Origin of the sequence: Methylocystis sp. H62, assembly GCF_015709515.1 — a bacterium.
Taxonomy (GTDB): Bacteria; Pseudomonadota; Alphaproteobacteria; order Rhizobiales; family Beijerinckiaceae; genus Methylocystis.
Window position 1 is genome coordinate 1 of the sequence record NZ_JADNQZ010000054.1, and the last position, 114,428, is coordinate 114,428.

Below are 114,428 nucleotides of genomic sequence, written 5' to 3' on the forward strand. Positions count from 1 at the left end.
TGCTGGGATTGATCGAGGCGACGCCGGACTTGACGATCAGCGAACTCCTGGAGCGGCTGCTTGCCGAGCGCGGCGTGAAGGCCAGTCGCGCGACATTGTGGACGTTTCTCGACCGTTGCGGTCTGACGTTCAAAAAAAGACCGCCCATGCGAGCGAACAGGACCGCCCGGACGTAAAGGCGCGGCGCGAAGCCTGGTTCGAGAGCCAGCTCGATCTCGATCCGGAAAGGCTCGTCTTCATCGATGAGACCTGGACCACGACCAACATGGCGCGCAAATGCGGGCGCGAACAGAAAGGCGAGCGGCTGCGCGCGAGCGTTCCGCACGGACATTGGAAGACGACGACCTTCATCGGCGGTCTGCGCTGCGACCGCATGACGGCGCCGATGGTTCTCGACGGGCCGGTCAACGGCCAATGGTTCCAAGCCTATGTCGATCAGGTTCTGGTCCCGACGCTCTCGCGGGACGACATCGTGATCATGGACAATCTTGGCAGCCACAAGGGCGCCGGCGTGCGCAAGGCCGCAGAGCGAACCGTCGACGCGCTATGGGACAGGATCGGCCTGCTGCTGAAGGAGTTCTCGCCGACAGAATGCGCAAACTTCTTCGCCGCCGCAGGATATGAACCGGTTTAAGGCGAATCCGCTCTAGCCAGTCGGCAAGCCTTCAATGGATTTCTGACGCAAGAAGATCGCGCTTGCGGTGAACGGTCGCGAAATCGCCGGGCGTCCCCCATCGCAACGATGAACGTAGGCTTTCTGTGTATGCCATCGCGAAGACGATGTGATCGCCCCATGCCGCGCCCTCTATCAAGGATTGAATTGTCGAACCAAACCAATACGACAGCGGCCGGAGGGGCCGCCGCCAAGCTTGGCGTCAAACCTTTTGCGTCGGAGGTAAAAGGCCGACCTGCGATATCTTGCGAAGGAACTGCGGCTCCTCGGGCCAGCTGCACCAGGTCAGCGTCAAAAGGTCGTCGTGGATTTCGACCACTTCTGCCTCATACCAGCCCTCATCGGGGCCGGTCGTGGCGAGCATGACGCTGCCGACGCCGATGTCACCCCAGCCCCCAGGCAGCTTTAGCTGAGCCATATGGCCCCCGCCGCTGCCGCCCCCAGCGCCACCATGGCCTTCGGGCGAGCCTGCCGAGGCCGTACAGGCCAGTTTGGGGCCCTTGGCGGGCAACCCAGCGGCGGCGATTGATTGATACAGCCCCGCCCGCACAAAGGGCACGAAAGCGCGCCCGCTGGCGAACACCCGCCCCCGGGGTAGCTTGGCCGCAAGCGCCTGAAGCTCGGCCGTATCGAGCGGCACAACCCTCATGCCCATCAGCCTCGCCGCCTTCGTGGCCAGTTCGGCGCTTTCTTCGTCGAAGGTGGAAGCGTGCGGTTTGCGCGTGTCGTCGAGCCCCATGACGATCAGCACAGGCGTTGCGTCATGCTGGGCGGCGTGAATCGGCTTGGCGCTCATGGCAACCCTCCAGAAAAGACGAAGGGGGCCAGAGGCCCCCGTGTCGGTTGAACAGTCGCTGGTGCGCGTGGTGGCCGTCGAAGCGACGGCTTTAATCGAGTTCTCACGTGGCTTTTCCTGTCGGCTTCAGCGAAGCGAAAATGCTCGCCGACGCTTACTATAAAGGATTTTATTCCTATTGTCAAGATCAAGGTTCTGTCCTTCGTCGCCGCCAAGGGCGGGATTCAGCCACGGGGGCCCTTCAGCGCCACCCGGTCACAATCCTCATATGCCGGGCACTGGCGGCTTTGGCACCGGCCTCGGTCGTCGATCCGGTTGCCGTTGCAAATGTCCCGACCCCAAGCCGCACAGAATCCCCACAGAGCGTGTTGGACGAAACGCGGAAAGATCGCTGGATTTGCCGGATTGAACTCTCGAGCATCGATCCGCTCGGCAAGGCCCGAGACAATCGCCGCGCATCCGTTTGGCGCATAACATCCGGCGCCATAGGCGTGCTCCGCCCCAAGCCGACGGAGCACCCCCGTCCGGTGCAGAAAATTATGAATGAGCGTGTCGATGGCGATCATGTTTGCGCCGGTCGTCACCCATCGCTCGCGCTGCGGATCGCCCGCGAGCAACAGGTCCGCCAACATCATGTTCCAGAGCTTTGGGCCGACGCCGGCGATATGACCGAGCGGTTCAAGCAACGCCGCTTGCATCCGTTGTTCTCGTCCCGGAACTCCCACGCCCGTATCGGCTGCCTCCAAACGGGAGTCGATCCATCCGACGAAATCGCCGTCGCAAACGTCGCGGATAAATAGAAACAGGTTGTAGGCTGCGACGTTCAGCAAACCCTTCCGAAGCGGATGTTTCGGCAAAGGACAGAATGGCCGAAGCGATGGCTCGGCGCATGTCTTGGCGCCCTTCCGGTAACTGCAAGCGTCAAAGCGCCAATAGCAACGCAACTTCGGACACAACGGCGGAGAGCGTAGTGCCGATTTAATTTCGGCATGTCGGATGCCGCCATGACGTGCGTCATAGTCGAGCGCGATGGCATCGCTGATACCCTGCAAGGAGATCGAGGCAATCAGCCAATCGAAGATCGGCTCAGTATCGCGTCCGCTGACTGCATCTTGAATTTTCGCTTCAGAGAGCCGTACCGTTACGTCAGCGAGATAGTTGCGCGGCGCAAGCAACAGCGCCGGGCGCGTGACTCGAATGACATAATCCCAAGCCGACTGGCCGTCGCGCATCGCATCCTCGCGGCTGCTAGCTGCAGCAGCGTTAGCGCGGGCTTAATAGCCGATGTCAACTCATACTTTTCAAATGGTCCACCAGATCGGGCGACAAATAAATCCAGTAGATCCGGCCGGTTGAGCAAATCCCCGTCGGGCATTTGATTGTTAACTTTGGCTGCTTCCCAACTTCGGTCTTTGCCTGTCCCAAAGTTTTCAATTCGTGCATCAGAGTGCGATAGTCGGGAAACTCGCGTCGAAAGCGCTCAGATGGAATGAGAACCGCCTCTCTTCCGGCAACTGTCAACCGAAAGCCGTGCGCCGCGCGAAAATCATCAGGTGTCAAAGGGACATCAGGATGGTCGATCAAGTCCTGCTCATGGCGCTTCACGTAAAGCTGAATCCGCTGGATCGCCGATTGGTTTAGCTGCGCCTCACAGTCATCGACCAAAGAACGATGCATTTGCAAAATGGATTGGACAACGGAATTCTTATCGAAAGGGAGAACTTCCCATTTGCATGCCAGCCAGCCAGCGATAGCTGTGAGCGCAAACGTCTTTCCGATTCGAGCAGACTCTCCTCGCGGCGCGCGTTCGACATATTGGCTTAGCAGCTTCTCGATTTGCGCACAGAACGCCGTCTCGTTCTGAGAAGCCTTTTTCACTAGGCATGCAACGAATTGTCTCGCTGCAGTTCCAAAATTCTCGCTTGTGCCTTTGCGGAGAAGCTCCGCCGCTTCCCGGCTAGTTGAGCACCCGTTCGGCAGGCTCGCGAATATGCCATAAGGACTTTGGTCGGAAATTCGAACAGTGAGCATTCGGGATCGCAAGGCGCCCGCCACAGCTCCCTGAGAGCCCACGTGCTCCGCAAGAGACTTATTGGTGGTGCTCATCATCGCGACGCGCGCCTGACTTCCGGGCTGCACATCTCCATACCTCTTCTTCCGACCGGTTCCAGCCGTCCTAAAGACCGACGCGGATATGGTGTCTCGTTGCTGCTTTGAAGTGCTTCCAGCCAAATTCCCTTCGTCAAGCGCAAGAAATCCGTCAGCGTGTCTCAACTTGATTTCGTCTAACGCAGCCAGGGTCAGGTCCCATGTCTCGCATGCTCCTACATCGCTGTCGGGATTCCCGCCCCAGACCGACTGTGCAGCTACCAACGTCGTGGATTTTCCGCATTCGCGCCGGCCAACAAACTCCACCTGTGGATTTTGGAAGTCAGGAGGCGCGAAGCGCAACAATGGTCCTACAAAAGCGTAGGACAACGCGAACTGCAGGAGGGGCTGCCCTTCGACGAGTGGGCCTATCACCTCCTGCCAGTTGTCGACCGAGCCTCGTTGAGCAAATCTCTCGTCGGACTGGAAGGACACGACAATTTCGGTTTCGTCGTCTGGCGGCGACTGCACCGTCCCATCCGCGAAGACATAGTGACTTTGCAGCCAGCCGGGCCGCTCTGCAACAAGCGCGTCACGATATTCTTGCCGCCGCTCGATACTCTCCTTGAATTTGCTCTGTGCCGCTGATGTAAGGAAGGTCGTTCCTGGGCCCGTCATACGGCTGAACACCTTTGAAGGAAGTTGGTGAAGGTCATCTAACGCGAACCATACCGACCGCCTCGTCGTACCGTAGCGAATCCAATATCCGCCTTTCTGATCCCTGACGGCGTCAATGATACGCGCCTTCCCTACCTCTGGCTCTTGCTGACGTCGTAGGCGTTCGCCATTTGGTTTCGCTACGTAGCGCGTATCACCGTGCGAATGACGCCCTGCTTTTTTCTTGAGAGGCATTTTCACTTTTGTCGATCCTTTCGTAGCTGAGCGGAGCAATTGAGCTTTCCCACTTTCCCACTTTCCCACCAACGATTGTTGCCAATGTACAATGCGCGTTCGAACAACCGAGGTAGCAGCGCAGTGTTGCTGCTAAATTGGCGCAAGGAACACTCGCTAAGCTCAAAAAAGGCCTTGTTTTTATTCATCCACGCGACGCTGATAGATTGATAAGTACAACTCACGCATCGCCGGCGACCCGCCATTGCGGCGCGACCACGCATCGCTCAATATCGTGATGTCTCCAAGCGATTGCTGATTGAGCCAAACCAGATATTGGGTTTGGAACAACCCTGGGATCCGAGACCCGTGCCGATCTCTTCGCTCCTCCCCATCGGAACACCGACGAACCGCTTTCTGCGGCCAGAACGACTTAAGCAAGTAAGTGAATTGCGTGACGCGGTCGTTCACTCTCTGGATCTTGATGGGTGCTGCTCCGGTAGCCGATTGCACATATCCGGGCTGACTTTTCAGTCCTCTAAGAGCTTCAGCTTTTTCGGCTGTGGAGACCCCGTGAAAATGAATCACATAGACGCCTGCGCTGGGCTCAAACTCGCCGTGGAGGAAGGCTATAAATACGCCTGGGAGATCGAGGACGCCTGCCCGCTTGAGGTGCGTGCGGAATCGATTTTTGAGCGTTGACGCTGAGATCGAATTAAGTTGCTCGGGCGTGAAGACCCAGTTCCTGTTCAGGACTGTGAAGGCCCGCAGGTCGGCATCAGGAATATGCTCCAGAGCTCGGAGCAAGGCGCCAATCACCTTTTTTCGAGTTCGCCGCATAGAGAGAGATGACGCAAGCGTCGGTTCGAATGATTCCTCAGCAACGTTCGACTGCAGCTTCTGAAGGAGGCTGTTGGCGGCATCAGCGTCAATTGGTGGAGGCGGAAGATGCAGCACGCGGTGCTTTATTTGCCAGACCGCGCGCCTGACCTTTAAATCGACCCAATCAGGAGCGCCGTTGAGGGGAAGAGAGTAATTGATCGCTTTGATGCGATGCTTGTCCTCTCGCGCGCTGTCCGCGACCGTCTCAAACCATTCAACGGATGCTAATGGCGTATCAATGCGGCTAACCTCTTCGGTAAGTCGGACTTCACCGTGATGTGACGGCGCAACACCCACTGTTTGGCGCGAGCGGCGTTGCCGTGTGATCTTTATTCCTGGCATAGAGAACCACCATCGCGCTTTGGCCAGCGCACGAGTTGTTTGGACCTGCGAGGCCGAGTTGCTTCGCACAGCAGTTGGCAGTGATTCGCGCACGCTACCGCCGGGCACGACTCTCGAAATATTCAGCTAGTTGCCGCAATATGGATTCGACGTCCTGCTCGCTTTCTAGCAAGAGAGCCTGCGCACGAACCTCGAGACCGGTCATCCGAACTAGTTGTGCCGTGAGCTCTGCGAGCACGTACGCCCCAGATCGAATTTCAATGTGGAGCGTCGGATATTCGTCCGGGTTTGACGGGCTTAGACTCTGAAGCCGAGACTCCGTTTGTCTTTCTGCCCTCGAACCAGCCTTCTTGGCGGCCTTTCTCCGGCAATCCTTGATCTTCTTTTCGCGAAACCAATCGGCGAACTGCTCCTTCGACACGCCTTCATCATGCGCCACCTTGAGGATCGAAGCGTGGCTCGAGCATTGCTTGCGCTCGGAAACAGTCTGTGGTTTTGCGGTCAGCTCAAGCGCGATCAATTCGACTTTGTTAACGGAGATCTTTCGCTTGCGCTTCTGAGAAAGGCGAGCGAGCGCGACTTGAATCGCGGTTTCACCGCCGTTTCTGATTTCAAGATTTAAAGCGTACGCAAGTTCGAGTGTTGGCGTTAGGATTTCGCGACCACTCTTATAGAAGCCCCTGGCATTGAATCGTTCGGCTGCGAGAAGCGCTTCTCGCAGCGACTCATCAGGTGAACGCAGTCGGACGTTAGTGTTGTTTGTCTCAGGGTAGCCTTTCGCCTCGCCCGTTATTTCGCTCTCGCCGAAACAAGCGGAAATTTGGTCGTTTGACCCCTCACTTTCGCGCGACGTCATTTTCTAGCGCTCCAGGGAGCGGGCAGGTAGACGCTCCCGCTGGCGAATTCTTTCCCATGCGATCAGTTCGAGCTTATGACGGGAGATCGCGCGCATCCGTTGATTAAGCGGGGGCTGATGAAGCGCGATCTCAAGAGCATCGTCGCAGCCATGCGGTGCTATTTCGCACCGAGCGAAATTATGGGACGCGGCCCGCTCGCCGCCGTTGACCCGGTTCACCGTTCTTGCTCGCAACAGCGCGGTGTGATTTCGCCACGCGTCGCCCGTTCCCACGCGGCGAGCTCACCGACAAACCAATAACGTCGCGTGTTGATGTAGATCGGCCTTGGAAAGCCGAGCTTGTCCCGCGCGATCCATCGGTGGATGGTTCGCGGGGTCACGCCATATCGCTGAGACACCGCACGCATTGAGACCATTGCGCACGCTGCGCCGGAATCTAAATCCTGGATATTCATGCCCAGTGTCCTCCAAAGGCCGTGGAGAAGGCCGTGGAGAATAATTACCGATCCCGGACCTAGGCGCAGTCCAATAGTCTAAAATGATTGTGAACCGAGTTTTGACCTAACCCGCACAGAGTACGTTCCGGCAAACTTTAAGGCCAAACCTAAAGCAATCGATTAATTTCTGGCCTTGTTTTTGAGGTTTCGCGCAGGCAGCAATTCATCAAATAGCGATTTCAAATTTAGTTTTACAGTTGATTCGCTCGGGACATTGTCTGAGATTTCCTCTAAGTGAAGAAGAATACGGTCAATTACGTCAGCTCGCGAGATTTTCCCGGGGTTATTACGGATGAATTGTTCCGCAAATTTTTTTACTTCTGACCAATCATTATACGTTTTTGGTCGCCCGCGTTTTTTGGGCTGTGGCGACAAAGCCTTGCAGGTTGGCGACAGTCGTTCGACCCCCGTCCGATAAAATTCAACCTGCGTCGCACGGGTTCTGATCAATCCCTCGATATTATCGAAGACGACTGCGCTCGCCGTAAAATTTATGTTGGCCCATTCCCACAGAGACGGCGCTAGCTCTTGATTGAGTTTTGGCTTCTCTAAAAGGTCAGATTCCAAGAAGATACGAATGCGGGAGCCTTGCAGTATAACCGTGTAATGGTCGCCCCTAACGGAAAGGTGATGGCGTCCCTCTGAAAGCAGGTTTAACTCTTTCCGGAGATCCAGAAAGCGGTCGCGATCAAGATAATAAATGTGCTCCGCCGAAGAATCCTGGTGGGGGTTCCCTACGGTGATGGTGGAAAGCAGATGCGTGCGGACCACACCGGCCCGAGCATAAAGCTCGGCGTCTTGAAGGGCCCGCCGGAGGCGATCTTCAGGATTTTGTTCGCCGCCAGCTCTGAGCAACTCGATGGCGTTACGCGAAGGAATCCAATCGGAAGCCATAGGCAGGTGCCTGTCTTATATCTCAATTCGCGGGAGCGCGGTTACTATACAAGTGCGTGGTGTTACTAACTTGGTAAGCGATCAGTTACAGCGTCGGCCCATCTTTCCAGTGCGTCGCGCATCTCGTCCGAGAAGCTATGCCGCTGATATACGCCAACTATCCCCCCAAAGCTGCCGGATACGTGATTGAGCACACGTTCAATTACGTGAAGCGTTACCCCAACCGCCGCCATTCCCGATGCGACGCTTCGTCGTATATCGTGAAGGGTCCAGGGCTCAATAGCGGCCCCGCAGCCAGCTAATGCCAGATCTAAGCGTCGCTTGGCCGCGCTCCAGCCTGAAGGCGGGTTGGCCCCGGGACTGAAAAGATAACGAGAAGTTTCGAAACGCGGTTGCCCAGAGATAACCTCTATCGCCGCCGGTGCGAGCGGCAAAATATGCTGTCTCCTGTTCTTAGTTCGGTCGCCTGGAAGCGTCCAAACGCGCCCCTCGATGTCGATCTCGGACCACGCCATTCCGCCGACCTCATTTCGACGCTGCCCTGTTAGGGCGAGCAGTTCGATTATGGGGCCAAAGGGAAATCCAAGGGATCGGGCAGCCTTTATGATCAAGCGGAGCTCATTGAGAGTTAACACGCGGTCGCGGGCCGTCTCAATGGTAGGTGGGCGGATACCGATGCATGGACTCGCATCAATAATTCCTCGCTCGACCCCCCAATTGCAGAGCTTGCGTAGTTGAGCAAACGTCCGATTTGCTGTCACCGGGGCGCCACGGTCAACAATGCTGTCGAGCAGCAAGTGAACATCTTGCCGGGTGATTCCTGCGAGCGCCTTGTCCTGCCACCAGGGGACAACATTCTTTTGGAGCAATCGTTTAGTTTCCCGCCAATCGCGGGTGTTTGCTTTTGCGTGGCGTTCGATGAAAAGATCCACCACTTTCTCGAAAGAATCGTTTTGCCCAGCAATTGCTTGCCGCTTTCGTCTCTTCTCGTCAGCTGGGTCTTTCCCTGCTGCGACCGCGCTGAGGGCGTTTAGGGCCAGTCTGCGCGCCTCCGCCAGTCCAAGTGCAGGGTACGGGCCGAGGGTGAGCTTGCGCGACAATCTGCCAAAGCGATATCTGACCGCGAAGGATTTAAGGCCCGACGGCTGCACGATGAGATAAAGGCCCGTCACACGGCTGTCTGGTATCTCCCTCCGCTTTGTCTCGGCCTTGGCGTTCTTCACCGAAATTTCCGTAAGGACCACCACTTGCTCCACTGTTACCCTTATCAGCATAGGGTAACAAAACTGAGGCGTCTGCGCCTGTCAACTTTGGTCCGCCTTTGTCAGAGCGAACACCAATAAACAAATATAATCCAACGTATTATACCAGCGGTCGTTGTCGGAGTGTTTAACCTTGTCAGCCTGCTACAGCGGTTTCCTAAACCGAAGGTCAGGGGTTCGAATCCCTTCGGGACCGCCAATACGTCGAGGCGTATGGACCTGCGGCGAATTCGGCGGAGCGTCGACGCCGCCGGATCAGATCACCCGCGCCGCGCTACGAATGGCGTGCGCCACCAGGCCGCTCTGTCCTTCTTTGCGGTCTTCTTGCGTTTGGCTTCCAGGGCCAGCCCCATCTGCATCATCCGGTCGACATAAAAATCATCGAAGACATTGGGCGGAACAGCAAAATGCTTTTGCAAGTCGGCGTGTTCGCGCGCGACATAAAAGCGGTTGAGTCCATCGAAATAGGCAAACATATAATCGGACCGCAAAATATGCGGTTCCCACGAACTGTGTGACTCTGTCCTGGCGGCGCCCGGCGCCACGGATTCAACCAGTATGATCCACGGCCGAAACCGGCCAAGGTCAAACTCGACGATGACGTCTCGCTCAGATCCTTCGCAGTCGATTTTGAGAAAATGCACTGTGGACGGCGCCTGCTCCTCAAAAATACTGTTGAGTGTGCGCACCTCTACTTGCATCTCCTCCTGTTCGAAGCCGAGCGGCGCATGCGATGCCGCCACATTGGCGTCGAGGCTGGACATGCCGGTATCGTGGACGAGCGTCATAGTCGCCTGACCCGCGCGCGCGCCGACCGCGATCGATAGATTGACGTCGCGCGGACGCCGCTCCTGCAATCGCCTGAAATAATAAGGATTTGGCTCGATATTGACGCCGCGCCAGCCACGTTCGTAGAAATGCCGCGTCACGGATTCGAGGTCTGGGTCCCATGCGCCAACATCAACATAGAAGCCTTCCGCGAGACCCCCGAAGGCGCGCTCGAGCATGACGTCTTCGAAATTTTGTGCGTAGGAGATCCACATGTCGGCGCCCTTCAACTCTCGGTGCTCTTTTGTGCGCGCGAATGTGAACGGCGCCAGCTGAATTGTTAATTGGCGAAACCACGTTTAGTCTCTTGGCTGCAGTGGTTGGAGTCTTTTGCACGAGCCAGGGACAATTGGAAAGGGCTTTTGATGAACGGAACAGGCAAAACAACAAACAGTCCGGCCAAAACGCCCCGCCGCAGCGTTCGCATCGCCGCCAACTTCATTGTGATCGTCCTGTGTTTGCTTGCTGTAGAAGCCGGCTTCACTCTTTATTATTTTCTGAGCGAAGGAAAACTCGTCAGCCCGCAAACGCGCGAAGAGATCCGTTCGAATACGTTCGTGGTGCACATGACGTCGAAGAGAAACGTCAAGTGCCGCTACATGGACACTGTTTACCCTCACCCTTATTTGACCAACGTTCATGCGGATAATCCGCCCTGCGAGAATTCAGAATTCGAGATAAACAATGTCGGCTTGTTCGGACGCGATTTTCCCTACAAAAAGGAGACCGACAAGTTTCGCATCATGGTGAGCGGCGGATCGGTGGCCGCCATGTTTGGCCAACTGCATAAAGATAAACCCAAATTCCTCGAAGAACAGTTGAATAAATGCTATGTTCCTCCGGAGGGACGGAAGACATTTGAAGTTTATAACGGCGCAGATGGCGGCTGGAAGCAGCCGCAACAGGCCATCATGACCCTTCTCTTTGGCGAGGTTTTCGATGGCATCATTACCTTGGAAGGCTTCAATGAGAAGGATATGCTGCTCGAGAAATGGACGGCTTGGTCAAAGCGTTTCGAATGGCCTTCGAACAACTTTATCTTAGTGAATCCATCTGCATCAGGCAGTTATCTGCCCATACTGGGGGGCGCGGCGCTCAACTCTTTTTATTCATTTTACTATAATACGCCGCTGCTGAAGTCATCAAATACAATATACTTTTTGGTCGATACGGCCCGCACCAAGCTCAACGATTCAATTATGAAAAACATGGCGTCGCTTCATAAGTCGCATTTGACGAATTTCTCCGTGCCCAAGGAGTGGACCCGCGACGAAGTCTACGAGTACAACCTTGATCAGTATAAAAAATATTTTAAAACGACCGCTGCGCTCGCTCAGGCGCAGGGCGCCAAAGTGGTGTTCTTCATTCAGCCCTCGCCAGTTTACGGCAAGACTCTAACCGAAGAGGAAAAAGGCGTGGTTGGCGATTTGAGCTACAAGGATCTGTATCTCAAGATGACCGATACGCTGCTCAAGCTGAAGCAGGAGGGTATCGCCGTCCATAGCCTGCTGGACGTTTTCTCCGCAATTCCAGACACGATTTACGCAGATCATATTCACTTTTTCGCCGACCCGGCGACCGGCGAAAGCGTCGGCAACCGCGCTGTCGCCAAGGCGATCGCCGCGCGGCTGGCTGACGAATGGCGGTTCGAAAAAAAGTGCAGCGACTGATGAGTGCTCTCAGCGCGGAGCCTCGAAAGTCTGCAGCACCGATTCGATCGGCCCTGAATCGACCGTCATCCCGCCGTTGAACGGATTGTCCATCGCCGCGATCAAAAACACGACCGATCCCATAAAGAGCGCCATCGCGCCGCTGAGGATCAAATGGACATGGAGCTCCATGTCGAAAATGATCACGAGGCCAAGCAACAGGAATCCGCCGAGACACATAACCCACCAGAGCTCCTTCGGAATGCCGCTGTCGCCGGCGGCGATGAGATAGCGGCGATGCTCGACAAGCGTATTCAGACGCGTGAACGTCTCGGCCTGAACCATCTCCTCGCTTTTGAGCTTGGGCTGAAAGTTCATGATTTGAGCGAATAGCGCGGTCAATCCCGGCGAACGTGAATGGGCTTCGCGACGGACATCAGGCGGCGGATGTACGGCCTCGACCGCCTCGCGCGCGTAGCTGCGAAGTTTTTCCTGAAGCTCGCTGCTGGTCGGCTGCGGAAAGCCGTCAAAGTCTCGGTGAAGAGCGGCGATCGTGAGCGCCTCCTTTGAGACGACGTCGCCGACCGCCGAGAAATCTTGATAGGCCTCGACCGCCAGCAGTCCCAGTAGAATTCCGTAAAGCGTCGAAAAGGACGCCAATGTCAGGCCGATCATCTCGTTGGCGTTGCGACGGCCGTGTATCCACTCGTGGGCGAGGCGGCGACAAAGAAACACGCCGAGCCATGTCCCGGCCAGCGAGCCCAGGCAGAACAGCAGAGCCATTTGCATGACCGAGAGATGCTTAAAGATTTCCGGCACCGGCGCCTCCTTGTTGGGCGGCATTAGCGAATGGCTGCGGCAAATTGTCAAAGGCCTTATCGATTGAAGAACCACAAGAGCAGACTGACGACGACGCTCAGAACGAGCGACGTGGCGAGCGGAAAGTAGAATTTGAAATTGCCGCGCGCGACGACGACGTCGCCTGGCAGACGCCCGAGGCCAAATCTCTCGCCGACCATCCAGAGAAGGCCGAGGCCGACCATGACGAGCCCGGCGATAATGAGAAACTTGGCCACAGGGTTAGCCTTTCATCGCGTTCCTGATGATGACTTCACGATTGCTATTTCGCGCATTTCAGCGAGATCGCCAGCAGCGCCGGCGTGTCGTTCACGATTGCCACTTCAGGCGACACATTGTCGCAAAGCTAGGAATCTCAGCGCCCTTCGCTTGACCAGGCGCTTTGTCAAAGTTTAGGTGCCGGCGACGGGTTCGACGCCATGACATTCGGTTTTCGCCTGCGGCGAACCGACGCAATCGAACCGACGGCGGATGGCGCGCCTCTTGCGGGAGCCTGTTGGAGACGCAGGCCGCGCGACGCTTCGCAAAGCAACCGTCTCGTTGAATGGGTCGCTCCTGATGCGATCGCCGGCGCGCAGCGGTTGCGTGCGACTATGAGGGTTTTCATGAGGCCTGATCACATTTATCTCGCCATGACCATGGTCAAGCACAGCACGCTGGCCGCGGCTTGCATTTATGCGTTCAAGATCGTCTCGTTTATGGTCAAAACGATGTAATTGCGAGCGCCGTTGCGCCGGCGCCGCCCTTCGCGCATAACCCTCCCAGCGCATATGCGACGCGACGGAAGGGCGCAGGTTCATGGCGGCGATTGATGGTCCCAAGGTGCAGGCGCGTTCCGGCAAGCCAAAGCAGCTCGTCGTTTTTCTTCATGGCTACGGCGCCGACGGCGCCGATCTTATCGACATCGGCCGCCAATGGAGCGCCTTCCTTCCCGACGCCGATTTCGTCGCGCCGCATGCGCCTGATCGATGCGCCGCATCGCCGACCGGACGGCAATGGTTTCCGCTCACCATGCGCGACCCGGAAGAGCGCTGGCGCGGCTGCATCGCTGCGCGTCCGACGCTCGACGCCTTTCTTGACGCCGAGCTCGACCGGCGCGGCCTCGACGACAGGGCGCTGGCGCTTATCGGATTCAGCCAGGGCACGATGATGGCGCTGCATACGGGACTGCGCCGCAAGCGCGCGCCGCGCGCGATTCTCGGCTATTCGGGCGTCTATGTGCTCGGGCCGGCGCAGGCGGGCGAAGCGCCGATGGCCTACGAGAAACCGCCGGCCGTCCTTTTGGCTCACGGCGAAGAAGACGAAATGATCCCCGTCGAGGCGCTGCTCATGTCCGCCAACGCGCTCGCCGACTCCGGCGTTCCGACCCAATGGCACCTCTCGGCGCGGCTCGGCCATGGAATCGATGAAACCGGGCTCATCCACGGCGCGCTGTTCCTGGCGCAGTCGTTCGGCGTCGCCGTCGAGCTTCGCCGGCGGTGACGTTTAGCCCGTCATTCCACAGCTCATCCGAAGCCTCAAATTCCCTCAAGCCCCGCCTCGGCGCCGGCGGGCTCCATCGCCGGCTCAAGTTCGATCGGCAGGCGACGCACGGCGCGGCGCATGACCGGGCGATAGAGCTGCTTCGTCGCCTCGACAATATGCACGCCGCCGCCGGGCAGCGAGAAGCGGCCGGCGATGCGTTCGAAGGCCGGCGCCGAGCGCAGCAGCGACGCGCGCTGGAACGGCGGCACGTAAAGCGCCTCGTCCCAATAAAGCGGCAGGAACTGCGCTTCCTGCAGCAATTGCTGCAGCTGACCGCGCGAATAGGGGTGACCCTGTCCAAAGGGCGTCGTGTCGACGCGCGCCCAAAGGCCGGTGCGACTCGGCGCGACGATCAGCACCCGGCCGCCGGGCGCGAGAATGCGCCAAATTTCTTCGAGCAGATCATGCGGATGTTCGTCCGTCTCCAGCGCATGCACGATCAGGATGCGATCCATGCTGGCGTCGGGCAGCGGCGTCATCGACGGCTCCACCAGGGCCGAGGCGGAGCGCCCGTCGGGCGGCCAATGGACGACGCCCTGCGTGGCCGGCATGAAGGCGAGAACCCGCTGCGCCTTCTCTCGAAAACTGTCGAGGTAAGGCGTCGCATAGCCAAGACCGAGCACGCGCAGCCCGGCGTGATCCTGCCAGCGCGTGCGCACCAGCCGCGACACCAGGCGGCGCGCGACCTCCCCCAGCGCCGTGTCGTAAAAGGCCCGCAAATTGACGACGTCGAGCATGGCCTCGATCATCGACGCAATCGATCAGTGGCGCAAGGCGCGCCCGTCGCGCGCGTTCGGCTGTCGTGTTTTTTGGCGAAGCGCTATGATAGGCGACCGCCCAAGGAGACGACGCCCCATGGCTTTGGAAGTCGCGCAGTTTATCTGCCTGAATGACAATTTCGGCCTGCTCGTTCATGAACCGGAGCTCGGGGCGACCGCGAGCATCGACGCGCCGGACGGCGAAGCGATCGCCAAAGAAGCCGAGCGGCGCGGCTGGCCGCTGACGCATCTGCTGCTGACCCATCATCACGCCGATCACGTGCAGGGAACGCAGACGCTCAAGTCGCGCTTTCCGCACATGAAGGTGACCGGGGCCGCCAAGGACGCGCATCGACTGCCGCCGCTCGATCGCGCGGTTTCGGAAGGCGATAGCGTCGAAGTCGGCGAGGCGCGCGCGCGCGTCATCGAAACGCCCGGCCATACGCTTGGACACATCGCCTATTATTTCGGCGACGATGAAATTTTGTTTGTTGGCGACACGCTGTTCTCGCTCGGCTGCGGCCGCGTTTTCGAGGGCACCATGGACATGATGCGCCTCACACTCGAAGCGCTCGCCAATCTGCCCGGCGAAACACAGGTCTATTGCGGACACGAATATACGCAGGCTAACGCCAAATTCGCGCTCGCCGTCGATCCCGACAATCCGGTGCTGCGCGAACGGGCGCAAGCGGTCGCCGAGCTGCGCAAGGACAGAAAATTCACGCTGCCGACGACGATCGCGCTCGAGAACGCCACAAACCCCTTCCTGCGGGTCGAGGACCCGAGCGTGAAGGCCGCGATGGGCATGCGGGACGCCGATCCTTTCGCCGTGTTCGCGGCGATGCGCGAGCGCAAGAACAGTTTCGCCGCATGACAAGCGCGCTGTCGACGCAGGAGATCGTGCGGCTTCTCGAACTCGCGCCGCATCCCGAGGGCGGCTTTTATCGGCAGACCTTTCGCGATCCCATGCCGGTCGGCGGCTCCCGCGGCGCCTCGACGGCGATCTATTATCTGCTCCCTGGTGGCGAAATGTCCCACTGGCATCGGGTCGACGCCGCCGAAGTCTGGCACTTTTACGCCGGCGCGGCGCTGGAGCTTAAGATGGCGGCGCAGGGCGCCCCGATTGAAGTCTTGCGCCTGGGCGCCGCACTCACGGCGGGCGAGCGGCCACAAGCCGTAGTGCCCGCGGGCGTGTGGCAGTCGGCGAAAAGCCTCGGCCGGGGGGCGAGCGAATGGACCCTCGTCGGCTGCACGGTCGCGCCGGGCTTCGAATTCGCCGGCTTCGAGCTGGCGCCGGCGGACTTCCTCCCCGACGTTCCAGCCTGAACGCAAGGGCTTTTCAGCCGATCGGGGGCTTTGATCGACCCAGCGGATAGTGTATCGGGTCGCAGACAATAAAAACGAGGAAATGCCCGAATGTGTTGGAGTGGAGAGGCGTCAGCGGTGTTGGCGACGGCGGGGATCGCCGGCGCGGCCTATTCGGCGCTCAAAAAGGACCCCGAACCGCTCGCCCTCTGGGTCTGCCTTCTCTACTTCGCCAGCATGGAGTCGCTTCAGGCGGTCGCCTATTCGGTTCTCAACCAATGCGACTCGCCGCTCAATCAATTGATGACCATGTTTGGTTATCTCCACATAACGTTCCAGCCGTTCTTCATTAACGCCGTCGCGCTCTATTTCATGCCCAAGGACAGCGCCCGCATCATCGCGCCCTGGGCCTATTTCGGCTGTTTCGTCGCGGCCATCGCCATGCTGCTCCAGCTTTATCCCTTCGCCTGGGCCGGCCATTGCGCCCTCGGACGACCGCTCTGCGGCGACGTGCTCTGCACGACGCGCGGCGAATGGCACATCGCCTGGCTGCTGCCGACGAACGGGATCGGCAACTCCATGGTCAACAATCCCTATCTCGGACGCGGCTACATCGAATATCCGCTGATGGCCTTCTACATCCCATCGCTTTACGGCAGCTGGCGCTTCATCCTGTTCTCCTGGCTCGCGGGGCCGTTTCTCGCCGGTCTGACGACCAGCAACATCAATGAATGGCCGGCGGTCTGGTGCCTGTTCTCGATCGGGCTCGTGCTCGCCATCATCAAGACGCCGCTGCGCTATCACCTGCACGTCGGCGACCCCTGGTGGATGATGCTGATCAAATGGTGGAAGAAGCGCAAAGCGGCGGCGAAGGCGGCCATCGCGGCGGCGGCGCAGCCGGCCGAGCCCGTCGCTCTCCTTGCCGAGGTCAAAGAGCCGGCGGAATAATCAGTCCCGCGCGTTGACGACGCCGCCGACGAGATTTTCCGCCAGCAGCGACTCGGTGGTCATCTCGGCGCCGAGCGGCTCGCGCGTCACGCCGGCCTCGATGGCCGCAAAATAGGCGCGGCGGGCGGCGACCGCCTCGTCCCACCCCACGGCGCGGAAGGACAGGTCTTCGCCGGGACGCAATTGCGCCAGCCGGCCAAGATCCGCCCCGATCACCGTCGCGATTTTCGGATAGCCGCCGGTCGGCTGTCGGTCCGCCATCAGCGCGAGCGGCGCGCCGTCGCCGGGGATCTGAATGGCGCCCATGGCCACCCCGTCGGAGACGATGTCATGTCCGCGCCGATGGCGGATCGCCGGACCCTCGAGCCGATAGGCCATGCGATCGCTACGGGCGCCGATACGCCAACGTGCGTTCAGAAAGGCCTCGATCTCCTCCGGCGTGAAATAATCCCCCTGAGGCCCGAGAAGAATGCGGATCGGCGCGTCGCTTGACGTCAGCCAAGGCGCCGCCAAGGCCATCGGCTCCAGCGGCGGCGCCGGCGCCTCGGCGAGCATCAAGGCGTCGCCGGCCGCTAGCGGCTTTGGCCCGAGGCCGGACCGGGCGTGCGTCGCGCGCGAACCCAGCGTCGGCGCGAGATCGAGCGTTCCGCCGACGGCGACATAGCACCAGGCCCCTGACGGGCCGGCGCGCAGCACGAGCCGTGCGCCGTCAGCAAGCGGGAGCAGGCACGCCGGCGGCATTGGCCGCCCGTCCAGCCGGATGTCGAAATCGCCTCCCGCCATAGCGACGCAAAGCGTCGCGCCTTCCGACCGGAGCGTCATGCCCCCGAGCGAAACTTCGATGGCGCAGTCAGCGCCGGCGGCGCGCGTCGCCGCGCGATAAGCGCCAAGATCCATTGGCCCCGCCGGCGTGACGCCGTAGCGCGACAGTCCGAAACGCCCCTCGTCCTGGATGGTGACGGCAGGGCCGGCGGCCTCGATAAGCAGCCGCACGCTCAAAGCAGCGTCTCCCGGCGCGCCACCGTCTCGCCGGCCAAGGCGCGCGCATCGAGCGTCAGGAACGTCTCGGCGTCGATCGGCTCGAAGCGCACGGCGTCGCCTGGCGCGACAAGAAAAGGCGGGGTGCGGTCCAGCGCGAACATGCGCTCAGGCGTACGCCCAACGACATACCAGCCGGTTGGCATCGGATTGGCGGCGATCAGAGAGAGCGCGCCGCCGATCAACGCCCCGCCCTGCGGCGTCGGACCGCGGGGGCTGACGCGCCGCGGGATCGCGAGCGCCTGAGGCAGTCCGCCGAGGTAGCACCACCCCGGCGCGAAACCATACATGTAAGCGCGATAGTCGGCGCCGGCGTGCAGCTTCGCCAGCGATTGCGCCGTCTGCCCGAGCAGCGCGGCGGCTTCGCCAATGTCCTCAGCGAACTCAGGATCGTAGCAGCAGGGAATGGTCCAGCGCGCGGGCGGCTGCGACGCCTCAACGCCCGCAGGCCCGATCAGAGCTTCGATCGCCGCAACAAGCGCGACGCGCGAAATTTCAAGCGGCTCGTAACGCAGGAACAGCGCGCGGTAAGTAGGCGTCGTTTCGCGCAGGCCCGCCGGCGGCGCGGCGCGAAGACGCTCGTCGAGCGCGAGCACACGGGCGTTGACGACGGGATCGACGCTGTCGCCGAACTCCACTGAAAGCGCCGCCTCGCCGCAGTCGAGGAAGCGCGGCGTCTCATCATCCATTGCGGTCAGGCTCCTGCGAAGGCGCGCAGCTTCCAGCGCTCGCCTTCGAGCGCGGCGCGCAGGCTCCGGGCCATTTCAACCGCAAGCGGCGAATCGCCGTGGACGCAAACCGAATCGATCTGCGTCGGCAGGAGTTTGCCGCTAATGGTTCTCAGACCGCCGCTCGCGAGCATGTCGCGCACGCGGGCGCAGGCTCTTTCGATATCCTCGATCACCGCGCCTTCTTCCGATCGCGGCTGCAGGCGTCCGTCGTCCATATAGGCGCGATCGGCGAAAATTTCATTCACAACGCGCAGCCCCGCGCGCGCGCCGGCGTGCGTTTGCTCGGACAGCGCAATCGCGAGCAGCGCGAGCGACGGATCGACGCCGCGGACCGCGCGGGCGATGGCGTTCGCGACGTCGGCGTCGCGCTCGGCGATATTGGCGAGCGCGCCATGCGCCTTCACATGGGTGATTCGATGTCCGCTCAGAACCGCCAGCGCTTGCGCCGCGCCGAGCTGATAGGCGACCGCGCGCTCGATCTCCCGCGCGCTCATCGGCAAACTGCGCCGCCCGAAACCTGCGAGGTCCGGAAAGGCGACGTGGGCGCCGACGGCGACTCCCTTTTCCTTGGCGCGCGCAAAGGTCGTCGCCATGATGTCGGGGTCGCCGGCGTGGAAGCCGCAAGCGACATTGGCGCTCGTCACGATCTCGAGCATGGCGGCGTCGTCGCCCATGCGCCAATGGCCGAAACCTTCCCCGAGGTCGGCGTTAAGATCGATGGCGCGAGAGGCGGAAGTCATGAGAGATGCGAGTCGCCTTTGAAGAGGGGCCGCGAGATTGGCGCAACCGCGCTGCGGCGGCAATCCGCGACGCTCGGTCAGTCTGCGCCCGACAACTTCTTATGGCTTCAGCGCCGCGATTGTCGGCCTGTGACATAGCGATCCGATGCAGCGAAGATCGGCACAAACCCGCACAAATAGGGCAAGGTGGCGCTTGACAAAGACAGTGCCCTTTGGTGAAGCTATATCGCGGCGAAGCCGGAAAAAAGAGCCACTGGCTGGCTCAACGTGGGAGGAAAAAATATGCAGTATCTTATCCCGGGACTCATGCTCGCTATCGTCATCGGCGGCGCTCTCGTCGCGATGAAGATTGGCCGCTAAGGTCAAGAAAAGTAAGACCTTTACGTCCCATACGGTCCGTTGGCAAGCACCTGCTTGGCCTAAGCGTCGGCGTTGTTGCGCCAACGGACTGAGCTGCTCCGGTTCAGCTCTCGTTTCCCACCGGCCCCTCTTCCATCGTTGTTCGAACTACTCCGCCGCGAGCGCTTGCGGCGGCGGAAACGCGATTTCGATTAGCGTGCCCTCATTGTGACGGCTCTTAATGCTGAATGAGGCGTGATTTGCCTCTATCAAAGCCTTTGTCAGCGGCAGCCCAAGCCCCGTTCCGCTCGCCCTGCGCGATGCGCCAACCTGCCGGAACGGCTCCAAGGCGGTTGCGAGATCCGCGTCCGACATGCCGATCCCCGTGTCCTTGACCCGGATGACGACAGAGCCGGCGTCGTTCAGCGCGCTCGACACGATGACCTGACCGCCCGGCTCGTTGAACTTCAATGCATTCGACAGAAGATTGAGAAGAATCTGCTTGAGCGAGCGCGCATCGGCCCGCAGCGGCGGCAGGCCCGCCGCAAGCGCGAGACGCATGACGACGCGCCCCTGATTGGCCTGGGCCTGCATGATCGACGCGCATTCGGCGATGGTTGCATTGGCGTCGACGCGCGAGAACGAAAGCTCCATCTTGCCAGCTTCGATCTTGGAGAGATCCAATAGATCGTTGACGAGGGATAAGACATGCGCGCCGGAAGCGCGGATGTCTTTCAAATATTCCTTATAGCGGGGAGAGCCGATCGGTCCGAGACGCTCCTCCATCATCACTTCCGCAAAGCCCATGATGGCGTTCAGCGGCGTGCGAATCTCATGCGATACGCGGGTCAGGAAATCGGACTTCGCCGCATTGGCGCTTTCCGCTGCAAGACGCGCCGCTTCCAGCGCGCGGTCATCCGCAGATACGGCCTCCCAAGGCTCGGCGGAAACCAACACCATCGGCCTCCCATCGGCGAAGATCCGGCGCAGGCTGAGATCGACGGGGACGCTCCCGCGCAGCGGCGCTGTGGCCAGCGATACGCGCGCGTGAGCATGCGGCTGGGCGTCAGTAAAACGCTGACGGAGGATTTGCGCGTCGGATGGGCTGAGAAAAGACGCCAGGTCGCGGCTCTCAAGCGCTGGCGCCTGCGTCCCGAAGCAAGCTGCGAAGGACGCATTGGCTCTCACGATCACCCCGTCCGCCGCCACGATCGCAAGCGGCGCGCGCGAGAGGTCGAAAGCCGCGCCAAGCAGCGCGCTCTCGGACTTCGCCCGCGCAAGCTTTTCTTCGAGCGCGCGCGCGAGCGCCAGGGCGCTTTGCTCCGGGCCCGGCGCGATGAGTTCGAGATTGCGACGCGTCGGCGCTGCTGGCTCGTCGGGATCGGGCTCCGACGGCGCCGCGGCCTCCGCTGCGGGGATGACGAGATCGCCTTCCGTGAGCGCCCGCGCGATTTCGTCAAACGCCAAGCGTTCGCTCGAACTGAGCGCCTCTCCCACATCGACGCGCTGCGAAGCCGGCGCGCGCAGCATCACGACATTGTCGAGCGATGGCTCGAAGGCGTTCTCTTCAAAACTCGAATCGGCGCCCGTCGCCGCTGCGGGTTCGGCGGCGCGCGCGCGATTGATGCGCAACACGCCATAACCCTGATAGCCGAGAAACTGCCCTGCGGAATCCGTCATCTGCCGAGCGCCGAGCGTCGTCGGCACGCATCCGGCTTCCCCTTCGAAGGGCCATTCGACCTCGACGCCGCTCCACGCACGGCGCGAGACGACGGCGCGGACAAATGCAGCGTCGAGCGCAAGGGCTTGCGTCGCATCCTGCACTGAACGGCCAAGGATGTCGGCGGCTTTTTCACCCACCACGTCGGCGAGCGTGTGGGTCACGGCGGTGAATCGTCCTGCCGCGTCGGTCTTCCACAAAAAGCGCGGCGAACGCGCGCCATGTCGCGCCGCCAGGCTGCGGCGGAGGGCCGCCGTCTCATCGCTGACCCGCGCCTCAGCCGCGCGCGGTTCCTCAGCTGGCGAATCCGCGCGAACGCCAAGCGCCGCGATAACGAAACAGGCGCCGCTTTCCACGGCGAGGCTGCGGCAGAGAAAAGTGACCGTTTGCGGCTGCCCCGAAACACGAAAGCGCAGCCGCTCAAGGCGAAGACCTGGGCGGCGGCGCATGTCGCCGACCAGCTCGGCCAGGCGTCGCGGCCCCGGATCGTCGCCGCGAAACAGGCGTTCGGCGAGCGCGCCGGCGTCTTCGCCAAAGACCGCGCGGGCGGACTCGTTCAGAAAAGCAATGCGCAGGGGATCGCCGCCCGCCGCGACAATTGGCGCGCCGGAGGCGTCGAGCGCGGAAAAAACAGGATCCGCCGCCACGCAAGCGGCTGCTCGCGCGTCTTCCTCGAGGTCCTGCTGCGAACCGCCCATTGCCTACCGCCTCAACCGACGGTCTCGCCCGCCGCGCGCTTCTCAGGCGTCTCGTCGGCTCGACGCTAACGGATGCAAGCAAATTAGCCGCCGCCGCGCGCAAGGTCTATGATTGTCGCGCGCCTTTCATCGTATTTCTACGTTTCCTACTTCCCGATCTGCTGCGGCGCACAAAATTGTTGCATCGCAACATAAAATCGGGCAGTATGATTGGACTCGCCGGATCGCCGTTGGGGCCGGGCGCGACGCGGGTTAAATATGGTTTAGCGCGGCGCTTGTTTGATTTTTCACCGCACGGAGGTGCGCCATGGTCGAAGCTGTCTACCAAATTCCCACTGAAGTCCGCGATTTTGCGGAGAAGAGCGTCGAACAGGCGCGCAAGGCCTTTGAAGGTTTCGCCGGCGCCGCGCAGAAGGCGCTCGACACTTCGGCGGAGATCCCGTTCGGGCTGCCGAGCGCTAAGGATGTCAGCGTCAAGGCCCTGTCGTTTGCCGAGGCTAATGTCAACGCGGCCTTCGATCTGGCCCAGAAGCTCGTCCACGCCAAGGACCCGCAGGAAGTCTTCAAGCTTCAGTCGGAGTTCGTGCAGGCGCAACTGCGGGCGATCCAGGAGCAGACCACGGAGCTTGGCGCGAGCCTCCAGCGCACGACGACGAAGTCCTAACCGGGAGAAGCTCAATGGCCAATCCGCAGAACGGTTCCCAAAAGCCTAAGGCCCCGGAAACGAAACGCTTGGCCGCCGGCGTTCCGGAGGCCGAGACGGCTCCGACGGCGAACGAAGCTGTCAGCGCAGAACCGGCCCCCGCCCCTGTTGAAACGCAGACGCCGGTGATCGTCGCGGCTCCCTCTACAGCCCTCGCGATCTCCGAACCTCCAAAGCCCGCCGAAAGCGAGGCCGAAGGATTCGACCCTGCCCTCTGGCAGCAGAAGTCCATCGATCTCTGGGCGGAAAACGCCACTGCGTTCCTCGACTTCGCCGAGCGGCTCGCCAGCGCCAAGACGATCGACGAGGTGACGACCCTTCAGTCGCGTTTCGTGAGCGATCGGCTCGACACGCTGCTGCGGCAGTCGACCGAATTGATGACGCTCGCGCAACGTCTGCTGAGCTTCTCCATCACGCCGATCTACGGCGCGCGCGCGGCGTAACGCGAAAAGTGAGTTGATGTAGGAAGAGCGCCGCGGCGATGTCGCGGCGCTCTTTCTTTATAGCGTTGCGACGATCTTTTACAGCGTTGCGACGATCTTGGCGCGCAGCGCCGGCGTCACGTCCGGCATCACGCCGGTCCAGTCGCGAAACGCCGGGCGCGCCTGATGCAGCAGCATGCCGAGCCCATCGACGGGGGTTGCGCCATGTTTGCGGGCGGCCGCCAACAAGGGCGTCTCCAGCGGCGCATAAACGATGTCGGCGACGAGCGCCGATGTCGGCAGCGCCGCAAGCGACAGATCCAGCGGCGGCTGGCCGACCATGCCCTGGCTCGTCGCATTGACGAGAAGCCCCGCTCCGGCGAGCCCCGCCTCGCGTTCTTCCCAGCGCAACGCCGACACGCGCGACCCAAAGTCGGCGGCGAGAATTTCCGCCCGCGCCAGGGTGCGGTTGAACAGACGAATCTCGCGCGCGCCAGCCTCAAGCAAGCCATGGATGATCGCGCGCGCGCCTCCGCCGGCGCCGATGATGATGCAGGGCGCGCTTTCCGCGCGCCAAAGCGGCGCCGCCTCATAAAGCGACGCGATGAACCCGTAGCCGTCGTAATTGCGACCGATCAGAGCGCCGTTTCTTTCGACGACCACACAATTGACCGCCCCGATCCGCGCCGCCGAGTCATCGACATGATCGAGGAACCGGAGCGCCGTTTCCTTGTGCGGAATCGTGAGGTTGCAGCCGGCGAAGCCGAGCGCCGGCATGGCGCGCAACGCCGCCTCCAGCCGGCCGGGCTCGACCGGCAGCGGCGCGTAGCAGCCCTCGATCCCATATTGCGCGAACCAGTGATTGTGGATTTTCGGCGAGCGCGAATGCGCGATCGGCCAGCCCATGACCCCGGCGAGAACAAAGCGATGGCCGTTTGTCACGTTCTCGTCTCCACGTCTCGTCTCCAGCTCACGCGTCAGGGGCGACGGAAAATCCCGCGCCGCAAAAGGCGACGAGCGCAGCTTCATCCGCCGGCTCCTCGCGCAGCGCGTCGACTCGCGCGAGCCGTGGACCCCGCCGCGCCGCAGCGATCAGCGCCTCAAGCGCCGGGCGCGGCCCCGAGACGACCGACTCGACCGCGCCGTCGCGCCTGTTGCGCGCCCAGCCGGTGAGACCGAGCGCATCCGCCTCGCGGACGAGAAAGGCGCGATAGCCGACGCCCTGCACCCGGCCTTCAATGACGAGGCGTATGGTCTCCCGATCGCTCATGATTGGACCGCGATATTGTCGATGAGCCGCGTCGCGCCGAGCTTCGCCGCCGCCAGCAGACGAATGGGACCATCCGCGAGCGAGGCGACCGGAGCGAGCGTCTCGGCATGGCGCGCTTCGAGATAGTCCACCTCGAATCCCCGCTCGGTAAGCGCGGCGCCCGCGCCTGCCGTCGCCGCGCCGATGTTCTCGCCAGCAAGGATCTGATGCGCCGCTTCTCTCAGCGCGCCGTGCAATTGCTTTGCGCGTTCACGGTCCTCGCGTGAAAGATAGACGTTGCGCGAAGACATGGCGAGGCCGTCGGCCTCGCGCAAAGTCGGCGCGCCGAGAATTTCGGTCCCGATGTCGAGATCGCGCGCGAGACGCTTGATCACGAGGAGCTGCTGGTAGTCCTTCTCGCCGAAGACCGCGACGTCGGCCTGCGCCTGATTGAGGAGCTTCGTCACCACCGTCGCGACGCCGGAAAAATGCGTCGGCCGAAATCGATCTTCGAGGTCGGCGGTCGCCGGCCCCTCGAGCACGACTTTCGTCGAAAAGCCGGGGGGATAGATCTCGTCGACGGACGGCGCGAAGACGAGATCCGCGGCGACGCTGCAAAGCTTCTCGACATCCGCCGCAAGCGTGCGCGGATAGCGCGCGAAATCTTCGTTCGGGCCGAACTGCGCCGGATTGACGAAAATCGTGACGACGACGCGGTCCGCCGCTCGACGCGCTGCGTCCACGAGCGACAGATGGCCGGCGTGGAGCGCGCCCATGGTCGGCACGAGGCCGATGCGCTCGCCGGCGGCGCGGCGCGCGCGCACATAGCGGCGCAGTTCGTCGACCGCGCCGACGATCGGCGTTTTTGCATTCATGATCGTCGCCCTGATTGCGGAGCGGAAAGCAAGCTCGATAGATAGTCGACATACGGGCCCGGCAGCCCTTGCGCGCGCGCCGCGGCGATGACCGCCTCGAAGTAGCCGCGGGGCGCCGCGCCAAGATCGGGCCGCGCGCCGACATAGGTCAGCGCGAGAACCGAGCCGACCGGTTCGCGCAGAATCGGCAAATTTTTCTTGGCGTAAAGACCACGGGCGACGTCTTCATAGCGATCGAGCGACGCCACGTCGCCGACCGCGACGTCCCACAGCACGCCGTGAACGCTCGTGCGGCGGTCCGGCGCGACGCTGACAAAGCCCGAAGGCATCAGAATCGTCCTGTAGCCCGCAAGCCGTCCGCGACCGAGCCGCCGGGAGCGGGGGCAGCGACCCGCCATGGCGGCGGCGTCCATGTTGGAGCCATAGGCGAAGTAGAGGGGCACGCGCAAATCCGGGTCGCGAAAAACACGACGCGTGCTATATCACGACGAACGCGGAAGGGTGGCCGAGTGGTTTAAGGCACCGGTCTTGAAAACCGGCGTGGGGGCGACTCCACCGTGGGTTCGAATCCCACCCCTTCCGCCAGTTCAGAACTGAAGTAGCGCGCCGCCGGTAGCCGGTTTACACCTGTGTACGCAGTAGCGAGGCAGTACAACGCGTTCGTATCGCTCCCGGTAATGGCGACTTGGTGGTCTTCCCGGACGTTGGTCGTTTCTAATTGCAGTCGTTCCCTTCTGCACGAACCAAAGCGCTTCGTTGACACATCATATATGATGTGTCATCTGATCGCGATGGTGAATTCGTCTCTTATCACGAATGAGCGGCAGGAGCGGGAAGTTAGCGCGCTGATCGACCAGATCAGCCAAGCCCTGTCGTCCGATCAAGTTCTACAGCAAATTGTCGATGGCCTCCCGCCGGAGGTGCTGGATGGCGTCCGGCGTTCCTTGATAGCGGAGCGGCAAGAACTCATCGAGAGTCTGGAGGCGTATCGCACGGCGCAAGGCGGGGATGTGACAGCGCTCAAGGCGCGTGCTGGTAACGATCTTGGCGCATTGCTCGTCGCTGCCAGGGTAGCGAAAGGATGGAAGCAAAAGGAACTGGCTCGCCGCCTCTTTCTGCCCGAGCAACAGATTCAGCGATACGAAGCCGAGAGGTATCGGAGCATCAGCCTTTCTGGCTTACAGCGCGTCGCGCGGACGCTTGGCATTCGCCTCACAGCCCACATAGATCAACCTTTACCAGACCCGTGGCTTCCGTCCTATGAGATGCCATCGAGTGAGCTGCAAAAGGTTCTCAAGCACGCGCGAGAGAACGGCTGGCTGGACAAGGCCGACCAGTCCGACGACAGCGGCATTAGCCAACTCCGACGCACTGTTGCCGAGCATGTCGGTGAATATGGGACGCCTTCGCTGTTGCGGACCGGATTGAACGTCCACGATCTATCGAAGGACTGGTTTCTGCTGGCTTGGAAGGCTCAGGTCACACGGAACGCCCTGCGGCAGATTCAGCGGAAGAAGCCAAGATTCCGGCCTCTCAATATGTCTTGGCTTAGCCAACTTGTTAAGCTGAGTGCCTTTGATGATGGTCCTGCACGGGCCAAAGAAATGCTTGCTGAGCAGGGCATAATTCTGGTCATAGAATCCCAGATTTCGGGAATGCGGGTCGATGGTGCCGCATTTTTGATAGGTGAGCACCCGGTCATCGGCCTCACGCTGCGGCTCGATGCGATCGACAACTTCTGGTTCACCCTCATGCACGAGTTGGGTCATGTCATTCTGCACTATCGCACAGGATTGGCTTCGGGATTTTTTGACGATTTTGAGCACATTGAGATCGACGAAATAGAAGAAGAGGCAAACCGTTTCGCACAGAATATGCTCATTCCTGAGGCGGTCTGGACAAGGTCGCCTGCACGGATAGCAAAGACTGTTGAGCCGATTGAGCGGCTGGCAAAGCAATTGGAAATCTCTCCGGCTATCATATTTGGGCGGCTTCGGAAGGAACGTGAGAACTACAAGATCTTCTCTGACAAGATTGGCCGGGGTCGCGTTCGCAAGCACCTTCTCGCCAGGACGAATGAGGTGAACGATGAGCCGGTTTGATAGGTTTCTGTATTGCAGCGCCCTACGGATGAAGGCCGGGGAATTGGAGGGCGTCCGCCAGTTGGCCGCCGATGTGGCTGACAGTGTTTTGCCGCGCTTTATCGTTCCGCCAAAGAAAGAGCGGAATGACGCGGAGCCGCTGCTGATTGAATTGGAAGAGATGCCGGACATCAGCGTGGCGCTTTCGGCGCACTGGCGTGATCGTCCCGCCCTCATCGACACAACCTACATCATTGATGAATATGGTCGGGATAGCCTTGCGGGTTGGTTGCCCAATATGTTCAAGCGCGCTTGGGCAGCCGATGTTCACGCTATTCCAGTTGCACAGATTTCGGACTTGGGTGACACCGAAATTCCTGCGTTCAAAGCAGCGGTTCCCGATCAAGGGCCGTTGAAATTCGCTATCTGCGTTTCGTCTGACGAGATGGTCGGGTCGACGCTGAGCTCAACAATCCTTCATATCTTGAATGCGCTGGGCTTGAGTGCGGCCGATTGTGCGGTCTTGGCGGATTTCAGCGGAGCCGAATTGTCGAACCCGTCCGTCGTCGCGCCGATCATCAGCGATGCCTTGCAGACCCTGCAGGAAATCGGGCCGTGGCGACATGTCATTTTTCAGGGGACGCACTACCCGGAGGTCAACCCAGCAAAGGATGGCAATGTTGAAATATGGCCCAGAAATGAATGGTTAGCGTGGCAAGAGGCCGTCCATTTTGATCCGTCCACCGCTGAATATATGATCTTCGGTGACTATGCTGCGGACTGTGCGAAGATGAGCTTTGGGGGAGCTAGCGTTCCCGCAATTCGCCATCTTCGTTATACCACGTCCGGCGCTTGGCGGGTTCAGCGCGCGGTGAAGGAAGGCTCCGACAAGCAGCGCATGCGCGCAGTCTGTAAAGCCATTTGCGATAGCGGTGATTTTGCGGGCGATGGCTTCTCCAATGCTGATGCCTTCATCGCAAGGGTGGCGAATGATCCTGCTGCGGGGCCGGGCAACTCGACGACATGGCGACAGCTCAACACCACGCATCATATCACTCAAGTGGTGAGCGATATTGCCAAGGTGCGCGGCATTTCGATCAAAAAAGCTCCGGCGTCGGAAGAGGTGCAGTTCAGCCTGATTGATTGAGTGCGAGCCCGACATCTAAGCCGCACTTTCTTATAGTAGTTTATAGCGTAGACATCGTTCTCATCTTCATCGCTCTTAACCCGCCACGCGCGCAGCGCCGACGCTACTTCAAGACGGCGCAGGCGACGCGCGCGCCGGCGCCGCCAATCGGCTGCGACATGTGGTCGTCGGGGCTTGCATGCACCACGATCGCCGATCCGTCCGCGTCCAGAAGATTGGTTTTACCGCCGCTCAAGGACACGCCCTCAACGAACATTTCCGCCTGCGCGGCGCCATCGGAATATGCATAGACATTCGGCAGATCCGCTGGGTGCGGCCCCTTGGGATTGAGGAACCCATGTTCGGCATTTGACGGATTGATATGGCCCTTCGAGTGCATGAATTTTTCGATGTCGGAACAGTCGCCAACTTCGTGCAGATGGACGCCATGCCAGCCCGGCGCGAGCGCGCCCGGCCGCAGCATGACGCGAAGAACGACCCCATGCGGCCCCTGTTTGGCTTCGATGGAGCCGATCCCCTTCCCTTTGTTGTCGACGACGTCGGCGGTTCGCTCCTCCGCGCGTGCAAAGCCGCTCATGAGCGCGATTGAAACTAAGGCGAGGACAAGTTTGTCGAACATGTTTCTCTCTCACGTCTTTGGAACCGGCGGTCGTCGCGGCGTCGCAGGATATTACGCGCGCCAGCACAGTTCCAGGCTCTCCGACCACTGTTGTTTAAGTTCGACTGGATAAAGAGTGAATGCGGTCAAAGCGAATATAGATCCAGCGCCCCCGACAGACGCGTGCGATATTGTTCGAGCCGAGCTTTGTCCTTTTCCGCAGCGGCCCGCTCGACATAGGGCGCGTAATTGATGAGGTTGATCGCCTTGATGATCGGGGCCATTTCGCGGACCTTATCCTCCTTCAGCCCATAGCCGATGAGAAATTCCTGCTTGGCGTCGACCGAGAGATCATGAAGCGCCATCGATAGATCCCAGTAAGGCGCGACGTTGGAGGCGCAGCATTCCCAGTCGATCACGGCCGTGATCGCGCCGGACTCGTCAGCGACAACATTCTTTAGCCGCATGTCGCCGTGGTTGAGAACGGGCGACGGGTCCCAGCGCTCCATGTCGCGAACAATCGACCGTAGACGTTTAAGCTGGCCGGCGTCGAGCATATCCTGCGCATCGAGCAGGTCGACGCGCGCTTCAACTTTCAATTCGCCCTGCAGATATTCCTTCCAGGTCTCTTTGCGCGAGAGCTGATTGTCCGACCAATCAAACGTTTGGCCAAAGCCCGATGTCTTCACCGAGTGGATCAGAGCGGTCAGTCGCCCCATTTCGCGCAAAATTGTGAAGCGTTCTGGATGATGCGTCGCCTCCTGCCCCTCGACCTTCGGAAGCACCATATAAGGCATGCCGATGACGTCGGCGCCGACCTCCAGAATTTTCGCGGTCGGCACGCCAGCCTCGCTGGCCTTGGCGATCGCCCATTGCTCCTTGAGATAATCCTTTAGCTTGTCCGGGGTCGTGTTCATGCGGACGATGAAATCACCTTTGGCATGGCGGACCTCGAACACGAAATTGGTGATGCCGCCGCCGCGCGCGACAACGCGCTTTGGTTTCGATCCGAGGTGATGCTCGATAATTTTGCCCGCATTGGATCGCGCCTTGCGCGGATCGATTGGCGCTTCTTGCGCAGCGGTCATTGCAGCGCCTCGCTCTCCAGCCCGCCAAGGCGAGACAGCAGTTCGCCAAGCTCCTGGGAGCTTTCAATCTTCACCGTCCGCAGCAGGCCCTTATATTCCAGATCGCGCGACCCGACATGGACGGCAAGGCCGACGCCGGAAAGAAATGAATCCATCTGCGTGTCGCCGCAGCCAACGGAGGCCTGCAAGTCGACGCCGAGCCGCTCGGCAATGGCGCGCACCCCGGACAATTTGTCGACGCCCTTGCGCGTCGCGAAATTCGAGCGCTTGACGTGCTGATAGGCCATCAGGCGATCCTGCGGGGCTTCGACGAGCAGAAACATCATGCAGATGTCCTGGGCCATCAGGGAATCGCGAAGATCGTCCAGCGAGAGGCAGACGATCGACGACGCGCTCGTGTATTTTGCCTGAAGATGGGGGATCTTCTCCCTGACAGGCGTCCAGATCGTCTCGCCGACCGTCCAGTCGCGCGTGTAGTAGAAGACAAGAAGGTCGTCGACCCCATTCGCAAGCAGCCCGCGCACGCCGGTCAGCACCTCGTCAATTTCCACTGGCTCAAGCGGAAAAGCGTCGAGCTCCTCGAAGACGATGTCTCCTGCCGCATCTTCTCTGAGATAGCCGACGACGCCGCCGTTGAGCGAGACGAGCGGCAAAGGCGCATTCGTGATCGAATACCACTCGCGTCCGAAGGTGCGGATGACGTTCAGCGGAAACCGCAGCGTGTTCAGCACAATGGGGCGGCCAAGATCATTGAGGCGCTTCAGGCCGCAAGCGACCGGATCTGGAATGATGATGCGGCCTTCAAACTCGTGCACCGCGGTACCGTCGAGGTCTGTTATGAGCGCGCCCGCTCCGGTGAAATTGGTCTCCGCCAGAAACGCCCTGAGCTCTTCGTCGATTTGCTCCCTAAGCGCCATTCCCGTCCTCCATCCTCTGTCGCCGCTTTTCGTCCAAGCAGCGGGCTTTCGCATCGAGACCGGAGACATGGTGATCGCGCCTGCCTTAACCAGACGAAGGCCCACAGGTCGGCGTGCGCTTGGCGGCGGACACTCTGTCCTATGTGGCGCCGATGCGCTTAAGCGACAGCCCTTGATTCCTAAAATCTTCGCACCCGATCGCGCGCGAAGATTGCGCTTGGACGGCGCGGTCGGGCGGCCTGGCCGGCGCTTGTTGCGCAATCCGTCGGGCGCCCACTTGCTGCGCCGTGACAGATCTCTCGTCGCAGTGAAGCAGCATGAACGGCGAGAGCTTTGCCGAGAGGAGTTGTCTTATATGTCCTTCATCCTTATCGAGATTTTCTGCTACGGTTCTATCCAGACGTTATTTTTGAAGCTGACTCCTTGGGCGCCGCCAGAGTTCGTTCGAATTCAGACGGGCGTGAGGAGGCGAGGAGGCCAGCATTGGAGGCTGTCATACGCTGCGTTGCGCGCAACAAAACGAAACAACCGCGCCAGAATCTCGACACAGCTGTGCGGAACTTTCGGTTTGGAACTCGCCGCTGGCTCGAAGCCGCGAGTAGGTGAACTCTCCGACCTTGAACAAACCCGCATCAAGCGCGGCCGATAGGCGATGGATCCTAGTCGTCGAGGACGACGAGGATATTCGATCGCTGTTATCGAAATATCTCAGCGACAACGGGTTCGAGGTGAGGCTTGCCCGTGACGGCGAACAGATGGACGAGGTTCTCGCAAGCGCGCGGGTCGACCTTATCGTGCTCGACGTCAACCTTCCCGGTGAGGATGGATTTTCCATCTGCATGCGCTTGCGAAACACGGGAAGTCCGCCATTGATCATGTTGACCGCGCGCGGCGAAGACACGGACCGTATACTTGGCATCGAACTTGGGGCGGACGATTATCTTGTCAAACCCTTCGTTCCGCGTGAACTGCTCGCGCGCATCGGGGCCGTCCTCCGGCGGACTGCGCCGGATATTGAGTCGTCCCAGAAAATCAGCGCCTATAGCTTTTCTGGCTTCTTCCTGGACTCTTCCACACGGCGCCTGTTGGGCCCGACCGGCGTGCGGGTGATCCTCACGAGCACGGAATTCGACCTGTTGCTGACGCTCTGCCGCAATCCCGGAAAAATTTTCTCGCGCGACGAGCTGAAGGCGTCGTCCACGACCGAGCGGAGCGTGGACATCCTGATAAGCCGGCTTCGTCAAAAGATCGAGAATGACCCGCGAGACCCGACGCTCATTCAGACGGTCCGCTCGATGGGCTATACGTTCACGGCGAAAGTCAACGTCCAGTGAGAACATCTGCGCTCCGAAACATCAATGTGCAGCTGGGACTTCTCCTCCTCCTATGCGTCGGCCTGTTCCACGCGGCGGTGACGACGATCCTTTTCCTGTCCGAACCCTCTCCCGGCCACCCTCGCGACCTGAGCGCCTCCATTGTCGTGGCGGCTTTAACCGCGTTGGACGCCGCCTCCGCGGCGGAAAGGCCAGCCATCGCAACAGGTTTTAACGAGAACTTTCCGGGGTTTCACGTCGCGCTATCAGAGCCGGGAGTCGTCGCGCGCAACGGGGCGCAGCCAGTTTATTTTCGGTTTCGCCTCCCCGTCGGAGTCGAGATCGCAGCGCACGATGACAACAAGCGATTTAGCGGGTCGTTGCACGATGGGCAGCAATTCCTGCTCGACGCCCCGATTCGGCCTTCCGGCTTTCCGCGGTTCGCGATCGTCACCCTGGGCTTCGTCGCGGTGAGCTTGTTCATATTCTCCCTATGGGCCGCGTTGTCGCTTACGCGGCCCCTAACGAATTTCGCGGACGCCGCCGAATCCTTCGGCCTCGACAGTGTTCCGGCGCAGCTCGCGGAGACAGGCCCCGAAGAGGTCCGCAAGGCGACGCGGGCCTTCAATCGCATGCAGCGTCGTATCGCCGAAATGGCCTCTCAGCGAACGCGGATGTTGACGTCGGTGAGCCACGATCTTCGGACCCCGATCACGCGGATGCGTCTTCGCGCCGAATACATTGAGAGCAGCGAAACGAAAGCGAAACTGCTGCGGGACCTCGACCAGATGGAGGCGATGGTCGGCGGCTGCCTCGACTATCTGCGCGGTGGTTTCCAGCAGGAGATCGTCGCGCTGGATCTGGCGAGCCTGCTGCAGGCGATCGTCGATCAGTTCGCCGATGTGGGAGCCAACGCGCGCTACGACGGAATCGATCACGTCAATGTTCTGGGCAGTCCGGACAATCTCGAACGCGCATTCTCCAACCTGATCGACAATGCGGTGAAACACGGGGAGAACCCTGAAATCCGAGTGCTCGAAAGCGATGACGCGGCGGTCGTCGAGATCGCCGACAGGGGGCCAGGCATCCCACGAGAAAGAAGGGATTTGATGCTGGAACCCTTCGAGCGCGGAGACGTCGGCGCGTCCTCGAACACAAAAGAGGGCTTCGGGCTCGGCCTGGCGATCGCGCGCGCGATCGTGGAAGCCCACTGCGGACGCCTTACGCTGGATGAGCGGACCGGCGGCGGCCTGATCGCGAGGGTGTCGCTGCCCAAAACCAACCTCGAAACAAATCGAAACGAATCGAGCAAATAAATGTCCCCTGAGAGTTCGACCTTGACGTCCAAAGGAGGTCGTCGGGATGTCGATACATCAATCAGGTTCGGGCCGCGCCGCGCTATCGGGAAAAACAGTCGCAGTCGTGCATCCTGCGTGGCATTCCTGCGGAACGCATCAGGTTATCGCTAGTCAGATAGGCGCCTACAAAAAACTCGGCGCGCGTGTGCTTTCCATTGCGCTTATGGACGATGTCACGCCCTCGGTCGGCCGCGGCGCACGCTGGAAAGATTACAGAGCGCATAGTCGGGATCTCGCCGCCGACGAGAGATATGAATCGTCCGCCACGATCCCTGACCTCTTCAAGACAACGCTCCTGAAGGACGGCTGGTGGCCCTTAACGCATGGCGACCAGGCCACTTGGCTGGTGGAGCTGATGAAGCGCGCGCGTCTTCCCGAAGCGCTCGATACGAACGCTATCGACCTGATTCACGCCAACCACTTTTTTGTCTTGCCTTTCGCTGAGAAGATGCGCGAAAGGCGCAGTATTCCTATTGTCCTCGACACCCACGACATTCAGGCTCGGCAATACGAACTCCGCAATCGTGCAGGCTTTAGCATCCCGCCATACGTTGGCTATACGCGCATGCTTGCCGTCGAACTCGATTGGATCAAGCGCGCCGACGTTTGCATTCACTTGAATTCGGAGGAGCATGCGGCGTTTGAGCAGCTTCTGCCTCTCGCTCAACACGAACTGATCTATCCCTCGATAGCCCCAGCGGCGCCTCACGACAATGGCGATCGCGCTATTTTCGTCGCTGGCAACAACGCAGCCAACTACATCAGCGTTCGATGGTTTTTGAAATATATTGTGCCGCGCGTGCCCGAAATATCGATTTCAATTTTTGGCGATATCGCCGATGGCGTGAAACGCCATGACAGACTCTTGTATAAAAAGCATCGCAATCTATTCCGTGGCAGAGTCGCGGAAATACAATCAGCCTACGCCGATGCAGCGATCGTTCTCCTCCCCACCAGAGAAGGGCACGGCCTTTCGATCAAAACCGTCGAAGCTCTCTCCAGCGGACTGCCGGTCGTCGCGACGTCGAAGGCTTTCAGGGGCATGGGGATCGATCCATCACAGCTTCGCAACGTTTTCATCGCGGACGACGCCAGCGAATTCGCCGCCGCCATGACGAAGCGTCGTGGGTTGAGCGAACGAAGCGATCCGATGACGAGCGATACGCGCGCATTATACGAAGAGAGATACTCATCTGAGCGTTATGCGAGCCGGCTCGGCGATATCGCAAGCAGGTTGATGGCTCGTATGCAAGCGAAGTGAGCCGACGCAATCGGCGCTCTCTTCTCTCGCCGCGAAGGGCCGCGGCAAAGAAAACCAATATGAAAACACCCCAATCTTCCGAGGCGGCACGCGTCCGCGCGCTCGGCGTACACTCTGGAGAAGAGCAAGATGGCGCAGGAAATTGAACACGAAAGCGAGGTCGCGCTTTTTCTCGCGTCGCAGATTCAGCTAGAGAACCTCGAAATGAAACGCAAACGCATGGCGGATGCGCTCGATCCAGTAACAGCTCTCGTCTATTTCAAATTGAGAGAATTTTACTGGACTGTGACCAAGCAGCTCGGACTTGGTCATCTGCACAATGGATCGAGGTCTCGTGACCGCTTGAGACTCAGGCGTCGGCCTCTGTTGCCAACAGAACTCGCCTCGGACGACACGCTCTCCTCAATCTCCTCTTGCCGCATTTTCATCGATGTAACGCCGACGCTACGTGTTGGAGGGAAAACCGGCGTTCAGCGCGTCGTTCGCGAAATCGCCAAGAGAGCGATCCAGGATCGATTTGCGCTACCCGTCGTTGTGGAAAATGGCGAACTTCTTTCCTACTACGATCATCCGTTGCTCCCGGCCTCGATCACGTTCAGGGAAGGCGACAAATTCATGCTCCTCGATGCGAGCTGGGGCATTATTTCGGAGCATCTGCCTCTTGTTCAGCGTCTCGCCGATGTGGGCGGACAGCTCATAACGGTCGTGCATGACCTGATCCCCTTGATCCATCCGCTCAGCGTCACGCCGCGAATGACCGAGGAATTCAAAGAGTGGTTCGAAAACCTCGTGCTGAAAAGCGATCGCATCATATGCGTCTCAAAGAGCACTGCGATGGATTTGATCGCTTATGTCGCGCGCAAAGACCTCGCTACCAAGCCGACACTTCGCATCGGCTGGTGGCGACTGGGCGCGGATTTCGACGACGAAGAGAATTTCTCACTTTCTTCCGAGGCCAAACTCGTGACCACAAGCGAAACGCCTTACTTTCTGAGCGTGGGCACTCTTGAACCGCGCAAATGCTATCCGATCGCGCTTGACGCTTTCGAACGTCTTTGGTCGCGCGGGATCGACGCGCGTTACGTCATCATTGGCCAAGCAGGCTGGCAAAGCGAATCGCTCCAGTATCGCATCAAACAACACGGCGAATTTGGGCGACGCCTCCTTTGGCTCGATAAGGCGAGCGACGCCGATCTTCACCACTGCTATACCCATGCGCGCGCATTGGTTTATCCATCCATGATCGAAGGATTTGGCCTCCCGCTTGTTGAAGCGGGTCGTTACGGGCTTCCCGTCATCGCCTCAGATTTGCCGGTGTTCCACGAAATCGGCGGAGACCACGTCCGCTATTTCAATTTACTGGACTCGATCGACTTGGCTGACAAAATCGAGGAGCTCTATCGAGAGCCGATCAAAAAAGAAAAAATGCCTATTTATTCCTGGGACGATTCTGCGCGCAGTCTCGCCAATCTCATCTTGCATGACGCCTATCAGACCCGAACTGAGGTGGTCCTCGCCTGATTTCCAGTTCAGCGTTTATCCAAGCGGCAAGACGCACGTGCTTCAAATTTTCCTCGCAGCCACCGCGTCGCTCAGGCGTGGTTTTGTGAAGCCGATCTCGCAACGCGAATAGGCTCCATGTCACGCACGTAACGACTTTGTCGAGATAGATATTGGTCGGCGAGTCGCGCCAGCCCTACGCAATACGATCATGGATCTTCATAAACAACGATCTCCGACCTTACTTATGAATGCGCTGGCGACACAAGATCGATCACGGCCTTCTTGCGTGCCCCCGAGTGGTCCGCCGCGAGCACGAGATAGACCGCGGGCAGAACAAACAGCGTGAACAGGGTGCCGATGGAAAGGCCCGAGGCGATCACCAGACCCATGTTGAAGCGCGACGCCGCGCCCGCGCCCGCCGCCATGACGAGCGGCATGACGCCGAGCACCATCGCCGCGGTGGTCATCAGGATCGGACGCAGCCGAATGGAGGTGGCCTGCAGGATCGCTTCCCGTTTCGACATGCCGCCGTGTTGCAATTCATTGGCGAACTCCACGATCAGAATGCCGTGTTTGCTGATCAGCCCCATCAACGTCACCAGACCGACCTGCGTGTAAATATTGATGCTCGCGCCGCCAAAGCCGAGCAAGATGAAAACCAGCGCGCCGGCGATCGACATTGGGACGGATACGAGAATGATCAGCGGATCACGGTAGCTCTCGAATTGCGCGGCCAACGCCAGAAAGATGATGATGAGGGCGAAACCGAACGTCACCGCGAAGCCGCTCGACTCCTGGATGAACTGACGCGAGGGTCCGGCATAGTCGATCGTATAGGTCGCGGGCAATGTTTGGCGCGCGACTTCTTTCAGCGTATCGAGCGCCTCGCCGGCGATCACGCCAGGCGCGGCCACGCCGGAAATCGTCACCGAATTAATCTGCTGGAAGTGATTGAGCGACTCGGGAACGATGGCGGTTTCGAGCTTGGCGACAGTCGACAGCGGCGCCAAGGAGCCGTCCACCGTCTTGATGTAATAGTTCAAGATCTGATCCGGATTCAGTCGAAACCGTTGGGCGACCTGCGGAATGACTTTGTACGAACGGCCGGCGAGCCCGAAATATTGCGTATAGCCGCCGCTCAGCGCGGTGGTGAGCGCGCCGCCGACGTCGATCATTCTTAGGCCGAGTTGCGCGGTCTTTTCGCGGTCGATGACAAGCGACAACTGCGGCTGATCGATCTTGAGATCGGTGTCGAGGAACATGAACTTTCCCGTCGCCAGAGCTTTCGACAGGAGTTCACGGGAGATGCCGTCCATCTTCTCGAAAGGGTCGGTGCTCTGGAAGACGAATTGAATCGGCAAGCCCATCGAGCCGGGGAGCGGCGGCGGCTGGAAGGCGACGAAGCGCACGCCCGCAACGGCGCTCAGCTCCTGCTGGAGCATATGCTGCAAGTCCTCCGCCCCGACCTTGCGCTCGTCGGATGGCTTGAGCACGACGCCGGACAGATTCGCCGCCGGCGAATTGATCTGGAATACGCTGTCGGTCTCTGGATGTTTGGCGATGATTTTATAGGCCTGATCGGCGTAGTACAGCTTTTGCTGGAGAGTGGCGTTGGGCGCCGGAGTCGCCTGCGCCAGAATGATGCCCTGATCCTCGTTTGGCGCCAGTTCGCTCTTGGCGCTGGCGTAGAGCCAATAGATGCTGGAAAGCACCAGCCCGCCGAAGACGAGCGTTACCGGCACGTAATTGAGAGAGGAGTCCAGCAGGCGATGATAGCGGTCTCGGACGGCGTCCATCCGCGCATCGATAAAGCCGACGATGCGGGACTCAAGCGTCTCGTCGCCTCGCTTCGGCGGCTTGAGCGCGAGAGCGCAACTCACGGGCGACAAAGTGAGCGCGACGACGCCCGACACGGTGACCGCGGCCGCGAGAGTGAAAGCGAATTCGACGAAGAGCGCGCCCGTGAGGCCGCCCTGGAAGCCGATCGGCACGTAGACGGCGATCAGCACGATCGTCATGGCGATGATCGGTCCGGCGAGTTCGCGCGCCGCCAGCAGCGCGGCGTCGACAGGCGTGAGGCCTTCGCCGAGATGCCGGTTCACGTTTTCGACGACGATGATCGCGTCGTCGACCACGAGGCCGATCGCCAGCACCAGCGCCAGAAGCGTCAGCAGATTGATCGAGAAGCCGAAAGCGAGAAGAAACGTCAGCGAGCCGATGAGCGAAAGCGGGATCGCCATAATCGGGATCAGCACCGAGCGCCATGAACCCAAAAACACGAAGACGACCGCGGTGACGATGAGGACCGCTTCGATCAGCGTGTGAATCACCTCGTCGATGGAGCTGTTCACGAAATTCGTCGTGTCGTAGACGATCTCGCTATTCAAGCCTTGTGGCAGCGCTTTGACAATTTCGGGATAGGCGTCTTTGACGCCTTTGACGACATCAAGCAAATTCGCGTTCGGCGCCACGAGAATGCCGATGTAGACCGCCTGCTTGCCGTCGAATGAGACCGAAGACTCATAGTCGTCCGCGCCGAGCGTGACATTGGCGACGTCGCGCAGCTTCACATTGGCGCCGTTCGCCTGCTTGACGACGAGGTTGCGAAACTCCTCGAGCGAATGGAGCGAGGTCGCCGCCGAGAGATTGACCTGAACCCATTGGCCCTTGGTCGAGCCGAGGCCGGCGATATAGTCATTGGCCTGGAGAGACGCCGCCACTTCGCTGGCGGTGAGTCCATAGGCGGCGAGCTTCACCGGATCGAGCCAGGCTCTGAGCGCAAAGGTCTTGCCGCCGATGAGTTCCGCCGTCTGCACGCCCGGCACCGATTGCAGACGCGGCTGCACGACGCGGATGAGATAGTCCGTCACCTGGCTCGGCGTGAGGATGTCGCTGTTGAAGCCAATGTACAGGGCGTCGGTCGTTTGGCCGATCTTGACGGTGATGACCGGACGCTGCACGGCCTGCGGCAATTGGTTGATCACCGAATCGATCTTGGTGCTGATCTCGGTGAGCGCCTTGCCGGAATCATAGTTCAACCGCAGATTGGCGGTGATCGTGCTTATCCCGATCTGACTCGTCGAGGTGAGATAGTCGATGCCATTCGCCTGCGCGACGGCGTTTTCGAGCGGCGTCGTGACGAAGCCGGCGACGGTCGCCGGATCGGCGCCAAAATAGTACGTCATCACCGTGACGACGGCGTTTTGCGTGCGCGGATATTGCAGCACGGACAGAGTCGCCAGCGATCTCAGGCCAAGCACCAGGATCAGCAGGCTTAGCACGCTGGCGAGCACCGGGCGGCGCACGAAAATGTCGGTGAAACGCATCTTGCGAAATCTCCGTTCACTGATCCACGGGCTTGGGATAGGCGTCGACAGGCGGCGACGGCTCTTGCGATAGGGCGAGCGGCGCGCCGTTGCGCAGTTTGACCTGACCGGCCGTGACGACCGTGGCGCCTTCGGGCACCCCTTCGAGCACCGAGACTTCGTCGCCGCGCGCCTCGCCGAGCCGAACGAAGGCTTGATGCGCGACGAGCCCGGAGCCTTGCGGCGCCTTCTTATCGGCGCTCTCCTCGCTTTTCTGCGCAAGGAACACCGAATTGCCAAAGGGCGCATAAACGATCGCCGTTTGCGGCAGCGTGATCAGGCGTTGAGGCTTGCCGGTCGCGATTTCCACCGAAGCGAACATGCCGGGCCGCAGCTTGCGTTCGCCATTGGCGAGGCTCGCGCGAATCTGCACGTTGCGACTCGCCAGATCCACCTTGGAGCTGATGGCGTCGATCTTGCCCGTAAAGCTTTGGCCAGGAAAGGCGTCGACCGTCGCGGCGATGGTTTGTCCGACCGAGACGCCATTCAAGTCCTGCTGCGGCAGGACAAAGTCGAGAAAGATCGGATCGAGCGCCTGCAAAGTCACGATCACCGTTCCGGCGCCGATATATTGGCCAAGATCGATCTGGCGGATGCCGAGCCTTCCGGCGAAGGGCGCGAGCAGGGTCTTTTGCGCGATCACCGCCTCCTGCTGCACGACCTGGGCGTTGGCGCTTCGCAGATTGGCGATGTCCGTATCCACCGTCGCCTGACTCGCGGCGCGGATTTTGAGCTGCGACTGGTCGCGGCGCAGGTTGATGGCGTTGAGCTCCGCGGTGGCTTTCAAGGCTTCGAGCCGGGCGTTGTCCGTATCCTTGCGCAGCTCGATGAGAATTTGCCCCGCCTTGATGTCCTCGCCCGACTGGAAGTGGATCTTCTCGACGATGCCCGAAGTTTCGAGCGCGAGATCCGCGCCATTGACGGCGCGGAATGTGCCGATGGCGGAAAACTTCGGGCGCCATTCCCGATAGGTTGCCGTCGTCACCGACACGGTCTGCGGCGGATTGGCCATGGAGGCGAGGAACCGCCCGATCATCATCGAGCGGAAACTGACGAAGCCGTAAAGAGCTGCGAACACGAGGGCGACGATCGCCAGCATGATCATCATGGGCTTGAACATCGATCCGAGACGGTCTTGCAAAAGCGTGTTAACGGGCACGGGAGCGTTCCTCAGCCTCGGCGCGTATCGCCGCTGCGATCGGCAGGGTTGAAATGAGGTCGGTGGGTTTGGGAAGCGACGCCGGCGTCTCGTCGAGGCGATTCCACCACCCGCCGCCGAGCGCCTGCATCAGCGCCGCGGTATCGGAGAAGCGCGCCGCCTGCGCCTGGACGCGATTGAGACGGACGCTGAGCAGGGTCTGCGCGGCGTTGAGCACCGTCGGATAGGTCGTCGAGCCAGCCAAATATTGGGCTTGCGAAATATCCAAGCTTTCGGCGGCGGCCTTTTCGGCCGCAACCTGCGCACGCAGCGTTTCCGCGTCATGCTTGATCGCCTGCAAGGCGTTGGCGACATTCTGGAAGGCGCTGATCACGGTCGCGCGATATTGCGCTTCCGCCTGTTCCAGCGCGGCGAGCTTCGCCTCGCGCTGATGGAATAATCTGCCGGCGTCGAACGCCTGGCCGGAGAGCTGCGTCGCCAGATTGTAGACAGAGGTCTGCGGCAAAAACAACTGCGCGAAATTCGACGCCTGACTGCCGCCATTGCCCGTCAGCGTGAGCTGCGGCAGCATATTGGCCGTGGCGACGCCGACATTGGCGCTCGCCTGATGCAACTGCGCCTCCGCCGAAAGAACGTCGGGACGCTGGCGCACCAGATTGGACGGCAGGCTGAGCGGCAGATCACGCGGCAGATGCAGATGCTCGATGTCGATCGCTTCGCCCTTATCGTCATTGGGAAAGCGGCCGAGATAGGCCATGAGCTGATTACGCGTCTGCGCGCGCGCTTTTTCGAGCGGCGGCAGCGTCGCTTGCGCCTGCGCGACGAGCGCCTTTTCCGACACCACGTCGGCCGCGCTCACGGCGCCGAGCTCGAAGCGCTTCTGCAATATGTCGAGTTGCTTCTGATAGGCGGCGATGAGATCGCGCGTGACCTTGATCTGCGACGCGTAGTTGGAATCGGCGATCGCAGCGGTCACCACATTGGCGGCCAGCGCCAGATAGGTCGCCTCAAGCTGGAATCGCTGATACTCGGCCGCGGCGAAATCGCTCTCGACCGTACGCGTCGTCTTGCCGAAGACGTCGGGCGTGAACGACACGGCGACATTCGAATTATGGAGCGTATAAAGTATCGCCGTCGCCCCGCTCGACGACGAGCCTTGCGATCCGCTCGACGAGGAGCTTTGCGAGAAGCCGCCGAACTGCGCCGTCGTCATTTGCGTGCGCGCCACGCTCTGGGTCAGAGTGGCCGACGGAAAGAAGGACGCCGCATCGGCTTCCGTCGTTTCGCGCGCCTGGCGCAGCGCCGCTTCGGCGGCGGCGATGTTGGGATGATTGGTGACCGCCTCGGCCACCAGCGCCGAAATCTGCTTGGAGCGGAACAGTCGCCACCATTCGCCCGGAATGTCGCGGCCAGGAACGAGCTTTTGGGCGCCGCCGCCCGCGATGGGCGCTGACTGGGTAATGTTCGCTGGCTTGCCCGCCGCATAGCCCGCGTCCAAGGGCGCCTCGGGCGCGGCAAAATCCGGGCCCACAGCGCAGCCGGAAAGAAACGCGGCGAGCAGAAGCCCGAGCGCCGCCGCCCTGCCCTTTGCGCGGATCAATATCCCTCGGCGCCGATCGCTCTGGGCGATGTTTCGCGCCTTCGGACTTTCGAGCGTAAGAGCGAGGCGATCCCCCACATGCGGGTTGAGCAACGGCCGGGATATTTGAGGCGCCCTCCATCTCATATCGGACCCAGGTTAAACTGAACGGTTCAGTTTTATGCTTGCCCTTTGGCCCGTGTCAACGTTAAATTGAACTGGATCGTTCAGTTTGAAAGTTTTCAAAAGTGGGCCGATAGATACGTCGCACCACCGGATTTTGCCGGTTCAGGCTCGGCGGAGGCGTAGGGAATGAGCGCATGGCGCGGGGGCAGAGCCTTGAAGCAAGAGTCGGCGGCGTCGCCGGGATGAAGACGGAACTTGAGGAACCCGCCATGAAGAGCCCCTCGACGGATCATGCGACGGCGGCAGGATCGACAGAGGCGCATGTTGCGGGACGGAAGGAATGTTCCGTGATCGAGGCCGCGCGAAAATTATTCCTCGAACAGGGCTTCGCCGAGACGAGCATGGACGCGATCGCGCGGTCCGCTTGCGTGTCGAAGGCGACGCTTTACGCTTACTTTCCCAGCAAGGAAGCTTTGTTCGCCCATTTGATCGAAGCGGAATGCCGCCTGAAAGCGAGCAGGCTGCAGATGCCCGATCTCGATATCGGCCTTGTCGAGGCGCTTCGAAGCTTCGCGCGTCAATTTGTCGGGGTGTATTTGACGCCGGAGTCGATGGCGTTTTTTCAGGCGATTTCCAGTGAGCGCATGCGCTTTCCGCAACTCTGCCGGCTCTTCTTTGAAAGCGGGCCGAAAAACGAGCTCATGCGCGTCGCGGCGTTGCTCGAAGAGGCCAAAGACCGCGGCCTGCTGACGTTCTCAGACGCGAATGAAGCCGCGAGCCATTTTTTGAGTCTTGTCCGCGGGGACCTGCCGCTTCACACGGCGCTCGGTCTCGAACCGGGAGCCGAAGCCTCCGTTACCGCGAAGGTCGACGCCGGAATTGATGCTTTTCTGAGAGCATATAGGCGAGAGGAAACTTCGCGCGCTGCAGCGAGATGCCGCAACAAGACCGCTTCAAACTAATTGTACGACGCGATTGCTATGGGCGAAGCATGACGAGTAACCCGCCAATTCGATGGATATTCTTGCTTGCCGCAATCGTCGCGGGCGGCTGCGTCCCGTGCCGGGCGGACGATGCGACAGCGGGAAAGAAAAGCGCGGACGAACGATCCGCTCCGTCACGCGGTCTGCCCGCGGAAGTCGTCACGAACCATACGATCACGCTCGGCGGCGAGAAGGTGGCGTTCACGGCGCGAGCAGGCGCCGTCCATCTGCGGGACGCCCAAAGTGATGCGCCGCAGGCGGATGTGGCCTATGTTTCCTATGAACGCGCGGGCGCGGAATCGCTCAGCCGACCGATTGCTTTCGTCTTCAATGGCGGACCCGGCGCGGGCTCCGCCTGGCTGGGCCTGGGCGCGCTGTCGCCATGGCGCCTTCAGATGGCCAACCCGCTCTCGCCATCGGCGCCGCCCACAATCGTGGAGAACGCCGAGAGCTGGCTGAATTTCGCCGATCTGGTGTTCGTTGATCCGCCGGGCACAGGCTACAGCAAGATCCTTGGCGACGGCGAGGATCTCAGGAAGCGATTGTTCTCGGTCGAAGGCGACGCCGACGCGCTTGCCGTCGTCCTTCGCAAATGGCTGACCACACACCGGCGCCTCGTCTCGCCCAAATATCTTGTCGGCGAGAGCTATGGGAGTTTTCGCGCCGTCAAACTGGTGCACGCGCTGCGAGAGCGCGAAAGCGTGGGGGTGACAGGCCTCATTCTTATCTCGCCGGTCCTCGACTTCACCTGGTTGGACGCACGCAATCTTCTGTCCTACTCGGCTTACTTACCTTCGTTTGCAGCAGTCGCGCGCGGCGCAAAGGACAGAGCCGCACTTGCCGACGTCGAGGAATATGCCGGAGGCGCTTATCTGACCGATCTGCTCAAGGGGGTGCGGGATCCCGACGCTCTGTCGCGGCTGAGCGCCAGGGTAGCGCAATTCACTGGTCTCAACAGCAAGACGGTGTCACAGCTCGGCGGCCGTGTGCACGTCAAGACGTTCAGTCGCGAGCGCGCCCGTGACGACCAGCGGATTCTGAGCGCTTATGATGGGGAAGTGGCCGGCTTCGACCCCGCGCCCTTTTCCCAAGAGAGCGACTGGGAGGACCCCGTGCTTGACACGCTGCGCACGCCACTGGGCGCCGCCATGAGCCGGATCGTGACCGAAAAGCTAGAGTGGCCAATAAACGACGCGCGATATGAAATCCTCAATGCGCAAGTTGCGCACCAATGGGATTACGGGCGCGGTGGGCGCGTCAACGCGGAAGCCGTCTCAGACCTGCGCGAGGCGTTGGCGCTCGATCCGCGGCTCAAGGTTCTCATCGTGCACGGAATTACCGATCTCGTTACCCCCTATTTTGCGACGAAACTCTTGCTGGACCAGCTTCCCGCCTTTGGCGATGGTTCGCGCGTGCAGTTCGTTGTTCTGCCCGGCGGGCATATGTCCTATGTGCGGGATGAATCGCGCCGCGCTCTACGCGACGCGGCGCGAATTTCGGTTGAACGGAATTGACAAACAACGCCGACACTTCGAGGCGCGTTCGAACAGCCTCTGTTCAAACAACCAGTCATGCAATGCGGCGATCGAGTAAATGACGTCCAGTTTCGATCTTCGCAAACTCGGAAGCAGGATACGGCCAATGGCCCTCGACAGTCGCAGCGCGTGGAAAGGCTTTATCGCGGTCGCTATCGCCGCCGCGACGGTCTTCGGCGCGACGATGTTCCTTTTCAGGACGGAAAGCGCGCCGGTCAAGGTAGGAATTCTGCATTCGCGCACGGGGCCGATGGCGATCAGCGAAAATTCAATGGTCGACGCGGAGCTGCTCGCGATAGAACAGATCAATGCGAAGGGCGGCTTACTGGGACGCAAGATTCAGCCGATCATCGCCGACGGCAAATCCGATTGGCCGACCTTCGCGAAAGAGGCCGAGCGCCTGATCACCGAGGAACACGTATCCGTGATTTTCGGGTGCTGGACCTCCGCAAGCCGTAAGACGGTTGCGCCCATTATCGAGAAATACGGTCAGCTCTTGGTCTACCCAATGGCCTATGAGGGACTCGAACAGTCGCCCAACATTATCTACACGGGCGCGGCGCCCAATCAGCAGGTCATTCCGGCGATCAAATGGAGCCTCGATCACATTGGCAAAAAATTCTATTTGATCGGCTCAGATTATGTTTGGCCGCACAGCATCAATGAAATCATGAAGGACACGATCCGCGCGCTTGGCGCGGAGCTTGTGGGCGAAGACTATATTTTCTTCGGAAGCGCCAACGTCTCCAAGGCGGTCCAAAAAATCAAGCTGGCGCAGCCGGACGTTATCATCAGTTCGGTCGTGGGCGATTCCAACAAGGCGTTCTACCAGGCGCTGACCGACGCTGGGCTTTCCGCTGACAAGTTGCCGGTTGTCTCCGTCAGCATCGGCGAGGAGGAGCTTCGCAGCCTGCCGATCGCCAGTCTCCAAGGCCATTACAGCGCCTGGAGCTATTTCGAGGCGATCAAGACGCCGGAGAACGAGCGGTTCATTCGCGCCTTTCGCGAAAGATATGGCGCCAACCGTGTGGCGGGCGACGTTATTGCGACCTCATACTTCAGCGTCATCTTATGGGCGAAGGCGGTCGAAGAGGCGCAGTCCTTCGACGTACAGAGGGTCAAACGCACCATGTTGACCGAGACCCTCGATGCGCCCGAAGGTCTGGTGTCGGTTGATCCTTACACGCAGCATACGTGGCGGTCTTTCTCTGTCGGTAAAATTCGGACTGATGGCCGGATTGAGCTTGTCTGGACGATCGATCGCCCGATCCGCCCCGTGCCCTATCCGCCGACTCGCACAAAAGCCGAGTGGGAGGAATTTCTTGCCGCCTTGTACAACAGATGGGTCGGCAGATGGGCCAATCCGACAGAGGCGGACTGATCGATGAAGCTTCCCAGGCTCGATTTCCTCCGGCGCTCCATCGGAGCCAAGATCATCTTCTGGTTCCTTGCGATCAATATCGTCTCCTGCGGCCTTCTGGCCTGGCGGACCTATGACATTTCGCGAGAGTCTCTCGAGCAGGCGATTCAGAGGTCGCTGCAGGTCGTCGCCAAGAAGAAAGTGGAGCAGCTGGAGACTCTGACGCTTGAAAAAATCAGAAGCGTCGAATCTCTGATGCACAGCGCTTCAATTGGCGAGGCCACCCGGGAATTTTCTGAAGCCATAAGGACGAGCGGGAGAGACTCCGAGTCCTATCGCCAGGCTGTCGCGAAACACGGCCCGGTTCTCAAGCGTTTTTCCGACACGTTCAACTATGTCAACTGCGCGATTGTCTCGCCCGAAGGCTTCACGCTTTTCGAGCAATCGGACCCTGCCCTTTTCAACCCAAATTCGCTCGGCGAACCGCTCAAGGGAACGGAGCTTTCGGACACGATTAATCGCGCGCGCACATTGCTGCAGGCCGAAATTTCGGCGTTTCAGATCTATCCGGGGCTGAAAGAGCCTGCCGCCTTTATTGCGGGGCCTGTTCTGGAAAACGGCGTCGTGATCGGCGTCGTCGTCTTCCAGCTCGATAACCAGGAGCTTTACAGCCTCATCAACGACTATACAGGTCTCGGCGAGACAGGAGAGGTGCTCGTCGCCGCCCGCTTCGATCAGGGCCAAATGGTCGTGGTCAACCCGCTGCGGTACGACGCTTCCAAGGCTTTCAGCATCAGGGCGCCGCTCGATGGCAGCGCTTTTCCTGCGCTCGCTCGGGCGCTCGCCGGCGTCCACGGCTCGAGCCTCTTCGATGACCGCCTGAACAGGCCCGTCGTCGCCTCGTGGACCTATGTTCCGTCGTTTCGTTGGGGCATGGTCGTACAGCAGCGCACGAAGGAGGCCTTCGCGCTCACCAGCGCGCAGAAAGAGGCGACGCTCTGGCTGCTGTTCTTCATGATTCCGCCGATTATCGCTCTGGCCATGGGCGTCGCGCGCACGATCACCAAGCCCATCAAGACCGCCGTCGGCGTCGCCGAGAAGGTCGCGGCGGGTGACCTCGACGCAAATTTCGAGATTGGCAGCCGTGACGAAACGGGGCTCCTGCTGACGGCGATCCGCTCCATGACCGTGGAGCTGCGCGGACTTTACGACTCCATGGAGGACAAGATCCGGGCGCGCACGCGCGAACTTCAGCTCGCGAACGAGGAATTGTCAGTCGCGCGCGTGGCGGCCGAGGAGGCCAGCAAGACAAAAAGCGCCTTCCTGGCGAACATGAGCCATGAGCTGCGCACGCCGCTCAACGCCATCATTGGTTATAGCGAAATGCTTCAGGAAAACGCGCTCGACGACGGCGATTTAGAGCCGATCGAAGACCTGAAGAGGATCGAGAGCGCGGGCCGGCACCTGCTTGGGCTGATCAACGATATTCTCGATCTTTCCAAAATCGAAGCCGGAAAGATGGAGGTCTTCATCGAGAAGGTGGAGATCAGGCCTCTCGTGAATGAGGTCCTTTCGATCGTTCAGCCCCTCGCCGACAAGAACGGCAATACGCTTGAGCTCTGCTGCCCGGATGACGTGGGCGGCTTTTTGTCCGACGAAACGAAGGTCAAGCAGTGCCTGCTCAATCTCATGAGCAATGCAAACAAATTCACGAGCCAGGGAAAAGTCACTTTGACCGTCGAGCGGGACGCCGACGCTTTTGTGATTTTTCACGTGTCGGACACGGGGCTCGGCATGACGCAGGAGCAGCTTTCCCGCCTGTTCCAAGCCTTCACCCAAGCGGACGCGTCGACCACGAAGCGCTTCGGAGGGACGGGGCTGGGGCTCGCGATCACCAAGCATTTTTGCGCGGCGCTCGGCGGCGACATCTCCGTTGGGAGCGCGCTGGGCGCAGGCTCGACCTTCACGATCAGGCTTCCGGATCGGCAGGAGCCCCTCGCGACGAAGAAACGGGCCGAGCCGACTTCGTCCCGGCCTCTCTCTACGATACTGGTCGTCGACGACGACGCGACCGCGCGCGACCTGCTCACACGAACTTTGGAGAACAGGGGCTATCACGTCATCGCCGCCCGTAATGGGCTGGAAGCGCTGGCCCTGGCGAGACAGCACAGGCCGAATGCGATCACGCTGGATGTGATGATGCCCCAGCTCGACGGCTGGAGCGTGCTCAGGCAGCTCAAGGAGGATGATGAACTGCGGAACATCCCCGTCATCATGGTGACGATTCTCAACGAGCGCGCTCTGGCGATTCCGCTCGGGGCGGCGGAGCTTTTGACCAAGCCCATCGACCGTCAGCGCTTAACGGCCCTGATGACGCAATATTGCGGGGCATCGAGCGAAACCAAGGTGCTCATCATCGAGGACGACGCCGCCACGCGCGAGCTTCTTTGCCGCTGCGTTTCGGGCGCTGGCTATAAGGCCGAAGCCGCCATCAACGGGCAGGATGGGCTCGATTGGATCGCTGAAAATCCGGCGCCGGACCTTATCCTTCTCGACCTGATGATGCCAAATCTCGATGGGTTCGGTTTCTTGAGAGAATTGCGTAAGCGCCGCGCCTATGACCATTTGCCGGTCGTCATCGTCACGGCGAAAGATCTCAGCGAAGAGGATATGCGCAAGCTGAAAGAATTCGGAGCTGACATCATCACAAAGGACCATGACTATCTTGAGGAGCTGGTGACGATTATGCGTCAGTGCCTCAATCCCAGCGCGGCGGACGCCGTCCAAGCGCATTGACATCGGAGACAGGGTCGGTGGTGAAGATTTTGCTTGTCGAAGATAATGAGATGAACCGGGATATGCTGTCGCGACGCCTCAGGCGCAACGGCTATGAAGTCGTGATCGCGATAGACGGCCAACAGGGCGTCGACATGGCCGCCGCCGAATCGCCCGATCTCATCCTGATGGACATGAGCCTGCCGGTCATCGATGGCTGGGAGGCGGCCCGCCGGGTCAGAGAAAACGAAGCGACGCGCAAGATTCCGGTCATCGCCCTCACCGCCCATGCGATGGCGGGGGACCGAGAGAAGGCGATCGAAGCGGGCTGCGACGACTATGACACGAAGCCCGTCGAGATCACGCGTCTTCTGGGCAAGATCACGGCCCTGATTGAATCTGGCGCTTAGCGTCGTCTGATCGCGTGTCGTCTCGAAGCCGTCTCCAACGATGCGTCGCCGGTCTTGTCGAGCGAACTCTGGCGACCCCTCCAGTTGAAACGATTATGAGAAACGCGACTCGCGCATCTTGGACAGCGGGCGTTGCCGCCTTCCGGCTTGGGAAATTAAGATGATGTCGCATGGCTTCCAGCCGTCCGCCGACAGGAGCGATCGCGCACTGCTTGCTTATGTGCAGCAGGAGTTGAGCGCGCCTGCAGAGGCGATTGCGGGCTATGCTGAAATTTTGCTGGACGAGGCCGAAAGGAACGGTCACGGGGAATTTCGTGACGACCTCGAAAAAATCCACGCCGCCAGCCGTTCGCTGATTGATGTCATCGCGTCACTCGTCAGTCGGTCGCGCGCGCCGACGCGCGGGCCAGGCGAAGATTCCGAGGACTATCGTCGCCACTTGCGGCACGATCTGCGCACGCCCATCAACGCCATAAAGGGATATGGCGAGATGCTGCGCGAAGACGCAGCGGGCGTCGACGACGCGCAGGCGCTGGTCTCGGACCTCAATCGACTTTTAGAGGAAGCGTCGCGCCTGCTTGAGCGTATAGACGGCCTGGTCAGTTTTTCACTCCCCGAAACCAACGCGCCGGCCAACGATGCCGAAATCGGCTCGGGACCCGTCTCCGCCATGGTCGCACATCGCTTCGTCGCCTCTGTCCAGCCGATCTCAGAAAACGAAGCCGACAGTGTCGCCGTACAGCCGAGCCGTATCCTCGTGGTCGACGACAACGCGTCCAATCGCGAACTCCTGAAGCGCCGACTGGAACGACAGGGCCACTCTGTCGCGCTGGCTGAAAATGGGTCTCGCTCGCTGGAGATGTTGAGGGAGGCGCCCTTCGATCTCATTTTGCTCGATCTGCTGATGCCGGATATCAGCGGCTTCGATGTTCTTTCGATCCTCAAGTCTGATCCTGCCTTGAGAGACATTCCCGTCATCGTGATATCGGCCTTGAACGAGATTGACTCCATCGTCAGATGCATCCAGGCGGGCGCCGATGATTATCTCGCGAAACCCTTCGATCCGGTGCTTCTTCGTGCGCGTATCGGATCGTCACTGGAGAAAAAGCATCTACGGGACCGAGAGCGCGAGGCGCTCGACGCGCTGCGTATCGAAAAAGAGCGCTCCGAGCAGCTTCTCCTCAACATTCTTCCGGCGCCGATTATCGCGCGCCTGAAGAGCGGCGAAACGGTCATCGCGGATCATGTCAGCGACGTCACGATTCTGTTTGCCGATTTCGTCGGCTTCACCGAGCTCTCCTCCAGGCTGTCGGCTCCCGAACTTGTTGGTGTATTGGGACGCGTTTTCTCGGCGTTTGACGGACTCGCGCTCAAATTCGGCGTCGAGAAGATCAAGACGATCGGCGACGCGTACATGGTCGCCTGCGGGCTCTTCGACGATCGGGACGATCACGCGCACGCCGTCGCGGACATGGCGTTGGCGATGGCCGAAACACTGGACATTCTCAACGATACTTTGCCGACGCCGCTCGAGATCAGGATGGGCATAAACTCCGGCGACGTCGTCGCGGGCGTCATCGGCGCGCACAAGTTCATTTACGATATCTGGGGCGATGCGGTGAATGTCGCGAGCCGGCTGGAGTCGAGCAGCCTGCCCGGCCGCATCCAGGTTTCAGCATCGACCTATGAACATCTGGGCGGGGACTTCATTTTGGCGCCGCGTGACGGCCTCGAAATCAAGGGTAAGGGCGCTATGGAAGCCTTTTTTCTGACCGGGAGAAGGTAGCTTCCCGGTTGCACAAATAGCTTTGCCAGGCTGGGCTGCCGATCTATCGGATGGTCGCCACAGAAATAGCGCGCGGCGCTCCCGTCATACTTCTCGGTAGAGCAGAAGCAAGAGGCCCGATAGCATGAATGCAATGGGCCAAACATAACCACCAATTCGACCCGCGGGGGTGTCCGACAAACGTATTTCCAGCCAGCGCGCGCTCGCGGAGACAACCCCGAGCAACGCGATAGGCGTATGACTGATCGCGACCAGAACCTCGTCTTTGCCTTCCGTGTGTCCGTAGTGCGTCAACAGAAACGCCGCCGCCGCGCCGGTTGTGATCGGGAAGACAAAGGCTGGCCAGTCCGACTTGAACCGGCCGCGTCGAACCTGCCATTCGAATATCGCAAAGGTCGCAATGAGCGCCACGATGACTTTATGTTGAACGATCTGAGGATCACGGAGGCTTTCGAAGAACCCGATGGGTCCGAGGGGCCATGCGGTTTCATCCGCGCGAACCGCTAGAATGCCGCCAAGCAACAAGAATAACAAAGGCCAATGACGCGCCGCCGACGCGGTTTGGCGATGGCGCTCAAGCAAGGCGAAAAAGCCCATGAGGACAACAAAAACGCCCGCCAAATGATGATTCATCTCCGCCCAGGCGATGTCCGCCGCGCTGGGTGGGCTGGGCGTTCCTGGTTCGGCTACGCTGGAGGCTGCTTGCGCAGCAGACAACTCGGCATACGCTGGACTCTGGAAACTCGGCCAGCGCGGGGCGAAACGCGCCGTGATCTCAGACAGGCTCGTGCGCTCCGCGCCGTCTGTCGGGAGCGACGCCGACGCGAGAGCGGCGGCGCAAAACAGCGCAACGAGGCCCAGCCCCACCTCCACCTCAGAGAAACGTAATAACCTTCTGATCGGCGTAGAAGGAATCCGCCACAGTTTGCGCGTTGTCGAAAGATTGGCGGCGGCAAAGCACAGCAAGCCAAACAGGAGCACGATTTTGGTGCTGACCAGCATGCCGTAATTCGTTTCATACAACGCGCTGAAATCCGAAAAATGGCGCGTCGTCATCAGAAGGCCGCCAGCCGTCAGCGCCGCCACGGACCACATCGCGTTCCGGGAGAATCTGGAGACGATTAGTCGCCGCGCCGCGTCCTTCGTCATGCCGAGCGCGACCAAAAAGAATGGAATGCCGCCGATCCAGATCGCCGCTGCAAGCACATGCACAATCTCGGTCGTCACCAGCAATGGAGAGGCGACGGGCCGGCTCGCGGCATGTGTCACGCCCACATGCGCACACGCCAGCAGCAACGCTAAGGCGACGGCGCCCCCCCTCCACTTGAAAAAGGCGCCGGCGCCGAGGCGGGCGTAAAGCGCCAATGCGCCCGACAGGATCATGGCGATGAAATGACTGACGACGGCGTCGGCGCTGGCTGCGACCGCAAAATCCACCTGCAACGTTCCGACCAGCATCGCGGTCAGCACGCCCACGGCGACGATCTCGCCGAAGACCGAAGCACAGCAGCTCCAAAAAAGGATGCGCAGGCAACGCCGCGCAATTGGCGACTCTTCGTCGTCCAGTTTCCCGTCAAGAGGGGACAGAACGAGCGTCAGAAACGCTACGCCACCCACGATGATCGCTTGCGTCGCGAGGAGATAGGCGCGCAGCACGAGGTCCAAAAAGCCGTACAACGCAATGAAGGCTTGCATAATCAGCGTTCCACGCGAAAGTTCAGCCGGCCTTGCGTCAAGTGGCCGTCAAGACTCAGTATTTGCCACTCGAGCGTATACGCGCCCGACGGCAAATCCGCCGCTCTCGCTTTTAGGCCCTCGGATACCGGGCTCGTTTCGAGAGGCTGAACGACGCTTTGATCTGCGGCCTTGAGAAGCGTGAGACGCGAAAGCTTCGAGTCGATACGGCTATTGAACCGAAGTTGAATGACGACTTCTCCGCTTGGAACCGTTGCGCCATCCTGAGGCGAAGCCGAGATGAGAGCCGCATGTGCGAGGCAGGGAACGCGCACAAGCGCGAACGCCAGGATAAGCGACAGAAGAAAGGCTAATTTTTTCCGTGGGATCATCGTGAACCCTAATTATTTTCGGCCGTTGACCGTCATTGCATTTAAGTCACGCGCGTATAGCGGCAAGCGGAGCGTTGTCCATGTTTGGTGCGGTTTCTCCTCGGGCGTTTTGCCGCCGAACGCGCCTACCCAACCTGTGGATCGCGCGCGCGCTCGCTCTCGTTGTTGATGCATTGACGCGGGCCTTTGTCGTCGCCATAGAGCAGGCTCGTAACCGAAGCCCAAAGCGCGAGGCCTCCGCCTTCAGCGCCGCAGGCCCCATGCGCAAGGCGCCTAGCGCCCTTTTGACGAACGACAGGAAAAGTTCGTGCGGCCATTGTCGGCATCATTCTGGCGGCCGTCCGCAAATCTCGAAGCGCGAGGCGCTAACGTTGTCGCGATTGAAGCTGATCTTTCGACAATCGAAGGCGTCGATCGGCTTTATGACGCAGCTCAGCAATTCGGCCGGCCCGTTGACGTCCTCATCGCGAACGCGGGCATTGGACTGGGCAACGCCTTCCTCGATCGAGACTTTCAAAAAAAAGTGCGTGATGTCATCGACCAACATCACCGGAACAGTTTACGCGATCCAAAAATCGCCAAACAGCATCGCAGGATGGCCAAGCCCGGCTCTGCGCGGCACTAGTGGCTCCCGTCATCAATGTTGATGGCAAGTCCTGAGTCTCTGTCTCTGCACAACAGCGATCAAGGTGTTTCGCGAGCCGGGAAAGAGATCGTCGTCAAAACGACGTTGCGCTGCTGAGCGCGGAGGCGCGCGAGCAGCTTGCGCAATTGATCCGCTCGGCAAGCGTTCGGCGCGCTTGTTGAAGAACGTGGATGGCAGGCGAGATGGTCGTACCGATCTTTCCCTTTGGCGATACCCCGATCTGGTTCAAGCTCCTGATCGTCGCCATCTGCCTTGAATTCCTGGGTCAATCCCTGCGCAGCGAAGGCCTTTACAAGATCGGGAGTTTCGTGCGTGCCGGGGGGATCATCGCGTTCATTCTATCGGGGCTCGCCTTGCTTTTTTGAGCTGCGTTGCGCGAATAACCCGGCCAGCAAACCCATGAAGGCTCCCACTGGCCCGGTGACGAAGGCAGACGTCATCACGATCTCGAGATCCTTATCGTGCACGTTGCCAGAGAAAAGCGAGACGAGGGCTCCTCCCAGGGCCGCTCCAGCAGCATAGCCGGCCAGCAGGCCTAATATGGCGAAGAAGACTCTACGCATTTGGCTTTCTCCTCTGGCCTGTGTTCAGCCGAGCAGGACTTTGTGCGATTTGGCTGACGTTCTTGCCAGAAAACGAAGGCCGGACAGCATTCTTCGGTTTAACTTGCAGTGCTGGTCTCCGGGGCGACCGATCTACGCTTGGCCGACGCGAGTGAATCAGACCCCGTTTCGACGTATCGTGACACTGACCGCTTTAGTGCGACCGAACCATTATGTGATGATCCCATCCTCGAGGTTGATGATGCGATCGGCGATATCCAATATTCTATAGTCATGGGTGACGATCAAAATCGTCGTTCCATTCTGCTTGGCGAGGCTTCTCAATATCTCGACCGCCTCATGGCCGCTATTCTTATCGAGAGACGCGGTTGGCTCATCTGCGAGCACGATCTTCGGCCTGGAAACCAAGGCGCGCGCGATCGAAACGCGCTGGCGTTGTCCGCCAGAAAGCTGCTGGGGCCGATACTCCAGACGCTCCTCTAGTCCGACCTGAGTCAGAATTTGACGCGCGAGCCCGACCCGTTCCTTTTCAGAAAATACGTCATGCAGCTCAAGCGCCATGCAGACGTTCTCTGTGGCGGTCAGCGAGAGGAAGAGATTGTGCTGCTGAAAAATATACCCTGTCTGCCGCCGCACCGCGATCCGTGTGCTGGTTTCACTTCGCACCAGTTGCTCGCCGAGTACGACGACGCTTCCGGAGGTCGCAAGCCTCAGTCCTCCCAAGATGGTCAACAGCGTCGTTTTTCCGGAGCCAGAAGGCCCGGTGAGAATAACGATTTCGCCGGTTTCGATAGAAAGATGAATGTTTGTCAGGACCTGACGGCGCAACTCGCCTTGTCCGAAAGCGAAATTCAAACCCTTCACGTTGATCATGCTCATGAGAACATGTCCGCCGGATCCGTCGACTTCAACTTGCGTATCGCCAGTAAGCCAGCCAGCGCGCACATTGTCAGAATAAAAAAGAAGACGCTGGCGATACGCCCGATGGTCATCGGGAACGGGATAAAAATAGAGCGTTCCGCTACTTGATAAAGCAGCGTGGACAGCGCCATGCCCGGCAGAAATCCGAATACGGCCAGATATATTGACGAAGCAAAGACGATATTTCGCAGATAAGACTGGCTGTATCCCATGGCGACCAGAGTGGCGTATTGCGGAATGTTGTTTCCAATATCCGTGAACAAGATCTGATAGACGATCACCATGCCAACGATCAGGCCCATGAGCGTGCCGAAACCGAAAATGAAGCCGAGCGGCGCCGAATTCTCCCAGTAGGCTTGCTCGAAGCGGACGAGCTCTTCATAGGTTAAGACCTGCACCTCCTGCCCGACGAGTCGCAGGAGCGCGGCTTGCGCCGCGGCGATGTCCGCGCCCGGCGCCAGCAGCACGAAGCCGATATCAATCTGATCGAGGGATCGCGAAGGAAAAACGCGATGAAAGTTGAGATCGCTCATCACGACATTGCCGTCGGCGGCGAAAGTGGTGCCCATATTGAAGGTGCCGACGAGCTTTACTTTGCGACCGTTTATTTCGGTGATGTCGCGCCCGGAGGCGATCAACTCCTTTATCGGACCAAACTCCGGGCGCGAGGTCACGTCGAAGAGCGCCGTGTCCTGCCGCTGCAGCTCGGATCTGAACGTCGCAAATTCGTCGATATGAATGAGCTCGGCTGTGGGATCGTACCCATAAATCATCAGCGTCCGCTGGATATGGGTGTCCATATTCTTGAATTGTCCGAGCGACATGTAGAGGGGCACGACTCGCCGCACCGCCGGAAGTCCCAAGGCGCGCATCAGGATGCTTCGTTCGAAGGAGACCGGGCGCCAGAGGGCTTCCGTCTGCTTGTGCAGCAAAAACAGCTGACCCTGCATCTTCAGCGGCGCGGAAGACGCGCTGGTGTAAAGCGAATCTCGAAAGCCAAGTTGCATGAACACGAGGACGCAGGCGAACAGCACGCCCAAAGTGGCGGCAAGCAGTTTGGGCTTGTCGTAGATGAGCTGGCGCCACGCTAATCGAGCGGCGAAAAGCGCCGAGGGTAACCCGCTCACTTTTCTATTTGCACCTGAACCTGACGAAAGAGCTGGTGCCAAAGCTGCTCGATGCCTGGACGCTCCAAAGTGAGCCGCACCTCAACGATCCTATTGTCGCGGTCCGCGAGCGGATCAGCGTCGTTGACATGATTTTTGCGGACGAGAAAAGCGATCTCGCGCACCTTTGCCGGATAGGGCGCGGTCCGCTCCGGAAGTTTTACGATCGCCTTCTGACCGACTCTGACCCGTGGAATGTCGGTCTCGTAAACTTCGGCGACGACGTCCAGCTCGTTGAGATTCGCAATATCGGCCACACCGCTGGGACCGATGCGCTCGCCGGGGCGCGCATTGATCTTGATGATGACGCCGTCGATGGGCGCGGTCGACACCGCCTGCGACAGCTGCGCCTCCTTGAGCTCCAGATTGGCCTCGCTCTGATGAATGCTCGCGGTCGCAACGTCGACATCCGCCTTGGCCTTTTTCAGGCGCAACTCGACGCCATCAACCACGGAAAGCGTGGCAGAGCCGGATTTGTACAGGCTCTTCTTGCGCTCGGCGTCCCGCTGGGCGCTCTCGAGTTCGGCCTCAGCTGCAAGGTGACGCGCCTTAGCGGCGCTAATTTCCGCCACGGCGAGCGCCACTTCCGCTCGGCGACGACGCCAGTCGGAGAGCACCGCGATCCGGGTCCCCGCCTTGATGGCCTGGCCTTCCCGCACCAGTATTTCGCCGACGACGCCGCCGGTCGCGGCCGCCTCGTTCGAAACTCGGATGAGTCGCGAGCGCGGTTCGATCCAGCCCAGCGCGCCAACGCCGAGGGCCGCGGGAGCCCACGCCGTCTCCTTTATCGGTTTGGCGGGCGCGTCGTCGGCGCCCACGAAATACGCCCAGACGAAAAGCGGCAGGCCGATGGTCAACGCTGCGATGAGAAGGATCTGGAGGATCGATCGCAGGGAAACGCGACTCCGCAGCAAACGTTCCGCCCGATGCAGGGCCGCGCCATCCGACATTCCGAAACGAAATTCGTGGTTCATGTCACCCGCCGCCATGCCGTTATCGGGATTTAGACATTGCCGCCGCAGTCCTCGGACGCGCTCTGTTCCAGGCTACCTTCGACAACGCAACCGCTTATTCCTGGTCCTCGACGCCTGAGCCTTTGCGATATTAACGCCGCAGCGGACTCCGCGCCATCGTTTAATGCGATTTCATCAGCGACCGCCCTCGCACGGTCAGCATAACTCGCCGACGACAAGAGCCATTCAATATTCCGCGCCAATTGATCAGCGGAGACGTCTTTAGCCTTCAGCGTCCGCGCAACGCCAAGTCGCCTCAGGCGCTCAGCGATATCGAATTGGTCGTTACAAAATGGGGTGACAAGTTGCGGCTTGCCGGCGCGAAGCGCCTGCCCCACAGATCCCATTCCGCCGTGATGAACCACAGCGCAACACCTGGGAAACAGCAGCGAATGCGGGACGTAGCCGTGCACGGAAATCTCGGACGACATCTCTTGGCGCAATTTGTCCACATCGGCGCTATCCGCCAAAAGAATAGCACGCCTTTTGAGGGACCGAGCTGCGATCGCGCAGGCTCGAAAATAGTCTATCCGATCGATCGCGACGAGGCTCCCGAGCGTGAAGACGATAGGTTCGGACCCTGAGTCCAAAAATTCTATTAAATCGAAGGGAAGCCCCCCCGGGTCGGACGCGCCCGCAGGCGCGTTGCACCCATCGTGGAAACTATGTCCAACAACAATTTCCGATCTTCTCGGCTTGGAGACCGGGGGCATCAGGAGCGAGCTGAATAAGCCGATCGTCGCTGCGGCGCCCGGAGCGCCCACCAGAAGCTCAAAACCACGCACGCCAGGCAAACCCAGTTCATCTCTAAATCGCGCGAGCGGCGAAGCCAGGAGAGTCAACGCCGCTTCGATCGTTTTTATCAGGAGCCCATTATATCCGACGGCGAGCGGCGACCGAGATGTCATGAACGGCGCCGGCGTCCCTAACGGAGGATTGTCCGCAGAAAATAGCAGCATGGGCGAAAGAAAGACGTTGAAGAGAGGAAGATTCCGCTGTTCCGCAGCAGCCTTAGCGCCGAACGCCAAGCAATGCGTCACGACGCCATCAACATCCTTCGTCAGTTCCATGACGTCACGGTAGGCGTCGCGAAGATGTGGAAACATCACCTGATCGAATAGAAATCTTTTACTCCGCGACATTTTGGTCGCGATCTCGCCCTTCTGCATATTCAGCCGCGATGAGATTTCTCCGAGATCCGGTCGCATAGGCCTGAAGTCCAGCCCTTCTCCCTCTATGAGATCCCGATATTCTTCTGACGTGGCGATGACCGGGACGCAACCTTGCCGCTGCAGGGCGCGCCCTAATCCAATAAACGGATTCACATCGCCCAGCGTGCCAAAGGTCGCGATAAGGATCTTCGGGCGGTCTAGGGCCATTGGGTCACTTCTTTTTTGGCGGCGCGGCTCGAGACCAGCGTCCGTCGAATTTTATCGAAGCCGAAATGGCGGGCCATCAGCCAATCCATGAGGCGCGGCGGCACGAGCAGCTGTGCGTAATAGTGTAAGGCGCTGTTGCCGAGCACGAGGATGCGCAGCGGCGGCCGCGACCCGACGAGGGCGCGATGGACCGCTTCGGCCACAACCGCTGGCCCGACGGCGGTGCGCCCCTGGTCCACCGCCCATTTCTGCACGCGGCGCGCGGCTGGCCCGTAAATTGTCGGGTCGAAGGCGTCGAAAGCGGCCGATTCGGCCTTGTCCCAGATCGGCGTGGCGATCATGCCGGGCTCGATCACCACGACCGCGATTCCATAGACCGCCAATTCGCGGCGGAGCGCGTCGGACATCGCTTCGAGTGCGAATTTCGAGGCGCTGTAGGGTCCCATCAGCGGCCCGACCATGCGGCCCGCCACCGAGCTCATGTTGACGATGCGGCCTGGCGGCTCTCCCTGGGACGCGCGGGCGCCGAGCAGCGGCGCGAAGGCCTGCGTCACCCGAAGCTGGCCGATGACATTGATCTCGAGCTGGCGGCGCAGCTCCTCGATCGGCACATGCAGCAGCGGCCCCGCCACGGCCATTCCGGCGTTGTTGACGAGCCCCGCCAGCGTCCTGCCCTGGAGTCGGTCCTCGACCGTGACGGCCGCCCGCGCGACAGCATCGCCGTCGGTCACGTCGAAGACGAGAGGCGCGTAATTTTCGCCAAATTGCGCCTTCAGACGCTCGGCGTCGTCGGCCATGCGCACCGAGCCGAAAACCAGGAAATCCTTTTCGACGAGCAGCCTGACGCAGGCTTCGCCGATGCCCGTCGATGCGCCTGTAACGACCACGGCCCGCTTGGCGCCCTCGCTCATGCGGAAATCCCCTGCGCTTCGAGCAGCCGCGTCAGGGCGTCGCTCATTGAGGCGTCCCCTCGCTGATCTGTCCGCCGCTCGGCGATGGGTGCGGACGGACCTCGCTGAGCCGCGCAAGCCTTAAGCCTCGCTCTTCCAGCATGTCCGGTAGACGCGGCGAGAGTAGGAAGGCGAGTTCCTGCTCGCGGGTGACGGTCACCCAGTCCTGGGCCCTGAGCTCGTCGTCGACATGGCCGGGATGGCACATGACGAGATGGCGGCGCCCCGGCGCGCGAAGATAGGTCTCGAAGGCTCGCGCATAGTCCTTCCCCGGATCGAAAACCGAATGTCCGGAGAAACCCTCATTGGTCACGAAGCCCTGACGCAGCGCGGCGCGGCGAAAACCCGAGGACAGGCCCTGAACAGCGAGCGCCAGGGCGAGCGTTTTGGGCGCATGGGCGCCGCGCAGGACGATGCGATGGAGCTCGTCGGCGGCGTCGCGCAGCCAAACCCGACCGGCGAGCCCTCGGGCCGCTAAGGCCTCGATCAACGCGTCGCGGACGCCCGGCAGCCCATGCACATGTTGATGGCCGTCGACGTAATCCGGCTCGCGGCCCATCACCGTCTCGAAGCGGTTCAGCTGGCGATCGATCTCAGCGCGTATCTCAGCCAAGGACAACTTGCGGCGCAGGGCGAGGCGGACGACGGTCGTGACCGGCGGAAAGCTCCCGTCCGAAGCGAAGGTCGGCATCGGTCCGAGCGGGCGGCCCAGCGTGAGGTTGAAATGCAGACCGACGTCTGCGTTGCGGCAACGCCGGCGCAACTCGACCCCCATGGCGGGCCAGCGCGGACCATTCACCAGCGCCGAGACCGCCGTCAGCCGGCCGGCGTCCAGCGCCTCGAGAATGCCGATGCTCACCCCGTAGGACAGGCCGTAATCGTCGGCACAGATCGCGACGATGCGGTCGTCGCTCATTTCTCCCGCCCTTCGACCGCGCGCGGCAGTTTGGGAAACAGTCGCCGGAACGAAGGACCGGGATCCCTGCGAATGAGAGAGGCGCGTGCGCGTATCCACTCCGCAAGGATCCGGGATCGACGCTGGCTGTCGGAGAAACGGGTCGCGATGAAGCAGCCGACGCCATAGGCGCCGGAGTTGATGACGATGGCGGGCAATGTCATGAGCATCATCGTGAGCGTCTTCAGTAGATGAACGAATATGCTGAAAACGACATGCCCGCACTGGCGACAACCGCGGCAAGCAGGTCTCCACGCGCCACACGCTGTTCTTCGATCGCGAAGGCCATGGCCGCCGGCACCGAGCAGGAAACGAGATTGCCGCAACGCGGATAGACGTTGGACACCAGATGCCGCAGGCTGAACATATCGGCGAGGTCGTCGCCCGCCTTTTGCGACGCCGCGTGAGGGAAGATCGCGCGGAGCTTGTCCAACGGCGGATTGAGGTCTTGAAACACCTTGATGAGTTCGGGACCGGCCGCCTCGAATAATTCGTAGCCGTAAGACGTAAACCGGTTGCCGTTCTTGCCGATGCGCTCAGTCTGATTGCAATAGCCCTGAAAGCCGTTGACGGGGATCGTACACAGATCGGCGAGATCTGGCCGGGAGCGGAACTTGAATTTCCACTCGTTCGTCGGATCGGCTGAAAGGATGGTCGCCGTGGCCGCCTCGCCGATCGTGTACGTCGGGAACGTCCAGTTCAACTCTTCCTCGTGCCGCAGGGCGAAATTGCCAAGCCGATTGCCGGTGACGCTGAACTCGGCGTTGACGATCATCGCACGCTTGCTGCTTCCCGACTGCAGGAAGTGATAGATGATCTGCGCGCCCCGCGACCAGCTGTTGCAGGCGTCCAGCACATCGAAGCAATGCGCATTCTTGAAGCCCAGCGCATGCGCCACGAGATAAGCGCCGGCCGGCTCGATGAACCCGCGTCCGACGCCAACATAGACGAGCGTGTCGATGTCATCTTTGGTGCATTTCGCTTCTTCCAGCGCCGCGTCGATGGCGCCGGTCAAGACGCTCAACGGCGTTTCGTTTTCCTCAAGCGTGTAACGCGTCTGCGCGCCGCTGTAGGTCAGCCAGCTCTCGATTCTCTTTATCGCCGCGTCGAGATCGCCGTCATACGTCGCTTCGCTGCTTTCACGGACAATCTGAAGGATGTCTTCATTCGACAGCTTGCGCGACGGCAAGGCGGCCTTCACGGCATCAATGCGCATTTCTTATGTTCCTCGAATTCAGCAGGTGCAGATCTGATAGACTGGTCAGTCGCCTTCAGCCTAAACGCTTCAGCAAATCTCGACCGAGCGACGCGACGGTTCGTCCCTTCATGAGCTCCATGAGAGAAACTTCGACCCCGAGCGTCGCTTTGACCGCGACTTGCAATTCAACGGCCATCAACGAGTCGATGCCCATATCAGACAATTGAGCGTCTATGTCGATGCGATCGCAGGGGATGCGAAGAGTCTCTCCGACGACGCGACGAACGACGCCGACGATGTGTTCGCCACGCTGTTCCGGCTCAATCTGCGCCAGTTCAGCGCGGACGCGGTCGATGACGCTGTCGGACTCGTCACGGGCCTCACTGACAAGAGGCGCGAAGCGGGGAGCCGAACTCGCCGGATGGGTCGACGCCCACTTGGACCAGTCGACATCGACATAGGCGAATTGCGCCGTCCCCTGAAGCAGAGATCCTTCCAGATCCTCGAGCGCTTCCGTCGAGGAAATTGGCTGGATGCCTGCCCGCGCGAGGTGCTGCGCAACCGTCTTGTCACGCGTCAGCATTCCGACGTCGCCGATCGCGCCCCAATTGACGCTTTGACCGGGAAGGCCGAGCGTCTGCCGGTAGTGCGCGAGCATGTCGAGGAAGACGTTGGCCGCGACATAGTTTCCTTGCCCCGGATTGCCGATGAGCGCCGAAATCGACGAAAAACACAAGAAGAAGTCCAGCGGCGCGTTGCGGGTCACCTGGTGCAGGTTCCAGGCGCCGACCGCCTTGGGGCGATAGACCGCGTCGAACCGTTCGTCGGTGAGTCCAGAAAGCACGGTGTCGTCCAATACGGCCGCCGAATGCACGACGCCGCATAGCGGCGGAAGCTCGAGGTCGATCCGCGCCATCATCGCCGCAACATCGGCTTCGACGCTGACGTCGGCGGCGACGCTCATGACGTTGACGCCTTGCGCTTCGAGCGCCGTCACCGCGCGTCGCGCCTCGCTGGAGGCGGCGCCGCTGCGGCTGACGAGGACCAGATTCTCCGCCCCTTGCTGCGCCAGCCAACGCGCAGCGTTCAGGCCGAAGCCGCTGAAGCCGCCTGTCACCATGTAGGTGGCTTTCGGCTGAATCAGCTTTTTCTCGACTTCCTCCGGCACGACTTCGACGCGCGCGGGGTCGCTGAAGGACAGGACGATTTTACCCGTCTGCTTTGATTGCGCCATGAAGCGGAACGCGTCCGCGGCCTCGTGCAGCGGGAAGACGGTCACAGGCGTGGGGCGAAGATCGCCGCGCTCGAACCGGTCCCAGATCTGGGCGAGAAGTTCTCGAATCGCACTCGGCTGCTCGGCCATGAGTCGGTCGAGATCAATCGCTGCAAACAGGAGGTTCTTGTTGAAGGGCAGCAGCGGCAGGCGCGCGTTCTCGACGATGTCGCGCTTGCCGATCTCCACGAATCGTCCGAAGGGAGCCGTCACCTCCAAGCTTTTGACCAACGTCTCTCCCGCGATCGAGTTGAGGACGACGTCGACGCCCCGGCCGCCCGTCGACTTCAGGACGCCGTCGGCGAATTCGAGGCTGCGCGAGTCGAAGACCTGCTCCACGCCCAGCGTGCGCAGATAGTCGCGTTTCGCCTCGCTTCCCGACGTGACGAAGATACGTGCGCCGATCGATTTCGCGACCTGGATCGCCGCGAGCCCCACGCCGCCGGCGGCGGCGTGAATGAGCACGGTTTCGCCGGCCTTCAGCCGTGCGATGTCATGCAAGGCGTAATAGGCCGTCAAGAAGATGACGGGAACGCTGGCGGCCTCTTCAAACGTCAAGGACGAAGGCTTGCGCATGGCGAGCAGGCGATCGACGGGCACGCGCACATGGGAGCTGAAGGAACCCTTGAAGGAGCCCATCAACTCGTCGCCGACCTTATAGACCGTCACCCCTTCGCCGACGGCGGTGACGACGCCCGCCGCCTCCATGCCGAGTTCGGCGCCGTGATAGGAGCCCTCCAGCGCCTTGGCGGGCAACATGCCCAGGACCTTCAGCACGTCCTTGAAGTTGAGCGCCGCGGCCTTGATTTCAATTTCGATTTCGCCTGCGGCGGGAGCCGGCCGAGGAGCCTCCTCGAAGCGCAGGCTCTCGAGGCGGTTCTCGGCTCCCCGCGACAGGCGGAAGGCCTGTACGGAGGCGGCGGAGACGGTGCGTGTCTCGGGCTCCTCCTCCTCCTGGCGGAGAGCGGCCGCCGGAACAAGCCGCTGCACGCGCCGCACATCGCCCCGCAACGCGACCTCAGTCTCGGGATCGTCGCTGAGGATTTGCCGCGCGAGGAGACTGCGGCTCCCCTCCAGGGGATCCACGTCGACGGCGGTACACCTCAATTGGGGATTTTCGCCGGCGATCGTGCGCGCCAGACCTATCAGCGCGGCGTGCGCCAGATTCACCGTCTGCGCACCCGGCAAAGGCTGCGCGAGCGACGTCACGACGAACAGTCTGGGGGAAGCGTCCTCGCCCGCGTCCCGGCCTTCGAGCGCTTGCGCAAGGCGGAGGAGGCGCTTGGCTTCGCCAAGATCGCTCACGGCGTCCTGCGCGCCCGGCGTCGATTCGCCCAGGAAGACGATGGCGCGAAGCTGTGGGCTTTCGTCGACAAGCTTGCGCGCTGCGACGACGTCCGTCAGCGACTGCGCGTCCACGGTTCGAACTTTGGCGCCGGCCTCTTCAAGCGCGGCCGCGAGCTCTTTGGACGAGTCCGGACTTGCGGCGAAGAGCAGACAGTCTCCGGCCTGTTGATCGGTTTCGCCGAGCGGCTTGACCTCCCAAGCGAGCCCGTAGGATCGGCTTTCAAGCCGCTCCTCTGGCGTGAGCTTTTTCGTGTGGAGCGCCTTGCATCTGATGCCGAGGACTTCCGCCGCGACGCTGCCATCGGCGCGATAGAGAATGAGGTCGCCTTCGAACCCTTCCGAGGAATGATCGTTCACGCTGCCGTACGCCCAGAGCGGAGCGCCGCTTCCAGCGTGAAAAACCACTCGACCAACGCCAACCGGCAGATAGGTCGATTCCTGGAGCTTGTCGCCGATCGCGCCCACAAGCGTTTGGATGGCGCCGTCAAGCAGGGCCGGATGAAGCCGATAGGCCTCAAGCTCCTCCGAGGGCCCCTGAATGACCTCAAGCTCCGCCAATATCTCATCGCCGTTCCGCGTCAGAGTGCGAATCGTGCGGAAGTGCGGACCATAGGCCAACCCGTGCGCGGCCAACCGATCATAAAGCTCGGCGACGTCGACCGACTCCCGGATTCGCTCCTTCACCTCGGCCAACGATTCGGCGCCGCTCCGAGGCGACGGCAAGGCGAGCACCCGGCCCATCGCGTGCAGCGTCCAAGACTGGGTTTCGTCATCCGTCTGACCGTAGATCTGGAACTCCCTCAAGCTCCGATCGTAGATCGCGCGAACAATCGGATCTTTGAGAGTCGGGAAGACGAGCGGCCTGAGGAACGAAAGGTCTTCGAGCGTGTAACTGGCCTGTCCGCCATCAAGCAGCGACGCCAACGCCAGACCCTGCTCGATATAGCCGGCGGCCGGAAAGATGATTGATCCCTCGATGACGTGATCGGCCAGATAAGAGATCGACGGCCTGCCGAGATCATGCTCCCAGGTCGGCATGGGCGACGACACGCGGCTACCCAGCAGGGGGTGCTCCGTGTGGCCGAGTCGGTCGAGCTTGGCGGCGCTCGTCTCGTTCCAATAATATTCCCGCTGCCAGGGATACAGAGGCAGCTTCACGAAGCGCGCGCCGGCGGGAGAAAGCGCGCGCCAGTTCACGTCATAGCCGTTCGCATAGAGCGCGCCGAGGGCGGCGAGCACCGTCGCGCGCTCGGGATGCTCACGGCGTAAGGTGGCGATAGAAACGCCGCCCGCTTCGCTCGTGCGCAGAACTTCCTTGATCGACGTCGCGAGCACGGGATGCGGGCCGACCTCAACGAAGCCGCTCAGTCCGTCGGACACCATGGCGACCATCGCATCGGCGAACAGCACAGGCTTCCGCATATTGGAGCACCAATATTCCGCATCCAAATCGGGACCTTCGACGCGCCGACCGGTTACGGTGGAATAGAGCGGAATGTGCGGCGTTTGCGGGCGAAGCCCGCGCAGAGATTCCCGCAGCTCCGGCTTCAGCTCCTCCATCTGGGGGCTGTGATACGCGACCTCGACATCGAGGAATCGATTGAATATCTCGTCCTTGGCGAGTTGCTCGGCGATTGACGCCAGCGCTTCGCCATCGCCAGCCAGCGTGACCGTTGAAACGCTATTGATCGCGGCGATCGAAACTGTGTCCGGACAGGACTCCAGAATGCGTTCGGCCTGCTCTCGATTGAGGCCGGTGGCCAGCATGCGCCCCTTGCCGGCGGCCAGCTGCTGAAGTCGGCTGCGATGATAAGAAACGGCGACGGCGTCCTCGAGGCTGAGCGCCCCCGAAATGTAGGCGGCGCTCACCTCGCCGACGCTGTGTCCGACCACCGCCGCCGGATAGACGCCCCAGGAACGGAGAAGTTCGGCCAAGGCGACCTGCACGACGAAATTTGCGGGTTGCGCGATACGCGTCTGTTTGACCCGTGAGCGGCTTTTGTCCTCGCGCATCTCCTCGAGAATGGAGAAGCCGGCGAGGGGGCGGAAGATCGCGTCGATCTCCTCCGCCGCCTTGCGAAAGACCGGTTCGCTCTCGAGCAATTGCCGGCCCATGCCCCACCACTGGGGCCCCATGCCGGTAAACACGAAAATTGGTCGCGATTCGGCTCGCCGAGCCGCTTTGCCCTGAATGACGTGGTCGCTGTAGCCATGTGCGGCGAACTGCTCGAGCTCCGTCGCCATTTCGGCGGCCGAAGCGGCGACGACGCTCAGCCGGCATTCGTGGGCCGAGCGCCGAATTCGCGCCGAATGGCAAATGTCCTCAAGCGCCGCACGTCTGCCGCGCGAGAGCATCTGCGCATAGGAGCGGGCAAGAATGGTCAGCACCTTGGGATCGCGGCCGGAAAGGGTGAGGATCTGCTCTCCCGCCGACCCATCCTTCTTCTCTTCCACCCGCGGCTTCTCTGCGCGCTGAAGGACCACATGCGCGTTGGTGCCGCCAAAGCCGAAAGAATTGACTCCGCAGTATATGTCCTCATCGCCTTGCGAAAGCGGCTCGAGGCTTGTCGGCAAGCGAATGCCGAGTTCCTGGAAGGGAATCTTCGGGTTGGGATTCTGCAGATTGGCTTGCGGCGGCACGGCTCCTCGATCAAGACAGAGCGCCGCCTTGATGAGACCGGCGACGCCCGCCGCCGCTTCGAGATGGCCGATCGTCGATTTCGCCGAACCGATCAGGCAGGCGTCGTCAACCTCGCGGCCAGCGCCGATCGTGCGTCCAAGCACGCCGGCTTCGATCGGATCGCCCACCGGCGTCCCCGTGCCATGCGCCTCGACGTAGCGCACGTCGCTGAATGGCACGCCGCTTTGAGCGTAGACACGCCGAATCAGCGCCTCCTGCGCCTCGCCGCTCGGCATTGTGATGCCGTCGGTGCGCCCGTCCTGATTGACGCCCGTGCCGCGTATCGTCGCGTAGACGTGATCTCCATCGCGCATGGCGGCGGCATAGGGCTTGAGCAGGATCACGCCGGCGCCCTCGCCGCGCGCATAGCCATTGGCGCGTTCGTCGAAACTCTTGCAATAGCCGTCCGGCGCCAGGAAGTGGCCCTTGCCCATGATCATCGGATACTCGGGTCGCAACATGACGTTGACGCCGCCCGCCAGCGCCATGGAAACATGACCACGCCAAATATCCTGGCAGGCGAGATGCACGGCCACGAGCGACGAAGAGCAGGCGGTGTCCACCGAAAGGCTCGGGCCGCGCAAGTCGAAGAAGTAGGACAGACGGTTCGACAGCAGCGTCATCAGCGCGCCGGTGCCCGAATGAATGCTGATATTCTCGCGGTTAAGCGGGCTCAGCTGATCGAGCATGCTGTCAAGCGTGAAGCCACCAATATAGACGCCCGTTTCGGAGCCCGCGAGCGTTTCCGGAACGACGCCAGCGTCCTCCAGGGATTCCCACGCCACTTCCAAGAGTAGTCGCTGCTGCGGGTCTATATGGACCGCCTCCCGCGGCGATATGTTGAAGAACGCAGCATCAAAGCGATGGACCGCCTCGTCGAGAAAGCCGCCCTTGCGGGTGTAGATCTTGTTCGGTTTTTCGGGATTCTCGTTATAGAACCGATCCAGGCTCCAGCGGTCTTCAGGCACCTCGCGGATCGCCGGGCGGCCTGAGACGAGGAGGTTCCAGTATGCTTCCGGACTGTCCGCGCCTCCGGGAAAGCGGCATCCCACGCCGATGATCGCGATCGGCTCCAACTCTCCGATCTCGCCTCGAAGTCCCGATTGCTGAAGGTTCAGATTACGTTCGTCCATGGGATATCTCTGGCTGTGCACAGGTGGTTGGGATCATGCGTCGCCAAAGCGCGCATGCGAGGCTCTTTTTGAAGACCAAAGCATTCGGGTCAGGCCCTAGAAACGACGCCGACCTCATTGCTTAGAGATACAACGTATTATTTCGTTCAGTTGCCTCCAAATGCATGACATAATTGGATAATTATCCATCCAAGCTTCTCCGATTGAAACAATTAGACGTATTCGACCGGCAACATTCGCAGGCTAAAAGTGCACTGCAGCATATCCGCTAATTGATGCCGTGCCGCAAGTCAATATGTATGCAATCAACTGCTCGCCAATTTCTTGTGAGCGATGTCACAATAGTGCCAAAAAACGCTCAGTCGCAAATTGGACGCATTTAAAACTGGCGCGGGAGCGTCTTTGGTGTGCACGCAGTGACCGAAAAACCGGCAGGCTGGCTTAAGCATGGGCGGATGAATAGGGCGATCGGACCTTCAGGCCGGAGTGCGGGTCCACCGCGCAGTTTGGCGAGGATCGTTCGCCGTCCGGCAGGATCTTGAGCGCTTCGTCGCGTTGAGCGTCTTTTACGAAGCTCTCCCACATGCCGGCGCGCTCAGTGACATTTCCTTTGAACTGCTTCGGCGCTTCCCGGCGCCCGCCAAACGGGATGGCTCGTGACCGCCGCGCTTGCGCCGCTAGTCGCCGGGGAACTCCACCATCAACGTCGTGCCGGCGGCGGCTTGCATCTCCAACGATCCGCCCAGCTGACGCGCAAAGGCCTGCATGATGCTCATCCCGAGAGAGCCAGACGCAGCCGCAGACGCCGGCGCGATCCCGGGCCCGTCGTCGCGAATGATGAGCTGCAGACGGCCGTTCGCCTGCTTGAGCAAGGCGACTTCGAATTTCGATCCGGCGCCTTTTTCGAAAGCGTGTTTGACGGCGTTGAGCGCGGCTTCATTGACCAGAAGCAACACCGCGGTCATCTGATCCAGCGACAATTTTGCGTCTGGGGATATATCTAACGACAGCTGGATCGGCAGGTCGCCAAAGTCATTGCGCAACATCTCGTCAAGAATAGGCGCGAGTCCCTGTTCGTAGCTCGTTTTGTCGTAAAGCCGGCGATGCAATGCCGACATCGCCGCGATCCGATCTTCAGCGGCCGCGATCCGTTCGGCGGCCGTCACGTCGAGCACCCCCCGCCGGGCGTTGCTGATCATCGCCAGGACAATTTGGAGGTTGTTTGCGACGCGATGCTGAAGCTCGCGGAACAGGCTGACCTGCACCTGGTTCGCCGCTTCCAGACGCCTGATCAGATCGGCCATTCCCGCCACGAGAATAAGCAAAAAGCCGCCGACGAGGAGAAATCCGATCAGCGGGAATATTGCGTTCTGGTCTCTGAGCACAAACGAGTTGCGCGGCTCGAAGAAAAAATACCACCCCGACAGAGCGGAGAGCGCCAACACCATCGCGCCCTGACGCCAGCCGCACAGCAGCGCACTGGCCGCGATCGCCGGATAAAAGGTGAGAAACTTCATCGGATCGAGCCAGCGATCCAACAGGATGCGAACAGACAGGCTCGCGCCGAATAATGTGAGAGCAATGATCCAGGAGGGCGCGCCCTCTATTCTTTTCGACGCCCTGTAGACTTTCGTCGCCCACGCCACCTCGAGCACCCTGACGTCACTTGCCGAAATTCCGTGATTTCCGTCCCACTCGGGCGCGCGAATAGTTGCATAGCGCATAGTTCAGAACAAGATCGCATGCGCTGCTGGCATCGCTCGCTTCGAGTTTCGGCGGGCGGACCCTTCCCCGCATAACGTCTTTGAGGCCTCTGCGCCTCTCTCGGCTCCGAGAGAATTTTCCTGCCAGGGGAACAAGTCGGATCGCCCGAGGTTTCGCTCACGGGATACTCGCGTTTCGTCGCGGTTTTTGTCGGAGTTTTTCTGATGGGCTCAAAGCGCAAACCGTCTTCCTCGAGCGAATCCGCCAGGGCTAACGCTGGCAAGAGTCAAACCGAGCAACCAGCTCTTGTCGCAGCCGAGGTTGAGATGTCTTACGCGCAGCCGCAAGGCGACGGCGGTGAAACGCACCAGACCGCGAACGACGAAGTTGAGACGCTCACCACGCAGCAGGGCATTCCGGTTTCCGACGACCAAAACACGCTTCGCATTGGCGCGCGCGGTCCGAGTCTGCTTGAAGACTTCCATTTCCGCGAGAAAATCTTCCACTTCGACCATGAGCGCATTCCCGAACGCGTGGTTCACGCGCGCGGCTTCGGCGTGCATGGCTACTTCGAACTCACGAAATCGCTCGCAGACGTGACGCGCGCGGATCTTTTCCAGCGGGTGGGCGAGCAGACGCCGGTGTTCGTGCGGTTCTCGACGGTAGCCGGCAACAAGGGATCCTTCGACCTTGCGCGCGACGTGCGAGGCTTCGCGGTGAAGCTCTACACCAAGGAAGGCAATTGGGATCTCGTCGGCAATAACATCCCGGTGTTCTTCATCCAGGATGCGATCAAGTTTCCGGACTTGATCCACGCGGCGAAGCCTGAGCCCGATCGCGGCTTCCCCCAGGCGCAAACGGCGCACGACAACTTCTGGGACTTCGTTTCGCTCTCGCCGGAGAGCTTTCACATGATCATGTGGATCATGTCGGATCGCGCCATTCCGCGCTCCTTCCGCTTCATGGAAGGCTTCGGGGTTCATTCTTTCCGTTTCGTCAACGCAGATGGCAAGTCGACGTTCGTCAAGTTTCACTGGAAGCCGAAGCTCGGTCTGCAGTCAGTGCTTTGGAATGAAGCAGTGAAGATCAATGGCGCCGATCCCGATTTCCATCGGCGAGATCTTTGGGACGCGATCAAGGGCGGACATTTCCCGGAATGGGAACTCGGCCTTCAGCTCTTTGACGAGGAGTTCGCCGACACATTCGAGTTCGACATTCTCGACTCGACCAAGATTATTCCCGAAGAGCAGATTCCCGTGCAGATCGTCGGGCGCCTCGTGCTCGACCGCACCGTGGACAATTTCTTCGCGGAGACCGAACAGGTCGCTTTCTGCACGCAGAACATCGTTCCGGGCATCGATTTCAGCGACGATCCGCTGCTCCAGGGCCGCAACTTCTCCTACCTCGACACACAGTTGAAGCGACTCGGCAGCCCGAACTTCACCCATCTCCCGGTCAATGCGCCGCGATGCCCCATGGCGCATTTCCAGCAGGACGGGCATATGGCGATGAAGAACCCCAAGGGCCGCGTCAATTACGAGCCCAACAGCTGGGGCGCGCTCGGCGGACCGCGCGAGAATCCCGAGCGCGGCTTCACCTCATACCCAGAAGAAGTCGCCGGGCCGAAGACGAGACGTCGCGCCGAAAGCTTCGCCGATCACTACAGCCAGGCGCGGCAATTCTTCATCAGCCAGACGCCGATCGAACGCAAACATATCGGCGACGCGCTCGTGTTCGAACTGAGCAAATGCGAGCGCCCGGACATTCGCTCCAGAGTCGTGTCGCATCTCTTGAACATTGACGTTGCGCTCGCGACACGCGTGGCTGACGGCTTGCGGCTTGAAATGCCCGATCCGGCGAAGGCCGCGCGCCCGACTCGCCAAGAACTTCCCCCCTCCGCGCCGTTGAGCATGCTGACACGTCCGAAATCCTTCACAGGGCGCAAGCTCGGGATTCTCGTGACTGACGGCGCCGACGCGAAGCTGTTGAAGGCGCTGATCGAGGCCGTCGAAAAGATTGGAGCGGTTTACGAGATTGTCGCGCCCCACATCGGCGGCGTGGTGCTTGACGACGGCGCCATGCAGCCGGCCGCGCAAAAGATCGACGGAGGTCCGTCGGTGCTCTACGACGCCGTCGCCATCGTCGCGTCGGAGACCGGCGCCGCCGATCTCGTCGCCGATGCCGCCGCGCGCGATTTTGCAAGCGACGCCTTCGCGCACTGCAAGTTCATCGGCTTCACCGAGAGCGCATTGCCGCTGCTGGGGAAAGCCGGCGTCGCCGACGCGCTGGACGACGCGTGCATGCAGCTTACGACCGTCAAGGACGTGGCCACGTTCATCGCGGCCTGCGCCGAACTTCGTTACTGGCCCAGAGAAATGACGGTCGATCTCGACGCGTGATGCGGTCACGCATGACAGAACAGTCAAGTCAACAACCGCGCAACAGGAGAACCAAAATGCCAACGGCAAGCACGGGCAGCAGCACGAAAAGGTCGAAGCCCCGAACGGGCGCGAAGACGTCGGCCAGCGCCTCCAAAACGGCGGACGCCATCAAGCTCCTGAAAGAGGATCACCGAGAGGTGAAAACCTGGTTCAAACAGTATGAAAAGCTGCAGAACGAGACCGAGAAGGAGGCTCTCGCCCGAAAAATTTGCGCCGCGCTGACTGTTCACGCCAAGATCGAAGAGGAAATCTTCTATCCGGCGCTGCGCAAGAGCATCGACGACGACGAGCTTCTCGACGAAGCCGAAGTTGAGCACGCAAGCGCCAAACAGCTGATCGCCGAAATCCTCTCGATGTCGCCGCAAGACCATCTCTTCGATGCAAAGGTCAAGGTGCTTGGCGAATATGTCATGCATCATGTCCAGGAAGAAGAGCAGGAAATGTTTCCCGAGGCGCGCAAGAGCGATGTCGACCTCGACGCCCTGGGCGTGAAGCTTTCGAAGCGTAAAGCCGAGCTGATGAAAAAAGCGGCCTGATCCCGGCCGCTTCAACGTCATTCACGCCGCGGCGGCTGGCACGTCATGCGCATGCACGTCGCGGCCGGAATGTTTGGCGATAATGCGCTTGGCGGTTTCCTCAAGCGCGTCGTTTCGCGTTCGCACCCAGAGCAACAAGCCGCCATGGTCAAGTTGCTCCTGGAGATATTTCGCGTGACGCTCCTCCATGAATTCGCCAAGCACACCGCCGATGAGGCCGCCAAATTCCGCGCCGATCAGGCCGCTCACGAGAAGCATCGCGAGGGCTCCCCCTGACGCGAGCGCCGCGCCGGCCGCCACGGTGGCGCCGACATAGACAAGACCGCCTATGAGCGCGCCCTCTTTCTTGCTCAAAGCTTCCCTCGGCGCATAGGCCACGCGCGGGGCGGCGCCGTCGTCTTCGGCCGCCTCCACCTTTTCATATTTATGACCGAGCTTGCCGACGATCGCCTTTTCCCCCGCGAGCAGGCTGATGTCGCTAAGATCGAATCCCGAATTCAACAATTCCTCGACAGCGCTCTCGAGCACATAGCCGTCTGAGAAAACGCCGACCACCTCTCGCGCCCGCCGCTCCGTACTGGACATGCCGCCCTCCCCTGCCCTTGCACGCCTCGATCCGCTTCGAAGCGTCCCGCCGCATCCGGCTGTTCGGGCCAGAGTGCTGCCGAAGGCCGGCCCTTGGCAAGAGCCGCATTGACGCTGGCGAGGAGCTAAGGAGAGCGCAAGGCGGACCGGGATGTATCGGCAGAGGCCGCCAGCAGGGAGAGGTATTCCCAGGCCATCGTCGCGCCGGCGAGCGCGGTGATTTCGGAAACATCATAGGCCGGCGCCACTTCGACGACGTCCATCCCGGCGAAGTTCAGACCGGCGAGCTTGCGGATGATCGATTGCGCTTGCCACGTGGCCAGACCGCCGATTTCCGGCGTCCCGGTCCCGGGGGCAAAGGCCGGATCAAGCGCGTCGACGTCGAACGTCAGATAGACCGGGGCGTCGCCGACGACTTCGACGATCCGCGCGGCGATCGCCGCTGGCCCAATCTCATGCGCCTCCTGCGCGGCGACGATCGTGACGCCTTGTCCAAGCGTCCAGTCGTAGACGTCGCGCTGCACCGGCGAGCGAATGCCGATCTGGATCATGCGGCGCGCATCGACGACGCCTTCGTTGATCGCATGATAGAACATCGAGCCATGCGCATAGGGCTGGCCGAAATTATCGGGCCATGTATCGACGTGGGCGTCGAAATGAATCAACGCCAGCGGGCCGCGTCTTTTCGCGCAGGCGCGCAAGAGAGGCAGCGTGATGCCATGGTCGCCGCCAAGCGTCACGAGATGCGCATAGGCTGAGGCCTGATCCTCGATGAGCTTCAGACTCGCGGCGATGTCGCCCAGCGCGATGGCGAAATCCCCTACGTCGGCGAGCGGCAGATCGACGGGGGACGCCCAGTGCGAAGGATGCGCGCCGTCGATCAACATACGACTGGCGTGACGAATCGCCGACGGCCCGAAGCGCGCGCCGCTGCGGTTGGTCGTGCCGATGTCGAAAGGGACGCCAGCGACGACAACCGCCGCGTCGGCGCCCGGTGCGACGCCGAGGAAGGTCGGCGGAGCGGCGAATGTCGGCGTCCCGCTCATGGCGAACCGTCGAGTTTGACGAAGCGGAACACCGCCGCGGCGACCGCGCAGGTCCAATCGCCGTTCGGCGCGCCTTCGGCCGCCGCGGTCAAAGACAGGCTCTCGACGATCAGTTCGCTTGTTTCATAGACCTTCTTGCGCTCGTTCCAGGCGGCGTCAGGATCGAATTCGATCCCGAGCGTCGAAGCGAGCATCGTCGCCGCGAGATCTTCCGCATAATCGCCGCTCTCGCGCTCCGTCATGCCATAGCCGTGGTGTTCCGAAATATAGCCGTAGAGCGTCGGCTCCCTTGGCCGGGCGAGGCCGATGCTCGCCGTGATGCGCCTTCCGGGCTCGTCGGTCTCAGCGCGCGCAAGCACCGTGAACGTGATTTCGCCGGGCTGAAGCGTCGCGACGCCCCGCTCCGCCGGAACGATTTCGCATCCCGCCGGTAGAATGGACGACACCGCCACGAGGTTCTGCTGTTCGATGTCGGCGTCGCGCAGCGCATATTCGAACGCCGTCAGACGATGGCGGTGGACACCGACGCCGCGCGTGAGAAAGACGCATTGCGGAATGGGAAACATCGAACCCGCTCCCTCGCGCGAAGACCACCGCCTCAATTAGGACAGGGCGCCCGTTCGGCCATAAGCATTTTAGCAAGCTTCGTCTATGGCCTCGCGCGCGCGAACCGGCTAGAATCGTCAAGCGGGCTGCTCGCGACCATTGGCGCAACATATCTCCATGGCATGAAAATTTTGATGGCATGAAAATTTTGCTGCTCGGCGGCTCCAACGCCGGAATGCGGGAAGGCTGGGCCTTCCAATTTCAACGGCAGGCGTCGGCGCACGAGGTCGAGAATCGTTTTCTCGGCGCGGTAGGATCGCTTTACGGTTTGCTGGCGCTCTTGAAGATGGAGCGCGACGCGACGGCTTCTCCGGACGTCGTCATTTTCGAATATTGTCTCAATGACATTCTGCTTTTCGCCGCCGGCTGTCTACGCCCGAGCCTCGTCGCCGATACGCTCGAAGCGATCGCAGCCTGTTGCGCCCGGCGCGGAATTCGCCTGATGTTTCTCTGTCTGGACCCACGGCCGACGGCGTCCAAATCCTTGCGCAGCGCAACGCGGCGCGCGCATCGGCTCTACGCGGACGCGGCGACGCGTTATGCGACGCCCGCCATCTGGCTCGACGAGATTTTCTCAGGAAGCCCGACCGCGGCGCATTATCAGGACGAAAACCATCTGACGGTCGACGCCTCAATGGCGGTGGCCGCCGCGGTGCTGAGCCGGATCGGCGACGCGCGCATTCCCTTCGCGCCCAAAGCCGAGATTCGCTTCGATTACGTCGATGCGGCGCAGGCGCAGCGGAGCGGGGCATGCGAGCTTCGTCACATTGACTCGAAGGTTTTCGAAGGCGCGTTCATCCGTCTCAACCGACAGAGCGAATGCTATTGGCCCGGAAGGGGCCGTCTCGTCGCGCTGATGCTGCGGTCCGACGATAGCAGCGGCGAATATCTCATTCGCGCGCCGCGATGCGTCTATCGTAAGAACCCTTGCTCGAAGATGCAGGAGATCGTCGCCAATCTCATGCTGCTGCATTACGTGACGCGCGAAATCGTCACGGACCGCGGCGTCGCCATCGCAATGCCCGACGACGAAGCGGCGGTGAGACGCGCTCCAGAGGATGCGACGCTCCTCGCCGTTCCGCCGACCGCGGATTTTTTGGACCAGACTCTCGATATCCACGCCGCGATCTTCTGGCGGCCAAGATCCATCGCGAGCAAAATCGCAGCGCTCTTGCGCCGGTGAACCGCTGGACGTCGCGCTATTTTTTGCAGGTCGGCGTCGGCTGCAAGACGAGATCCGTCATGTCGCCGCGCAAGACGAAGTCGCCATAGTCGAGCTTCAGCGCGCGCGAGACGCCGTTTTCATAAAGGTCGAAGGACAGCACATAAATCGGCTGCCCGTCCTTCTTGCCCAGCTCGAAATAGGAAATCGCAACCGGCCAGCGACGGATATTGTTGAGCGCATTCACGCGCGCGACCTTTTCCTGGGGCGGCTCGGTCGTCGGCTTGCCAATGACCGTTAAAGTATCGAACGCCTTCTCGCCGTCGCCCGTGCCGTCGAAGACCCGCGCTTCCAGCAGCTGTTCGCCGGCCGCGGCCGTGTCGACGATCTTGCGCAAATGTTCCGTCGGAAAGAGCATCGGACCGGACAGCTCCAGGCGCGTGCGCTTTGGCTTTGCAAGATCGATGGCCAGCCGGGCGTCGGCGGATTTTTTGGCCTTTCCGTCGACTTCATCGGTTCGCGAGTTGTCGACTTTGGTCTCCACCTTGAAACGAAAGTCGGCGCCGTCGCCGCCCTCGAATGTCGCCGAACGCATGTCGGAGAGCTTGGCCGCCCCTTCCGAGGGCTGCAATTCGGTGATCTGGCGAAAGTTCTGCACATAGCCTTCGCAGGCCGAACCGGAAAAGTCGAAGGCGATCCTGCCGCGCGCCTGCGCTGGCGCCTTCGCGCCGCTCGATTTCAACAGGCTCAGATCATAAACAGCGCGATGATTGGCGAGCGGCAATGCGCGCTCGGCGAACGCCTGGCCAACCGGCGTCGCCGCGCAGATCGCGGCGGCCAGCACGCGTAACGAAATCATTGGTCCTCTTTCTGTGTGGCGGCGCCTGCGACGCCATTGCGTCGCGTGGAGTAGGAAACTAGGGTCGCGCTCCATTGGGAGCAACGACTTTCTCTTTGAGGAGGCGCTATGACCGCACCGTCCGACACCCCGCTCGCGCGGCTGCAAGCGCTGGGACTGACTCTACCCGCTGCGGCCGCGCCGGTCGCCAACTATGTTCCTTTCGTGCGCGCGGGCGCCCTCCTGTTCATATCGGGACAGCTGCCGCTCGGCGCCAATGGCGTCGACCCGGCGCATCAAGGTAAGCTCGGCGCCGGCGTTTCGCTTGAGGCCGGGCAGTCCGCCGCGCGTCAGGCGGCGCTCAACGTCCTCGCCCAAGCCAACGCCGCCATCGGCGATCTTGCGAAGCTGCGCGCCGTCCGGCTCGGCGGCTATGTCAACAGCGCCCCCGACTTCGCGTCGCTGCCGCAAGTCGTCAACGGCGCTTCCGATCTCGTCGCCGCCGTGTTGGGCGAGAACGGCAAACATGCGCGCTTCGCCGTTGGGGTTGCGCAATTGCCTCTCGACGCCGCTGTCGAAATCGAGGGCGTGTTCGAGATTCTTCCGTGAACTCCCGCGATTTTTCGTGGCTGACGGCGCGGCCGATCGCCCACCGCGGGCTGCATGACGCCCGCAAGGGCGTGATCGAAAATTCAATTTCGGCCGCCCGCGCGGCGATCGCCGCGGGCTTTGGCGTCGAATGCGACGTGCAGCTCGCAGCCGACGGCGAACTCGTCGTATTTCACGACGAGACGCTGGAGCGCCTCACCGACAGCGCTGGGGCGGTCGCGATGCGCAGCGCGGATGAGCTCAGTCGTCTGAGGCTGCGCGGCGCCAATGACGCCATTCCGAGGTTTTCCGAGTTTCTCGCCGCGATCGGCGGGCGAACGCCGATCATTGTAGAGATCAAGAGCGCCTTCGATGGCGACACGACCGCGGCGCAGCGCACGGCGCTGGCGCTGGCGCGTTACAGCGGTCCCGTCGCCGTAGAAAGTTTCGACCCCGATCAGATCGCCTTTCTTCGCGCGCGCGCCGCCGCGCTTGGAATCGCGCATCGGCCGCTCGGCATCGTCGGCGAGGCGCATTACGACGCGGATGATTGGCCGCAGCTGTCCACCGCACAGCGTGCGGAGCTCACGCACTTTCTGCACTACAGGCGCACGCTGCCGGATTTCCTGTCTTGGCGCGTGCGCGATCTTCCGCACGCCATTCCGCTGCTGCTACGCGAGGCGCTCAAGATTCCCGTAACGACCTGGACCGTGCGCTCGCCCGAGATGGCGGCGCGGGCGCGAGAATGGACCGATCAGATCGTCTTCGAGGGCTTCGCGCCGTAAGCGCTCGAATCGCGCGGCGTGCGCCGCCGCATCCGCCCCAGCGGCGATTCTTGTTAGCAGAGGCGATCGGGGCGCGACATGGATCGCAATCGAGCGCCCCTCGATCGACGGGAGCAACATCGCCATGCGCCTCCGCGGACGTTCAATTCGCCTTGTGCTAACAATTGGGATCGCGGCGATCCTGGGAGTCGGAACAGTCGTCGCCGACGCAAAAGACGGATCCTTCGACGCTGACGGCGCCCGCCGCGCAACAGGCGAAATGGATCGCGACAAGACGCTGCAATCCAGCGCGCGCGCCTGTCCGGCGGACGTCTTCCGTAAGGAAGCCTCGCTTGGCGGATTGCTCCTGGGGGATATAGCGGTCACGCGCGATCACTGCGCGGCCCGCCCTGAGGAATGCTATCAAGCCTGCATTGGCAAGCGCAGCGGCGAACACTGCTTCCGGTTGGCGCTTGCGCTTCAGGAGAATGACAGCGTCATCGCGCCGCGCTACGCGCAGCTCATGTTCGCAACGGCCTGTGCGCTTGGCAAGGCCTCCGGCTGCACCAACCGCGCCGCGCATATGCGCAACGCCGCCGAAGAGGGCGATCCGCTCGAGTCGCTATCCGCCAAGGCCAAAGATCGCTGTCAATTTCGCAGCTTTAAGATCGCCTGCGACAAAAACGATCATTGGGGGTGCGCCATGCTCGGACAGGCGTACCGCAACGGCGAGGGCGTAAAGAAAAGCCTTGCCCTCGCGCGTCGCTCCTACAGGAAATCCTGCAAGCTCGATCCAGAATTCGCCGCCTGCGATTTTTCCCGCCGCGCGCTGACGTCCATGTGACTCGCCGCGGCGCTATTCTGCGGGGACCAATCCGTTGACCGGCTCCAAGCCACGCATTTCCTTGAGTTCAACGCGGATATTGTAATCGCTCGCAGCTTTGATGAAATCCTGAATCGTCTCCATGATGTCCTGATCGATAAAGCCGGCGCGCGTGCCATCGATCACGAGATAACTGTTCCCCTCGACATTCTCGAGGTAGTTGCGCAGCTGCGCCTTATTGAGGAAGGACACATCCTTTTGCAGGCGCAGCAGGTAGTTCCGCCCGTCGCGCGTGAGCGTGAACGCGGAGTGATAATTTGCGCGCAACACGAAGAAGAGCCCCACGGCCATGCCGATCGCCATGCCCTTGAGAAGATCCGTCGAGAGAATGGCGCCGATCGTCACCGCGAATGGAGCAAATTGATTGAATCCCTTTTCATATTGCTGAACGAAGAGCTTCGGCTTCGCGAGCTTGTAGCCCGTCAGCAGCAGCACCGCCGCAAGACACGCGAGCGGAATCATATTGAGCACGCTCGCCAGGAACATCGCGCTGAGCAACAGCAGCACGCCGTGGACAAAGGACGCCACCTTGGTGTGTGCGCCGGCGTCTATGCTGGCGGAGCTGCGCACGATCACTGCGGTGATCGGCAATCCGCCCAACATGCCGCTCAGGAAATTGCCGACGCCCTGCGCTTTGAGCTCCTGATTGGTCGGCGCGATGCGCTTGAGCGGATCGAGCTTGTCGACGGCCTCTAAGCTCAGCAGAGTTTCAAGGCTGCCGACCAGCGCCAAAGTGGCGGCGGTTACGTAGATCTGGACATCGATCAGCCGGGTAAAGTCCGGAAAGTTGAACTCCCGCGCGAAATCTATCGGTCCAAAGATGGCGGGAAGATTGACGAGATGCTGTGGCGCGATCGCCAAAGAGGGAAACAGGGTCTGAGCCACGACGTTATAGGCGATGCCAAACAGCACCGCGACCAGCGGACCGGGGGCGATCGAAAAGTAGCGATGCTTCTTGATGTAGGGCGTATCCCAAAGGAGCATGATCGCGAGCGATACAAGGCTGACGATCACCGCTCCCGTCGAGAAGGACCGGAATGCGTCCCAGAGGAAGGAGAGACGCGTGTGGCTGTCGTCCTCGAGGAACGACAAGTCGGCTTCCGCGTCGGCGTCGTAGCCAACCGCGTGCGGCAGCTGCTTCATGATCAGGATCAGCCCGATCGCCGCGAGCATGCCCTTGATGACGGCCGACGGAAAAAACGCGCCGATGACGCCCGCCCGCAGAAAGCCCATCCCCACTTGCAGGAGGCCCGACAGCGCCACCGCAAGCAGCATGGCGTCGAAGCCGAGTTTTTCGACCGCGGTCGCGACAATGACGGTCAGGCCTGCGGCAGGACCCGAAACGCTCAACTGCGAACCGCTCACAAGAGACACGACAAGCCCGCCGATGATCCCGGCGATAACGCCGGAGAAGGGCGGAGCGCCGGACGCGACCGCAATGCCGAGGCACAGCGGCACCGCGACGAGAAACACCACGACCCCCGCCGGAATGTCATGATCGAGGTAGCGGACGTAGTAGTCGAGATGTCTCCTAAACACGCCTGAATTCTCCCTGTTGGCGGTTTATGCCGCGCGGCCGGTTAGAAATCCTCGCCGCCATGTTGCTGATAGATGACGTCGACCTCGCTGCCGGGCGGCAAGGTGATGAGCTGATGCAGGATGCCATCGTCGAGTCCGAACACCCAGCCGTGCAGCATTGGCTGCTGGTCCTCTTTCCAGGCGGTCTGAACAATCGAAAGTTGCGACAGACGCATCACCTGCTCGATCACATTGATTTCGACCAGTCGGTTGGCGCGTTCCGTCTGAGAGTTGAGCGCGTCGATCTCGTCTCGATGCATCCGATAGATGTCTTTGATATGCATCAGCCATTTATTGAGCAGCGCCAGATCGGGGCGCTGTCGGTCAAGGGCGGCGCGAACGCCGCCGCAATTATAGTGACCGCAGACGATGACGTGCTGAACTTTGAGCACCTGCACAGCATATTGAATGACGCTGAGACAGTTGAAGTCGGTGGCGATCACCTGATTGGCGATGTTGCGGTGCGCGAAAATGGCGCCCGGCAGCGCGTTGACGATGATGTCGGCGGGCACACGGCTGTCGGAGCAGCCGATCCACAAGAATTCGGGCTTCTGATTGGCCGCGAGACGGTCGAAATAGCCGGGATCGCGCTCCCGGACTTCCTCGGCCCAGGCTTTGTTCTCAAGCAACAGTTTTTCGAAGGATTTCATCACGCCCGTTTTCTTTCAGCTGCCGCCTCAAAAGCGGTCTGGCTGCGACAGCACTATGACAGCGACGGAAGCCGCTCGGACAGGAGCGCGAACTAGGGCGATTATCGTCGAAGTCGAGCGCCCTCGCTCAAGCAGGACGAGTCTACGGAGGTCTTGAGGTCACCACAAGTGTCCGCCGGCTTATCGGCGCATGGGGCCACGCTCATAAAACAGCCAAGGAAGCCGCTCGCTTCGGCCTACTTTTGCTGAGCCGCGCAGAGTTCCCGCCACACCTGCGGCAAGGCGGCGATGATATCGTCGGCGATCAGCCCAGGTCCAAAAATCTCGGCGGCGCGCGCATGCATCCAGGCGGCGCAGGACGCCGCGAGGAAGCCGTCCATGCGCTGCGCCAGCAGGCCGGCGATGACGCCGGTCAAGACGTCGCCTGAGCCCGCCGTGGCGAGCCAGGGCGTGGCATAAGCAAGAATCGAGGCGCGTCCGTCCGGCGCGGCGACGACCGTGTCCGCCCCCTTGAAGAGCACGACCGCGCCGCTGGCGCGCGCCGCCTCGCGCGCCTTGTCGAGTTTCGAGCGGCAGCCGCAATCGCTCTCGCAAGCGGCGAAGAGCCGTGCGAATTCGCCGGCGTGCGGCGTCATCACCACCGGACCGGGCGCAGCGCGCGTTGCGCGCCACAACCGCTCTGGATCGCCGGCGAAGCTCGAGAGCGCGTCCGCGTCGAGGACCGCGGCGCGGCGATAGGCCTGCGGCGCAAGCGCCGTTTCGACCTGTGCGCAGCTTTCCTCGCTGACGCCCAGCCCCGGACCGATGGCGACGGCGTTCTTTCGTTCATCGGAAAGAACCTTGGCGAGGCCTTTCGCGCCGTCGGCCGGCCGAACCATGACGGACGTGAGCGCGCTGGCGTTGACCGCGAGCGCGTCCGTTGGGCTGGCGAGCGTCACGAGCCCAGCGCCGGCGCGGAGCGCGGCGGCCGCCGAAAGCCGCGCGGCGCCTGTAAAGGAGGCGCCCCCCGAGACGACCAAGGCATGGCCGCGCGAATATTTGTGGCCCTCGACTTGCGGCAGGGGCAGCGCGTCGCGCCAGAGCTGCGGCATGTTGACGAAGGTCTCAACGCCGAGCGAATCGAGCGCGGAGGGTCGAATGCCGATATGCGTGCAGGTGAGCGCGCCGCAATGCAGACGGCCGGGCAGTAGCAGATGCCCGGTCTTCACGCGAAAAAAGGTGACCGTCGCGTCGGCCTCCACCGCCGCGCCGCGCACCGCGCCGGTCGTGCCGTCGACGCCGCTGGGAATATCGACGGCGACGACGTACTGGCCGCTTTCGCGACGCCAGCGGTTGAGGCGGCGGACGAGCGCGCTGGCGTTCGAATCGAGATCGCGCGCGAGGCCCGTGCCGAACAGGGCGTCGATCACGAGATCGATGCCCTCGAAGCTGCACTCGAGCGCGGACGTGACTGGACAAGGCCAAGCGGCGGCCGCTTGCGCCGCGTCGCCGCGCAATTGGTCGAGCGGCGTCAGGGAGGCGACGCGGACTTTATAGCGCAGCGCGCGCAGCAGCCGCGCCGCGACAAAGCCGTCGCCGCCATTGTTGCCCGGACCGCAGAGCACCAAGACCCGCCGCCCGCTGGTGCGTTGAAGAATTTGGCTGGTCGCCCGCGCGATCGCCGCGGCGGCGCTCTCCATCAGCGACATCGCCGGCACGCCGCTCTCGATCGTCAGGCGATCGGCGCGCGCCATTTGATCCGTCGTGAGGATTTCGAGCGGGAAAGCGGAGGGCATGGCGCGATGGTGACCGAAGGCCGCCGCCCGCGCAATGGGCGCCGCTCACAAGATGGACGCAACGCCCGTTGACGCGGCGCCGCATTCCGCCGCGCCTCGGTTTCCGGTATGTCATCGACATGCTGACCGCCGCGCTCATCGCCTTCGACTCTCCCGGCGCGCCGCTGCGCCGGGAGGCCGTGGCGCGCAGCCTCGGTTCGCTCGTCGAGTCGTGCGTTCAGGGACTGATCGCCGACGCTCTGATCCTCGCCGCGCCGGGACGAGGCCTGGCCGGGATCGCCGACGAAGCCGGCTGCGCGCTGATCGAAACGCCGCACGCCGCCGACGGCTTGGCGCAGGCGCTAAAAGCGGCGCGGCGCGACCATCTTCTCCTTTTGCTGGCCGGTTTCGCCGTGGAGCGCGACTTCGCCGAGGAAGCGCAGGATTTTTTCGCCTACGGCGACGCAAGCCGCGCCCGAACGCTTCGGCTGGCTCCGGATTCGTTGCTCACCCGTCTGGCGCCGGGTCTGGCGCGTCCGGTCGGGCTCATTGCGCCAAAGAGCGCGCTCTCATCCGCCGAAGGCGCGGATCTGGCGCGACTTGTGCGAAAGATGCGGGGCGCCGATCTGACGACCCGCGCCCGCCGCGTCTTGTAGCTTTCACTGATTGAACGTGTTGCAGGCGTCGATGCTGCCCGTGCGCAAGCCTTTCAGCAGCCATTGCGCGCGCTGCGCCGCCGAGCCATGGGTGAAGCTGTCCGGCACAACATAGCCGCGCGTGGCTTTTTGCTGGCGATCGTCGCCGATCGCCTGCGCCGAAGCGACCGCCTGCTCGATGTCGCCTTCTTCGAGAATGGGCTTCTGCTTATTGGCGTTGTTCGCCCAGACCCCGGCGAGGCAATCGGCCATCAGCTCCGCGCGCACCGAAAGCGCATTGGCCTCCGAACGGCTCCCGGCGAGTTGCTGCGCCCGCTGAATCTTCGGCAGAATGCCCAGCAAGTTCTGGACGTGATGGCCCATCTCATGAGAGATTACATAGGCATAGGCGAAATCACCGCCGCCGCCGAAGCGCCGCTGCATGTCGCGAAAGAAGGACGTGTCGAGATAGATGCGCTGGTCAAGCGGACAATAGAACGGCCCCATCGCCGACTGCGCCGGCCCGCACCGCGACTGGGTGTAGCCATTGAAGAGAACGAGCCGCGGCGGCTGGAAGCGCACGCCCTTTTGCTCGGGAAGCACTTGCGACCAGACCTGCTCGTTGGAGCCCACCACCTTTGCGACGAAGCGCCCCAGTTGATCGGTCGGCGCGCTCTGCCGCGGCGCCTCCTGGCGGGGCAGAGCCACTTCGCGCTCTTGGCGCATATTGTTGATCATCTGCGCCCCGCCGATGAGAATCGCAGGGTTGACGCCAAGCGCCCAGCCGATCAAGCCGAGAATCACCATCGTGCCAAGGCCGAGGCCCCCTGCGCCCATGCGGGGCCCGCCCCCCATCATCGGCCCGCCGCTGCGGCGATCCTCAATATTCTCGGACGACTGGAGATCTTCCCATTTCATGTGGCGCGCTCCGGACCCGCGCCCCGGGGGCGCTGCTCGATGAGCTATTTAAGCGAGCTTATCGGCTCTTGGTAGAGTTTATGCAGGCGACGGCGGCGCGCAGACGCCGACCGCAACCGTTTTGGCTCGCCCGACACATGCAAAGATCTCAACTTCAGCTCGTTCAGACAGCGGCAGCCTCACGATGAAGCCTCTTGAAAATAAAAGTCACGCTCAAACAATAGCGGGCTTTATTCATCACTATTTTATTTACATCGTAGGAGCTTCCTACTTTGCAGCCGCGCTTTGGCCAACGGCCGGACTGAAGATTCGCAGCGTAGAACTCGCTCCCCTCGATCTCTTCGCGGTGAAGCTGCATGTTTCGCCGCCGACGATCATGTTGGCGCTCCTGCTTTTCAATGCAGGACTCTCCGCCAAGACGGCCGACATCAAAAACCTGCTGGGCCGGCCGACTCTCTTGGCGTCAGGTTTGGCCGCCAATATTCTCGTGCCGCTCGCATTTATCGCCGCGATAAGCGGCACGCTGTTGTTTTGGCACAATCCCCAAGAGGTTCAACAGATCCTGGTTGGACTCGCGCTTATCGCCTCCATGCCGATTGCGGGCGCTTCGACGGCTTGGTCGCAAAATGCGAATGGCAATCTCGCGCTCAGCCTCTCACTCGTGCTGCTCACGACGCTGCTCAGTCCGATACTGACGCCGCTGGTTCTGCATGGAGTCGGCTATGTCACGATCGGGGACTATTCCGAAGACCTGCACGAACTCGCCTCCGGCGGCGCATTCGCCTTTCTCGGCGCATGGGTGATCCTGCCGACGGTCTTAGGACTCGCGGTCAACGGGATCGTGGGACAAGCCGGGGTCGGAGCGGCGAGCCCTTACCTGAAGATCGCCAATATGATCGTCCTGGCGCTGCTCAATTATTCGAACGCCGCATTGTCCTTGCCGAACGTCGTCGCCCACCCAGACTTGGATTTTTTGGCGGCGATTCTGGCGATCGTCGGCGGCCTATGCCTCGTGATGTTCGCGGCTGGCTACGGTCTCGCCCGGGCCTTGGACGCCACTCGGGCGGACACAGCTTCGATGATGTTCGGTCTGGGGATGAATAACAACGGCACGGCGCTGGTGCTTGCCTCAACGGCCCTTGCCGAGCATCCGCAAGTGATGCTGCCAGTCATCCTCTACAACCTTGTCCAGCATTTTGCGGCGTCGATCGTCGATCGCGCGGCGTCTCGATCGTGACGAGCGAAACCGTCGCGCGTGCTCACGACGCGTCCCATTCCTTCGGCCACTCTTCCCGCAGCCGGCCGCCAAGCCGCACCGGCGAGATCATCGTCGCCAGCCCGTCGGCGCCAATTTCGGCCGCCACGGCGCAGAAGGTGGCTTCGCCATTCGCGGGCTCATAGCGCGCGCCGGGCGTCTTGCGCAGGAAGCGGCGAAGCGGCTCCTCCTTGTCCATGCCGACGACGGAGTCGTAATCGCCCGTCATGCCCGCGTCGGTCTGATACCCGGTGCCTCCAGGCAGAATCTGCGCGTCAGCGGTCGGCGTATGCGTATGCGAGCCGACCACCACGGAGGCGCGGCCGTCGACGAAATGCGCCATCGCCATTTTCTCGCTCGACGCCTCGGCGTGCATGTCGATAAAGATGGCGTCGCATCCGACGCCAAGCGGGCAGGCGCCCAGCTCGCGCTCGATGGCGGCAAAAGGATCATCGAGCGCGTCCATGAAGACCCGGCCGATCGGATTGACGACGAGCACCTGCTGCCCGCGCGCGGCCGTATAGAGGCCGGCGCCGCTTCCCGGCGTTCCGGGCGGATAATTGACCGGGCGCAGCAGCCGCGGCTGGCGTTCGATGAAGACCAGCGCCTCGCGCTGATCAAAGGCGTGATTGCCGAGCGTGACGCAATCGACGCCAAGGCCGAGCATCTCATCGCAAATGGCTTCGGTGATGCCGAAGCCTCCGGCGGCGTTCTCGCCATTGGCGACGACGAAGTCGAGCGCCCATTTTTCGCGCAGCCGTGGGACAAAGCGCGACACAGCCGCGCGGCCCGAACGGCCCAGAACGTCGCCGATGAAGAGAAAGCGGAGCGGCGAGGATTTCGACATAGGCCGTCTTAGCCCGCGCGCGCCGCCAGAGCAAAGCGAATGGGAGGTTGCGCGACGACGCGGCGTTTCATAACTGGAGCCGGCTGATGTAACATCACATTCCATTGCGAGCCCCGCCAAAAATGCAAGACGCCGCCGAACGCCCCGCCGTCCTGACGCAAAAAGACGCGCCGGCGCGGCCTTACGTCGTTTTCGAAGACGGCCGCAACGACGGACAGGCGCTGCTGTTCGAGGAGCCGGAGGAGATCATCGTCGCGCGCGCGGCGAATGACGTCGCGGCGGCGTTCGAACGCATGGAGGCGGCGACAAGGCGCGGCCTCTATCTCGCCGGCTACGCCGGCTATGAGCTCGGCTATGCGCTGGAGCCCAAATTCGCCGCTCAAGCGACGCCCGACGCGCAGACGCCGCTGCTGCTCTTTGGCGCGTTTCGGGCGCCGCGGCCCTGGTCGCTGCCGCCCGCCGAGAGCGCGGCGCCGAACGTTCCGCTTTCCCCTGCCTGGACTCAGGACGAGTACACGCAACGATTCAACACCTGCCGAGACTATATTTTCGCCGGCGACGTTTATCAGATCAATCTCACCTTCCCGCTGTACGGACGCTATGACGGCGATGCGCTTTCGCTTTATCGCGGTCTGCGCAAGCGCCAGCCGGTCGCTTATGGCGGCGTCGTCGCGCTGGAAGCTGAAACCGTCGTGTCGCTGTCGCCGGAAGTGTTCTTCGAGGCGCAGGACCGCGACATTCGCGCCCGCCCGATGAAAGGCACCGCGCAGCGCGGCGTGATGCCCACCGAAGACATGGCGCGCGCGCAATATCTCGTCGAAGACGAAAAGTCGCGCGCCGAAAACCTGATGATCGTCGATCTTCTTCGAAACGATCTGTCGCGCCTCGCCGTCGTCGGCACGGTGAAAGTGACGGATCTTTTCACCATCCAGACCTATCCGACGCTGCATCAGATGACGTCAGGCATCGAGGCGCGGCTGCGCGACGACGTGACGCTGAAGGATCTGTTCACCGGGCTTTTCCCGTGCGGTTCGGTGACCGGCGCGCCCAAGATCCGGGCGATGGAGATCATCCGCGATCTCGAATGCGCCGCGCGCGGCGTCTATTGCGGGGCGCTCGGCGTCATCGCGCCTGATGGCGACATTCGTTTCAACGTCGCGATCCGCACGCTGACCATTTTTCCGGAAGGCGACCTCGTTTGCAATGTCGGCTCCGCCGTCGTCGCCGACTCCCGCGCGCGCGAAGAGTATGAGGAATGTCTGATCAAGGCGCGCTTTCTGACGGGCGCGAGAACGACTTCGGACTGATCGAAACGCTGCTGTGGACGCGCGACGAGGGCTTCGGCTTGGTGGCCGAACATCTCGCGCGGCTTGCGGCGTCGAGCGCTGCGCTCGGCTTCGCCGATGATGAGGCGCGAGTCCGCGATGCGCTGAACGCCGCTGTCGCGGTGACGTCGAACGGGCGCCTTCGCGTGCGGCTGGTCCTTGCGCGCGACGGAACGATCGAAACCAGCGTCACGCCGATCGAGCCGATTCCGCCCGATGCCGTCTGGCGCGTCGCCGTCGCAAAGCGGCGCTTTTCCTCCGCCGATCCCCTGTTGCGGCACAAGACGACACGGCGCGCGCTCTATGAAGACGCGCTCGGCGAGGCGGCGCAGCGCTACGGGGCCGATGAAGTTCTCTTTCAAAATGAGCGCGACGAGCTGTGCGAAGCGGCGCGCTGCAACCTCTTCGCGCCTGAAGGCGAAACTTTGCTGACCCCGCCGCTGTCCTGCGGACTGTTGCCGGGAACGCTGCGCGCGGCGCTCATCGCGCAAGGACGCGCCCGCGAGTCCATCTTGCGGCTCGAAGATATTTCGCGATCAGAGTTTTTTCTCGGCAATTCGGTGCGCGGGCTGGTTCGCGCGCGGCTCGTCGATTAACCGGCTAGCAGGAGAAAAAGCGGCTCCTCTCGCTCCCGTCGATGCCGACAGACTTTAGCTGCGGAAATCAGCAGAATACCTGCCAAGACGACCGGCGAAATAGCTTGACCATTTGGGAATGGCGGCGACGTCGCCCAGCGGCGCCGTCGTCGTCCTAGAAGCTACGACACTTAGCCTCGTCGCCTTATCGACAATTTATCGAAACACTGCGGCCGACTGCTTATCTCGGCGGGTTGGCCTCGTATGTTGACCATGAGCGTGTCGCCTCCCCACCAGAAAAAAGGCCGGGGCGCCGCCGATTCCGGCTTCAGTTAAAGATTGGCTTGCTGTGGGATCTAAGGTGTCGAACCGAGAGGCGTCGCGATCCAGATGACGTGCCGGGCCCCGCCACGTTGGCCGTTGGCGCGCACCTTGACTTCATCCACATGGAACCCGGCTTTGCGGAGGCGCGACGTGAAATTCCGATCCGGCCCCGATGACCAGACGGCCAACACCCCGTCACGGCGCAGCGCTTTGCGGGCCGCCCTCAATCCCTCGATATCGTAAAGTCCGTCATTGGCTTCGCGAGTCAGGCCCTCGGGGCCGTTATCGACATCGAGAAGGATGGCGTCATACGTCGAGCGGCCAGACCGGATCAGGCGTCCAACATCCGCTTCCTCGATGCTCACGCGCGAATCCGTCAGGCTGGCGCCGAAGACTTCCGCCATCGGACCGCGCGCCCAGGCCACGACCGCGGGAATGAGTTCGGCGACAACAATCCGCGCTTTCGCGCCGAGGACGTCAAGCGCGGCGCGCAGCGTGAAGCCCATCCCCAGCCCGCCGATCAGAACGCACGGCTGTGGCCGCGCCTGAATTCTCTCGCAAGAGAGCGTGGCGAGCGCCTCCTCCGAGCCACTGAGGCGACTGTTCATCAGTTCGATATTGCCCAACATGATGGAGAATTCTGCGCCGCGACGCTTGAGGCGGAGTTCACCCTCGCCGCCGGGTATCGGCGCCGTGTCGAGCAGGGTCCAGGGAATCACTGATAACCCTTCGTTTGGTCGGGAAGCGCTTCATGCGACGCCATGCGATGACCTCGACGCGCTAAATTCCGCAGTTCGCGCAGAGGCCGCAAAGTCTCCGCCGCGCTTTCAGGGTGCGGCCAATTGGTTTGTCGCGAGAGGCCGTTCGTTTTGCCGCGCTACACGTCTCACGTCTGTCCCGGCTTCAGGCGGTAGAAAATATGCCGGCCGATGACATCCATCTTTCTGAGCGCCCGCGCCCAGCGCGGATGGGCGTAATTAGCGTGGTAATGCGTCGAACGGCCGACGTCGGAGATGTAGGTTCGACCAACCATGACCTCCTTGGCGACGCGCACCGCCTGTTCCCAGGCGTCGCCTTCGGTGATGCGGAGCGACTTGCCCTCGCAGGCGAAGGAGAACTGGCAGCCGCGATAGCGATAGCGGTTCTGATAAACGACGCCGCAGACGCTTGCGGGATAAAGTCCGCTCTGGACGCGGTTGAGCACGACCTGCGCGACGGCCGCCTGCCCCGCCTCGGGCTCGCTGCGGGCCTCGAAATAGACGGCTTCCGCCAGGCAGCGGGCCTCGCGGCCAAGCTTTTCCGGATCGATCGAAGCGGCATAATCCGGACGTGACGCGCTCAACGCCGTGCCCGGCGACGACAGCGCCAGCGTCGCGCCGGGGAAAGACGACACTTCGATGGGCACGGCGTCCGGCAGCGCCGGCGTCGAGGAGCCCAGCGCGACGGCGCGCGGCGTCTGCGGGCTTGCCCCATGAAGGGCGCGTTCGGTCAGCGCCTCCCGCCCGAGGTCGCGGGGCGCGTCGGCCGCCGTCGGCGTCGAGATTGATGAGCTTTGCGCCGGCGAGGCGGCCGCCATCGACTTTTGCGTCGTCGCCGGCTCCGGGGCGGCGCCCGCGTCCGCCTCTTCGAGCGCTTCGTCGCCTGGGGTTTTGCCGCGCGGCGCAAGCGGCGTCTCTGTCGGCCGCGTCGACTTGCCCTCAAGGCCGAAGGAGAGCGGCGGCGACTCGCTCAGCCCCAAATTCGCCGGCTGCGGCCGGCGCGTCTCGAAACCGGGCCGCATGGCGACCACCGGATCGCCCTTGTGCCGCCGATCGACCTGAGGAAAGTGCTTCACCTCCGGCTTGAGATCGACATGCGGCTCGCGCTCGTCGGCAGCTGCGCCCTCCTCCTCCGGCGCGCCAACGCTAAGGCGCGCCTGCTGAATTTGGGCGCGGCTCGGGCCATAGAACCCGTAATCGCCGCTCGCCGCCTCGCTGAAGCCGAGCGTCATCGCCCCTGGCGCGCGCGCCGCAAGCGGAGAAACGCGCCAGTCGGCGACGGGGTCCTGCCCGGCGACCGCGGTGAAGGAGACCAGCATGCCGACGCCGAGCGCCCAAGGCGCCGTTACGCTGAAGACCCAGGGCGCAACCCCTCTGCGCACAAAACGCGTTCTCGACTGACGACGCATAGACTGATCCATGTGCGACGGCGCGTCTGGCAAGGCGCCGCGATTTGCGTCGCTCCGCCCCGGATGCGATCCTTCGCAAAACCTTATCGTTCATTAGCCTTGCGGAACCGTTGCCGGGGCGGCGCCGCGATCGTGCCAGAATGACGCAGCGTGCGACCATTCGCCGATCAGATGCAGCGCGACCTCGCGCCGGTGCGGCCGCCGGCGGTGCTCGAAAAGAAAGACGCCCTGCCAAGTTCCAAGCGCCAGCGCGCCGCCAATGAGAGGAATCGAGAGTTGCGTCTGGGTGAGCGCGGCGCGGATATGCGCCGGCATGTCGTCGGCGCCTTCCGTATCATGGGCGTAATCCGCGCCTTCGGGCGCGAGCCGCGCGAAGACGGCTTCGAGATCGCGCAGCACGGTGGGATCGGCGTTTTCCTGAATGAGCAGCGACGCGGAGGTGTGGCGGCAGAACGCCGTCGCCAGCCCCTGCGTCATGCGCGCGGCGCGCGTAAAGTCGCGGACCGCCTCGGTAAATTCGTAAAATCCGCGCCCGGATGTGTCGATCCGCAGGAGTCGGCTCGTTTGTCGCATGGAGCGAATGTGCGAAAGCGCATGGGAAAGTCCAGTCCCGCACGCTTTTTGATCGCTTGTCTTGGTTGCGCGCAAAGGTTAAGCGCGGCGTAAGGATGGAAGCTGCAATGTCCGAACTGATCGATACGCTCATGAGTTGGGCCGCGTCGGATACGGGAAAGACCGTCGGCGGGGTGGCGCTGACGGCGCTCGCCTGGGCGGAAGCGTCCACGGTCGTCGGCGCCGCTTACATGAAGCGGATGATCCCGTTGCGCATCACCGCGATGCTCGGCAATGTGCTCGGCGTGACCTTGGGGCTCATCATCGGCAGCCCGCCGACGATCGCCAAACATGCCATCAACCTGCCGCTCAATTTCACCCGCATGCGCGAAATGCGCAAGCTCATCGCCAGCGTGCGCGTAGCCAACGGCACCGACCTGAACATCGAATGGCTGAAGCCCTTCATGCATCCGCGCACCCTGCAACGCGGCGAAGCGGTCTTCATGAAGGGCGACGCAGCCGACGAGGCCTTCGTCGTCGTCGAAGGACAAGTCGAAATCGTCGAACGCGGCGCGCTTCTCTCGCCCGGCGCCATTTTCGGCGAGATGGCGCTATTTACGACCAACGGCAAACGCACCGCGACGGCGCGCTGCAAGAGCGACGTCAGTCTGCTCGTCATCACCTATGAGCAGTTCGAACAGCTCTATTTTCAAAACCCCGAGTTCGGCCTGTATCTCGTGCGGCTGATCGTGCGCCGTTTCGAGATGAATCACCGCAACGAAGAACTGGAGAGCGCGTGAGGCGCGGCGCCCGCGCGGCGTCTCTCCTGCGTCATGCCCGCGCGTGTCGCGGGGCGTCCACGCCGGGTGGTTCCGTAATGGCTGCAAGGCGCATGCAATGTTGACACGTGGATGGCCGGGACAAGCCCGGCCATGACGGCGAAACGGCGCCTCCGCTCGCGATCACGCCGTGCTCGACGCCTTTTCGCCGAGCGCCGCCTGCGCCGCCGCAAGCCGCGCGATCGGCACGCGGAACGGCGAACAGGACACATAGTCGAAGCCGATCTTGTCGAAGAAGGCGACGGAAACCGGATCGCCGCCATGCTCGCCGCAGACGCCGAGCGTAATCGTCGGGTTCGCGGCGCGGGCGCGTTTGCAGCCGAGTTCGACCAGCTCGCCGACGCCTTCCTGATCGATCGTCACGAAAGGGTCGGCCGGCAGCAGCCCCTTTTCAAGATAGGCGTTGAGGAAGGAGCCCGAATCGTCGCGCGAAATGCCGAGCGTCGTTTGCGTCAGGTCGTTGGTGCCGAAGGAGAAGAAATCCGCCGATGGCGCGATGTCGCCGGCGCGCAGCGCCGCGCGCGGCAATTCGATCATCGTGCCGACGTGGTAGTTCGGCCTGATCCCGGTCTCGCCCTCGACGAGCTTCGCCATTTCGGCGACGCGCGCCTTGACGAGATCGAGTTCCGCGCGTGTGAAAACGAGCGGCGCCATGATCTCGATGTCGACGGGTTCGCCCGTCGAAAGGCTGGCTTCGATCGCCGCCTCGAAAATCGCGCGCGCCTGCATGTCGACGATCTCGGGGAAGATGACGGCGAGCCGCACGCCGCGAAAGCCCAGCATCGGATTGAACTCGGAAAGCTGCGCGGCGCGGCGGCGCAGTTTCACCGGATCGGCGCCCATCGCCCGCGCCACGGCGGCGATCTCGGCGTCCGAATGCGGCAAAAACTCATGCAGCGGCGGATCGAGCAGACGGATCGTGACCGGCAGGCCCGACATGATCTCAAACAGCTGCTTGAAGTCCTCGCGCTGCATGGGCAGCAGTTTCGCCAGCGCGAGGCGGCGCCCTTCGGCGTCATCGGCGAGAATCATCTCGCGGACCGCGACGATGCGCTCGCCTTCGAAAAACATGTGCTCGGTGCGCGCGAGGCCGATGCCCTCGGCGCCGAAACGGCGGGCGGCGCGCGCATCTGACGGCGTTTCGGCATTGGCGCGAATCTTCAGCCGTCGCTTCTGGTCCGCCCAGGACATCAGCACGGCGAATTCGCCGGTGAGCTCCGGCCGCTGCATCTTCACTTCGCCGGCGATCACCTGCCCGGCGGAGCCGTCGATGGTGATGCGATCGCCTTTGCCGAAACGCTTGCCGGCGACGGTAAAGCTCTGGTCCTCGTAGTCGATGCGCAGCGCGCCGGCGCCGGTGACGCAGGGCTTGCCCATACCGCGCGCCACGACGGCGGCGTGCGAGGTCATGCCGCCGCGCGCGGTGAGAATGCCTTCCGCCCCATGCATGCCGGTGATGTCTTCAGGACTCGTCTCGATGCGCACGAGGATGATCTTGCGGCCGTTCGAGGCGAGCTTGGCGGCTTCTTCCGGATCGAAGACGATCTCGCCGACAGCCGCGCCGGGCGAGGCGGGCAGACCCGTGGCGAGAATATTGCGCTTCGCCGCGGGATCGATCGTGGGATGCAGCAATTGTTCGAGCGACTGGGGCTCGACGCGCGTGATCGCCTCATCCTTGCCGATGAGGCCTTCGCGGGCCATGTCGACGGCGAGCTTGAGCGCCGCGCGCGCGGTGCGTTTGCCGGCGCGCGTCTGCAGCATCCATAATTTGCCGCGCTCGACCGTAAACTCCATGTCCTGCATATCGCGGAAATGGCGTTCGAGCTTGTCGGCGTATCCCTTGAATTCGGCGAAGATCGCCGGCATCGCGGCTTCGAGCGAAATCTTCTCGAAGCCGGAGGCGTGGCTCGCCGACTGGGCGATCGGCTGCGGCGTGCGAATGCCGGCGACGACGTCTTCGCCCTGCGCATTGATCAGATATTCGCCGTAGAGTTCGCGCACGCCGGTCGAAGGGTTGCGCGTGAAGGCGACGCCGGTCGCCGATTGCGCCCCCATATTGCCAAACACCATCGCCTGAATACTGACCGCGGTGCCCCAGCTTTCGGGAATGTTGTGCAGGCCGCGATAGACGATGGCGCGATTATTCAACCAGGATGAAAACACCGCCTTGATCGCGCCCCACAATTGCTCGCGCGGATCTTGGGGAAAGCTCTTGCCGGCGGCCTGTTGGACGATCGCCTTGTATTGCGCGGCGACCTTGCGCCAATCGTCGGCCGTCAGCTGCGTATCGAGCGCGAAGCCCTTGCTCTCCTTGATTCTCTCCAGCGCGTCCTCGAACTGGTGATGTTCGACGCCGAGCACGACCGATGAATACATTTCGATGAAGCGTCGGTAGCAGTCCCAGGCGAAGCGTTCGTCGCCGGAGTTGCGCGCGAGCGCTTCCACCGTCTCGTCGTTGAGACCAAGATTGAGCACCGTATCCATCATCCCGGGCATTGAGGCGCGGGCGCCCGAACGCACGGAGACGAGCAGCGGCTGCTGCGAGTCGTCGAAGGCGTGCCCGGCGACGCGGCCGATATCGGCAAGCGCTTCGTCGACCTGCCCGGCGAGATCGGCGGGAAAGGTCTTGCCGTTGGCGTAAAAATAGGCGCAGACCTCGGTGGTGATGGTGAAGCCGGGCGGCACGGGCAGTCCGAGCGCCGCCATTTCAGCCAGATTGGCCCCTTTGCCGCCCAAAAGCTCTTTCATCGACGCCGATCCTTCGGACCGACCGGCGCTGAAACTATACACCCACTTGGTCATACCTATTTCGTCCGGAAAGAGAGGCGGGCGCGGGACGCGCCGCGCCTTGGCGGTCTTGGGCGCTTCCTGCCGCGCCTGGGCGGCCGACGACGCCCCGCCTGCGCGGATCATCAAGCGCGCCGGAAGTTACGCTCAAATGACGCGCGTCCACAAGTTGGCGCATGACTCCTCAGGCGCTATTTTGGCCAGCGAGCGAAGAAATCCAGCCGAGGTCCGCGATGATGAAAAGCGAACAGGATGACGCGCCGCGTCCGGCGGCTTTCGAGATCGGTCAGCCGCTCGATCTTCTGTCCGTCGCCGAACTCGACGAGCGCATCGAGCGACTGCGGCTAGAGATCGCCCGGCTCGAGGCCGCCCGCGCGGCGAAACAGGCGGCGAGCGCGGCGGCGGAAGCGTTCTTCAAGAAATGAACAGCGGTTACAGAGCGACGTATGCGCCTGCGCCAGCGCGCTGCTCGCGATGCTCGAACATCCTGCCGCCGCTGATGAAAGGCCCTATCCCGTCGCAGCGATCCCTCTCAAATTTTGCCGCTGGGGCCGGGTAATTTGCCGTAGCGGGGGAAAGCCTCCACGTCCCACTTTCCTCCTCCACACGCCGAAAGGGTTGCCAGCAAAAAGAGTGCGAATCCTATGCGAAGGCGTTTCATGTATATCACTTCATGTATGGGTGATTGATTCTTGCTTAACTCAGAACGGCTTGCTCCACTTTACGGCGCATCCCGCACACGTCGTAACAGCAAGAGTAATTACAACGGCTTTGACTAACCACAAATAATACCTATCCATCGGAAAGCCCAAAGTTGAGAAACGCAAATTCAAAGTGCCGAAGCGGAGCTTTACTGTCAAGAAAATTGAGCGCATCGCACTGACGGCGCTCGGATAGAATGTCCGTAGCATTCTCCATCGTGCGCTTGACAAATTCCGCGCGCCCGTGTGCTTGTCCGCGCGAAACGCTGGGTTTCGCGCGCCGGCGCCTTACCGCCTCCAGAGAGATAAAATGCATCGCTACCGTTCGCATAATTGTGGAGAACCAAACGAGGCGCTCGTCGGCCAGAAAATCCGGCTCTCCGGCTGGTGCCATCGCATCCGCGATCATGGCGGCGTGCTGTTTATCGACCTGCGCGATCACTACGGGTTGACGCAATGCGTCGTCGATCCCGATTCGCCCGCCTTCGCGCAGGCGGAGAAACTGCGCTCCGAATGGGTGGTGCGGCTCGACGGCGAGGTGAAGAAGCGTCCCGCCGGCACCGAAAACCCCGACATGCCGACAGGACAGGTCGAGGTTTACGTCACCGAGATCGAGGTGTTGGGCGCCGCCGCCGAATTGCCGGTGCCGGTCTTCGGCGACCAGCCCTATCCGGAAGACACGCGGCTCAAATATCGCTTCATCGATCTGCGGCGCGAGAAGCTGCACCAGAACATCATGCTGCGCGGCCGCATCGTCGACTCGATCCGCATGCGCATGAAGCAGGCGGGCTTCTTTGAATTCCAGACGCCGATCCTGACCGCTTCCTCGCCCGAGGGCGCGCGCGACTTTCTGGTGCCCTCGCGCCTGCATCCGGGGAAATTCTACGCGCTGCCGCAGGCGCCCCAGCAGTTCAAGCAGCTGATCATGGTCGCGGGCTTCGATCGCTATTTCCAGATCGCGCCCTGCTTTCGCGACGAGGACGCGCGCGCCGACCGCTCGCCGGGAGAGTTCTACCAGCTCGACGTCGAAATGAGCTTCGTGACGCAGGAAGACGTGTTCGGCGCGATCGAGCCGGTGCTGCGCGGCTTGTTCGAGGAATTCGCCAAAGGCAAGGCGGTCACGCAGAAATTCCCGCGCATTTCCTTCCGCGAGTCGATGCTCAAATATGGCACCGACAAGCCGGATCTGCGCAATCCGCTGCTCATCGCCGACGTGTCGGAGGAATTCGCCCGCGAAGACGTGAGCTTCAAGGCGTTCAAAGGCAAGACCGTGCGCGCCATCCCCGCGCCGGGCGCAGCCGCGCAGCCGCGCAGCTTCTTCGACAAATTGAACGACTGGGCGCGCAGCGAAGGCGCGCCGGGCCTCGGTTATGTGATCTTTGAGGAAGAAAGCGGCGCGCTCGCCGGCAAAGGCCCGATCGCGAAATTCATTCCCGCGGAGGCGCAGGCCGCGATCGCCGCCAAGGCGGGCGTCAAGGCGGGCGACGCGGTGTTCTTCTCCGCCGGAGAAGAGACCGCCGCCGCACGGCTCGCGGGCATGGCGCGCGTGCGCATCGGCGACGAACTCGGTCTATCGAAGAAAGACGTCTTCGAATTCTGCTGGATCGTCGACTTCCCGATGTACGAGTGGAACGAGGACGAGAAGAAGGTCGACTTCTCGCACAATCCCTTCTCGATGCCGCAAGGGGGCATGGAGGCGCTGGAAAATCAGGACCCGCTCACGATCCTCGCCTACCAATATGACATCGTCTGCAACGGCGTGGAATTATCGTCCGGCGCGATCCGAAACCATCGTCCCGACGTCATGAAGAAGGCGTTCGAGATCGCTGGCTATGGCGAAGATGTGCTGATCGAGAAATTTGGCGGCATGTATCGCGCCTTCCAATATGGCGCGCCGCCGCATGGCGGCATCGCGCCCGGCGTCGACCGCATCGTCATGCTGCTCGCGGAAGAGGAAAACCTGCGCGAAGTGACGCTGTTCCCGATGAATCAGCGCGCCGAGGATTTGCTGATGGGCGCGCCGTCGGAAGCGACGATGAAGCATCTGCGCGAACTGCACATCCGGCTGAATCTGCCGGAGACCAAGGCGTAAGCGCACGCACCATTACTTATTGCATGGCTGGCCGCCGCTTGCCTGCGTCGGCAAGCGGCGGCCAGCCGCGCGGCGGCCCCGATCTCAGTAGCGATCCACGCCACGCCTGTTGTCGCGCCACGAGTCGCGCCTGTCGTAGCGGCCACTGCCATAATATCCGTTGCGGCCTGCCCTACCTTCGAATTCCTTGTTCGTCAGTTTGAAGTTCTGATCGAACGTGAGATCGTAGCGCTTGCCGTTTTGACATTTCGCGTTGTCGACTTCGAATTTTCCGTCGTCAAATTCCATCTTGCCGCCGGAGCACTGCGCGTCCTTCATCGCTGAACGGATGCTGGATTTCTCTTCGCGGGTGAGCCGACGGTCGGCCTGGGCCGGCGTCGCCGCCATGCCGACGAGCCCGAGAAGCGCGATGCACGTCACGAGAGTACGCATGTTCGAACCCTTTCTCTTGCAGCCGGAACCAGGCCACGGCTGCGCCATGCCGCTCAAAGGCGAGCGAGCGATCTGCGGCCATATGAGGCCCCAGCAGCGATGGGAAAGGGGGTCGCGCAGGTTTTCGGCGCTCCGCTTGCCTCTCCTGGCTTGCTCCCCTATAAGCGCCGCGGCGCTTGCGTTTCCGACACCCCTGGAGGCGAAGCAGCGCCTTTTCTTTTGACATGAAGGACACCGATATGGCCGAGACCAAGAAGCTCGCGGCCACGGTGCGCAGCGGGACAGGCAAGGGGGCCGCCCGCAGCGTTCGCCGTGAGGGTCGCATACCAGCAGTGCTCTATGGCGGCGGCGAAGCGCCGCAGCCGCTCTCGCTCGAGAAAAAGAGCCTCTCCCAGCTGATCTTCGCTGGGCATTTTCTCACGACGATCTTCGAACTCGACGTCGACGGCAAGAAGGAGCGCGCCATCCCGCGCGACTATCAGCTTGACGTCATCAAAGACACGCCGATGCACGTGGATTTCCTGCGCCTGAAGCCGGGTTCGCGGCTGCGCGTGCAAGTGCCGGTGCATTTCATCAACCAGGAAGCGGCGCCTGGCATCAAGCGCGGCGGCGCGCTCAACATCGTCTATCACACGGTGGAGATGTGGGTGCCGGCGGACAATATTCCGGAGGCCATCACCGCCGACCTGACGGGCTTGGACTTCAATGATTCGCTGCATATTTCGGCGATTCCGCTGCCGGAGGGCTGCAAGCCCACGAATCCCGACAAGAATTTCACCGTCGCGAGCCTAACGCCGCCGGCGGGCGGCGGCGCCGAGGAGGCTCCAGCCGCGGCGGCTGCGCCTGCGGCCGCTCCCGCCAAGGATGAAAAGAAGAAGTAAGCGCTGCGAAGCTTACCGTGATAATGGCCGGGTTCGCCCGGCCATTTTTATGTCAGAGGCTCACATGCTGCTCCTTGTCGGACTGGGCAATCCCGGACGCGCCTACGCCAAGAACCGGCACAATATCGGCTTTATGGCGCTCGAAGCGATCGCCAAGCGACACGGCTTTCCACAAGCGCGGGCGCGCTTCCGGGGCCTCGTCAGCGAAGGGGCGATCGGCGGCGAAAAGGTCATGCTCCTGCAGCCGCAGACCTTTATGAACGAGAGCGGCCGTTCGGTCGGCGAAGCCGCGCGTTTTCACAAGATCGGCGTCGATGAGATCGTGGTTCTTCACGACGAACTCGATCTCGCGCCGGCCAAATGCCGGATCAAGACAGGCGGCGGCGTCGCAGGCCACAACGGGCTGCGCTCGATCACCGCGCATATCGGCAACGACTATAAACGGCTGCGGCTCGGCATCGGCCACCCTGGCGATAAGGCGCTGGTCCATGCTTATGTGCTCAGCGATTTCGCCAAAAGCGAGGAGCCCTGGGTGGCGGCGCTCTGCGACGCGATCGCCGAAAACGCCGGACTGCTCGTCACGGGCGACGACGCCGGACTGCAGAATCGGCTGCACCTCGCCATGGACGCGAAGGGCTTTGGCGCTGTGAAGCGGATCGGCGCGCAATAGGTCCGTGCTCCGTCCCCTCGGCAAAAGCGCTGAAGACAAAGACGGTGGGGGACTTTCACAAAATCCCGCAAGCGCCTATATTCAGTCTGCCGTCGCTTGCGTCGGCTATGGCGATAAACGGACACCGTAATAAACCATTCGGACCCGGGGGCGGTACCCGGCGCCTCCACCAAAGCCCGTCCGGGCGGCGGGTTTTGGCGGGGGCGAAATAGGATTGACGAGGGTGTAAAGGGTGATTTTTTGCTCGGCATGATACCGCCGTTATCGGGTCAAACTTATAGTTGCCAACGACAACTATGCTCCGGTGGCCGTCGCCGCGTAATGCGGCGCCCAAACTGGGAATTAAGCCCTAGGGGTTAGCACTTCTAGGCGGGGTCAGGAGGCGCCTGGCAACAGAAGCCTCCACTTCATTTTCTCGCGCCGCGCCGCCGTGATGCAAGCGCGGCAGGCATGGCGGTCGGAAGCGGGAGCCGGTCGACCATACAGATGGCAGTCTGGCGCGACGCAATGGCTAAAGACATTATTCGCTACGATCTTCTCGTTCAGGACGCCATGCGCGGCGTCATGCGCAAAGTGCTGGGCGACGTCGCCGAGAGCGGCTATCTGCCCGGCGACCATCACTTCACCATCAGCTTCCGCACCGATGCGCCGGGCGTCACGATTTCGCGCCGCCTCGCCGAGCAATGGCCGAGCGAGCTGACCATCATCCTGCAGCATCAATGGTCGGATCTGGAAGTCGACGAAGAAGGTTTCGGCGTCACCCTGTCGTTCCGCTCGGTCGCCGAGCATCTCTATGTGCCCTTCTCGGCCGTCACCGGCTTTTTCGATCCTGCCGTCGAGTTCGGCCTGCGCTTTGAGAGCGCCGAAGACGGGCTTGAGGAAGGCGAAGAGGAGGACGCGCCTTCGGCCGGACCAAGCCTTGTCGTGAAAACGCCGGAGCCGGTAAGGGAATTCAAGCCGGCCAAGGTCGAGCCCGCCAAAGCAGAGCCGAACAAGACGCCGAGCGCCGATAAGCCAAGAAAACTTAAGCCGGTCGAAGCGAAGGAAGACGGCGACGAGAAGGTCGTCTCGATCGACGCCTTCCGCAAAAAACCCTGATGGGCGAGGTCGTCAATTTGCGGCGCGCGCGCAAACAGCGCGACCGCCACGCCAAGGAAGACGCCGCGCAAGCGAAGCGCGCAGCCTTCGGGCGCGCCAAATCCGAGCGGGAGTTGACCGCCGCGCAGGCGCAGCTGGAAAGCGCCAGGCTAGAGGCGCATAGGCGCGAGCGGGAAGAAGCGGACGATCAGGCGTGAGCGAGGCGCAGGCGCAAGACGCCAGTTCCCGCCTCGTCGTCAAGCATTCCGTCGTCATCGCCGGCCATCGCACCAGCGTCTCTCTCGAAGATGCCTTCTGGCGTGCGCTGAAAGACATCGCGGCGCAAGACGGCGTGTCGCTCGCGGGGCTCATCGCCCGCGTCGACGCCGGGCGCGGCGAAGCGAACCTGTCCTCGGCGCTCAGGGTGTTTGTGCTGGAGCGGGCGCTGGAAGTACACCCTCCCCTCGAGGGGGAGGGTCGGACTGCAAAGCAGGCCGGGGTGGGGTGAACTGCCGCCACACATATGTTTCTCACCCCCTCCCGCTCGCCTGCGGCGAGCAACCTCCCCCTCAAGGGGGAGGCGAAAGCGCCGCAAGCGTGATTCGCCTTCCGTTCTCCTATATGATTGAAGAATCATGAAGAGCCCTCCCCCCGAGATCGACGATTACGCGCCGCAGACGGGCGGGCTTGCCGCGCGCGTGGCGGCGAGCGCCGGACGGCCGCGCTATCTCGACGCGCTCAACCCCGAGCAGCGCGCCGCCGTCGAAACCCTCGACGGGCCGGTGCTCGTGCTCGCCGGCGCCGGCACCGGCAAGACGCGGGCGCTGACGACGCGGATCGGGCACATCCTGGCGCTCGGCAAGGCGCGCGCCTATGAAATCCTCGCCGTCACCTTCACCAATAAGGCGGCGCGCGAGATGCGCCAGCGCGTGGAGGCGCTCGTCGGCGAGGGCGCGCAGGCCATGCAATGGCTCGGCACCTTTCACGCGATCAGCGCCAAGATCCTGCGCCGCCACGCCGAACTTGTGGGCTTAAAACCCAACTTCACCATTCTCGACACGGACGATCAGATCCGCCTCTTGAAGCAGGTGCTGCGCGCGGAGAATATCGACGACAAGCGCTGGCCGGCGCGCGCGCTCGCCATGCGCATCGACGGCTGGAAGAACCGCGGCTTGACGCCGGCGCAGGTTCCCGCCGGCGACGCCGAGAGCTTCGCCAACGGCAAAGGCGCGGCGCTTTACGCGCTCTATCAGGAGCGGCTCAAGGTCTTGAACGCCGTCGATTTCGGCGATCTCTTGATGGAGAGCCTGCGGCTCTTTCGCGACAATCGCGATGTGCTCGCCGACTATCAGCGCCGCTTCAAATATATTCTGGTCGACGAATATCAGGACACGAATATCGCGCAATATCTGTGGCTGCGGCTGATCTCGCAGCGGGCGCCGGGGAAACAAAATCTCTGCTGCGTCGGCGACGACGATCAGAGCGTCTATGGCTGGCGCGGCGCCGAGGTCGAGAACATCCTGCGTTTCGAGCAGGATTTTCCCGGCGCCAAGGTCATCCGCCTGGAGCGCAACTACCGCTCGACCGGACATATTCTCGCCGCCGCCTCGCATCTCATATCTCATAACGAAGGCCGGCTCGGCAAAACCCTGTTCACCGATGGCGGCGAGGGCGAAAAGCCGACGCTCACCGGCGTCTGGGACAGCCAGGAAGAAGCGCGCAGCATCGGCGAGGACATCGAGCAGCTGAGCCGCAAGGACCATTCGCTCGAAGAGATCGCCATTCTCGTGCGCGCGTCCTTTCAGATGCGCGAATTCGAAGAGCGCTTCGTCGAGATCGGCCTGCCCTATCGGGTCATCGGCGGCCCGCGCTTTTACGAGCGGCTCGAAATTCGCGACGCGCTCGCCTATCTGCGCTGCGTCGCGCAGCCGGCCGACGATCTCGCCTTCGAGCGCATCATCAATACGCCCAAACGCGGTCTCGGCGACGCGACGCTGCAAATGCTGCATGAATATGCGCGGCGCGAAGCCATTCCGCTGATGCAGGCGGCGCGCGTTCTTGTCGAAAGCGAGGAGCTGAAGCCCAAGCCCCGCGGCGCGCTGCGCGGCCTCATCGGCGATCTCGACCGCTGGCGCACGCTGATCGATTCAAAGCCGCAGCATGAGCTGGCCGAGCAAGTGCTCGATGAATCCGGCTACACCGAGATGTGGCGTTCGGACAAGACGCCGGAAGCCACTGGGCGGCTCGACAATTTGAAAGAGCTGGTTCGCGCGATGGAGGCCTTTCCCGACCTCGAGTCCTTCCTCGAACATGTATCGCTGGTCATGGAGACCGACAGCGCCGCCGATCAAGAGCGCGTGTCGATCATGACGCTGCACGGCGCCAAGGGCCTTGAATTCGAAACCGTCTATCTTCCCGGCTGGGAGGAAGGGCTGTTTCCAAGCCAGCGCACGCTTGACGAGCAGGGACGCGCCGGCCTCGAGGAAGAGCGCCGTCTCGCCTATGTCGGCCTGACGCGCGCCAAGCGCCGCGCCAAGATCTATTTCGCCAGCAACCGGCGCATTCACGGTCTGTGGCAGGCGACCGTGCCCTCACGCTTCATCGACAATCTGCCGACGGGCAATGTCGAGGTGGTCGAGGCGCCGAGTGGCTCGCAATATGGCTCCTATGGCGTCTCGCGCTTCGCCAATCTCGACGTCTACGGCTCCGACTATTCGACGCCCGGATGGAAGCGGGCCAAGGCGGACGCCGAGTCGGCGCGGGGCGATTCCGCGCGTGGCGGCGCGGCGCGCGAGTCGCGCGGCGCACGCGGCAAGCAGCCCGTGACGATCGAGGGCGAAGTGATCGCGCGCTCGACCGGCGGTTCGCGCTTTGTAGTGGGCGCGCGGGTGTTTCACTTGAAGTTCGGGCCGGGCTCGGTGGCGGCGGTCGACGGCAACAAGCTCACGGTCGATTTCGATAAGGCCGGCAGGAAAATGGTGCTGGAGAGTTTTGTAGAGGCGGGGTGAGAACTTGGGCTGAGGCGCTCTTATATAAGCCTCTTAAGTTGACATTTTTATCTTGAGCCGCTCTTATCGTCGCAAGTGAACAATCTGATTCTGGTTGGCTCGATGACCCTTCCCATTCGCACTACCGTCGCTGATATCGAGGCGATCTGCGGCTATCTTGTTACAAAGCCAACCGGCGCAACTTTAGCAGAGGCGAAGGCCGTCTTAGACACCGCCGTTCTAGATGGCAGAAAATTAAATGCGTATAAGACTTGGAAATTTGTAGAAGAATCCGCCAACAAGCTTCGCATAACCGAACGCGGAAGGCTGATCGCGCGGTCTAACGGCACTAAGAAGGTCGACGCGCTACGAGCCGCCATCAAGGATTGCCCCCCCTATCAAGGAGCAATTGAAAGAGCGAAACACCGCCAAGAGCTCTCAGTGACGGCCAGTGACTTGGGTGCCTATTGGTACGACCATTACGGTGATGAAGCGTCGGACAGCGACAAAATTCTAAATGATCAAGCTGTATGTTTTTTCCAATTGGCAGAAGGCGCCGATCTTGGCCAGTTGATTGTAGGACGAAGGGGACAGCCAACTCGCTTCGAGTTCGACGCCGGGAACATCGATGCCTTCTTAGAAATCGAAGACTCCTTCGAGGAACCGCCCAGCGATCAGTTGCTAGAAAACACAGACATCGAGGAAGCAGCTAATCCTGGTGATTCAGGCGTGCACCCTAACCAGGTTCAGTGCTGCAAACCTGGCAACAACCGCGTTTTTATAACGCACGGCAAAAATCATAAGATACTCGAGCAACTGAAGGACATCGTTGCTTACGGAAAATTTGAGCCGGTTGTTGCACAAGATCGAGAAACCGCGGCCAAACCTGTCCCCGATAAAGTTATGGATGAGATGCGCGAATGTAGCGCTGCTGTGATCCACGTAAGCGTTGAAAAGGTCCTCTATGACAAAGAAGGTAACGAATACCCTCAACTGAATGGCAATGTGCTTATTGAGATCGGAGCAGCCATGGCGCTCTACGGCAAGAAATTCATCCTGCTCGTCGAGGACGGTGCCACGTTACCCTCGAACCTACAGGGCTTGTACGAGTGCCGCTATTCAGGAGACGAACTCAGTGGTGCTGCAACAATGAAGCTGTTGAAGGCATTCAACGAGTTCGCCTAGGTGCTCACCAACAGCCGCGACATCATTCGCCGCCTCGAAAAAGAGGGGTGGCGGCGCGTGCGCGTGACTGGTTCCCATCATCACTTCGCAAAGAGCGGTCGGCGAGACATCGTTACCGTGCCTCACCCGCGAAAAGACATCCCCATCGGAACCGTCAAGCACATTTACCGGCAAGCCGGCTGGGAGAAGAATTAATCAAGCGGCCTGTTGGATCAGTTCGGGACGCGGAGCCGGCAAGGCGATCACGAGTTCCGCGTCTTCGAAGCTATCAGCCCATTTTGGATCGGCTTTGATGTCCGACAAATCGCGCGTCGTCGGCAACGGATCGCCGAATTCGATCATCGCTTCGGTCCACCCTTCCAGCGCCTCAGCCGCCATGGCGAAGATGTCATCGATCTCGTCGGCGGCCGAAAAGCATCCCGGCGCGTCGGGAAAGCTCATGCCGTAGGCGCTGTGTTCGTCCTTATGGACGATGACGATGTAGGGCTTCATTGGCGGCCTCTGGGGTCCATGACAAATCATAGCGCGTTCGAGTCCGGCCCGCCATCGCCCGGCGCCACTGTACAGGGCTTCGAACTCGGGCTCATTTCAGCGCGCTTTCAGCCGTCATGCCCGGCCTGGCGCCGGGCGTCCACGCCGAGACATCACGAAACACATCGCGCGGAGACGGCACAATCGCATCGTGTCGTCGCGGGGATGGCCGCGACAAGCGCGGCCGTGACGCGGTGAGTACGCCTCGCTAACCTGGATACGGAGGCCGGCGCCATTGTGGCGTCGCCGCCACAGTCCGGCTTTTTCGGGGGCTGAGCAGGCCGCGTGGCCTCGCGCCGATTCACAAGCCTGACGCCGCGCGTTACTGTTCAGGCGAAGCAATGGAGGATTGCCGCGCGGCGGCGCTCCACCCATATCTTGACTGGAAAGGCGCCGCAGATCTCGCCGCGAGGGGATTTTGCGCAAGGAACCGCTATGACCGCTGGCGAAAAGGCCAAGCGATTTCTCCGCGCCGCGCTTGCGGCTGCGGCCGTATCGGCGCTCGCCGCTCCTGCGGTTGCGGCGCAGTATCCGCCGCGTCGCGCCGAGCTTTTTGACCCGCCGCCACTCGTCGCGCTGCTTGACGTGGTGCGTGTCCCGACGCGCGCGGCCTTAGACAATCCGAACTTCGCCGTCGCGAACGCCGCGCCCGCCGCGGTTTTGCTCGACGTCGAGTTGCGCGCCGAGCCTACCACGCCAGACCCGCTCGACCTTGCCTGGAGCCTTCAGCCGGAGGAAAAGCGCGATCTCGCCTTGGCGCTCGACGCCTGGGCGACCGGCGGCGCGGCTCTGGGAGCTGAGCGCCATCGGCTGCGCGCGGCGCTGGCCACCTCCTACGCCGCTCGGGATCTCGCGCCGTTCTGGATCGAGAAGGGAGAATGGCGCGCCTCGGCTCGGGCCGCGCTCGCGCGTCTCGCGCTCGCCGCCGACGACGGGCTCGATCTTCGCGCCTATGCCGCGCCGGACGCCGAAAAGGCTGCGCCCACGGCGGCGGACGAACTCGCTCTGTCGGAGGCGATCGCCGCCTATGCGTTACAGGCGCGCGGCGCCCGGATCGACCCTGAGCGCATTTCGCGACTCGTCGGGGCGAAAACGACCCTCCCCGATCCAGCGCTGGCCGTGGCCGAAGTCGCCGGCGCTGGCGCAACCGCCGGCGACGCGCTGCAGGCCTATAATCCCACGCATTATGGCTATCAGCAGCTGCGCGAAAAACTCATTGAGCTGAGAACGCTGCGCGCCGGCGCGCCGGCGTCTGACGGACTTTACGCCGCGGCGACTGTGGGCTCCCAGAGCGATGTCTTACCCGCAAGCAAGTCCAAGCGCCGCGCCGCCGGACTCGCCAAGGCTTCGACCTCGCGGGTCGAAGCCGAAATCATCGCCAATATGGAGCGGTGGCGCTGGTTGCCGCGCGACCTCGGCGAAGAACGGATCGAGGTGAATATCCCCGACTTCGAACTCGCCGTCGTGCGCAGCGGCGAGGTGACGCATCGCACGCGCGTCATCGTTGGCAAAGAGGCGACGCCGACGCCCATCTTCTCCAACGCGCTGCAGTACATCATCGTCAATCCGTTTTGGAACGTGCCGCCATCGATCCTGAACAAGGAGATGCTGCCGAAGGCCAATGGCGACGTCGCCGCCATCGCGGCGAACGGCTTCAACGTGTCCTATCGCGGCGGCAAGCTCGTGGTGCGTCAGCCGCCCGGCGAGCGCAACGCGCTTGGTCGCATCAAATTCATGTTCCCCAACGATTTCTCGGTCTATTTGCACGATACGCCGTCGCGCAACCTGTTCGCCGCGTCGCATCGCGCCTTCAGCCATGGCTGCATGCGCGTCGACGCGCCTTTCGCGTTCGCCGAAGCCGTGCTCGGCCCCGGCAGCGGCTGGTCGGAAAGCCGCGTTCGCCGGCTGATCGGCGGCTCGGAGCGCTACATCAACTTGGCGAAGCCGCTGCCGATCCACATCGAATATTTCACCGCCTATGTCGATGAAGGCGGGCGAATCGTGCTGCGCCCCGATCTCTACGGCTATTCGGCGCGGGTGCGGAAAGCTTTGGGGCTAGGCGCCTGAACCTTTCACCGTCGCGGAAAACAGCGCGGCGCAGCCGACCGTTTCAACGCTGACGGCGTCAAAGCGCTTTTCGAGTTCGCGCGTCAGCGTCTCCAGATCGTCCTGCGTATTCGAAAATATGCCCTTGGAATTGTAGAACGCCATCAGCCTCTGCGCGGCGAAGCTGCGCGCGACGCCGCCCTGCAGCAGCGTCGAGCCGAACACGACGGCGCCTGGGTTCATCAAGGGCGACAGACAATCAAACGCGCGCGCCTTCGTCGTCATGTCGCCCGGCAGGCAATGCAGGAGATAATTGACGCCAAGCGAGTCGAATTTGGCGCGGTCAAAATCGATCGTCTCCAGCACATTGCGCACATAGGTCTCGGGCCGGTAGCGCGCGATGCGTCGCGCCGAAAATTGCAGCGCCTCACGGTTTAAATCCATCAACGCGACGCGCGGCGTCGGAGTTGGAAAACGGCAGCGATCAAGAAAATAGCCGGTGCCGACGCCGACATCGAGATGATTGTCGCTGACATGCCGATCGTAATGGGCCAGCAGCCGCGGCGTCGGACATTTCCAGATCCAGCGATTGGACAGGCCGAGCACCAGCACATCGTAAATCGCCAGCATGTTCGGCGTGTAGACCGCCTGTCCGGCGTGAATTTGCTCGGTGGTGATCTGCATCGTGCTCGCTCCGGAACTATCGGCGGCTTCGGGGGTGACAACCGGCCCGCCTGCGTGGAAGAAGCTTATCTCATGTTCATAAGACGCTGCTAAGCTTCCAATGGCCCCTCCGCCCCTCCTCGCCCTCCAGGGCGTCATGCTCACGCTCGGCGGGAAGCCGCTGCTGGAAGGCGCCGATTTCGCCGTCGCGCCCGGCGCAAGGCTGTGCGTCGTCGGCCGCAATGGTTCGGGCAAATCGACGCTTCTCAAGATCGCGGCCGGCGAAATCGAGCCGGATGCCGGCGTGCGCTTTCTGCAGCCCGGCGCGTCGCTGCGCTATCTGCCGCAGGAGCCGGATTTTTCCGGCTTCGCCACGGCGCTTGCCTATGTCGAAGCTGGCCTCGGTCCCCTCGATGATCCCCACATCGCCAGAACCCTGCTCAACGATCTGGGGCTCGAGGGGGATGAAAACCCTGCGCGCCTCTCGGGCGGCGAAGCGCGACGGGCGGCGCTCGCCCGCGTTCTCGCGCCTGAGCCCGACATTTTGCTGCTCGACGAGCCGACGAACCACCTCGATCTGCCGACGATCCTGTGGCTCGAAGAAAGGCTCGCGGCGTTGCGCTCGGCGCTCGTGCTCATCAGCCACGACCGCCGCTTTCTTCAGGATCTGACCCGGGAAACGCTGTGGATCGACCGTGGCCGCACGCGCCATCTGGCGCGCGGCTTCAAGGAATTCGAGGCCTGGCGCGACCGCGAATTGGAGGAAGAGGAAAAGCAGCAGCACAAGTTGGAGCGCAAGATCGTCGCCGAAGAACATTGGCTGCGCCACGGCGTTTCGGGGCGGCGCAAGCGCAATATGAAGCGACTCGGGGGCCTGCATCATCTGCGCGCGGAGCGCCGCGATCGCGTCATGCCGACCGGCGACGTGAAGCTTGAAGCCAGCGAAGCGCAGCTGTCCGGCAAGCTAGTCCTCGAGGCGATCAAGATCGGCAAGTCTTACGGCGAACGCGTCATCATCGAGAATTTCACGACGCGCATTTTGCGGGGCGACCGCATCGGAATCATCGGCGCGAACGGCGCCGGCAAAACGACGCTCGTCAACCTGCTGACCGGCGCGCTCGCGCCCGACAGCGGCAAGGTGCGATTAGGCGCCAATCTCGAAATGGCGACCCTCGAGCAAAGCCGCGCGAGTCTCGATCCGGGAACCACCTTGCAGGACGCGCTGACCGGCGGCGGCTCCGACACGATCGAGATCAATGGCGAACGGCGTCACGTCATCGGCTACATGAAGGATTTCCTGTTCAAGCCGGAACAGGCGCGCACGCCCATCGGCAGGCTTTCGGGCGGCGAGCGCGGGCGCTTGCTGCTGGCGCGGGCGCTGGCGAAGCCGTCGAATCTCCTCGCGCTCGACGAACCAACGAACGACCTCGATCTCGAAACGCTCGATCTCTTAGAGGAAATGCTCGCCGATTATCCCGGCACGCTCATCGTCGTCAGCCATGATCGCGATTTTCTCGATCGCGTCGCGACGAGCGTTTTGATGAGCGATGGCGATGGCCGCTGGATTGAATATGCCGGCGGCTATAGCGACATGGTCGCTCAGCGCGGCAAGGGCGTGGAGACGCGGGTCGTGATCGCCTCAGCGCGGGAGACGAAAGAAAAGCCCGCGCCGCGCGAGAAGGCGGCGATACGGCAGAAGCTCTCCTTCAAGGAGCAGCACGCGCTCACGACCCTGCCCGCCAAGATCGATGCGTGGCGGGAACAATGCGCGAAATTGCAGAGACTGCTTGACGACCCGGAGCTCTATGCGCGCGATCCGGCTAAATTCGCCAAGGCGAGCGAAGCATTCGCCGTACTTCAAGCCGACATCGCCAAGGCCGAAGATGAGTGGCTTGCGCTCGAAATCAAGCGCGAGGAAGAGCGGTCAAACTAGAAGACTTCCGCTCTACAGAAGTCGGCACAATGGAAGTCTTCCATGCGAAGTTTTGCCGCTCGTTATTGATGATCGAAAACAGCATAGATAGATCTCGGGTTCTCTTCCAAGAGAAGCGCCGTTGCACGGAAATTTGCATTGGCGCGTCAACTAATAATAGTTCCAGGGAGAAAGCTTCGTGACACGCGCATATCTCACTCTTGGCCGCCCATTCGGCGCGACCGCTTTGGCTCTTGCGATCCTCATCGGATGGTCGCGCCCTTCGATGGCGGGCGAAACCGTCGAGATCAAAATGCTCAACAAGGGCGCGGACCGTTACATGGTGTTCGAGCCGGAGGTCGTGCGGATCAAACCGGGCGACACGATTAAATTCGTCGCGGCCGACAAGGGGCATAACGCCGTCACCATAAAGGAGTTGCTCCCTTCGGGCGCCGAGCCGTTCCGCGGCAAGATCAATGAGGAATTGGCGATCACGCTGTCAACGCCCGGCGTCTATGGCTTCCGTTGCGATCCGCACTACACGCTGGGAATGGTCGGCGTCGTCATCGTCGGAGAGCCGGCCAATCTCGACGCCGCCAAGCAGGCGAAGCTGCCCGGCAAGGCGGGCGAGGTCATGACGAAACTTCTGGGCAGCCTCTGAGTCTTCGCGCCTAATGCGGCGTTGGCGAACGCCCAATCAGCCGCAACGAGAGAGGCTTTCGCCGCGGCGAAAGCCTCTCTCCGGCAACGGGAAATGGCCGGAACGAGACGTCAGGCGCGACGAAATCGAAGGCTGACCCTGCCGATGCGGAGAATCAGCAAAGCCGCGATCAGCGGTCCCAGGGCGAGCGCGAGCAGCGCGTCAGAAAATTCGCCCGTCGCGCCTTTGACGAGACCGACGAGATACGGCCCGGCAAAACCCGAGATATTGCCGATCGAGTTGATCACCGCGACGCCAACCACGGCGTCGCCGGTTCCGAGCGCCAGCGTCGTGAAGCTCCAGAACGTCGGCAGCGCCGCGATCGCGCCGACAGCGGCGACGGACAGCGCGATCATCGACAGCAACGGTGTCGGCGCGTAGGCGGCGCAGGCCAGTCCGATTGCGCCGACGACGCCGGCGAGCGCCGTGTGGCAGACGGTCTCACGGCGCCGGTCGGAGCTGCGGCTCCAGGCCCACATCGCCAGCGCGGCGCAAATATAGGGAATTGACGCCAGCAAACTCGTCGCGATGACGCCGAATCCGAAGGCTTTGATGATTTGCGGGAGCCAGAAGCTCAAGCCGTAGAGGGCGATGACGATCCCGAAATAGGCGACGCCGAGAATGAGAATGCGCACATCCTTGAGCGCGCGCCAATGGTCGCCATGATCCTGCCCGGCCTCGCGCTCGAGCACGGCGCGCAACGACGCCTTTTCGCCGGAGGTGAGCCATTTCGCCGACCGAGGTCCGTCAGGCAGATAGAAAAAACAGACAATACCGAGAATGATCGAAGGCAGCGCCTCCATCAGGAACAGCCAGCGCCAGCCGCTGATCCCGCCGACGCCGTTCAGCGAGGCGAGGATGAATCCCGAGATCGGCGATCCGATCGCACTGGCGAGCGGAACCGCGATCAGGAAGCTGGCGAGAACGCGCGCGCGCTGGGCGGCGGGAATCCAATAGGTGAGATAGAGAATGACGCCCGGCGCGAAACCGGCTTCCATCACGCCGAGCAGCAGACGCAGAGCGACGAAGCTCGCCTCGCTCCAGACGAAGGCGGTGAGCGCCGAAACGAGGCCCCAACTCACCATGATGCGCGCGATCCACAGGCGCGCGCCGACGCGGTGCATGATGTAGTTGCTCGGCGCTTCGAACAGGCAATAGCCGATAAAGAAGACGCCGGCGGCCCAGCCGAAGAATTCCGGCGTGAAGCCAAGTTCGGCATTCATTGTCAGGGCGGCGAAGCCGATGTTCACCCGGTCGAGATAGGCGACGATAAAGGCCGTGACGAGAAAAGGGACCAGTCGCCGCGCCACTTTCGCGACGACGCGGTCGGCGTCGAGAGCCTCGCGCGCCGCGCCCGGCTTTGGAGCGGCTGCGACCGCCGCATCCGACATTAGTTAAGCCCGCTCAAAGCGCATGAGATGGTGCCAGCGATGCGGAACATCGCCGGGCAAGCGCTTAAGACCTGCCGCGCGCGCCTGCTGCTCCAGAAGCGACAAGGGCTCCGGATAGTCGCTTGTCGAGACATGATCGAAAATCGCGTCTTTTTCAGCCCGCGAAAGGCCGGTCCAGTCCTTTTCGATCCAGGCGAAATAATGCCTCAGATAGTCATCGCGCGTTTCGTCTTCCTCGCGCATCGTGTCGACCAGCAACAGCAGGCCGCCGGGCGCGAGCGCGCGCGACGCGCGGCGAAAGAACTCCGCTTTGTCCTCGGTCGACAGGTGATGCAGAACGAAGCTGCTGTGAAGGACATCGTAGGAGACGCCGTCGGAAAGAGCCGACAGCATGTCGCTGTGCGCGAGCTGCACCGGACACGGCAGAGATTTCAGGTTTTCGGCTGCGAGCGCGAGCGCGGTGTCCGAAAGATCGATCCCCTTGTAGCTTGCCGGCGGGATGCGGCGCAGAATCGGCGCAAAGACATGCGCATCGCCACAACCGAGATCGAGCAGAGAGAAGGCTCGCCCTTCGAAGCGCTCGCGCAAGGCGCGCTCGACC

Annotated in this window: 101 protein-coding genes, 2 tRNA genes, 1 other RNA gene and 2 pseudogenes (1 of these 106 running past the window's edge); 51 read left to right on the plus strand and 55 right to left on the minus strand. The window is 61.7% G+C overall.

Annotated features, from left to right (window positions below; translation table 11 throughout):
* Positions 1–634 (plus strand): annotated as a pseudogene (locus tag IYY11_RS11900) (IS630 family transposase); the annotation flags it as partial.
* A gap of 241 nt (positions 635–875) precedes the next feature.
* Here IYY11_RS11900 and IYY11_RS23005 read toward each other — a convergent pair.
* Positions 876–1,469, minus strand: a complete 594-nt coding sequence (locus tag IYY11_RS23005; protein ID WP_246719900.1) for a hypothetical protein — start codon at positions 1,467–1,469, stop codon at positions 876–878.
* A gap of 107 nt (positions 1,470–1,576) precedes the next feature.
* On the opposite strand from IYY11_RS23005, the gene IYY11_RS22425 reads away from it, so the two are divergent.
* Positions 1,577–2,269, plus strand: coding sequence for a hypothetical protein (locus IYY11_RS22425; RefSeq protein WP_210331330.1), 693 nt, complete (start codon positions 1,577–1,579; stop codon positions 2,267–2,269).
* A gap of 487 nt (positions 2,270–2,756) precedes the next feature.
* On the opposite strand, the gene IYY11_RS11915 is transcribed toward IYY11_RS22425, so the two are convergent.
* The 5 genes from IYY11_RS11915 to IYY11_RS11935 all read right to left on the minus strand — a co-directional run bounded on the left by IYY11_RS11915 (position 2,757) and on the right by IYY11_RS11935 (position 9,193).
* Positions 2,757–4,469 (minus strand): DUF927 domain-containing protein, encoded by a 1,713-nt coding sequence (locus tag IYY11_RS11915; protein ID WP_246719925.1) that lies wholly within the window; start codon positions 4,467–4,469, stop codon positions 2,757–2,759.
* 180 nt (positions 4,470–4,649) lie between these two features.
* Complete coding sequence (locus IYY11_RS11920; RefSeq protein WP_196404061.1) at positions 4,650–5,765, minus strand: hypothetical protein; 1,116 nt, start codon at positions 5,763–5,765, stop codon at positions 4,650–4,652.
* Between the two features lies 1 nt (position 5,766).
* Complete coding sequence (locus IYY11_RS11925; protein WP_196404062.1) at positions 5,767–6,528, minus strand: hypothetical protein; 762 nt, start codon at positions 6,526–6,528, stop codon at positions 5,767–5,769.
* A 617-nt stretch (positions 6,529–7,145) separates the two neighbouring features.
* Positions 7,146–7,919, minus strand: coding sequence for a hypothetical protein (locus tag IYY11_RS11930; protein ID WP_196404063.1), 774 nt, complete (start codon positions 7,917–7,919; stop codon positions 7,146–7,148).
* A gap of 65 nt (positions 7,920–7,984) precedes the next feature.
* The gene (locus IYY11_RS11935; RefSeq protein ID WP_196404064.1) at positions 7,985–9,193 is read right to left on the minus strand and encodes a tyrosine-type recombinase/integrase; all 1,209 of its coding nucleotides are present in this window, start codon (positions 9,191–9,193) and stop codon (positions 7,985–7,987) included.
* Between the two features lie 98 nt (positions 9,194–9,291).
* On the opposite strand from IYY11_RS11935, the gene IYY11_RS11940 reads away from it, so the two are divergent.
* A tRNA-Arg gene (locus IYY11_RS11940) sits at positions 9,292–9,380 on the plus strand.
* Positions 9,381–9,441: 61 nt separating this feature from the next.
* Here the strand turns inward: IYY11_RS11940 and IYY11_RS11945 are convergent.
* Entirely contained in the window at positions 9,442–10,239 is a 798-nt protein-coding gene (locus IYY11_RS11945) for an FkbM family methyltransferase (protein WP_196404065.1), read from the minus strand.
* A gap of 135 nt (positions 10,240–10,374) precedes the next feature.
* Here IYY11_RS11945 and IYY11_RS11950 point away from each other — a divergent pair, with 135 nt between their 5' ends.
* Positions 10,375–11,679, plus strand: coding sequence for a hypothetical protein (locus IYY11_RS11950; protein WP_196404066.1), 1,305 nt, complete (start codon positions 10,375–10,377; stop codon positions 11,677–11,679).
* Positions 11,680–11,688: 9 nt separating this feature from the next.
* Here the strand turns inward: IYY11_RS11950 and IYY11_RS11955 are convergent, their stop codons facing one another.
* Together IYY11_RS11955 and IYY11_RS11960 are read right to left on the minus strand one after the other, a co-directional pair.
* Positions 11,689–12,477, minus strand: a complete 789-nt coding sequence (locus IYY11_RS11955) for a hypothetical protein (protein ID WP_312029728.1) — start codon at positions 12,475–12,477, stop codon at positions 11,689–11,691.
* 56 nt (positions 12,478–12,533) lie between these two features.
* The gene (locus tag IYY11_RS11960; protein WP_196404067.1) at positions 12,534–12,734 is read right to left on the minus strand and encodes a DUF2905 domain-containing protein; all 201 of its coding nucleotides are present in this window, start codon (positions 12,732–12,734) and stop codon (positions 12,534–12,536) included.
* A gap of 580 nt (positions 12,735–13,314) precedes the next feature.
* Between IYY11_RS11960 and IYY11_RS11965 the strand changes: the two genes are divergently transcribed.
* The gene (locus IYY11_RS11965; protein WP_196404068.1) at positions 13,315–13,998 is read left to right on the plus strand and encodes an alpha/beta hydrolase; all 684 of its coding nucleotides are present in this window, start codon (positions 13,315–13,317) and stop codon (positions 13,996–13,998) included.
* Positions 13,999–14,033: 35 nt separating this feature from the next.
* Here the strand turns inward: IYY11_RS11965 and IYY11_RS11970 are convergent, their stop codons facing one another.
* Positions 14,034–14,789: a class I SAM-dependent methyltransferase gene (locus IYY11_RS11970; RefSeq protein ID WP_196404069.1), complete on the minus strand. Its 756-nt coding sequence runs from the start codon at positions 14,787–14,789 to the stop codon at positions 14,034–14,036.
* A gap of 106 nt (positions 14,790–14,895) precedes the next feature.
* Between IYY11_RS11970 and gloB the strand changes: the two genes are divergently transcribed.
* From gloB to IYY11_RS11985, 3 genes are all read left to right on the plus strand, one after another.
* Entirely contained in the window at positions 14,896–15,672 is a 777-nt protein-coding gene (gene gloB / locus IYY11_RS11975) for a hydroxyacylglutathione hydrolase (protein WP_196404070.1), read from the plus strand.
* Positions 15,669–16,124, plus strand: coding sequence for a cupin domain-containing protein (locus tag IYY11_RS11980; RefSeq protein ID WP_196404071.1), 456 nt, complete (start codon positions 15,669–15,671; stop codon positions 16,122–16,124). Before gloB ends, IYY11_RS11980 begins: the two co-directional genes overlap by 4 nt.
* A gap of 90 nt (positions 16,125–16,214) precedes the next feature.
* A complete protein-coding gene (locus tag IYY11_RS11985; RefSeq protein ID WP_196404072.1) occupies positions 16,215–17,051 on the plus strand; it encodes a DUF5765 domain-containing protein in 837 nt (278 codons plus the stop codon).
* Here the strand turns inward: IYY11_RS11985 and IYY11_RS11990 are convergent, their stop codons facing one another.
* From IYY11_RS11990 to IYY11_RS23305, 4 genes are all read right to left on the minus strand, one after another.
* Positions 17,052–18,050, minus strand: a complete 999-nt coding sequence (locus IYY11_RS11990; protein WP_196404073.1) for a biotin-dependent carboxyltransferase family protein — start codon at positions 18,048–18,050, stop codon at positions 17,052–17,054.
* The gene (locus IYY11_RS11995) at positions 18,047–18,778 is read right to left on the minus strand and encodes an allophanate hydrolase subunit 1 (RefSeq protein ID WP_196404074.1); all 732 of its coding nucleotides are present in this window, start codon (positions 18,776–18,778) and stop codon (positions 18,047–18,049) included. Before IYY11_RS11995 ends, IYY11_RS11990 begins: the two co-directional genes overlap by 4 nt.
* A gap of 5 nt (positions 18,779–18,783) precedes the next feature.
* Positions 18,784–19,560 (minus strand): LamB/YcsF family protein, encoded by a 777-nt coding sequence (locus IYY11_RS12000; protein ID WP_196404075.1) that lies wholly within the window; start codon positions 19,558–19,560, stop codon positions 18,784–18,786.
* Positions 19,561–20,067: 507 nt separating this feature from the next.
* A complete protein-coding gene (locus IYY11_RS23305) occupies positions 20,068–22,317 on the minus strand; it encodes a PAS domain-containing sensor histidine kinase (protein WP_196404076.1) in 2,250 nt (749 codons plus the stop codon).
* A gap of 307 nt (positions 22,318–22,624) precedes the next feature.
* Between IYY11_RS23305 and IYY11_RS12010 the strand changes: the two genes are divergently transcribed.
* Together IYY11_RS12010 and IYY11_RS12015 are read left to right on the plus strand one after the other, a co-directional pair.
* The gene (locus IYY11_RS12010) at positions 22,625–22,981 is read left to right on the plus strand and encodes a phasin (RefSeq protein WP_196404077.1); all 357 of its coding nucleotides are present in this window, start codon (positions 22,625–22,627) and stop codon (positions 22,979–22,981) included.
* Between the two features lie 14 nt (positions 22,982–22,995).
* Positions 22,996–23,463, plus strand: a complete 468-nt coding sequence (locus tag IYY11_RS12015) for a phasin family protein (RefSeq protein ID WP_196404078.1) — start codon at positions 22,996–22,998, stop codon at positions 23,461–23,463.
* A gap of 78 nt (positions 23,464–23,541) precedes the next feature.
* On the opposite strand, the gene IYY11_RS12020 is transcribed toward IYY11_RS12015, so the two are convergent.
* The 4 genes from IYY11_RS12020 to IYY11_RS12035 are packed head-to-tail and all read right to left on the minus strand — an operon-like array spanning position 23,542 to position 26,015.
* Entirely contained in the window at positions 23,542–24,384 is an 843-nt protein-coding gene (locus tag IYY11_RS12020) for a shikimate dehydrogenase (RefSeq protein ID WP_196404079.1), read from the minus strand.
* A gap of 28 nt (positions 24,385–24,412) precedes the next feature.
* A complete protein-coding gene (locus tag IYY11_RS12025) occupies positions 24,413–24,712 on the minus strand; it encodes an acylphosphatase (protein ID WP_196404080.1) in 300 nt (99 codons plus the stop codon).
* Positions 24,709–25,566: a pantoate--beta-alanine ligase gene (gene panC / locus IYY11_RS12030; protein ID WP_196404081.1), complete on the minus strand. Its 858-nt coding sequence runs from the start codon at positions 25,564–25,566 to the stop codon at positions 24,709–24,711. The genes IYY11_RS12025 and panC overlap by 4 nt, the downstream gene beginning before the upstream one ends.
* Entirely contained in the window at positions 25,563–26,015 is a 453-nt protein-coding gene (locus IYY11_RS12035; RefSeq protein ID WP_196404082.1) for a gamma-glutamylcyclotransferase family protein, read from the minus strand. Before IYY11_RS12035 ends, panC begins: the two co-directional genes overlap by 4 nt.
* Positions 26,016–26,061: 46 nt before the next feature.
* Here IYY11_RS12035 and IYY11_RS12040 point away from each other — a divergent pair.
* The 3 genes from IYY11_RS12040 to IYY11_RS12050 all read left to right on the plus strand — a co-directional run bounded on the left by IYY11_RS12040 (position 26,062) and on the right by IYY11_RS12050 (position 28,794).
* Positions 26,062–26,151 (plus strand) — tRNA-Ser (locus IYY11_RS12040).
* 185 nt (positions 26,152–26,336) lie between these two features.
* On the plus strand, positions 26,337–27,668 hold the full coding sequence (locus IYY11_RS12045) for an XRE family transcriptional regulator (protein ID WP_210331331.1): 1,332 nt from the start codon (positions 26,337–26,339) through the stop codon (positions 27,666–27,668).
* Positions 27,655–28,794: a beta family protein gene (locus IYY11_RS12050; RefSeq protein WP_196404083.1), complete on the plus strand. Its 1,140-nt coding sequence runs from the start codon at positions 27,655–27,657 to the stop codon at positions 28,792–28,794. The genes IYY11_RS12045 and IYY11_RS12050 overlap by 14 nt, the downstream gene beginning before the upstream one ends.
* Positions 28,795–28,897: 103 nt before the next feature.
* Here IYY11_RS12050 and IYY11_RS12055 read toward each other — a convergent pair whose 3' ends face one another.
* From IYY11_RS12055 to IYY11_RS12065, 3 genes are all read right to left on the minus strand, one after another.
* On the minus strand, positions 28,898–29,413 hold the full coding sequence (locus IYY11_RS12055; RefSeq protein ID WP_196404084.1) for a superoxide dismutase family protein: 516 nt from the start codon (positions 29,411–29,413) through the stop codon (positions 28,898–28,900).
* 125 nt (positions 29,414–29,538) lie between these two features.
* The gene (locus tag IYY11_RS12060) at positions 29,539–30,480 is read right to left on the minus strand and encodes a phosphotransferase family protein (RefSeq protein ID WP_196404085.1); all 942 of its coding nucleotides are present in this window, start codon (positions 30,478–30,480) and stop codon (positions 29,539–29,541) included.
* Positions 30,477–31,397 (minus strand): HAD family phosphatase, encoded by a 921-nt coding sequence (locus IYY11_RS12065; protein WP_196404086.1) that lies wholly within the window; start codon positions 31,395–31,397, stop codon positions 30,477–30,479. Before IYY11_RS12065 ends, IYY11_RS12060 begins: the two co-directional genes overlap by 4 nt.
* A 355-nt stretch (positions 31,398–31,752) precedes the next feature.
* On the opposite strand from IYY11_RS12065, the gene IYY11_RS12070 reads away from it, so the two are divergent.
* The 5 genes from IYY11_RS12070 to IYY11_RS12090 all read left to right on the plus strand — a co-directional run bounded on the left by IYY11_RS12070 (position 31,753) and on the right by IYY11_RS12090 (position 36,850).
* Positions 31,753–32,046, plus strand: coding sequence for a hypothetical protein (locus IYY11_RS12070; protein WP_196404233.1), 294 nt, complete (start codon positions 31,753–31,755; stop codon positions 32,044–32,046).
* Positions 32,015–32,731 carry a response regulator gene (locus IYY11_RS12075; RefSeq protein ID WP_196404087.1) on the plus strand — a complete coding sequence of 239 codons (717 nt, stop codon included), beginning with the start codon at positions 32,015–32,017 and terminating at the stop codon, positions 32,729–32,731. The genes IYY11_RS12070 and IYY11_RS12075 overlap by 32 nt, the downstream gene beginning before the upstream one ends.
* A 449-nt stretch (positions 32,732–33,180) precedes the next feature.
* Positions 33,181–34,026, plus strand: coding sequence for an ATP-binding protein (locus IYY11_RS23840; protein WP_409455255.1), 846 nt, complete (start codon positions 33,181–33,183; stop codon positions 34,024–34,026).
* A gap of 46 nt (positions 34,027–34,072) precedes the next feature.
* Complete coding sequence (locus tag IYY11_RS12085) at positions 34,073–35,329, plus strand: glycosyltransferase (protein ID WP_196404089.1); 1,257 nt, start codon at positions 34,073–34,075, stop codon at positions 35,327–35,329.
* A 129-nt stretch (positions 35,330–35,458) separates the two neighbouring features.
* A complete protein-coding gene (locus tag IYY11_RS12090; protein WP_196404090.1) occupies positions 35,459–36,850 on the plus strand; it encodes a glycosyltransferase family 1 protein in 1,392 nt (463 codons plus the stop codon).
* 224 nt (positions 36,851–37,074) lie between these two features.
* Here the strand turns inward: IYY11_RS12090 and IYY11_RS12095 are convergent, their stop codons facing one another.
* Genes IYY11_RS12095 through IYY11_RS12105 form a run of 3 tightly spaced genes read right to left on the minus strand, consistent with a single transcriptional unit; the run spans position 37,075 to position 43,034 of the window.
* Positions 37,075–40,158 (minus strand): efflux RND transporter permease subunit, encoded by a 3,084-nt coding sequence (locus IYY11_RS12095; protein WP_196404091.1) that lies wholly within the window; start codon positions 40,156–40,158, stop codon positions 37,075–37,077.
* A gap of 16 nt (positions 40,159–40,174) precedes the next feature.
* Positions 40,175–41,317 (minus strand): efflux RND transporter periplasmic adaptor subunit, encoded by a 1,143-nt coding sequence (locus IYY11_RS12100; protein WP_210331341.1) that lies wholly within the window; start codon positions 41,315–41,317, stop codon positions 40,175–40,177.
* A 28-nt stretch (positions 41,318–41,345) separates the two neighbouring features.
* Positions 41,346–43,034: an efflux transporter outer membrane subunit gene (locus tag IYY11_RS12105; protein ID WP_196404093.1), complete on the minus strand. Its 1,689-nt coding sequence runs from the start codon at positions 43,032–43,034 to the stop codon at positions 41,346–41,348.
* Positions 43,035–43,255: 221 nt separating this feature from the next.
* Here IYY11_RS12105 and IYY11_RS12110 point away from each other — a divergent pair, with 221 nt between their 5' ends.
* From IYY11_RS12110 to IYY11_RS12135, 6 genes are all read left to right on the plus strand, one after another.
* Complete coding sequence (locus IYY11_RS12110; RefSeq protein WP_246719902.1) at positions 43,256–44,023, plus strand: TetR/AcrR family transcriptional regulator; 768 nt, start codon at positions 43,256–43,258, stop codon at positions 44,021–44,023.
* Between the two features lie 62 nt (positions 44,024–44,085).
* A complete protein-coding gene (locus IYY11_RS12115; RefSeq protein WP_196404094.1) occupies positions 44,086–45,558 on the plus strand; it encodes a S10 family peptidase in 1,473 nt (490 codons plus the stop codon).
* 127 nt (positions 45,559–45,685) lie between these two features.
* Positions 45,686–46,960, plus strand: coding sequence for an urea ABC transporter substrate-binding protein (locus IYY11_RS12120; protein WP_196404095.1), 1,275 nt, complete (start codon positions 45,686–45,688; stop codon positions 46,958–46,960).
* 3 nt (positions 46,961–46,963) lie between these two features.
* Positions 46,964–49,735 (plus strand): response regulator, encoded by a 2,772-nt coding sequence (locus tag IYY11_RS12125; protein WP_196404096.1) that lies wholly within the window; start codon positions 46,964–46,966, stop codon positions 49,733–49,735.
* Positions 49,736–49,752: 17 nt separating this feature from the next.
* Positions 49,753–50,124 carry a response regulator gene (locus IYY11_RS12130; RefSeq protein WP_029650740.1) on the plus strand — a complete coding sequence of 124 codons (372 nt, stop codon included), beginning with the start codon at positions 49,753–49,755 and terminating at the stop codon, positions 50,122–50,124.
* A 160-nt stretch (positions 50,125–50,284) separates the two neighbouring features.
* The gene (locus IYY11_RS12135) at positions 50,285–51,910 is read left to right on the plus strand and encodes an adenylate/guanylate cyclase domain-containing protein (RefSeq protein ID WP_196404097.1); all 1,626 of its coding nucleotides are present in this window, start codon (positions 50,285–50,287) and stop codon (positions 51,908–51,910) included.
* Between the two features lie 84 nt (positions 51,911–51,994).
* Here IYY11_RS12135 and IYY11_RS12140 read toward each other — a convergent pair whose 3' ends face one another.
* Positions 51,995–53,605: a copper resistance D family protein gene (locus IYY11_RS12140; protein WP_196404098.1), complete on the minus strand. Its 1,611-nt coding sequence runs from the start codon at positions 53,603–53,605 to the stop codon at positions 51,995–51,997.
* Positions 53,606–53,607: 2 nt separating this feature from the next.
* Positions 53,608–53,976 (minus strand): copper resistance protein CopC, encoded by a 369-nt coding sequence (locus IYY11_RS12145; protein WP_196404099.1) that lies wholly within the window; start codon positions 53,974–53,976, stop codon positions 53,608–53,610.
* A 307-nt stretch (positions 53,977–54,283) separates the two neighbouring features.
* Between IYY11_RS12145 and IYY11_RS12150 the strand changes: the two genes are divergently transcribed.
* Both IYY11_RS12150 and IYY11_RS12155 read left to right on the plus strand, forming a co-directional pair.
* Positions 54,284–54,601: an SDR family NAD(P)-dependent oxidoreductase gene (locus IYY11_RS12150; RefSeq protein WP_312029729.1), complete on the plus strand. Its 318-nt coding sequence runs from the start codon at positions 54,284–54,286 to the stop codon at positions 54,599–54,601.
* 191 nt (positions 54,602–54,792) lie between these two features.
* Complete coding sequence (locus tag IYY11_RS12155; RefSeq protein ID WP_196404100.1) at positions 54,793–54,987, plus strand: hypothetical protein; 195 nt, start codon at positions 54,793–54,795, stop codon at positions 54,985–54,987.
* 408 nt (positions 54,988–55,395) lie between these two features.
* Here IYY11_RS12155 and IYY11_RS12160 read toward each other — a convergent pair whose 3' ends face one another.
* The 10 genes from IYY11_RS12160 to IYY11_RS12205 form a co-directional block, all read right to left on the minus strand.
* On the minus strand, positions 55,396–56,064 hold the full coding sequence (locus IYY11_RS12160; RefSeq protein WP_196404101.1) for an ATP-binding cassette domain-containing protein: 669 nt from the start codon (positions 56,062–56,064) through the stop codon (positions 55,396–55,398).
* Entirely contained in the window at positions 56,061–57,233 is a 1,173-nt protein-coding gene (devC, locus tag IYY11_RS12165) for an ABC transporter permease DevC (protein WP_109025144.1), read from the minus strand. Before devC ends, IYY11_RS12160 begins: the two co-directional genes overlap by 4 nt.
* A complete protein-coding gene (locus IYY11_RS12170) occupies positions 57,230–58,246 on the minus strand; it encodes an HlyD family efflux transporter periplasmic adaptor subunit (RefSeq protein ID WP_196404221.1) in 1,017 nt (338 codons plus the stop codon). Before IYY11_RS12170 ends, devC begins: the two co-directional genes overlap by 4 nt.
* Before the next feature lie 29 nt (positions 58,247–58,275).
* On the minus strand, positions 58,276–59,664 hold the full coding sequence (locus tag IYY11_RS12175) for a glycosyltransferase (protein WP_246719903.1): 1,389 nt from the start codon (positions 59,662–59,664) through the stop codon (positions 58,276–58,278).
* Complete coding sequence (locus IYY11_RS12180; RefSeq protein ID WP_196404102.1) at positions 59,655–60,575, minus strand: SDR family NAD(P)-dependent oxidoreductase; 921 nt, start codon at positions 60,573–60,575, stop codon at positions 59,655–59,657. Before IYY11_RS12180 ends, IYY11_RS12175 begins: the two co-directional genes overlap by 10 nt.
* 43 nt (positions 60,576–60,618) lie before the next feature.
* Positions 60,619–61,530 (minus strand): ChbG/HpnK family deacetylase, encoded by a 912-nt coding sequence (locus IYY11_RS12185; RefSeq protein ID WP_196404103.1) that lies wholly within the window; start codon positions 61,528–61,530, stop codon positions 60,619–60,621.
* The gene (locus IYY11_RS12190; RefSeq protein ID WP_196404104.1) at positions 61,527–61,733 is read right to left on the minus strand and encodes a hypothetical protein; all 207 of its coding nucleotides are present in this window, start codon (positions 61,731–61,733) and stop codon (positions 61,527–61,529) included. The genes IYY11_RS12185 and IYY11_RS12190 overlap by 4 nt, the downstream gene beginning before the upstream one ends.
* 20 nt (positions 61,734–61,753) lie before the next feature.
* Positions 61,754–62,785, minus strand: a complete 1,032-nt coding sequence (locus IYY11_RS12195) for a 3-oxoacyl-[acyl-carrier-protein] synthase III C-terminal domain-containing protein (RefSeq protein WP_196404105.1) — start codon at positions 62,783–62,785, stop codon at positions 61,754–61,756.
* 55 nt (positions 62,786–62,840) lie between these two features.
* Positions 62,841–69,200, minus strand: coding sequence for a type I polyketide synthase (locus tag IYY11_RS12200; protein ID WP_196404106.1), 6,360 nt, complete (start codon positions 69,198–69,200; stop codon positions 62,841–62,843).
* A gap of 677 nt (positions 69,201–69,877) precedes the next feature.
* Positions 69,878–70,924, minus strand: coding sequence for a sensor histidine kinase (locus IYY11_RS12205; protein WP_246719904.1), 1,047 nt, complete (start codon positions 70,922–70,924; stop codon positions 69,878–69,880).
* 306 nt (positions 70,925–71,230) lie between these two features.
* Here IYY11_RS12205 and IYY11_RS12210 point away from each other — a divergent pair, with 306 nt between their 5' ends.
* Positions 71,231–73,303, plus strand: coding sequence for a catalase (locus IYY11_RS12210; RefSeq protein ID WP_196404107.1), 2,073 nt, complete (start codon positions 71,231–71,233; stop codon positions 73,301–73,303).
* Between the two features lie 28 nt (positions 73,304–73,331).
* Here the strand turns inward: IYY11_RS12210 and IYY11_RS23310 are convergent, their stop codons facing one another.
* Positions 73,332–73,454 (minus strand): hypothetical protein, encoded by a 123-nt coding sequence (locus IYY11_RS23310; RefSeq protein WP_281431698.1) that lies wholly within the window; start codon positions 73,452–73,454, stop codon positions 73,332–73,334.
* 28 nt (positions 73,455–73,482) lie between these two features.
* Here IYY11_RS23310 and IYY11_RS12215 point away from each other — a divergent pair, with 28 nt between their 5' ends.
* On the plus strand, positions 73,483–73,881 hold the full coding sequence (locus tag IYY11_RS12215) for a hemerythrin domain-containing protein (RefSeq protein ID WP_312029730.1): 399 nt from the start codon (positions 73,483–73,485) through the stop codon (positions 73,879–73,881).
* Positions 73,882–73,902: 21 nt separating this feature from the next.
* Here IYY11_RS12215 and IYY11_RS12220 read toward each other — a convergent pair whose 3' ends face one another.
* From IYY11_RS12220 to IYY11_RS12230, 3 genes are all read right to left on the minus strand, one after another.
* Entirely contained in the window at positions 73,903–74,466 is a 564-nt protein-coding gene (locus tag IYY11_RS12220; RefSeq protein ID WP_196404109.1) for a hypothetical protein, read from the minus strand.
* A gap of 125 nt (positions 74,467–74,591) precedes the next feature.
* Positions 74,592–75,512, minus strand: a complete 921-nt coding sequence (speB, locus tag IYY11_RS12225; protein ID WP_196404110.1) for an agmatinase — start codon at positions 75,510–75,512, stop codon at positions 74,592–74,594.
* Positions 75,509–76,078, minus strand: coding sequence for a pyruvoyl-dependent arginine decarboxylase (locus IYY11_RS12230; protein ID WP_196404111.1), 570 nt, complete (start codon positions 76,076–76,078; stop codon positions 75,509–75,511). The genes speB and IYY11_RS12230 overlap by 4 nt, the downstream gene beginning before the upstream one ends.
* A 179-nt stretch (positions 76,079–76,257) precedes the next feature.
* On the opposite strand from IYY11_RS12230, the gene IYY11_RS12235 reads away from it, so the two are divergent.
* Positions 76,258–77,301 carry a hypothetical protein gene (locus IYY11_RS12235; RefSeq protein WP_196404112.1) on the plus strand — a complete coding sequence of 348 codons (1,044 nt, stop codon included), beginning with the start codon at positions 76,258–76,260 and terminating at the stop codon, positions 77,299–77,301.
* 16 nt (positions 77,302–77,317) lie between these two features.
* Here the strand turns inward: IYY11_RS12235 and IYY11_RS12240 are convergent, their stop codons facing one another.
* Complete coding sequence (locus IYY11_RS12240; protein WP_196404113.1) at positions 77,318–78,139, minus strand: cell envelope integrity EipB family protein; 822 nt, start codon at positions 78,137–78,139, stop codon at positions 77,318–77,320.
* Between the two features lie 108 nt (positions 78,140–78,247).
* Between IYY11_RS12240 and IYY11_RS12245 the strand changes: the two genes are divergently transcribed.
* From IYY11_RS12245 to IYY11_RS12255, 3 genes are all read left to right on the plus strand, one after another.
* Positions 78,248–78,727, plus strand: a complete 480-nt coding sequence (locus IYY11_RS12245; RefSeq protein ID WP_196404114.1) for a RidA family protein — start codon at positions 78,248–78,250, stop codon at positions 78,725–78,727.
* Positions 78,724–79,491 (plus strand): glycerophosphodiester phosphodiesterase family protein, encoded by a 768-nt coding sequence (locus IYY11_RS12250; protein ID WP_196404115.1) that lies wholly within the window; start codon positions 78,724–78,726, stop codon positions 79,489–79,491. Before IYY11_RS12245 ends, IYY11_RS12250 begins: the two co-directional genes overlap by 4 nt.
* Before the next feature lie 124 nt (positions 79,492–79,615).
* Entirely contained in the window at positions 79,616–80,314 is a 699-nt protein-coding gene (locus IYY11_RS12255; RefSeq protein WP_210331335.1) for a tetratricopeptide repeat protein, read from the plus strand.
* Positions 80,315–80,326: 12 nt separating this feature from the next.
* On the opposite strand, the gene IYY11_RS12260 is transcribed toward IYY11_RS12255, so the two are convergent.
* The 3 genes from IYY11_RS12260 to IYY11_RS12270 all read right to left on the minus strand — a co-directional run bounded on the left by IYY11_RS12260 (position 80,327) and on the right by IYY11_RS12270 (position 84,356).
* Entirely contained in the window at positions 80,327–81,892 is a 1,566-nt protein-coding gene (locus tag IYY11_RS12260) for a SulP family inorganic anion transporter (RefSeq protein ID WP_196404116.1), read from the minus strand.
* A gap of 41 nt (positions 81,893–81,933) precedes the next feature.
* Complete coding sequence (locus IYY11_RS12265) at positions 81,934–82,581, minus strand: carbonic anhydrase (RefSeq protein WP_196404223.1); 648 nt, start codon at positions 82,579–82,581, stop codon at positions 81,934–81,936.
* A gap of 236 nt (positions 82,582–82,817) precedes the next feature.
* A complete protein-coding gene (locus IYY11_RS12270; protein ID WP_196404117.1) occupies positions 82,818–84,356 on the minus strand; it encodes an NAD(P)H-hydrate dehydratase in 1,539 nt (512 codons plus the stop codon).
* Between the two features lie 68 nt (positions 84,357–84,424).
* Between IYY11_RS12270 and IYY11_RS12275 the strand changes: the two genes are divergently transcribed.
* A complete protein-coding gene (locus tag IYY11_RS12275; protein ID WP_246719906.1) occupies positions 84,425–84,991 on the plus strand; it encodes a transposase in 567 nt (188 codons plus the stop codon).
* A gap of 3 nt (positions 84,992–84,994) precedes the next feature.
* Here the strand turns inward: IYY11_RS12275 and IYY11_RS12280 are convergent, their stop codons facing one another.
* On the minus strand, positions 84,995–85,888 hold the full coding sequence (locus IYY11_RS12280) for a neutral zinc metallopeptidase (RefSeq protein WP_196404118.1): 894 nt from the start codon (positions 85,886–85,888) through the stop codon (positions 84,995–84,997).
* Between the two features lie 184 nt (positions 85,889–86,072).
* On the opposite strand from IYY11_RS12280, the gene IYY11_RS12285 reads away from it, so the two are divergent.
* Positions 86,073–87,125, plus strand: a complete 1,053-nt coding sequence (locus IYY11_RS12285; protein WP_246719908.1) for a bile acid:sodium symporter family protein — start codon at positions 86,073–86,075, stop codon at positions 87,123–87,125.
* A 22-nt stretch (positions 87,126–87,147) separates the two neighbouring features.
* Here the strand turns inward: IYY11_RS12285 and IYY11_RS12290 are convergent, their stop codons facing one another.
* A complete protein-coding gene (locus tag IYY11_RS12290; protein ID WP_196404119.1) occupies positions 87,148–87,990 on the minus strand; it encodes a TIGR00282 family metallophosphoesterase in 843 nt (280 codons plus the stop codon).
* Positions 87,991–88,112: 122 nt separating this feature from the next.
* On the opposite strand from IYY11_RS12290, the gene IYY11_RS12295 reads away from it, so the two are divergent.
* Both IYY11_RS12295 and IYY11_RS12300 read left to right on the plus strand, forming a co-directional pair.
* Entirely contained in the window at positions 88,113–89,297 is a 1,185-nt protein-coding gene (locus tag IYY11_RS12295) for an aminodeoxychorismate synthase component I (protein ID WP_196404120.1), read from the plus strand.
* Positions 89,246–89,911, plus strand: a complete 666-nt coding sequence (locus tag IYY11_RS12300) for an aminotransferase class IV (RefSeq protein ID WP_196404121.1) — start codon at positions 89,246–89,248, stop codon at positions 89,909–89,911. Before IYY11_RS12295 ends, IYY11_RS12300 begins: the two co-directional genes overlap by 52 nt.
* 335 nt (positions 89,912–90,246) lie before the next feature.
* Here the strand turns inward: IYY11_RS12300 and IYY11_RS12305 are convergent, their stop codons facing one another.
* The 3 genes and pseudogenes from IYY11_RS12305 to IYY11_RS12315 all read right to left on the minus strand — a co-directional run.
* Positions 90,247–90,933: a spermidine synthase gene (locus IYY11_RS12305; protein WP_196404122.1), complete on the minus strand. Its 687-nt coding sequence runs from the start codon at positions 90,931–90,933 to the stop codon at positions 90,247–90,249.
* A gap of 167 nt (positions 90,934–91,100) precedes the next feature.
* On the minus strand, positions 91,101–92,381 hold the full coding sequence (locus tag IYY11_RS12310) for a cell wall hydrolase (protein WP_246719910.1): 1,281 nt from the start codon (positions 92,379–92,381) through the stop codon (positions 91,101–91,103).
* 159 nt (positions 92,382–92,540) lie between these two features.
* A pseudogene (locus IYY11_RS12315) lies at positions 92,541–92,954 on the minus strand (secondary thiamine-phosphate synthase enzyme YjbQ); the annotation flags it as partial.
* A gap of 107 nt (positions 92,955–93,061) precedes the next feature.
* Here IYY11_RS12315 and IYY11_RS12320 point away from each other — a divergent pair.
* Positions 93,062–93,733, plus strand: a complete 672-nt coding sequence (locus IYY11_RS12320; protein ID WP_196404124.1) for a Crp/Fnr family transcriptional regulator — start codon at positions 93,062–93,064, stop codon at positions 93,731–93,733.
* 162 nt (positions 93,734–93,895) lie between these two features.
* On the opposite strand, the gene ppdK is transcribed toward IYY11_RS12320, so the two are convergent.
* Positions 93,896–96,574 carry a pyruvate, phosphate dikinase gene (gene ppdK, locus IYY11_RS12325; protein WP_196404226.1) on the minus strand — a complete coding sequence of 893 codons (2,679 nt, stop codon included), beginning with the start codon at positions 96,572–96,574 and terminating at the stop codon, positions 93,896–93,898.
* A gap of 218 nt (positions 96,575–96,792) precedes the next feature.
* Here ppdK and IYY11_RS12330 point away from each other — a divergent pair, with 218 nt between their 5' ends.
* Positions 96,793–96,984 carry a DUF1192 family protein gene (locus tag IYY11_RS12330; protein ID WP_409455249.1) on the plus strand — a complete coding sequence of 64 codons (192 nt, stop codon included), beginning with the start codon at positions 96,793–96,795 and terminating at the stop codon, positions 96,982–96,984.
* A gap of 586 nt (positions 96,985–97,570) precedes the next feature.
* The gene (aspS, locus tag IYY11_RS12335; protein ID WP_196404125.1) at positions 97,571–99,352 is read left to right on the plus strand and encodes an aspartate--tRNA ligase; all 1,782 of its coding nucleotides are present in this window, start codon (positions 97,571–97,573) and stop codon (positions 99,350–99,352) included.
* An 84-nt stretch (positions 99,353–99,436) separates the two neighbouring features.
* Here aspS and IYY11_RS12340 read toward each other — a convergent pair whose 3' ends face one another.
* The gene (locus tag IYY11_RS12340; RefSeq protein WP_196404126.1) at positions 99,437–99,784 is read right to left on the minus strand and encodes a PepSY domain-containing protein; all 348 of its coding nucleotides are present in this window, start codon (positions 99,782–99,784) and stop codon (positions 99,437–99,439) included.
* 239 nt (positions 99,785–100,023) lie between these two features.
* Here IYY11_RS12340 and IYY11_RS12345 point away from each other — a divergent pair, with 239 nt between their 5' ends.
* The 9 genes from IYY11_RS12345 (at position 100,024) to IYY11_RS12385 (ending at position 106,779) form a co-directional block, all read left to right on the plus strand.
* Positions 100,024–100,665, plus strand: a complete 642-nt coding sequence (locus IYY11_RS12345; protein WP_196404127.1) for a 50S ribosomal protein L25/general stress protein Ctc — start codon at positions 100,024–100,026, stop codon at positions 100,663–100,665.
* A 64-nt stretch (positions 100,666–100,729) separates the two neighbouring features.
* Positions 100,730–101,335, plus strand: coding sequence for an aminoacyl-tRNA hydrolase (gene pth / locus IYY11_RS12350; RefSeq protein WP_196404128.1), 606 nt, complete (start codon positions 100,730–100,732; stop codon positions 101,333–101,335).
* 49 nt (positions 101,336–101,384) lie between these two features.
* Positions 101,385–101,742, plus strand: a transfer-messenger RNA (tmRNA) gene (ssrA, locus tag IYY11_RS12355).
* A gap of 100 nt (positions 101,743–101,842) precedes the next feature.
* Positions 101,843–102,433 (plus strand): SspB family protein, encoded by a 591-nt coding sequence (locus IYY11_RS12360; protein WP_196404129.1) that lies wholly within the window; start codon positions 101,843–101,845, stop codon positions 102,431–102,433.
* Complete coding sequence (locus tag IYY11_RS12365) at positions 102,433–102,630, plus strand: DUF4169 family protein (RefSeq protein ID WP_196404130.1); 198 nt, start codon at positions 102,433–102,435, stop codon at positions 102,628–102,630. Before IYY11_RS12360 ends, IYY11_RS12365 begins: the two co-directional genes overlap by 1 nt.
* On the plus strand, positions 102,627–102,920 hold the full coding sequence (locus tag IYY11_RS12370) for a ribbon-helix-helix domain-containing protein (RefSeq protein ID WP_196404131.1): 294 nt from the start codon (positions 102,627–102,629) through the stop codon (positions 102,918–102,920). Before IYY11_RS12365 ends, IYY11_RS12370 begins: the two co-directional genes overlap by 4 nt.
* 127 nt (positions 102,921–103,047) lie before the next feature.
* On the plus strand, positions 103,048–105,420 hold the full coding sequence (locus tag IYY11_RS12375; RefSeq protein ID WP_196404132.1) for an ATP-dependent helicase: 2,373 nt from the start codon (positions 103,048–103,050) through the stop codon (positions 105,418–105,420).
* Positions 105,421–105,522: 102 nt separating this feature from the next.
* Positions 105,523–106,584, plus strand: a complete 1,062-nt coding sequence (locus tag IYY11_RS12380; RefSeq protein ID WP_210331336.1) for a TIR domain-containing protein — start codon at positions 105,523–105,525, stop codon at positions 106,582–106,584.
* Positions 106,585–106,779, plus strand: coding sequence for a type II toxin-antitoxin system HicA family toxin (locus IYY11_RS12385; RefSeq protein ID WP_029648763.1), 195 nt, complete (start codon positions 106,585–106,587; stop codon positions 106,777–106,779).
* On the opposite strand, the gene IYY11_RS12390 is transcribed toward IYY11_RS12385, so the two are convergent.
* A complete protein-coding gene (locus IYY11_RS12390; RefSeq protein ID WP_014890644.1) occupies positions 106,780–107,076 on the minus strand; it encodes a type II toxin-antitoxin system HicB family antitoxin in 297 nt (98 codons plus the stop codon). It abuts the gene before it with no gap.
* Positions 107,077–107,550: 474 nt separating this feature from the next.
* Here IYY11_RS12390 and IYY11_RS12395 point away from each other — a divergent pair, with 474 nt between their 5' ends.
* Positions 107,551–109,182 carry a L,D-transpeptidase family protein gene (locus IYY11_RS12395; protein ID WP_196404134.1) on the plus strand — a complete coding sequence of 544 codons (1,632 nt, stop codon included), beginning with the start codon at positions 107,551–107,553 and terminating at the stop codon, positions 109,180–109,182.
* Here the strand turns inward: IYY11_RS12395 and IYY11_RS12400 are convergent.
* Positions 109,171–109,845 (minus strand): class I SAM-dependent methyltransferase, encoded by a 675-nt coding sequence (locus IYY11_RS12400; RefSeq protein ID WP_196404135.1) that lies wholly within the window; start codon positions 109,843–109,845, stop codon positions 109,171–109,173. The two genes, IYY11_RS12395 and IYY11_RS12400, sit on opposite strands and share 12 nt — an antisense overlap.
* A 100-nt stretch (positions 109,846–109,945) precedes the next feature.
* Here IYY11_RS12400 and IYY11_RS12405 point away from each other — a divergent pair, with 100 nt between their 5' ends.
* The gene (locus tag IYY11_RS12405) at positions 109,946–111,757 is read left to right on the plus strand and encodes an ABC-F family ATP-binding cassette domain-containing protein (protein WP_196404136.1); all 1,812 of its coding nucleotides are present in this window, start codon (positions 109,946–109,948) and stop codon (positions 111,755–111,757) included.
* A 178-nt stretch (positions 111,758–111,935) separates the two neighbouring features.
* Positions 111,936–112,397 carry a pseudoazurin gene (locus tag IYY11_RS12410; RefSeq protein WP_196404137.1) on the plus strand — a complete coding sequence of 154 codons (462 nt, stop codon included), beginning with the start codon at positions 111,936–111,938 and terminating at the stop codon, positions 112,395–112,397.
* A 110-nt stretch (positions 112,398–112,507) separates the two neighbouring features.
* Here the strand turns inward: IYY11_RS12410 and IYY11_RS12415 are convergent, their stop codons facing one another.
* Positions 112,508–113,827, minus strand: coding sequence for an MFS transporter (locus IYY11_RS12415; protein ID WP_196404138.1), 1,320 nt, complete (start codon positions 113,825–113,827; stop codon positions 112,508–112,510).
* A gap of 3 nt (positions 113,828–113,830) precedes the next feature.
* A protein-coding gene (locus IYY11_RS12420; RefSeq protein ID WP_029648769.1) for a class I SAM-dependent methyltransferase crosses the window boundary here: on the minus strand, positions 113,831–114,428 show its 3' portion. The gene runs 110 nt beyond the window's last position; 598 of the gene's 708 nt are visible here — the last part of the coding sequence; the start codon falls outside the window, past its right edge — the gene reads right to left on this strand; the stop codon is at positions 113,831–113,833.

Excerpts from the sequence above, each read along its gene's own strand:
- IYY11_RS23005 (WP_246719900.1), bottom strand. The coding sequence starts at position 1,469 with ATGAGCGCCAAGCCGATTCACGCCGCCCAGCATGACGCAACGCCTGTG.
- IYY11_RS11915 (WP_246719925.1), bottom strand. The coding sequence starts at position 4,469 with ATGCCTCTCAAGAAAAAAGCAGGGCGTCATTCGCACGGTGATACGCGC.
- IYY11_RS11925 (WP_196404062.1), bottom strand. The coding sequence starts at position 6,528 with ATGACGTCGCGCGAAAGTGAGGGGTCAAACGACCAAATTTCCGCTTGT.
- IYY11_RS11930 (WP_196404063.1), bottom strand. The coding sequence starts at position 7,919 with ATGGCTTCCGATTGGATTCCTTCGCGTAACGCCATCGAGTTGCTCAGA.
- IYY11_RS11935 (WP_196404064.1), bottom strand. The coding sequence starts at position 9,193 with ATGCTGATAAGGGTAACAGTGGAGCAAGTGGTGGTCCTTACGGAAATT.
- IYY11_RS11950 (WP_196404066.1), top strand. The coding sequence starts at position 10,375 with ATGAACGGAACAGGCAAAACAACAAACAGTCCGGCCAAAACGCCCCGC.
- IYY11_RS11965 (WP_196404068.1), top strand. The coding sequence starts at position 13,315 with ATGGCGGCGATTGATGGTCCCAAGGTGCAGGCGCGTTCCGGCAAGCCA.
- IYY11_RS11970 (WP_196404069.1), bottom strand. The coding sequence starts at position 14,789 with ATGATCGAGGCCATGCTCGACGTCGTCAATTTGCGGGCCTTTTACGAC.
- gloB (WP_196404070.1), top strand. The coding sequence starts at position 14,896 with ATGGCTTTGGAAGTCGCGCAGTTTATCTGCCTGAATGACAATTTCGGC.
- IYY11_RS11980 (WP_196404071.1), top strand. The coding sequence starts at position 15,669 with ATGACAAGCGCGCTGTCGACGCAGGAGATCGTGCGGCTTCTCGAACTC.
- IYY11_RS11985 (WP_196404072.1), top strand. The coding sequence starts at position 16,215 with ATGTGTTGGAGTGGAGAGGCGTCAGCGGTGTTGGCGACGGCGGGGATC.
- IYY11_RS11995 (WP_196404074.1), bottom strand. The coding sequence starts at position 18,778 with ATGGATGATGAGACGCCGCGCTTCCTCGACTGCGGCGAGGCGGCGCTT.
- IYY11_RS12000 (WP_196404075.1), bottom strand. The coding sequence starts at position 19,560 with ATGACTTCCGCCTCTCGCGCCATCGATCTTAACGCCGACCTCGGGGAA.
- IYY11_RS23305 (WP_196404076.1), bottom strand. The coding sequence starts at position 22,317 with ATGGGCGGTTCGCAGCAGGACCTCGAGGAAGACGCGCGAGCAGCCGCT.
- IYY11_RS12010 (WP_196404077.1), top strand. The coding sequence starts at position 22,625 with ATGGTCGAAGCTGTCTACCAAATTCCCACTGAAGTCCGCGATTTTGCG.
- IYY11_RS12015 (WP_196404078.1), top strand. The coding sequence starts at position 22,996 with ATGGCCAATCCGCAGAACGGTTCCCAAAAGCCTAAGGCCCCGGAAACG.
- IYY11_RS12025 (WP_196404080.1), bottom strand. The coding sequence starts at position 24,712 with ATGAGCGATCGGGAGACCATACGCCTCGTCATTGAAGGCCGGGTGCAG.
- panC (WP_196404081.1), bottom strand. The coding sequence starts at position 25,566 with ATGAATGCAAAAACGCCGATCGTCGGCGCGGTCGACGAACTGCGCCGC.
- IYY11_RS12045 (WP_210331331.1), top strand. The coding sequence starts at position 26,337 with ATGATGTGTCATCTGATCGCGATGGTGAATTCGTCTCTTATCACGAAT.
- IYY11_RS12050 (WP_196404083.1), top strand. The coding sequence starts at position 27,655 with ATGAGCCGGTTTGATAGGTTTCTGTATTGCAGCGCCCTACGGATGAAG.
- IYY11_RS12055 (WP_196404084.1), bottom strand. The coding sequence starts at position 29,413 with ATGTTCGACAAACTTGTCCTCGCCTTAGTTTCAATCGCGCTCATGAGC.
- IYY11_RS12060 (WP_196404085.1), bottom strand. The coding sequence starts at position 30,480 with ATGACCGCTGCGCAAGAAGCGCCAATCGATCCGCGCAAGGCGCGATCC.
- IYY11_RS12065 (WP_196404086.1), bottom strand. The coding sequence starts at position 31,397 with ATGGCGCTTAGGGAGCAAATCGACGAAGAGCTCAGGGCGTTTCTGGCG.
- IYY11_RS12070 (WP_196404233.1), top strand. The coding sequence starts at position 31,753 with ATGTCCTTCATCCTTATCGAGATTTTCTGCTACGGTTCTATCCAGACG.
- IYY11_RS12085 (WP_196404089.1), top strand. The coding sequence starts at position 34,073 with ATGTCGATACATCAATCAGGTTCGGGCCGCGCCGCGCTATCGGGAAAA.
- IYY11_RS12090 (WP_196404090.1), top strand. The coding sequence starts at position 35,459 with ATGGCGCAGGAAATTGAACACGAAAGCGAGGTCGCGCTTTTTCTCGCG.
- IYY11_RS12095 (WP_196404091.1), bottom strand. The coding sequence starts at position 40,158 with ATGCGTTTCACCGACATTTTCGTGCGCCGCCCGGTGCTCGCCAGCGTG.
- IYY11_RS12100 (WP_210331341.1), bottom strand. The coding sequence starts at position 41,317 with ATGTTCAAGCCCATGATGATCATGCTGGCGATCGTCGCCCTCGTGTTC.
- IYY11_RS12110 (WP_246719902.1), top strand. The coding sequence starts at position 43,256 with ATGGCGCGGGGGCAGAGCCTTGAAGCAAGAGTCGGCGGCGTCGCCGGG.
- IYY11_RS12120 (WP_196404095.1), top strand. The coding sequence starts at position 45,686 with ATGGCCCTCGACAGTCGCAGCGCGTGGAAAGGCTTTATCGCGGTCGCT.
- IYY11_RS12125 (WP_196404096.1), top strand. The coding sequence starts at position 46,964 with ATGAAGCTTCCCAGGCTCGATTTCCTCCGGCGCTCCATCGGAGCCAAG.
- IYY11_RS12135 (WP_196404097.1), top strand. The coding sequence starts at position 50,285 with ATGATGTCGCATGGCTTCCAGCCGTCCGCCGACAGGAGCGATCGCGCA.
- IYY11_RS12140 (WP_196404098.1), bottom strand. The coding sequence starts at position 53,605 with ATGCAAGCCTTCATTGCGTTGTACGGCTTTTTGGACCTCGTGCTGCGC.
- IYY11_RS12145 (WP_196404099.1), bottom strand. The coding sequence starts at position 53,976 with ATGATCCCACGGAAAAAATTAGCCTTTCTTCTGTCGCTTATCCTGGCG.
- IYY11_RS12155 (WP_196404100.1), top strand. The coding sequence starts at position 54,793 with ATGGCAGGCGAGATGGTCGTACCGATCTTTCCCTTTGGCGATACCCCG.
- IYY11_RS12160 (WP_196404101.1), bottom strand. The coding sequence starts at position 56,064 with ATGAGCATGATCAACGTGAAGGGTTTGAATTTCGCTTTCGGACAAGGC.
- IYY11_RS12170 (WP_196404221.1), bottom strand. The coding sequence starts at position 58,246 with ATGAACCACGAATTTCGTTTCGGAATGTCGGATGGCGCGGCCCTGCAT.
- IYY11_RS12175 (WP_246719903.1), bottom strand. The coding sequence starts at position 59,664 with ATGGCCCTAGACCGCCCGAAGATCCTTATCGCGACCTTTGGCACGCTG.
- IYY11_RS12180 (WP_196404102.1), bottom strand. The coding sequence starts at position 60,575 with ATGAGCGAGGGCGCCAAGCGGGCCGTGGTCGTTACAGGCGCATCGACG.
- IYY11_RS12185 (WP_196404103.1), bottom strand. The coding sequence starts at position 61,530 with ATGAGCGACGACCGCATCGTCGCGATCTGTGCCGACGATTACGGCCTG.
- IYY11_RS12190 (WP_196404104.1), bottom strand. The coding sequence starts at position 61,733 with ATGACATTGCCCGCCATCGTCATCAACTCCGGCGCCTATGGCGTCGGC.
- IYY11_RS12195 (WP_196404105.1), bottom strand. The coding sequence starts at position 62,785 with ATGCGCATTGATGCCGTGAAGGCCGCCTTGCCGTCGCGCAAGCTGTCG.
- IYY11_RS12200 (WP_196404106.1), bottom strand. The coding sequence starts at position 69,200 with ATGGACGAACGTAATCTGAACCTTCAGCAATCGGGACTTCGAGGCGAG.
- IYY11_RS12205 (WP_246719904.1), bottom strand. The coding sequence starts at position 70,924 with ATGCGCTATGCAACTATTCGCGCGCCCGAGTGGGACGGAAATCACGGA.
- IYY11_RS12210 (WP_196404107.1), top strand. The coding sequence starts at position 71,231 with ATGTCTTACGCGCAGCCGCAAGGCGACGGCGGTGAAACGCACCAGACC.
- IYY11_RS23310 (WP_281431698.1), bottom strand. The coding sequence starts at position 73,454 with ATGGCGTCCGCCGTTTTGGAGGCGCTGGCCGACGTCTTCGCGCCCGTT.
- IYY11_RS12220 (WP_196404109.1), bottom strand. The coding sequence starts at position 74,466 with ATGTCCAGTACGGAGCGGCGGGCGCGAGAGGTGGTCGGCGTTTTCTCA.
- speB (WP_196404110.1), bottom strand. The coding sequence starts at position 75,512 with ATGAGCGGGACGCCGACATTCGCCGCTCCGCCGACCTTCCTCGGCGTC.
- IYY11_RS12230 (WP_196404111.1), bottom strand. The coding sequence starts at position 76,078 with ATGTTTCCCATTCCGCAATGCGTCTTTCTCACGCGCGGCGTCGGTGTC.
- IYY11_RS12235 (WP_196404112.1), top strand. The coding sequence starts at position 76,258 with ATGAAAATTTTGCTGCTCGGCGGCTCCAACGCCGGAATGCGGGAAGGC.
- IYY11_RS12240 (WP_196404113.1), bottom strand. The coding sequence starts at position 78,139 with ATGATTTCGTTACGCGTGCTGGCCGCCGCGATCTGCGCGGCGACGCCG.
- IYY11_RS12245 (WP_196404114.1), top strand. The coding sequence starts at position 78,248 with ATGACCGCACCGTCCGACACCCCGCTCGCGCGGCTGCAAGCGCTGGGA.
- IYY11_RS12255 (WP_210331335.1), top strand. The coding sequence starts at position 79,616 with ATGCGCCTCCGCGGACGTTCAATTCGCCTTGTGCTAACAATTGGGATC.
- IYY11_RS12265 (WP_196404223.1), bottom strand. The coding sequence starts at position 82,581 with ATGAAATCCTTCGAAAAACTGTTGCTTGAGAACAAAGCCTGGGCCGAG.
- IYY11_RS12270 (WP_196404117.1), bottom strand. The coding sequence starts at position 84,356 with ATGCCCTCCGCTTTCCCGCTCGAAATCCTCACGACGGATCAAATGGCG.
- IYY11_RS12280 (WP_196404118.1), bottom strand. The coding sequence starts at position 85,888 with ATGAAATGGGAAGATCTCCAGTCGTCCGAGAATATTGAGGATCGCCGC.
- IYY11_RS12285 (WP_246719908.1), top strand. The coding sequence starts at position 86,073 with ATGAAGCCTCTTGAAAATAAAAGTCACGCTCAAACAATAGCGGGCTTT.
- IYY11_RS12290 (WP_196404119.1), bottom strand. The coding sequence starts at position 87,990 with ATGTCGAAATCCTCGCCGCTCCGCTTTCTCTTCATCGGCGACGTTCTG.
- IYY11_RS12295 (WP_196404120.1), top strand. The coding sequence starts at position 88,113 with ATGCAAGACGCCGCCGAACGCCCCGCCGTCCTGACGCAAAAAGACGCG.
- IYY11_RS12300 (WP_196404121.1), top strand. The coding sequence starts at position 89,246 with ATGTCTGATCAAGGCGCGCTTTCTGACGGGCGCGAGAACGACTTCGGA.
- IYY11_RS12310 (WP_246719910.1), bottom strand. The coding sequence starts at position 92,381 with ATGCGTCGTCAGTCGAGAACGCGTTTTGTGCGCAGAGGGGTTGCGCCC.
- IYY11_RS12320 (WP_196404124.1), top strand. The coding sequence starts at position 93,062 with ATGTCCGAACTGATCGATACGCTCATGAGTTGGGCCGCGTCGGATACG.
- ppdK (WP_196404226.1), bottom strand. The coding sequence starts at position 96,574 with ATGACCAAGTGGGTGTATAGTTTCAGCGCCGGTCGGTCCGAAGGATCG.
- IYY11_RS12330 (WP_409455249.1), top strand. The coding sequence starts at position 96,793 with ATGATGAAAAGCGAACAGGATGACGCGCCGCGTCCGGCGGCTTTCGAG.
- aspS (WP_196404125.1), top strand. The coding sequence starts at position 97,571 with ATGCATCGCTACCGTTCGCATAATTGTGGAGAACCAAACGAGGCGCTC.
- IYY11_RS12340 (WP_196404126.1), bottom strand. The coding sequence starts at position 99,784 with ATGCGTACTCTCGTGACGTGCATCGCGCTTCTCGGGCTCGTCGGCATG.
- IYY11_RS12345 (WP_196404127.1), top strand. The coding sequence starts at position 100,024 with ATGGCCGAGACCAAGAAGCTCGCGGCCACGGTGCGCAGCGGGACAGGC.
- pth (WP_196404128.1), top strand. The coding sequence starts at position 100,730 with ATGCTGCTCCTTGTCGGACTGGGCAATCCCGGACGCGCCTACGCCAAG.
- IYY11_RS12360 (WP_196404129.1), top strand. The coding sequence starts at position 101,843 with ATGGCTAAAGACATTATTCGCTACGATCTTCTCGTTCAGGACGCCATG.
- IYY11_RS12365 (WP_196404130.1), top strand. The coding sequence starts at position 102,433 with ATGGGCGAGGTCGTCAATTTGCGGCGCGCGCGCAAACAGCGCGACCGC.
- IYY11_RS12375 (WP_196404132.1), top strand. The coding sequence starts at position 103,048 with ATGAAGAGCCCTCCCCCCGAGATCGACGATTACGCGCCGCAGACGGGC.
- IYY11_RS12380 (WP_210331336.1), top strand. The coding sequence starts at position 105,523 with ATGACCCTTCCCATTCGCACTACCGTCGCTGATATCGAGGCGATCTGC.
- IYY11_RS12390 (WP_014890644.1), bottom strand. The coding sequence starts at position 107,076 with ATGAAGCCCTACATCGTCATCGTCCATAAGGACGAACACAGCGCCTAC.
- IYY11_RS12395 (WP_196404134.1), top strand. The coding sequence starts at position 107,551 with ATGACCGCTGGCGAAAAGGCCAAGCGATTTCTCCGCGCCGCGCTTGCG.
- IYY11_RS12400 (WP_196404135.1), bottom strand. The coding sequence starts at position 109,845 with ATGCAGATCACCACCGAGCAAATTCACGCCGGACAGGCGGTCTACACG.
- IYY11_RS12405 (WP_196404136.1), top strand. The coding sequence starts at position 109,946 with ATGGCCCCTCCGCCCCTCCTCGCCCTCCAGGGCGTCATGCTCACGCTC.
- IYY11_RS12415 (WP_196404138.1), bottom strand. The coding sequence starts at position 113,827 with ATGTCGGATGCGGCGGTCGCAGCCGCTCCAAAGCCGGGCGCGGCGCGC.